Raw genomic sequence first — 113524 nt, 5'->3', positions numbered from 1 at the left:
CTGTTCGCGCGGGCGCTGCACGAGGCGAGCGAGCGTGCGATGGGGCCGTTCGTGGTCGTCGACTGTTCGGGTATCGCCGAGACGCTGTTCGAGAGCGAACTGTTCGGCTACGAGAAGGGGGCGTTTACCGGCGCCAACCAGCGCAAGCCGGGCCTCGTCGAGACCGCGCAGGGCGGCACGCTGTTTCTCGACGAGATCGGCGACGTGCCGCTGCCGATGCAGGTGAAGCTGCTGCGGCTGATCGAGTCGGGGACGTTCCGGCGCGTCGGCGGTGTCGAGGCGCTGCGCGCGGATTTCCGGCTCGTCGCGGCGACGCACAAGCCGCTGCGCGAGATGATCGACGATGGCCGGTTCCGGCAAGATCTCTACTACCGGATCAACGCGTTTCCGATTCCGCTGCCGCCGCTGCGCGAGCGGCGCGGCGACGTCGCGCTGCTGGCCGAATCGATCCTGCGGCGCATCGCGAACGCGCGTGCCGGCGCGGGCGATGCGAGCGCGCGACCGTTCGCGGCCCGGCCGTTCGTGCTGAGCGAGCATGCGCGTGCGTGCCTCGACGCGTATGCATGGCCGGGCAATATCCGCGAGCTGCGCAACGTGCTGGAACGTGCGTGCCTGTTCGCGGACGACGGGACGATCCGCGTCGAACATCTGCCGGCCGAGCTGGTCGCGGCGTCGGCCACACCGCATGCGCATGCGGCGGACACGCGCGGCGTGTCGGACGCGGAACTCGTGCGGATTGCCCGCACGTTCGACGGTACGCGCAAGCAGCTGGCCGAGCACGTCGGGATGAGCGAGCGCACGCTGTACCGGCGGATGAAGGCGCTCGGGCTCGGGGTGCGCGACCGGTGAGCGGGAGCCGGACCGCTCGCGCGGGCAGCGCATGAAACCGACATGCACCGCCCGCGCGGGCTACGCCATCAACGCGCCGGCACCAACTGGGCCATCGCCTCGCGGATGAAAGCGAGCAGCGTTTCGTCGACCCACGAATCCTTCGTCAGCGCCGGCTCGGTCATCATCGCATTGCGGAATTTCGCGTGCGTGGCCGGGTCGTTGCCCGCATAGCTGCGGAACAGGTCGAGCCAGCGTTGCGCGAGCGTGCGGCCTTCCGGCGAATCGGGCCTTGCGCCCGCATCGATCGCGTCGCGCACGTCGCCCATCAGTTGCGGCCATTCCATCGCGCGTGTGCCGTAGTGCGCCCGCATGAAGCGGATCTCGTCCGGCGCGAGATACTTCTCGAAGATCCGCATCTTCGTTTCGGCGGTCGCGCGCAGCACATAGTCGCGCAGCGCGGTCGAAATGCCGATCTTCGACTGCATCGCCGGTTCGCGCTCGTGCATCAGGTTCAGCTTCGCGAGCAGCCGCGGATCGTTGTTCGTGTCGCGCACGAGCAGCGTCATCCAGCGGCCGGCGAGTGCACGGACGCGCTCGTCCTCGGGCGGCACGCCCGCGTCGTGCAGCGCGCGCACGTCGGCGACGAGCGCGATCCATTCGGCGTCGCCCGCCTGGCTCTTGCGGTACATCGGCAGGCGCGCGAGTTCTTCCTCGGAAAAGTATTTGTCGTACACGGTCATCAACTCCAGTGTGGTGAGCCAATCGGCCAGTTCCGGCTCGGTGCCCGCGGCGAGTTGCGCGTGCAGCTGCACGAGCCGCTCGCGCAGCTGCGCGGCCTGCGCGAGCTGGTGGTCGAGCGACGCGATCTGCTTCGCGACGATCTCGACGAGCGGGGTGCCGGGCTGGTTCAGGTAGTCGCCGATTTCGGCGAGCGACAGTCCGAAGCGACGCAGGGCCTGGATCTGGTGGAGCCGGGCGATGTCGTCGCGGTCGTACAGCCGGTAGCCGTTGTCGGCACGCGCCGAAGGCATCAGGAGGCCGATCGCGTGATAGTGATGAAGCGTGCGGACGGTCAGGCCGCTGCGTTTCGCCAGTTCTCCCACTTTCAGCCGCATGGTGTCCTCCGTTCGGTGCGCACGCTGGAGTCTCGAACGTTACGCTACGTGAGGGTCAAGCGGAAGATCGCGGATCGGCGCGCGGGGTGGTCCCGCGCGCCGTGCGTCCCGGGCAAGGGGCGCGTTATTGTGGCGACGGCGGTGACGGCGGCGCGTCGGGCGTGGCCGCGCGTGCCTGGGCGGCGAGGGCGCCTTGGCCCTTGTTGCCGGCGCGGCCTGCCGTGTCGACGTTTCCGGCCGTCGCTGCCTTGCCGGTCGGTTCGACCGGCGGCGTACCCATTGCCTGATAGAGCCGCGCGGTATCCGCGAGGCGTGCGCCGGTCGCGCGAATTTCGTCGAGCCGCGCGTTGCGGTACTGCAGCTCGCTCGCGCGCGCGGCCGATGGCGGCAACGCGCCGAGCCGCACGCGGGCGGCCGCGTCGTCGTACGCGCCGCGCGCGGACAGCGCGGCCCGCGACGACGCATCAAGCGCCTCCGCATCGTGCTCGAGCGCGGCGAGCGAATCGGCGACGTTCTGGAACGCGCTCAGCACGGTCTGCCTGTACTGGTCGACCGCGGCCTCGTAGGTCGCCTTCGCCGCACGCCGCTGCGCGAGCAGCGCGCCACCGTGGAACAGCGGCTGGCTCAGCGACGCGCCGACGTTCCAGATCGCGCCGGCACCCGACAGCATCGTCGGCCAGCTGAAGCCGCCTTTGCCCATGGCCGCCGACAGCGACAGCTGCGGGAACAGCTGCGCGGTCGCGACGCCGACTTCGGCGGCGGCCGCCTTCAGCCCCGCGTCGGCGGCCTGGATGTCGGGGCGACTTTGCAGCAGGTCCGACGGCACGACCACGGGCACCTGCGCGGGCAGGTTCAGGTCGGCGAGCGTGAGGTCGGCGGGCGGCCGGTCGGGCGTGCGGCCGACCAGCACCGCCAGCGCATGGCGCGCCGAATCGCGCTGCTGGCGCAGCGCGGGCAGGCTCGCGGCGAAGGTGTCCGCGCTTTGCTGCGCGCTCAGCGCGTCGCTGTGCGACGCCGAGCCGAGCGCGTAGCGGCGTTGCGCGTCGTGGGCCTGGTCGTTCGCGAGCGCGACGAGCCGTTCGGTCGTCGCGATCTGCGCATTGAGCACCGACACCGTGATCGACGCCGTGACGATGTTCGCGGCGAGTGCCCGGCGCGCCGATTCGAGCTGGAACGCGCTGACGTCGACGCGTTTCGCGAGCGCGCGGTTCGCGAAGCGCGCCGCGCCGAACAGGTCGATCGTGTAGCTCGCCTGCAGTTGCCCGACGAACGTGTCGTACAGCAGCGTCGGCGCGCCGAGCGCGGGGATCGGCACGCCGAGCGCGCGCTGGCGCGTGGCCTGGCCGCCCGCGTCGATCGACGGCAGCATCGAGCTGCCGATCTGTCCGCGCAGCTGCTCGCGCGCGGCATCCAGCGAATGCGACGCCGCGCTGAGCGTCGGGCTGTTGCGCAGGCCTTCGTCGACGAGCGCGTTCAGCGCCTCGGAGCGGTACTGCTTCCACCAGTCGGGCACGGGCTGCGCGCCGACTTCGAACTGTTGCGCGACGCCTTGCGCGGACACGGTCTGCTGCACTTGCGGCACGGTGCCGTAGTGCGCGGGCGACGGCATCGCGGGCGGCTCGCCGCTCGGCGCGAACCACGCGCAGCCCGCGAGCGGGCCGGCGAGGCTCGCCACGGCAAACGCCCGCACGGCTTTCGTTTTCAGGTTCATCGATCCATCCATGGTCAGGCTCCCGACGGCGCGGCCGGTGCGCTGCCGCCTGGCGGCGGGCCGTCGCGCGGGTCGCGTTCGTCGCGCTTCACCCGGAACCACGCGGCGTACAGCGCGGGCAGGTAGAACAGGGTCAGCACGGTCGCGCTCGTGATCCCGCCCATCAGCGCGGTCGCCATCGGCCCGAAGAAGTTCGAGCGCAACAGCGGAATGAGTGCGAGCACGGCGGCCGCGGCCGTGAGCGTGATCGGGCGGAAGCGCCGCACGGTCGCACCGACGATCGCGTCGAAGCGTCCGTGGCCGGCCGCGATGTCCTGCTCGATCTGATCGACGAGAATCACCGAGTTGCGCATGATGATCCCGAACATCGCGATCACGCCCAGCATCGCGACGAAGCCGAACGGCTGGCCGAACAGCAGCAGCGTGCCGACCACGCCGATCAGCCCGAGCGGTGCGGTCAGCACGACCATCAGCACGCGCGAGAAGCTCTGCAGCTGGATCATCAGCAACGTGAACACGGCGATCGCCATCAGCGGCATCTGCGCGTTGATCGACGCCTGCGCCTTCGCGCTTTCCTCGACCGATCCGCCGATGTTGATCTGGTAGCCGACCGGCAGTTCCGCGCGCAACGCATTCAGCTTGCCGTCGATCGCATGCGTGACGTCGATGCCTTGCGCGCCGGCGCGTACGTCGGACTGCACGGTAATGGTCGGCTGGCGATCGCGTTCCCATACCACGCCGTATTCGAGCGTGGGCGTGAAGCGGCCGAGTGAGCCGAGCGGCACGGGGCCGTTCGGCGTCGGCATCGCCAGGCCCGCGAGCTTCGCGGGGGCGACGCGATCGGGGCGCGGCGCACGCAGGTCGACCGCGATCAGCTTGTCGCGTTCGCGATACTGCGTGACGGTCGTGCCGGACAGCGTCATCGCGAGGAAGCTCGACACGTCCTGCGACGTGACGTTCAGCTCGCGCGCCTTCTTCTGGTCGAGCTCGAAGCGCACCGAGCGCTCGGCCGGCTCATCCCAGTCGAACTGCACGTTCACCGTGCGTGCGTCGCCGCGCATCGTCGCCGCGACCTTCTCGGCGATCGAGCGTACCGTCGCGATGTCGTCGCCGCTCACGCGGAACTGCACGGGGTAGCCGACGGGCGGGCCGTTCTCGAGCCGCGACAGGCGCCAGCGCACGGCCGGGAACTGGTCGCGCAGCGTGGTTTCGAGCCAGGTGGCGAGCTTCTCGCGATCCTTGACCGATTTCGCGGTGACGACGAACTGCGCGAAGTTCGGCAACTGCAGCTGCTGGTCGAGCGGCAGGTAGAAGCGCGGCGCGCCGCTGCCGACGAAATTCACCGAATGGTCGATCTCGGGCCGCTTGTCGAGCACCTTTTCGAGGCGTTCGGTCTCGCGCAGCGTCGCCGCGAACGACGCACCCTCGGGCAGCCGCAGGTCGACCAGCAGCTCGGGTCGATCGGAGCTCGGGAAGAACTGCTGCGGCACGAGCGAGAAACCCATCAGCGCGACGACGAAGAGCGCGCCGGTGATCAGCAGCACGACGAAGCGGCGCTCGATGCACCAGTCGATCCAGCCGCGCAAGCGCGTGTAGAAGCGCGTGTCGTAGATGTCGTGCTCGTGATCGTCCGGCAGGTGAGCTTCGTGCGCGTGCTTCTTGCGTTCGGGCAGCAGGTGATAGCCGAGCAGCGGAATCAGCACGACGGCCGCGAACCACGACGCGATCAGCGCGATCGCCGACACCTCGAAGATCGAGCGCGTGTACTCCCCGGTGCTCGATTTCGCGAGCGCGATCGGCAGGAAGCCCGACACCGTGACGAGCGTGCCGGTCAGCATCGGGAACGCGGTGCTCGTGTACGCGAACGCGGCGGCGCGCGCACGGCTGTAGCCCTGCTCGAGCTTCACGGCCATCATCTCGACGGCGATGATCGCGTCGTCGACGAGCAGCCCGAGCGCGAGCACGAGCGTGCCGAGCGACACCTTGTGCAGCCCGATGTCGAACAGGTACATGAAGAGTGCGGTCACCGCGAGCACGACCGGAATCGAGATCACGACGACCATCCCGGTGCGCAGGCCGAGCGACACGAGGCTCACGACCAGCACGATCGCAACGGCTTCTGCAACCGCTTCGAGGAAGTCGTCGACCGAATGCGCTACCGCATGCGGCATGCTCGACACCAGCGTCAGCTTGAGGCCGGCCGGCAGTTGCGCCTGCAGGTCCTTTGATTGGGCGTCGAGCGCCTTGCCGAGCCGGATCACGTCGCCGCCCGGCTGCATCGTCACGCCGATGCCGAGCACGGCATGGCCTTTCGTGCGCATCTGCGTGACGGGCGGATCGTCGTAGCCGCGCTTCACGGTGGCGAGATCGCCGAGCCGGAACGTGCGGCCGTTGATGCGGATCAGCGTGTCGGCGATCGCGGCGACGTTGTCGAACTGGCCGCTCGGCCGCACGAACACGCGATCGTCGGCGGTCGTGAGCACGCCGGCCGACGAGATGTCGTTCTGTGCGTTGATCGCCTGCCCGAGCTGCTGCGGCGAGATGCCGAGACGCGTGAGCTGCGTGTTGTCGGCCTCGATGAAGATCCGCTGGTCGGGGTCGCCGAAGTAGTCGACCTTGCCGACGCCCGGCACGCGCAGCAGCACCGTGCGCAGTTGGTCCGCATAGTCGTGGAGTTGCGCGGGCGTGAAGCCGTCGCCTTCGAGCGTCCAGATGTTGGTGTAGACGTCGCCGAACTCGTCGTTGAAGAACGGGCCCTGAACGCCTGGCGGCAGCGTATAGCCGATGTCGCCGACCTTCTTGCGGATCTGGTACCAGGTCTCGGGCACGTCCTTCACGGGCGCCGAGTCCTTCATCGTGAAGAAAATCAGCGATTCGCCGGGCCGCGAATAGCTGCGCAGGAAGTCGATGGCCGGCGTTTCCTGCAGCTTGCGGCCGATCCGGTCGGTCACCTGTTCCTGCACCTGCCGCGCGCTCGCGCCGGGCCAGAACGTGCGGATCACCATCACGCGGAACGTGAACGGCGGGTCTTCGGATTGCGCGAGCCGCGTGTACGCGAGGATGCCCGCGAGCGTCGCGAGCGCGATCAGGTAGACGACCAGCGCCTGGTGGCGCAGCGCCCATGCCGACAGGTTGAACCGACCTTCTTCGCGGGGGCCGCTCATGACGCGAAGTCCTCCGGATGCAGCGGTGCGATCGGCCGCACCTTCTCGCCCGCGCTGACCGTATGCACGCCTTGCAGCACGACGCGCTCGCCAGGCTGCAGCCCGCTCGACACGGTGACGGTGCGTTCGTTGAAGCGCGCGACGTCGATGCGGCGCAGTTCGAGCGTGTCGTCCTTCGTGCGCACGACCCATACGGCCGGATGCGGGCCGTCGTGGAACAGCGCGCTCGCGGGCAGCGTGATGCTCGGCGCGTTGCCGGCAGCCGGCGCGCCGTCGAACGCGACGTTTGCGGTCATTCCGAGGCGCACGGCCGGATCGGGGGCGGCGAGCGTGAGCTTCACGCGGTAAGTGCGGCTTTGCGGATCGGCGGCCGGCGCGATTTCGCGTACTTTCGCGGCGAACTGGCGGCCCGGCAGCGACGGCAGCGTGACGCTCGCCGCGTGGCCGGGCGTGAGCGATGCGAGCGCGGCTTCGGGCACGTCGCTGACGACATCGACGTCGCCCGACCACGCGAGCTGGTAGACGGCCTGGCCGGCGGAAACGTTCTGGCCGGTGTCGGCCTGTTCGGCGGTGATGGTGCCCGCGTGATCGGCGACGAGCGTCGCATAGCGGAGCTGGTTCTTCGCGAGCGCGAGTTGCTGCTGCGCCTGGTCGCGCTGCGCGAGCGCCGACGTGTAGCTGTTCTGGGTCTGTTCGAGCTGCGCGGTTGCGATCAGGTTCTCGCGCGCCTGCGCGCGATCGCGGTCGAGCTGCTGCTTCGCGAACGCGAGGCTGTGCGATGCGGCTTCGAGCTGCGCCTGCGCGCTCGCGGCGTTCTTCTCGACGTCGGACGGATCGAGCAGCGCGACGACCTGGCCGGCCTTGACCGTATCGCCGAGCCGCACCTTGCGTTCGACGATCTTGCCCGCGATGCGGAACGACAGCGGCGTCGCGTAACGCGGCTGGATCTCGCCGGGCAGCGTGGCGGCAGCCGCGGCGCCGTCGGCGTGCGCGGGCAGCGCGACGACCGGGCGCGGCGCAGGCGGCGCGGCTTCCTTCGGGTGGCAGGCGGCGAGGACGAGCGCGGTGCCGATCAGCAGCACGGCGCGGGAACCGGAGCGATTCACGAAACCCCCAGATGAGGTGAGAGCGGAACGAAGCCGGCAAGCGCGGCGGGCGCTTGCCCCGAGTGGCGCCGGGCCGGCGCCCACGAACACAGCCGAACAACGTCGTTCGGAAACTGTGGCGGATTCTAATACACACCTGTATCTGAATGCAAAGATGAATCTGAAAGGGAGTTGGTGCTAGACTGCGCGCCATGAAACCACAGCGCTTAACTCGCGAGCAGAGCAGGGACCAGACGCGCGAACGTCTGCTGAATGCCGCGCATCGGATTTTTCTGAAGAAAGGCTATGTTGCCGCGAGCGTCGAGGACATCGCGGCGGCGGCCGGCTATACGCGCGGCGCGTTTTATTCGAATTTCCGCAGCAAGTCGGAACTGCTGCTCGAACTGCTCGAGCGCGACCATGATTCGGTGCGGGCCGATTTCGAGGCGATCTTCGAGGTAGGCGGCCCGCGCGAGCAGATGGAGTCGATGGCGCTCGCGTACTACCGCACGCTGTTTCGCGACGACGAATATTCGCTGCTGTGGGGCGAGGCGAAGCTGCAGGCGGCGCGCGACGCGAAGTTTCGCGTGCGCTTCAACCAGTTCCTGCATGGCAAGCGGCTGCAGATGGCCGAATTCATCCAGCGCTTCGCCGAGCGCGCGGGTACGCCGCTGCTGCTGCCGGCCGAGACGCTCGCGTTCGGGCTGATGTGCCTGTGCGACGGCGTGCAGTCGTACTATACGGCCGATCCGCAGCACGTGTCGGGCGACGTGGCCGAATCGGTGCTCGCGGGGTTTTTCGCACGGGTCGTGCTGGGGCGCGCGCCGGACTGAACGATCCGGCAGTCGGTCGGCGCCGACGGCGCCGCGAGCGAGGACGCGGCGCGCCGTATCGCGCGCCGCACCCCGTGTCTGTCAGCGCTCGCCGGTCATTCGCCGATACGCGTCGAGCAGCGATGTCTTGTAGACGACACCGGCGAGCGTCGGCTCGGCCTCGCTTTCGATCACCGGCAGCCGTTCGCCCTGGAACGCCATGAAGCGTTCGAGCGCGGTCGCGAGCGGCATGTCGGGCGTGAGCAGCGGAAACGGCGTATGCGCGTAGTGCGCGGCCGTCTTGTCGGTCGTGTCGCGCTTGTCGAGCAGGTCGGACGTGATGTCCTTCAATGCGACCGCGCCGCGGAAGCGCCCGGCGTCGTCGGTCACGTACAGGTACTTCACCGGATACTCGAGAAACACGCGCGTCATGTCGGCAACGCTCGCGGTGAGCGGCACGACCGTCTGCGCGGGCTGGATCAGCTCGCGCATCTGGGTGGTGCGCAGCCGCAGCCGTTCCTGCGCGTCCTGGTGGTGGCGCAGCGTGATCTCGTACATCGACGTCGTGCCGGTCGCACGCGCGACGAAATACGCGAACACGCATGACACCAGCAGCGGCAGCACGACCTGGTAACTCAGCGTCATCTCGAAGATCATCAGGATCGCCATCAGCGGCGCCTGCGTGGCGCCGGCCATGAACGCCCCCATTCCGACCATCGCATACGCGAAATACGCGGACGTGTGGCCGGGCCACAGCGCGTTCATCGCGAGCCCGAACAGCGAGCCGAACACGGCCCCGACGAACAGCGTCGGCGTGAACACGCCGCCGACCGCGCCCGAGCCGGCCGTCGCGGCGGTCGCGATCACCTTGAACACCAGCACCGCGACGAGCGCCTGCCAGGTCCACGGCGAATGCAGGATCTGGTTCACGACGCTATAGCCGTTACCCCACACGTCCGGAATCCACACCGAGATCACGCCGACCACGAGGCCGCCGAGCGCGAGCCGCACCGGCAGCGGCACGGGCAGCCGCTTGAACTGGTTCTTCGATGCATCGAGCAGGTGCAGGAACTGCGGCGCGAGCACGCCGCACAGCGCGCCGAGCACGACGAACAGCAGCACCTCGGGGCCCGTCACGGCCGGAAACACCGGCATCTCGTATGGCGGCCGGTAGCCGGCGAATTCCCGCATCACGATGTTCGCGACGACGGATGCGACGACCATCGGCCCGAAGCTCTCCATCGCGATCGTGCCCAGCACGATTTCGGACACGAAGAACGCGCCGGCGATCGGCGCGTTGTACGCGGACGTGATGCCGGCTGCCGCGCCGCACGCGACGAGCAGCCGCAGGCGCGGCGGGTCGAAGTGCACGAAGCGGCCGACCAGCGACGCGGTGAGCGCCGCGAGCTGCACCATCGGGCCTTCGCGGCCGATCGAGCCGCCGCTGCCGATCGTCAGCAGCGACGACACGCTGCGCCACAGGCTCTGTCGCACCGGCACGACGCCGTCGCCGAGCGCGACGGCTTCCATGTAGTCGGTGTTGCCGGATTTCCGGACGCCGCGCGTCGCGAGCAGCAGCACGCAGCCGGCCAGGAAGCCGCCCGCGGCCGGCATCCAGAACCGCACGTACCACGGCAGGCTTCTCGCCATCTGCACGAAGCTGCCGCTGTGTCCGGAGATCAGGCGCTGCATCAGGTCGATGCCTTCGCGAAACGCGATGGTGGCGAAGGCGCCGCCGACGCCGACGATGGCCGACCAGATCAGCATCGTATGGGCGTCCGACAGGCGGAACAGCGTCTGGGCGCGAGTGCGCAGCTTCAGCAGGAACGAGAGCACGGCTGAAAGAGGGTGATGAAGAGGACGAAGGAAAACGACGCGAAGCATAGCACTGCGCCGCGCCCGCGGGACCTTCCCGTCGGGCGCGGCGCGTGTCGCGGCACGGATGCGCGGCTCAGCCAAGCCAGTGCTGCACGGCTCAGCCAAGCCAGTGCTGCACGGCCCAGGTGATCCCGTAGCCGCCGGCGATCAGCCAGACGTACAGGATCAGGCCGGTGGTCAGGGCCCGCGGGCCGGCCTCGCGGATCTGCGACACGCGGGTCTCGATGCCGAGCGCGGTCATCGCCATCGTCAGCGCGAAGGTGTCGAGCACGTTCAGCGTGTGCGTGACGTCGGCGGGCAGTACGTTCAGCGAATTGACGATCACGAAGCCGAGGAAACCGAGCGCGAACCACGGCACCGCCACCTTGCGCTTGCCTTGCGCGCCGTCGGCGCGCGCACCGGCCGAGCGTGCGGAGCGGGCGAGCCACCAGCCGAGCGTGAGCAGCACCGGCACCAGCAGCATCACGCGGGTCATCTTCACGATCGTCGCGACGTGCGCGACCTGCGGGTTGATGTCGCTCGCCGCGCCGACCACCTGCGCGACCTCGTGGATCGTGCCGCCGAAGAACAGGCCGAGGCCGGTCGGGTCGAGATTGAGCAGGCCGGCGTGATATGCGAGCGGGTAGAGGAACATCGACAGCGTGCCGAACAGCACCACGCTGCCCACGGCCATCGCGCTCTGATGCGGCTTCGACTGCAGCGTCGACTCGAACGCGAGCACGGCGGCCGCGCCGCAGATCGCGCTGCCGGCGGCGGTCAGGAGCGCCGCGTCGCGATCGAGCTTCATCACCTTCATGCCGACCCAGGTGCCGATCGCGAGCGTGCTCACGACGACCAGTACCGACACCGTCAGGCCCGGCAGGCCGACCTGCGCGATCTCCTGCAGGCTCACGCGCAGGCCGAAGAACGCGACCGCGATGCGCAGCAGCTTGCGCGCGGAAAAGTTGACGCCGGCCGCCCAGCTCGCGGGCATGCCGTCACGCAGGGCGTTGCCGTACAGCGCGCCTGCGACGATGCCGACGATCAGCGGTGACAGGCCGAGCCCGGCGATCGCCGGAAGTTGCGACAGGCTGGTGACGGCGGCGGCGAACAGCGCGACGAACAGCACGCCGTTCAACTGGCCGCGCGTCGACGGAGCGGCGTGGTTGAGATGGGGAGTCGGAGCAGTGGACATGGGGCACCGTGATGAAACAGGTTGCGATGGCCTAATCCTAAATTGGTTATATCGATATGAGAAATTGTGATTTGTGACGTAAACTATCCGGAAAGCCGATAATTAATTCCCATGACCCCGGATCAACTGATAACGTTCGCGGCCGTCGCCGAACACCTGAACATCAGCCGCGCTGCGCTGGCGCTGCATCTGTCGCAGCCGGCCGTGTCGGGCCAGCTGCGCCTGCTGCAGGACGAGTTCGGCGAGCCGCTGTACCAGCGCGAGGGCCGCGGCATCCGCCTGACGCCGGTCGGCGAGCAGCTCGCGCAGTATGCCAAGGCGCAGCGCGACACATTCGCGCAGGCGCGCGCGTTTCGCGACGCCGTGCGCGGGCTCGAGGCCGGCACGCTGCGGATCGGCGCGAGCACGACGCCCGCCAGCTACCTGCTGCCGTACCTGATCGCGGCGTTCCAGCCGCGCGTGCCGCGGGTGGCGATTCACACGATGAGCGGCAATACGGCCGACGTGGTTGCGGCGCTGGCGTCGCTCGACGTCGCGATGATCGAAGGGCCGCCCGGCGAGGCGCTGCCGCCCGGCACCGCCGTGCATGCGTGGCACGAGGACGAGATCGTCGCGGTCGTGCCGGCCGGACATCCGCTCGCCGCGCCGGAGTACGAAGCCGGCGTCACGCTCGACGCACTCGCCGCGCATCCGCTCGTGTTGCGCGAGGAGGGTTCCGGCGTGCGCCAGCTCGTCGAACGCGCGTTCGCGCATGGCGGCGCGCCGATGCGCGTCGCGTTCGAGATTGCGGGCGTCGAGGCCGTGAAGGAGGCCGTGCGCGCGGGGATGGGCGTCGGATTCGTCTCCGCGATGTCGCTGCGCCACGAGGACGCGGCGCTCGTGCCGCGCTCGCTGGCCCCCGCGCCGCTCACGCGCCATTTCTCGATCCTCGTGCCGCACGGCGCCGCGCCGTCGCGCGTGGCTGCCCGGTTCCTCGACATGTGCATCACGCACGACGAAAAATAGGCGCCGACGCGGGTCCCGGAACGCCGGATGCACATGCCCAGGCGGGCGGCGGCGTGCCCTAGGGATTTCCTCTATGGCGTGCACCGGACGCGAAGCGCACCATCCGTCTCAAGCAAATGGAACCGGTTCCATTCAGGTGAAAAAAGGGCAGAAATGGCAGACATCGTGATCGTGGCGAGCGCATTCGGGATGGACCGCGTGCGTCAGGAGGGCCACCGTGCATTCATCGCGACCGCGGCCGCATCCGGGGCGACCGGCTTCGAGGTACGGCGCGAGCTGTTCGCATCGGACGACGATGCGACGCCCGGCGCGCTGGCCGCGCTCGGCACGGCACTCGCCGCGCACGGGCTCTGGTCGGTCTATTCGACGCCGGCCACGTTGTACACGGAAACCGGCGCGCTCGATGCCGACGCGTTGCGCGACACGCTCACGGAAGCCGACGCGCTCGGCGCGCGCTTCGTCAAGTTCCAGCTCGGCGGTTTCGCCGGCGACGCGCATGCGTCCGAGATCGTCGCGCTGTCGCGCGGCGCGCGTGCCCGCGTGGTGGTCGAGAACGGCCAGCTGCCGGTGGGGGGCGCGCTCGCTCAATTCAGCGGGCTGTTCGCCGCGTTGACCGAAGCGGGCATGCCGGATGCGCTCGGCATGACGTTCGACATCGGCAACTGGCAGTGGCCGGGCGAAGCGCCGCTCGCGTGCGCGCACGCGCTCGCGCCGCATGTGGAATACATTCATTGCAAGGCAGTCGTTGGCGAGGGCGCACGCCGTTTCGCTGTGGCGCCGGCGCCGGGCGACACGCTCGTCTCGGGCGTGCTCGCGGCCCTGCCGCAAGCGGCGCCGCGCGGCATCGAATTCCCGTTCGATGCCAACGACCTGGCGGGCGATGCCGGCCGGCGCGTGGCGTGGCTCGCCGCCGCGTGACGCAGGAAGGATACGGAGGAATTCATTCATGAAGGCAGCACTCGATGTCGTGACCTACGGTGAAGCGATGGCGATGTTCGTCGCCGCCGAACCCGGCCACCTCGCGCACGCGGCGCAATTCACGAAGCGGATCGCGGGCGCGGACCTGAACGTCGCGATCGGCCTGTCGCGGCTCGGCTTCCGGGTCGGCTGGATGAGCCGGGTGGGCCGTGATTCGTTCGGCGGTTATGTGCTCGACACGCTTGCGCGCGAAGGCATCGACGCATCGTGCGTGACCGTCGATCCGCGCTATCCGACCGGTTTTCAGCTGAAGTCGCGCAACGACGACGGCAGCGACCCGACCGTCGAATATTTCCGCAAGGGCTCGGCCGCGAGCCACCTGTCGTGCGACGACTACGTGGCCGACTACGTCCTCGGCGCGCGTCACCTGCACTTGACGGGCGTCGCGCCGGCGATCTCCGCGACGTCGTGCGAACTCGCTTTCCAGCTGGCGCGCGAGATGCGCGCGGCCGGCAAGACGATCTCGTTCGATCCGAACCTGCGCCCGACGCTGTGGCCGTCCGCCGACGTGATGGCGAAGACGCTGAACGCGCTCGCGACGCTCGCCGACTGGGTGCTGCCAGGGCTCGCCGAAGGGCAGCAGCTCACCGGGCACGACACGCCGGCCGATATCGCGGGCTTCTACCTGGCACAGGGTGCGCGCGGCGTAGTGATCAAGCTGGGCGCCGAGGGTGCGTACTTCCGCACGGCCGACGGCCGCGAGGGCGTGGTCGCGGGCGAGCGCGTCGCGAACGTGGTCGACACGGTCGGCGCCGGCGACGGCTTCGCGGTCGGCGTGGTCAGCGCGCTGCTGGAAGGCCGGTCCGTCGAGCACGCGGTCGCGCGCGGCAACCGCATCGGGGCGCTCGCGATCCAGGTGATCGGCGATTCGGAAGGCTTGCCGACCCGCGAGGCACTCGATCGGCTCGAAAACGTCAGCAATCGCGCCGATCGCTTAGAGGAAAGCGTCACCGCGCAATGAGAGGCCGGACACGGCACAATCCGCGGACCCATTTCGTGCTTCGTGCACGGTTTTGCATGAGGCCGGAGCAGGCGCCGATGCGCCGACGCCGGTCGATTCCCGAAAGGACGGGGCGGGAGGAGGCGCTGAAGCGCCAGCGCCCGTCGACCGCCGCAGGGCAGGAGTAAGCGCTGAAGCGCTAACTCCTGCCAACAGCGGCATGGGACGGGAGTAGGCGCTAAAGCGCCAACTTCCGTCGACCGCCGCAGGGCAAGAGTAAGCGCTGAAGCGCTAACGCTTGCCAACAGCGGCATGGGACGGGAGTAGGCGCTGAAGCGCCAACTCCCGTCGACACAGGAGACACACTGATGGCAGCCAATCTCGCAGCACGACGCTGGTGGACGATCATGCCGATCGTCTTCATCACCTACAGCCTCGCTTATCTCGACCGCGCAAACTACGGGTTCGCGGCAGCGGCCGGCATCAACCAGGACCTCGGGATCAGCAAGGGCCTGTCGTCGCTGATCGGCGCGCTGTTCTTCCTCGGCTACTTCTTCTTCCAGATTCCGGGCGCAATCTATGCGGAGCGCCGCAGCGTCAAGAAGCTCGTGTTCGCCAGCCTCGTCCTGTGGGGCGCGTGCGCCGCGCTCACGGGCGTCGTCACCAACATCCCGTCGCTGATGGCAATCCGCTTCATGCTCGGCGTGGTCGAAGCGGCCGTGATGCCGGCGATGCTCATCTATATCAGCAACTGGTTCACGAAGAACGAACGCTCGCGCGCGAACACGTTCCTGATCCTCGGCAACCCGGTCACCGTGCTGTGGATGTCGATCGTGTCAGGCTATCTCGTGCACGAATTCGGCTGGCGCCACATGTTCATCGCCGAAGGCGTGCCGGCCATCATCTGGGCCGTGTGCTGGTGGTTCCTCGTGCAGGACAAGCCAGCCGATTCGCCGTGGCTCAACGCGCAGGAAAAGAGCGACCTCGATGCCGCGCTCGCGGCCGAACAGGCAGCGATCAAGCCCGTGCGCAACTACGGCGAGGCATTCCGTTCGCCGGCCGTGATCAAGCTGTGCGCGCAATACTTCTGCTGGAGCATCGGCGTGTACGGCTTCGTGCTGTGGCTGCCGTCGATCGTCAAGAACGGCTCCGAGCTCGGCATGGTCGCGACCGGATGGCTGTCGGCGCTGCCGTACCTCGCGGCGACGATCGCGATGCTGGTCGCGTCGTGGGCGTCCGACAAGGTCGGTTCGCGCCGCGGCTTCGTGTGGCCGTTCCTGCTGGTCGGCGCGGCCGCGTTCGCCGCGTCGTATGCGCTCGGCTCGTCGCATTTCTGGATCTCGTATGCGCTGCTGGTCGTCGCGGGCGCCGCGATGTACGCGCCGTACGGCCCGTTTTTCGCGATCGTCCCGGAACTGCTGCCGAAGAACGTCGCCGGCGGCGCAATGGCGCTGATCAACAGCATGGGCGCGCTCGGCTCGTTCGTCGGCTCGTATTTCGTCGGCTACCTGAACGGGGCGACCGGGTCGCCCGTCGCATCGTATGCGTTCATGAGCGCCGCGCTCGTGGCCGCGGTGATCCTCACGCTGTCCGTCAAACCCCAGGCGCGCGATGCGCACCCGCTCGCGACGCCGCTGCAAGGAAAATGAAAACGATGAAGCCTCGTATCGTCGCGTACAAGCCGCTACCCGATGACGTGCTCGCGTATCTGCGCGAGCATGCGGAAGTCGTGCAGGCCGACGGCGCCGACGCGCTCGCCGATGCCCTCGGCGACGCGGACGGCGCGATCGGCGCGAGCCTGAAGGTGACGCCGCAGATGCTCGATCGCGCACCGCGGCTGAAGGCCTGGTCGACGATCTCGGTCGGCTACGACAACTTCGACGTCGCGGATCTCACGCGGCGCGGCATCGTGCTCGCGCATACGCCCGACGTGCTGACGGAATCGACCGCCGATACCGTGTTCTCGCTGATCCTCGCGTCCGCGCGGCGCGTGGTCGAACTGGCGGAATGGGTGAAGGCCGGCCACTGGCATCGCAGCATCGGCCCCGATCTGTACGGCACCGACGTGCAGGGCAAGACGCTCGGCATCGTCGGGCTCGGGCGGATCGGCGGCGCAGTCGCGCGCCGCGCGGCGCTCGGCTTCCGGATGCAGGTGCTGTACACGAACCGTTCCGCGCACGCCGAAGCCGAGACGCAGTACGGCGCCCGCCGCGTGACGCTCGACGAACTGCTCGCGCAGTCGGATTTCGTGTGCCTGCAAGTGCCGTTGTCGCCGGAAACGCGTCACCTGATCGGCGCGGCCGAATTCGCGAAGATGAAGCGCGGCGCGATCCTGATCAACGCATCGCGCGGGCAGGTGGTCGACGAGGCCGCACTGGTCGACGCGCTGCGCGCGGGCACGATCCGCGGCGCGGGGCTCGACGTGTTCGAGAAGGAGCCGTTGCCGGCGGATTCGCCGCTGCTGCGGATGAACAATGTCGTCGCGCTGCCGCATATCGGCTCGGCGACGCACGAGACGCGCCATGCGATGGCGCGCTGCGCCGCGGAAAACCTGGTCGGCGCGCTGGCCGGGACGCTGCGCACGAACCTCGTCAATCCCGACGCGCTCGCGCGCACCTGAGCGGGGCCGGTCAGCCGGCGGGGCCGCCGGCTGGGTTAGAGGCGATGGTCTTGGTACCGGAGGGCAGGCTGCGTTATGATCGCCCGCTCGTCGCCTCGACGACCCGGCCACGCGGCCGGTGGCGTTCGGCGGCGGGCATCCGTGCCAGGTCCGGTGCGGCCGATCGCCATGCGTGTCAGGCGACCGGAGCAGGCGCGAACGTGCCGGCTTCGATCGACCGCGAAGCAGGGGAGCGGCAGCGTCCGCCGGGTGGCTTTCGTATCCAACAACAAAGGTCCGTCCGCACACGAAGCGGCGCGGATCGTACGTCGCGAGGCACGACTTGAGCGATTCGCAACCTTCCACGCAGCGTCCGGCGACGATCAGCGACGTCGCACGCGAAGCCGGCACGGGCAAGACCAGCGTTTCGCGCTATCTGAACGGCGAGACGCACGTGCTGTCCGCCGATCTGCGCCAGCGGATCGAGACGGCGATCGCGCGCCTCAACTACCGGCCGAACCAGATGGCGCGCGGGCTGAAGCGCGGCCGCAACCGGCTGCTCGGCATGCTCGCGGCCGACCTGACCAATCCGTATACCGTCGAAGTGCTGCAGGGCGTCGAGGCCGCGTGCCACGCGCTCGGCTACATGCCGCTCATCTGTCACGCGGCCAACGAGGTCGAGATGGAGCGGCGCTTCCTGCAGCTGCTCACGACCTACCGGGTCGAAGGGCTGATCGTCAACGCGCTCGGCGCGGAGGAAGACGTGCTGCGCCCGCTGCGCGGCGCCGGCATTCCGGCCGTGCTCGTCGACCGGACGGTCGAGGGCTTCGAGGCCGACCTGATCGGGCTCGACAATACCGATGCGATCGAGATGGCGATCGCGCACCTGGTCGCGCGCGGCTTCGATGCGATCCATTTCGTCGTGCAGCCGTTCGAGCGTGTCAGCTCGCGGCGCCTGCGCGAGGCCGCGTTTCGCGCGGCGCTCGACGCGCGCGGGCTGCCGGTGCCGCCGACGGTCGTGCTCGACCTGAACGAGCCCGCCGCGGCTGCGGCGGCGCTTGCCGACCTCGACGCGCGCATCGACGACGCGGTGCGGCGCGGCGTGCGTGCGGCGCTGTTCGCCGCCAACGCGCCGGTCGCGCTCGCGATCGCGCGCCATCTGCGCGCGCGTTTCGGCGCGGCGTGGCAGGAAAAGGCCGCGCTGCTGTCGATCGACGATCCGGAATGGGCCGAACTGATCGGCATCACGACGATTCGCCAGCCGACCTACGAGATCGGCTACAAGGCGGTCGAATTCGTGCACGAGCGCATCGACGGCGCGGCCGGCGACGTGCGCGTCGCGTTGCTGCCGGGCGAGCTGATTGCGCGCGCGTCGACCGCAAGCTGAGTATCATTCGGGGCACGGCGCGCGTCAGGTGCGCTGCCCCGAACAAGGAAATTCATGACTGTCGCTCCCGTCACGCTGGCGGTGCTGATCGCCGCCACGCTGATCATCGCGCTACTGCCGTTCGTTCTCTTCCGTATTCTGCGCAAGCCACTTTCGCTCGACCGCCGCGACACGATCGTCGGTGTCGCCGTCTTCACGCTGTTCGCGATGATCGTCGAACGCGCATTCCATGGCCTCGTGCTGAGCCAGACGCCTGCCGGCGGCTGGCTCACGCAGCCGCTCGCGTTCGTCGCGTACAGCGCGCTCGCGACCGCCGTGTTTGAGGAAGTCGGCCGCTATCTCGGGATCCGGTTCCTGAACCGCCGCTACGGCGCGTCGGCCGGCGACGGGCGCGGCATCGGCTACGGGATCGGCCATGCCGGTGCCGAAGCCTGGTTCGTCGGCGTGCTCATATGGGGCCAGTGGTCGTATCTTGCGTGGCTCGCGAGCCGCGGCCAGCTCGAGACGCAGCTCGCGGACCTGCCGGGCGATACCGTCGTGCGGCTGCACGTGATGCTGGCGACGCTGTCGGCACAGTCGATCCTGCTGTTGCTGCTCGAGCGTTGCTCGGCGTTCGTGGTGCAACTCGCGCTGTCGGTGCTGGTCTGGCGCGGCGTGCGCGCCGGCCGCGCGGGCGTGCTGCCGCTCGCGATCGTGCTGCATGCGCTGGCGGTCGCGCCGGCGCTGCTGTATCAGGTGCGCGTGCTGCCGGCCGGATCGCTCGAGGCCGCGTATTTCGTGCTGGCCGCGATCCTGGTCGCCGTGCTGGCGAAGACGTGCCGGTCGCCGCGTGCGGCGGCCTGACGGGAGAGGCGGAATGGACGACTATCTGATCGAATGCCGGAGCGCCGAATTCGACGCGCTCGCGCGCGTGATCTGCGATCTCTTTCCGGAGCAGACGCGCTTTGTCGAAAGCACCGACGAACGCGGACGCTTCCTGTCAGTGCAGTGGCTGGCGATGCGTTTCGGTTCGACGCCGAAACGGATGACGCTCGACATCCGCATCGTGCCGGCCGCGCTGGCGCGCTATCTGGCGCTCAGGCCGATGCAGCGCGCCCGCAGCCATGCGGTGCTGCATGCGTACACGGAAGCGATGCTGGGCTCGCTCGAGGAGCGGCACGCGGCCGGCGAGGCCGTCGAGCGCGACGCGGAACTCGAACTCGACGAAGACTTTGCCTGACCCTTGACGTGAGCGAGCGCGCCGGCGCGATGCCGGCGTCGCGCATTACGCGTTATGCGTTACGCGTCGCGGTAGACCTGCGCGAAACGCTGCGCCTGGACGACGCCGTAGTCGCCGGGCGCATACTGCATCACCCAGTCGCCGGCGATGCCGCGCAGCGTGTCGCCGTTTTCCGAGCGGGCGATCGTGAACGGTTCGTCCATCCGGCGGGCGAGCACGACGGCCGGACGGTTCCGGTAGGCGCCCGGCGCACCGTGCGCGAGCGCCGGATCGGCGGGCAGGTACTTCGCGTCGAAGCGTGCGCGCGACACGACCCAGCGGTCGCCGGTCGAGCCGGTGATCAGCGCGTCGCCCGCGATATAGCGGTTCGGGCCTTCGAGGCTCATCAGTTCGCCGTCGGCCTCCGCGAATGCGACCGTGACGGTTTCGTCCTTTACGACGCGACGGGCCTGCGGGTCGGTACGCAGATCGATGTGCTTGAGTTCGAGCATGGCGGGGGGAAGTGCGGGAAAAGCCGGGAGCTTATCCCGAATCCGGCGCGCCGTGTGACACACCGGATTTCTGCGGGATGCGCGACGCCGTTCGCCCCGGACGGGCACCGTGGCGCCGGCAGGCGGACGTCAGGGCTGAGCGGGCGCGCTGGCGGCCGGCGCGGCGGCTGCCTTGCCTTCCTTGCTCCGGGCCTTGCCCTTGCCGCGGTGCTCGCCGCCGTGATGCAGCCAGCTGCGGAACGTCGTGTCGGCGAGTGCCTTCTGGTCGGCCGGGAAGCTCTGGTAGAGCGGCGCGAATGCGTCGGCGAGCTTCTTCGCGCCGTCCGCGTTCGCCTGCGCGAGTTCCGCGTACTGCTTCATGTCGTCGACCGCGGACACGTTCTGGCTTTCCATCCGCATGCGATAGAGGCGGCCCATCGTGTCGCCATTTTCACGCATCGTGTCGGCGAACGTCTTCCATTGCGGCTCCTGCGCCGACGTGATTTTCAGTTGATCGTGCAGGTACTTGATGCGCTGCTCGATGCGCGCTTCGTGGCGCGCCGCGCGCTGTTCGGCGCTCGGGGCCGACGCCGCAGCCGTCATTGACGGAGCGGGCGCTTGCGGCTGCGCCGGCGTTTGCGCGAACGCGCTGGCTGCAACGGCGAGCGTAGCGAGGGTGAGCGAGATTTTCTTCATGATTGGCTCTCCGGGTGGTGTCGTGCGAACGGGCGCGGCGGCAACCGCCGCAAGCGCGCCTCTCGCGTCGCACATTATTAGTAGCACGTTGCGTGCGGCGCGGCAGTGAATGCGACACTTGCTTACATCCGAAACGAATCGAAATTGAAAGGGACATAGTGGGCGGACGGCGTTCGATCGACGTCGGACGCCGCACGCGAACGAGGCAGGCGAGACGAACGCGTAAGCCCGTGACCGCATGCGATGCCGTTTGGGCGCACCGGCGTTCGGCGCTATCATCGCGTCACGTTCCATTTCGCCGGCGCGTTGCACGCCGGCCCAGCCTCATGCGTCCACCTCGTCTCGACCAACTCGACGACCTCGACCGGCAACTCGTCGCGCTGCTGCAAGCCGATGCGCGCGCAAGCGTCGCCGATCTCGCGCGACAGCTCGACGTCGCACGCACGACGGTCGTCGCGCGCATTGCGCGGCTCGAGCGCACCAACGTGATCGCCGGCTACAGCGTGCGGCTCGGACAGGACGTGCTCGATGCAAGCATTTATGCGTACGTCGGCATCATCCTCACGCCGAAGTTCGGCAAGGACGTGCTGCGCAAGCTCGACCGGATGCCTGAGGTGCAGCTGCTGTGCGCGGTGAGCGGCGAGTACGATTACGTCGCGTGGCTGCGCGCCGATTCGCCCGAACGGCTCAACGACCTGCTCGACCAGATCGGTACGCTCGAAGGCGTCGAACGCACGACCACGTCGATCATCCTGTCGCGCAAGATCGATCGCGGCACGATCGGCGGATGACGCATCGCATGCGGTGTCGCGTGTGACACCGCGGCGCGATTCGAATCGTCGCGCCGGTTTTTCCTCCTTTCCCTTCCCTTGATACCCGCCGCCGGCACTTGCCGCCGGGCGGGGCGTTGCGTCGCGCATCTGGACGCGAGCACGCATCGTTGCGTCGAATGCCGGCTTGCGCGCGGGCAACGATTCATTCGCGTACGCATCTTCCGCCTTGCATGATCCTTCGTGCCCGTCCAAACGCGTCCATCGCGGTCCGTTTGCAGCGCGTCATATATGTGATTTTTAGACGATTTGGTCGTTGTGACGAAATGCGTCGTCATATCGTCGAATTAAACGGTCGTTTCGCATCATTCTTCGTCTTGGAACTGATTTTGCGCGTCCCTAAACTGTGTTCATGGCTCGACGCCGTACACCAACACCAAACTCATCATCAGGAGATAAGCGCATGAAAATCGCCATCGTCGGCGCAGGTCTGATCGGTCACACCATTGCTCACATGCTGCGTGAAACGGGCGACTACGAAGTGGTCGCGTTCGATCGCGACGCGGATGCGCTCGCCAAGCTGTCGCGTGAAGGCATCGCGACGCAGCGTGTCGATTCGGCCGACGCCAATGCGATCCGTGAAGCCGTGAAGGGCTTCGATGCGCTCGTCAACGCGCTGCCGTACTACCTTGCGGTCAACGTCGCCGCGGCGGCCAAGGCTGCCGGCGTCCATTACTTCGACCTGACCGAAGACGTGCGCGCGACCCACGCGATCCGCGAACTGGCGGATGGTTCGGACCGCGCGTTCATGCCGCAGTGCGGCCTCGCGCCGGGCTTCATCGGCATCGCCGCACACGAGCTCGTGAACGGCTTCAGCGAAGTGCGCGACGTGAAGATGCGCGTCGGCGCGCTGCCCGAGTATCCGACCAACGCGCTCAAGTACAACCTGACGTGGAGCGTCGACGGCCTGATCAACGAATACTGCCAGCCGTGCGAAGCGATCCGTGACGGCCGCAAGCAGTGGGTGCAGCCGCTCGAAGGCCTCGAGCATTTCTCGCTCGACGGTACCGAATACGAAGCGTTCAACACGTCGGGCGGTCTGGGCACGCTGTGCGAGACGCTGTCGGGCAAGGTCGAGACGCTCGACTACAAGTCGGTGCGCTATCCGGGTCACCGCGAACTCGTGCAGTTCCTGCTCGAGGACCTGCGCCTGTCGAGCGACCGCGACACGCTGAAGTCGATCATGCGCCGCGCAGTGCCGTCGACGAAGCAGGACGTCGTGCTCGTGTTCGTCACGGTGACGGGCGTGAAGGACGGTCAGCTCGTGCAGGACGTGTTCACGCGCAAGATTTTCGCGAAGGACGTGTGCGGGATGCACATGAGCGCGATCCAGATCACGACGGCCGGCGCGATGTGCGCGGTGCTGGATCTGTTCCGCGAGAAGAAGCTGCCGCAGAGCGGTTTCATCCCGCAAGAAAAGGTGTCGCTGAAGGCGTTCCTCGCGAACCGCTTCGGCAAGCTGTACGAAGGCGGCACGATGGAGCGCGTGCACGAAGTCGCCTGACGACGGGTCTCCGGCACGAGGGCCGTGCGACGCCGGGAGCGCAACAGCGCTTCCGGCGTTGTTTTTTTGAGCGTGTCGAAGTGTGTCGAAGCGGGGAAGAGCAGGGCGATGCCTGCCGCTCAGGCGGGCAGCGGCGGGAGGATCGATGCCTGCGGCGCCGGCGGTGCGATGCGGTACAGCAGAGCATCGATGTCCGCGTCGGACGGCGCGGTGTTGTCGAACATCACGATGCCGTCGCATTCGTGGCCGGTCGGCACGAAGCGGCGTTGCCGGTATTCGTCCCAGTGCGCGAGCTTGTACGCGTCGTTCGGATTGCCGCGCGCGACGATTCGCTGGTGCGCGACGTCTTCCGCGGTATGGACCCACACGACCGTCAGCACGACGTCCGGCCCGATGCCGAGCCACGTGCGGTCGAGGATGCGCCGATCACGCACTTCGCGCGACAGCGGGCCGACCACCAGCACGCCGATGCCGAGCGCGAGGTTCTCGCGGGCTGTGTCGAGCAGGCCCTGGTATTCGGGATCGCGCAGGTGCTTCAGGTAGAGCGGGCTGTCACGATCGTTCGGATCGGAGGTGAGGGCACCCATCGCGGCCGAACTGTAGCGGCCGTAGAGCGTGTCCTTGTCGAGCAGGCAGAAGGCTTCGCCGGTCGCACGCATCAGCGGCCCGATCAGCCGCTTCGCGAGCGTGGTCTTGCCGGTGCCGGCATGACCGCAGAAGAACACCAGGTGCGTCACGAATACCGGCTCCCCGGATCCGCGCGCGATGCGTCGGTGCGCTTGTCGCCGCGCGAGAAGACTTCCGCCTCCAGCCACATCGCATTGATGATGCCGAAGCCGAGCGCCACGCCGATGCCGAGTATCCACGAGAAATACCACATGGGTCTGTCTCCTTGACGGTTGGGCCGCACGGCCATGCCGTGCGTCTGTCGAAGCGATGCCGTGCGCATGCCGCGTCGCACGTAGTCCGATCATGACCAATATCGGCGTGTCGCGCAAGCCGGGCCGCCCGCGCGTCAAACCGGTAAACTGATGCGAAAACTGCAACAAGACGGACAACATGCTGATCAATTGTGCTGCATACCAGGACGGCCGCAAGCTGGCCGAAATCGATATCGACGCCATCAGCGACTACGTGTCCAAGCCCGAGTGTTTCGTGTGGGTCGCGCTGAAGGATCCGACGCCGGACGAGATCGACCTGATGGGCGAGGAATTCGGGTTGCACGAGCTCGCGCTCGAGGATGCCCGCAAGGGGCATCAGCGGCCGAAGATCGAGGAGTACGGCGACTCGCTGTTCGCGGTGCTGCATATGGTCGAGCTCGACGACGACGGCGAATTCAAGGTCGGCGAGCTGAACGTGTTCGTCGGCCCGAACTATGTGCTGTCGATCCGCAACCATACCGAGCAGGACTTCCGCGACGTGCGCAAGCGCTGCGAGCGCGAGCCGCATCTGCTGCAGGAGGGGTCGGCGTTCGTGTTCTATGCGCTGATGGACCAGGTCGTCGACCGTTATTTCCCGATCCTCGAGACGCTCGGCCTCGAGCTCGAGGAACTCGAGGACCGCATCTTCACGAAGGCCTCGCCCGCGTCGTCGCGCGTCATCATCGAGGATCTCTATTCGCTGAAACGCCGGCTCGTAACGCTGCACCAGCACACGGCGCCGCTGATCGAGCCGCTCGCGAAGCTCACCGGAGGACGCATTCCGCAGGTCTGTAGCGGGATGGAGCATTACTTCCGCGACGTGTACGACCACCTGCAGCGGATCGTGAAGACGATCGAAGGGCGGCGCGAGATGGTCGTGACCGCGATCCAGGTCAACCTCGGGATGATTTCGCTCGCGGAGAACGAAGTGACCAAGCGGCTCGGTTCGTTCGCCGCGCTGTTCGCGATACCGACGATGATTGCCGGCATCTACGGGATGAACTTCGCGAACATGCCCGAGTTGCACCTCAAGTACGGCTTCTACGGCTGCATCGGGGTGATGGTCGCCGCCGATCTCGCGTTGTGGTGGCGCTTCAAGCGGGCGGGGTGGCTGTAGCCGCGGGCGCTGCTAGCGCGGGGCGTGCTTGCCGACCACGACGCGCCACGGACGCACGTACCAGGATTTGACGAGGCCGTGCTGCACGTACGGATCGGCGCGGGCGAACGATTCGGCGGCTTCCGGCGAGTCGCCTTCGAAGACGAGCACGGCCCGGTCGGCTGGATCCTGCAATGCGCCGGCGAGCATGAGTTCGCCGCGCTCGGTTGCCGCCTGCGCGAGTGCGAGGTGCTCGGCGCGGTACTGCTCGCGCCGGGACAGGTAATCGTCGACGAGTTCGTAGATCAACTGGTAATGCATGGTCGCTCCCGGAATCGGTTGCCGCTGGATGGCGGGCGGTTGGCTCAGTATAGAGCGCGGTTCGGTCTTTGTCGGCGCATGGCCGGCCGATTTCGGGCGACCACGAAGATGATTTTCAGGTCTCGATGCCCTTCCCTAAAATGATGCAACTAACGGTCTAGTTTGAATCCGCCGTCGCATGGATTCGCGTTATCGCATTTGACCGGTTATCGCCGGTTTTGTCTTCAGGAAAGGCGGGTCCGGACGGCATGTTCCATGCGTATTCCGGGCCCGGATTTCGCATACCGGCAAGGGCGGCTAGGGCGGCCGCGCCGACCGGAAAAGGGGCCGAAGCCAGGTGTCGTGGCCGTCCGTCCGGGTGTCGTGCGAGGGCGTTTCCATTGGCCGCAATGCGACCTATGCTGAACGAATCCGGAGCGAACTTCGTTCGCCCGATTCGTCGAGACGAGGTGTGCCATGCCTGTATCAGCCACCCTGCAGGATTGCCTGCGCCAGAAGTCATCGCGGTACGAAGTCGTGTACCACCCGTATAGCCATACCAGCATGGAGACGGCCGCCGCGGCGCATATTCCCGGCGATCGCCTCGCGAAAACCGTGCTGCTCGAGGACGACGAAGGCTACGTCGCCGCCGTGCTGCCGACGTCGCATGCAGTGCGGCTGTCGGATCTCTGGGTCAAGACCGGTCGTCATCTCGTGCTTGCCAGGGAAATCGAACTGCGCGAACTGTTCAAGGATTGCGACCTCGGCGCGTTGCCGCCGGTGTGCATGGCGTACGGGATGAAGACGTTCCTCGAGGAACATCTCGCGCAGCAGCCGGAAGTGTATTTCGAGGCCGGCGACCACGAAGCGCTGATCCACATGATGCAGGACGAATTCCTGTCGCTGATGGAGACGGCCGAGCGCGCGCATTTCTCGCACAAGATGCAGGGGATGTGGTTGTCCTGATCGTCCTGTTGCGGGCGGTTTGCGGTGGTTGGAGACGGCGTCTGGCGGACGGCCGTCAGGGACGTTGCGTTTCGCCGGTTTTGCCGCAGCTGCGTTTACGCCGGAAATCGGTGCCGCGAGCGACCGGTGAGGCGGGATTCTGGTGGCGTCCCATCGGGATCTCAGTGCTGTCGACTGGCGAATTTAGTATTTGACATAATCATAGTTATCAACAAAAAATCCGCGGCGTCTTTTTAGACGCGTCGTGTTCCAGCCATTTAGAAATGTCGCTTCTGCGGCCGGTCTGCCGACCAACCACCGGATTCCCGGGTTCCAGCCACAGGCTGCGCACGATGCGGCGGCGTTCAACCCGTAATCATGACGTCTCGCGCGTTCCGGACGACGTATTCGCGACCGTCTTCCTCGGCCAGCTTCACGTATTGCGCCAGCTTGCCGGATTTGACGTCCTTGAGCACCCACAACGCGGCGATCCGCTGATATTCATGTCCGGTGTGCCATGCGCGTTCCGCGAGCGTTTCGGCATAAGCGGACTTCAGCGCGCCCAACGCAAGCAAGGCACGCCGGCGCACGTATTCGTCCTCGTCGTTCACCAGGCGCAACAGCAGTGCTTCGGCCTCTGCGGCATGCGAACTCTGCCCGCCGAGTCGCGCGGCCAACTGCCATTTGGCGTTCGGCTCCGACGCGTCGATCGAGGCGCGCGCAAGTGCCAGCAACGCGTCGGGTTGCGTCCAGAGCATGCTCGAAATGTGTTCCAGCGCGTGGTCGCGGGCAATCGCGTAAAGCAGATCGGCGCACGCGGTTACGGTCCAGGCGTCCGGCGCAAGCGAGTCGACGACGGCAAGCGACGCGTCCCACAGGGCTTCCCAATGGCCGTACTCGCATTCCCAGTCGGTACTTCGCTGGTGGACCGGGTATAGCGCCGCCCATTCCCTGAATTTTTCGACCTGTTCGTGCAGTGTGTTCAACGCGTGCATGGAAATTGTATTGATTGCGGCTTGCTTCACCGTGCGATTCACGCGGCGTGAAGCTGCGCCATCAGGCGCGGAGCGTCGCCCTGGCAGCCCGAAACCGGATGCTTCGAGCCGCCCGCTCGCCATGTTCGCCGCGCCGGCTGTTGGGCGGCGCTCGCGCGATCCTGCGGTTGGTGCAGGTGCTGCGCCGGCCGAAGCAAGTGTCCGGGACAAGCGGATCGGCGGCGTTCGCTGTCGGGCAATCGTCTGGCGATATCGGGCCGCATCTACGGCTGTGGGCACGATTGTGCCAGTTTTGGTCGTGTTCGGAGTGCCGGTTAGCGCACCGAGCATCCACGTGCGACGGCATGCCCTGCCCTGATTCGCTTGGGGAGCCGTTCGACGAAGCGTGTGACGGTCAGATCAGGCGCGTTTTCGCATCCGGGAGTTTCGGTGAAAAATATAGCTATTGTGATAAGAAAAGTTATCCGGATAGTTTTGATAAAAATCAGAAGTGCCCGACGCGTGACGAACGATCCGGGATACGGCATTCACATCATTTCGCCGCGCAAACCTTCGAATTTGCAACGATCGACGCGTGTCGCCCCTGTGTGAATGACGGCGCACTGGGGGCGCGTCGACTCATCTCCGCCGGCATCCTCGCCGCTGCGTCCGTCCCCGCTCTTCCCCGCATTTGTTCCCGCGACGCAAGACTGTTGGTCCATGGTGGGTATTCGAACTCCGGCCCGGCGCGCCTAGAGTTGCGTCCATCGGATTCATCAATCCGGTCGGCGCTGAAGCCGAAAACCAGTCACCTGTCGAGGCATATCATGAGCACTTCCAAAGTCATCATCGTCACCGGCGCATCGCAAGGCATCGGTGCCGAAACGGTCAACGCATTCCGCGCCCAGGGCCATCGCGTGGTCGCGACGTCCCGTTCGATCGGGCCGTCGGACGATCCGGATCTCGTCACCGTCGCGGGCGACATCGGCGACCCGGCTGTCGCGCGGCGCGTGGTCGACGCCGCCATCGAGCGCTTCGGCCGGGTCGACACGCTCGTCAACAACGCGGGCATCTTCATCGCGAAGCCGTTCACGCAATACACGGCGGACGACTACGCAGCTGTCACACGCGTGAACCTGGACGGCTTCTTCCATGTCACGCAGCGCGCGATTGCGGCGATGCAGCGAAACGGAAACGGCGGCGGTCATGTGGTCAGCATCACGACGAGCCTCGTCGACCACGCGAACAGCAACGTACCGTCAGTGCTCGCATCGCTGACGAAAGGCGGGCTCAATGCGGCGACGAAGTCGCTCGCGATCGAATATGCGAAGGCCGGCATCCGCGTGAACGCCGTGTCGCCGGGCATCATCAAGTCGCCGATGCACGCGCCCGACACGCACGCGACGCTCGCATCGCTGCATCCGGTCGGCCGGATGGGCGAGATGAGCGACATCGTCGGCGCGATCCTGTATCTCGATTCCGCGCCATTCGTCACCGGCGAGATCCTGCACGTGGACGGCGGCCAGAGCGCCGGGCACTGAGCGGCAACGTCGTGAACATGCGCCGGCGCGCAAGGTGCGCGGCACCCCGATGCCGGCGCAGGCGAGGCTTGCGCGCCCCGCTCTGCCCGGTTGCCGGCATGGCTGGCCGCGGCTAGCGAGTCCGCCTGCCGGGTGCCTGTTCGAGATGTTCGACGAGAAAGTCGACGAAGACGCGCACGCGCGACGACAGATAACGTGCATGCGGATACAGCAGCATGAACGGCCTCGATCGTCCGCCCTGGGCGGACAGCACCTCGGTGAGCGTGCCTTCCCGCAGATCCCGTTCGACGATGAAGCGATAGGTCTGGAACAGGCCCGCACCGCTGCGCGCGAGGCTGACGCCGGCGAGGACGTCGCCCGACGTGCCATAGCCACCCGTCGTCGCGACGTCGATTTCCGCTGCTCCGTCGTTGAACAGCCATGGAATCGGCCTCCCGCTGCTCGGGAGCTCGAACTGGATGCATTCGTGCGCGTGCAGATCGTCGGCCGTGCGCGGTACGCCGGCGCGCTTCAGGTAGCCGGGCGTCGCGACGACGACGAGTTCGGCGTCCTCGAGCTTGCGTGCGACCAGGCTCGAATCCGCTGGCGCGCGGCCGCGGATCGCAAGGTCGAAACCCTCCTCGGCGAAGTCGATGTTGCGGTTGCTGAGATGCGTTTCGACGCGTACGTCCGGGTATCGCTCGCGAAACGCGGGCAGCAGCGGCAGCACGCGATAGTGTCCGTATGGCGTCGGCATGCTGATGCGCAGCACGCCGGCCGGCGTTGTCTGCTGCCCCGTCGCTTCGCGCTCCGCGTCGACGAGCTGCGACAGCGCATCACGACATTGCTCGAAATAGCGCCGCCCGGAATCGGTGAGGCGGATCTGGCGCGTTGTCCGTATGAACAGGCGTACACCGAGTCGCTCCTCGAGCCGCGCGACCGACCGGCTCACCGCAGCCGGCGTGACGCTCGCGGCCGTTGCGGCGAGCGTGAAGCTGCCGAGTTCGGCTGCCAGGCAGAACAGCTCGATGCTGCCGAGCAGGAGGTCATCGAATTTTCTCTGCATGGGGCGGCTCCTGCTTCCTCGTGCTGCCTTGAGCGGTTGCAAAACGGCGAATTCGGCTTGCGCCTGCAACGAGGCATCACGCTTCCGGCCCGCCAGCGCTGGTTGTTCCGTGGCGGGACGCCGAAGCACCGAGTGTGCATGAATCCCCGCTGGGAAACCAGCGGATCGGCGATACCGGAGTTACGCGTTCGCGCCGCGTTGCACCGCGGGCGATTCGTTACACCGTGTGTCGAGTCAATTGCGCGAACGATATTTACCGGCCCCTACCGCGTCACTAGAGTGATCGACAGAGGCCGTGGCGAGTTGCGCTCCACACCGCGGCCAACTCATCAACGATCCCCGAAGGAGAATGCCATGATGATCGAACAGAAGCTGGCCGAACTGGGCTTCACGCTACCCGAACCGCCGCAACCGCTCGGCAGCTACACGGCCGTCAGTGAGGCCGGCAACCTGTTGTTCATTTCCGGGCAATTGCCGCTCGTCGACGGCAAGGTGGCTTATACGGGCCGCGTCGGCGAACAACGGGATGTCGATGACGGTCGGCACGCGGCGCAGCTCGCGGCATTGAACGTGCTCGCGCAGATCAGAAAGCACCTCGGCGGGTTCGACCGCCTGCATCACATCGTGCGTGTCGAGGGGCACGTCGCGTCGGCCGACGGCTTCCACGGTCAGCCGGCCGTGATCGACGGCGCCTCCGACCTGTTCGCCAAGGTGCTGGGCAACAAGGCCGGACACGCGCGCTCGGCCTTTTCCCACCGTCAGTTGCCGGCCGACGCGACGGTGGTCCTGGTCGTGATCGCTGAAATCCGCTCGGCATGACCGGGTTGCCGCAACCCCGGGCGGCCGCGAATCCGGCGGCCATCTGCCCTGCCACCGCTGAAAGTTTCGATCCGAGTCGTCTTTTCAATATAAGGGATCCATCATCGAATGGCCTTGTCCGGCAAGGCTCGACACGATCCCGATACATTGCAATACAAAATATCGCATGCGAGTTAATCGAATGCGCTTGACGTGACCGGTCGCCTCGATCAAACTGCATCGCATGCGATTTAATCGCATCAGACAACAACCTTCCTACCTGACGGAGTGAACGATGAGCAAGATCGAAAAAGTGCTGTACACGGGCAAGACGCATACGACTTCCGGCGGCCGCGACGGCGCGGCTCGCAGTTCCGACGGCCGCCTCGACATCCAGCTGTCGTCGCCGGGCAGTGCCGGTACCGGCACGAATCCGGAACAACTGTTCGCGGCCGGCTGGTCGGCCTGCTTCATCGGCGCGATGCAGCTCGCGGCGCGCGCGGCGAAGGTCACGCTGCCTGCCGATCTCGCGGTCGATGCCGAAGTGGACCTGGGCACGGGTGGCAACGCGTACTTCCTGCAGGCTCGCCTGAACGTGAGCGTGCCGGGGCTCGATCGTGACGTCGTGCAGCACATTGTCGACACCGCACACCAGACCTGCCCGTACTCGAAGGCGACGCGCGGCAACATCGACGTCGAGATCCGCATCGTCTGAGCAATGCCCCGGGCGGCCACGTGCTGCCTTCCCGAATGCCCTGCCATTTTCTTGTCGAGGTGAATGATGAAAACCCAACTGATCGCTGCCCTTCTCGTTGCCGTGTCCGCTGCTGCTGCCGTGCCGGCTTTTGCCCGTGATGCCGTTGTGACGCGTGCACAAGTGCGTGCCGAACTCGTCCAGCTGCAGCAGGCCGGCTATGTGCCGGGGCGCACGAACGATCCGCACTACCCGGACGACCTGCAGGCGGCGCTGACGCGTATCCACGCGAACGACACAGTCGCAGCCGATACGGCGACGTCCGGTTATGGCGCCGACGCCGCAGCCGTCACGCAATCGGGCAGCAGTCCTGTCACGCGCATCGCCGAGCGCTCGATCTACTTCGGCCATTGAACGAAGTCGCGATCGACGCCGATTGCCGGCGCGCCGCGTTCACATTCCGATTACTCTTTTCTGTCGAGATAAATGATGAAGACCCAACTGATTGCAGCCCTGCTCGTCGCCGTGTCGGCTTCCGTTGCCGCTCCGGCCTTCGCAACCGAAAGCACCGTGACGCGTGCGCAAGTGCGGGCGGAACTGGCCGCGCTCCAGCAGGCCGGTTATCTGCCGAATCGCCCGAACGATCCCAACTATCCGGACAACCTGCGGGCAGCGCTGAAGCGGGTGCGCGACAACGATGCAACGGCGGCCGACACCCAGGCGGCCGGTTACGGCAACAACGCCGACGGTGCGACGCAATCCGGCAGTCGCATGGCGATTCGCACGGCCGCGCGCTCGATCTATTTCGGTCGTTGAGCGTCGCGACGAAATCGACGACACCGTCCGCCAAATAAAGCGCATGCGATTGAATCGCATGCGCTTTTGCTTGTCCGTTTGTCCGCAACCTGCCCCGGGCGATCGCGTCTATGCTGTGCGACGAACGGCCTTCGATCAAGGAGCAGGCGATGCGGGAAGGAACGACGGAGCAGGAAGGAAGCGGATCGCATCCGCTCGACAATGCCGTATGGCATGCGCTTACCGGGGAGCAGCATCGTTTCGCCCTCGGCGACATGCTTGCGCGTCGATTTCCTCCTGCGCTCGCACCGTTTGCGGGCATGGCCGACCGCAGCCCGACCGCGTTCGACGCGCTGCGTGGACTGATCGACGCCCATGGACCTGCGGCACTCGTCACGCCGGACGAGATCCCGACGCCGCCCGGCTTTTCCGTGGTCTGGCGGGCGATGCTGCATCAGATGATCTGGCAGGGAACGCTCGACGGCGCGCCTGCTCTGGAGCATGTCCGGCTCACCGAAGCCGACGTGCCGGAGATGCTCGAATTGATCGCGGCGACGGAACCAGGCCCGTTCGGCACGCGCACGGTCGAATTCGGCGGCTACATCGGTGTCCGCCGGCAAGGCCGGCTCGTGGCGATGGCCGGTCAGCGGCTGAGGGCCGGCGGTCACGCGGAGATCAGCGCCGTGTGCGTGGATGCGGCTTTCCGGGGCCAAGGCCTCGCGGCCGGACTGATCCGGTCGCTGGTCGCGACCATCCGCGCGCGGGCGGAAACGCCTTTCCTGCACGTGCTCACGTCGAATCACGGTGCGATCGAGCGCTATCGCGCACTCGGCTTCGCGACGCGTCGCGACATGCATTTGCTGGTGCTGGGGCGCGAGGAGACCGGGACGGGCCAGCCGGCGCGCCGGCCATAAGGACCGGTCGCGGCGGTGCCTCGGGCCCGACTGCGGAAAATGTACTGAAATGGCGGAGGGAGCCGGCGGCAATCGCATCGCAGGCTCGACATCGAGCCTGCGTTCGATCGTCTATTCGTTGATCGAATGGATCAGGTTGCCGCGCAGCGTGACGATGGCCTTCTGCATCTTCGCGAATTCGTCGGGTTTCAGGCCGGTGGCTTCGACCAGGTTCATGTCGAGCCCCTTCTCGCGCACGCGGCGGCCGCTTTTCGTCAGGCTCACGAGTACCTGGCGCTCGTCCGACGGATCGCGGTGCCGCTCCAGATAGCCCATCGCCTCGAGCTTCTTCAGGATCGGCGTCAGCGTGTTCGATTCGAGGAACAGCTTTTCGCCGAGCTGTCCGACCGTCTGGTTGCCCTCCTCCCACAGCGCGATGATCGTGATGTATTGCGTGTACGTGAGGCCGAGCTCTTCGAGGATCGGTTTGTATGCCTTGCCGAACGCGAGATTCGTCGAGTAGATCGCAAAACACAGGAACTCGGACAGCTTCGGCGTGGCGGGCGATTGTGCTTCGGTCGGTTTCATGAGCGTTCTCCAGCGACAGCGGTTTGTGTCGCAGACGAACGCATTATATATCGCGTGCGATCTTATCGGAGGCATGATTATCGCTTCCGATCAACACGATGCGACACCCGCGGCGCCTGCTCAATCTCGTCCGCTGTCGTTCCGACCCCGTCGGTCGCCGGTCCGCTGGCGGCTGATCGACAGAAGCGAACACTGCACCGGGTGCGCGATCTCGGTCGCGAGGCCGCCCGTGGCGAACAGCAGGATCATCAGCCAGCGCTTCATGCGTCCTCCACGACGGAAAGGCTTGCGCCGTCGGCGACGGTCGCATCGAGCGCATACGGATCGACGCCGTCGAGGCAGCCGAGATTGACGCGCCAGCACGCGGGATCCTTGCGCGTCTGATGGAACGGATAGACGCCGCAGCGGCTGCAGAAATAGTGACGGGCCGTGTGCGTATTGAAGCGGTAGAGCGTCAGCGCGCCCTCGCCTTCGACGATCTTCAGGTCGGCCGCGGCGAACATCGGGCTCATCAGCGCGCCGCGACGGCGGCAGAGGCTGCAGTTGCAGCGAGCCGCCGGCGCAAGCGCGGTCCGGACTTGGAATTTCACGGCGCCGCAGTGGCAGGATCCGTTGAACCATGTAGCAGACATGTCGTGCTCCTCAAGAAGTCATGTCCGCTTTATAACGGGCCTTCGCCGACGCCGTGTATCACGCTGTATCCACGCCGCGGGCGGATACAGAACGTTGCAATTCTGTACCCGGCCATTCGCATTGCGGCGCATTCGCCGAACGCCGGCGCACCGCGTGCGGCCGCGAAATCAGTCCAGCGCGTGCTGTAGCCGTGCGATGGCCGCCCGTGTCTCGCGCTCGAGCGTCGCGAACAGTTCGGTCGCCGGCAGCGACCGGACGAGCGGCGCCGCCTGCCCGGCCCATTGCGCGCCGTAGCCGAACTCGCCGTTCGCCTTCGCAGCCGCATGCAGTGCCTTGCCCGCGTCGTATGCGATCGGATAGGCGGGCGTGGCCGGTGCGTGCGGATCGTCGCCGAGCGCGGTCAGCCGGTTCGCGATGCCGCGCGCGATCCGTCCGGAGATCGCGGTCGTCAATGTCGTGCGGCGCGCTGCGTCGCCGAGGATCGCTCGGCGATAACCGTCGTCGATCGACGTCTCCGGGCACGCGACGAAGGCGGTGCCGAGCTGCGCGGCCTGCGCACCGAGCGCGAGCGCCGCGGCGATGCCGTCGCCGTCCATGATGCCGCCGGCGGCGATCACCGGCAACGCACATTCGCGCACCAGCAGTCGCGTCAGGGCGAATGTGCCGAGCCGGTCGTCGTGCGGCGTCGAGTCGAATATGCCACGGTGCCCGCCGGCCTCGATACCCTGCGCAACGATCGCGTCGATACCGGCCGCGGCGATCTGCCGGGCTTCGTCGGGATTCGTCGCGGACGCGAACAGCGTGATGCCCGCGCGCTTCAGCACGGCGATGGCCTCATCGGACGGCAACCCGAAATGAAAGCTGACGACCGCCGGTTTTTCTTCGACCAGCATCGCGAGCATCGCATCGTCCGCGACGAAGCTCGTGTAGATCTCCGACAACGACGCCGGCGTCGTCGCGCCCTGTTCGCGGAACGCGGGTGCGAGCCAGTCGAGCCACGCGCGTTCGACGGCTGCGTCGGCGCGGGCCGGCCGGTGGCAGAACAGATTGATGTTGAACGGCCGGTCGGTGAGCGCGCGCGTGTCGCGGATCATCGTGCGCGCGCCGTCGGCGTTCGTCGCGCCGACGCCCAGCGAGCCGAGCCCGCCCGCATTCGACACGGCGGCCGCCAGCGCGGGCGTGCTGACGCCGGCCATCGGCGCCTGGATGATCGGGGTGCGGATGCCGAGCGTGCGCAACAGCGTCCGGTTTTCGGTCGGTCGATTCATGTCGTTGCCTCCTGCAACGTCCGGGATCGGAATGCTGCGGCCAGATGCGGGCCGAAGCTGCTGGGTCGGGTCCGGTATACGGCATGTTCACGGCGCGTCGCGCGGAGCCGGTCACGGGAAAGCGGTGTCGAGCTCGGCGGCCGATCGGGCAATGACGCGGCCGTCGCGCGGCGCGATGCGCATCCGAACGGTGCGCGAAACAGCCCCCGGCAACCGCGCCCATGCTACGCCGGCCTGCCGCCCGCGCGCCAGCCCAACTTGCTTCTATCGCCTGCGTACCCGATAGGCGAGCCCCGCGCATGCCGTCAGTAGCGCGGCTGTCACGAAGAACACCGCATGCAGGCCGAGCGCGACGCCGATCTGTCCGCCGATCACGGGGCCGATCACCTGCCCGCCGAACTGCGCGGATTGCAGGTAGCCGAGCATCTGGCCCGTCGCGCGCTCGTCGACGGACTGCCGGACCAGCTTGCCGATCGACGGGAGCAGCCCGGCGAGCGTCATCCCCATCAGCACGCGCAGTGCCGCGAGTTGCCACCAGTGCGAGACGAAGGCCTGCGGCACCATTGCGAGCGCGGTCAGCAGCAGGCAGCCGACGATGACATTCCAGCTGCCGATTCGGTCGGCGAGCGCGCCGAGCCGCGCGGCGGTCAGCATGCTGCCCAGTGCGGAACAGGCCATCACGACGCCGGCGACGCGCGCGAGGTGGCTGCCATCCACGCCGAGCCCGCCGATATATACCGTGATGATCGGCTCGATCGACATGTTCGCGAGCAGGACCATCATTGCCGTCACCAGGAGCGCGGCGACCGCCGCAAGATCGGTGCGCCGTGCCGTGTCCGCGGTCGTTGCGCGGGCGTGTCGCGTCAGTGCGTCGGTGTCCGCGTGAAAGTCCTCCTTCACGAGCAGGATCGTCAGCAGCGCGGCGACGGCGATCATCGCCCCACCCGCGAAAAATGTCCCGCGGATGCCGAGCCAGCCCGGCAGCAAGCCGCCGACGAGCGGCCCGACGAGGTTGCCCGCGAGTGCACCGGTCGACAGGATGCCGAGTGCCCAGCCCGCGCGTTCGCGCGGTGCCTGCGTGCCCACCATCACGGTCGACGCCGACGCATAGCCGCCGACGAGCCCGGCGACGAGCCTCAGTGCGACGAGTTCCTGAACGTTGTGCGCAACGCCGATCAGCGACATCACGACGGCCATTCCGAGTGCAGCGCGCACGAGCATTGGTTTGCGGCCAAAGCGATCCGCGAGGCGGCCCCACAGCGGTGCGGTGACTGCGGTGCCGAGAAACGTCGCGCCGAAGGCGACGCCGGACCACTCGATCACGGCCGATTGCGCATCGACGCCGAGCTGCCGCACGTACAGCGGCAGGAACGGCAGCAGCATGCTCAGGCTGACGAGCGTCGTGAACGAGCCGAACACGCACACGGCGAGATTGCGCTGCCAGTAGCGCGCGTTCCGTTCGGCATAGCTGGCGGCGGACCGGCCGGCGCGCGCCGTGTCAGGCGTCTGGATGGTCGTGCTCATCGCGCCCTCGCCGATGCGACGACGTCGACCACGAGCGCCAGCAGCAGCGCGGCGGCTCCGACGGCGAACAGCGTTTCGTATCGACCGCCGCTCGAGGCGAACAGGTACGACAGGCCGTAGGCAGCCATCGCCTGCATGATCGCGAAGCTGGTCGTCGCACTGCGCCATGCGCGTTTCGCAACCGACGGATGATGTGCGAGCAGTTCATTCACGCGGCCAAGTACGAGCGGTACGATGCCGGGCGTGAACGCGCCGACCAGCACGCTCGATACGATCAGCGCGGCGGGCCCCATCCCGAGCAGCGGCAGCACGACGGCGACGGCCTCGATCGCGAATGCAATACGCAGTGCGCGACCGAATCCCGCTCGATCGGCGAGATGCCCGCACGCGAGCGGCCCGACGATCGCACCGAGACCGTACAGCACCCAGTACTGCGCGCCCGCGTCCACGCCCTTGTCGAGTCCGCGCGCTACGTAGTCGACGAGGAAGATCATGTGCGGGACCAGCCCGACCGCGTTGAGCCCGTATTCGACGTACAGCGCGCGCAGGCTGCCGGTCGGGAGGTTGCGTGCGTGCGTGGCCGGCGACGCGACGGCCGCAGGCGGCGCATCGTCAGCCGGCCAGCCGCGCCACGCGACGGCGGTCAACAGCAGCGACACGATCGCGAGCCCCAGCCACGTCGCGGTGAGACTCTGCCGCAGCAGGATCGGCACGATCGTGCCCGACGCCGCGATGCCGAGACCGATTCCCGTGAAGATGCCGCCGCTCGCGAAACCGCGGCGCGCCGGCGGCACATGCGTGAGGATCGCCGGCGCGGCGAGCACCATCAGGGCGCCGCCGGACAGGCCGGACGCAAAGCGCCAGACGAAGAACCACAGGAACGACACGGGCACCGCGCACGCGACGAACGCAAGCGTCGCGAGCAGCATCATCGCGCGCAGCACGGCGGTCGAGCCGGCGCGGCGCGCGAGCGCGCCGGCGACCAGCGCACCGGCCAGATAGCCGCCGAGGTTGGCCGCACCCAGATAGGCGGCCGTCGACGCGGGAAACCAGTGCGCGCCGATGATCGCGGGCAGCAGCGGCGTATACGAAAATCGTGCCAGACCGATGCCGATCAGGCTCGCACTGGCACCGGACACCGTGCCGCGCCACACGTTGAACGCGGGGGCGTTCTGCCGGTCGAGAAGCGCTTGTTGCATTGAAGGACCTCCATTCGCTGGGCGGACGCATACGCGCCCGTCGGTTGAAGGAAGTCTAGATTGAACCGAGTTTCGGGAGAATCCACGCGTTGCGGAAGCCATTCTTCCGCAGGCCGGTTCAATCTTCGTCGGTGATGGTGGCCAGCCGTGCGAAGTGCTCGCGCAATCGTGGCGCGGCGAAATCGACGAACGTCCGCACTTTCGGCACCGACAGCCGTCCGTAAGGCGTGACGACGTGAATCGGCAGCGGCGCATGTTCGCTGTCGCGCAGCACGATTCGCAGCGCGCCGTCCCGAACCTGCTCGGCGACGTGATACGAGAAGAGGCGCGTGACGCCGTGGCCGGCGAGCGCCGATGCAAGCGCGCCGCGGATCGTGTTGACGATGAAGCGCGGCGCGAACTGGACCACCTGCGGCAGCGCCGACTGGCCCGACGGCGGGAAGCTCCATGAATCGAGCCCGAAGTGCGTCATCGAGATGATCCGGTGCCGTGCGAGATCGGCCGGCGCGGTGATCGGCGGATGCTTCGCCAGATAGTCGGGTGACGCGACGACGACACGCCGCACCGCGCCCACCGGGATCGCGACGAGCGTCGAATCCGCCAGATGTGCGATGCGCAGCGCGACGTCGATTCCTTCGTCGATCAGGCTGACGGGACGGTCGAGCAGTTGCAGGCGAATCGACACGGCCGGATGGCGGTCGATGAATTCGTCGATGAGCGCGCGCAGCACGTCCTCGCCGGCGGCGACCGGAGCCGTGATCGTCAGCAGTCCGCGCGGCGCCGAGCGTTCGTCGGCGATCAGCATGTCCGCTTCCTCGAGATCCGCGAGGATGCGGCGGCACGCTGCGGCGTAGCGTTCACCGGCTTCGCTGAGGCGAATCGTCCGGGTGGTCCGGTACAGCAGCGCGGTGCCCGTGTGCTCCTCGAGAAACGCGATCGCGCGGCTGACTGCCGCCGGCGAGCGGCCGAGACGGCGGCTCGCGCCAGCGAGACTGCCCTCGTCCAGCGTGGCGACGAACACCTTCATCGCATCGATTCGGTCCATGGCGTGTGAGCGTGCGAGAGTGGTCGTGTCATTGGCGGCGGGAAAAAGCCAGCGAGCAGTCTACCGTACGCGTCCCGCGATGCGTGGTCGGCCTCGCTGTGCCGCTTCGTGAAATACTGCGGCCACGCGTCCTCCGAAACCCCGCGATGACTGAAATGCCCGCCATGCCCTCGTTCTGTTGCCCGATCTTGCGTTCCGCACTGACGTGCGTCGTGGCGTTGCTGGTCGTCGGGCCGGCGACGGCCACCTCGGCCACGGAAGCCACGCACTTGCCGGGCGGGTCGCCCGTACCGGCAATGCGCACGCCGCAACGCATCCTGTTCGTCGGCGACAGCCTCACGCACGGCCGTTACACGCCCGTGCGTTCGTACGGCGCGATGCGGCCCGGCAGCAAGGAGGTTGGCGGCACCGCGCGGGTCGTCGACGAAAACTTCGGGCAGACCGGGGCCCGCGCCGAACGCGAGCCGGGCCCGTGGGGCGGGATTCCGGGGATTTTCGCGCGCTTCGCCGCCGAAGCCGGACTCGACTTCGAGGTTCATCTGGAAGCGATGTCGGCGACGAGTCTCGCGAAACATGACCGCGTCGCATCGGACGTGATCGACCGGCCCACGTGGGATGTGGTGGTCCTGCAGGAACTGAGCGCGAAGCCTCTGCCGTTCGCGCTCACGCACAGCCGCGCCTGCGATCCGGCCGGTTTCCGTGCGAGCGTCGCGAAGCTCGCACGCGGCATTCGCGCGGCGGCGCCGCAAGCGCGTGTTTATCTATATGAAACCTGGCCACGTGCCGATCTCGCGAAAGCGCTGGCGGGCGAGCCGGATAGCATCGGTTTTCACGCGCGCTACGTCGATCGCCTCACCGCCCTCGTTGCCGCATATCGCGATGCGTTCGATGGCGCGCGCCGGGGCGATCCGTCCATCGCCGCCGTCGTGCCGGTCGGCCGCGCGTGGCAGCGCGCGTGGACGACCGGCGTCGCCGATCCCGACCCGTATGCGCCGTCCGGCGCACCGCTGCTGTGGTACGGCATGCGCGCGCAGAACGACCCGCCGATCTCGCGGCCAGACTATCTGCATCCGGGCGTGCTGGGCGCTTACCTGAGCGCGCTCGTGCTGTTTCAGCAGATCGCCGGTGTCGACGTCCGTACGTTTGGCCCGCGGGAGCAAGCGGCCGCGCAGCTCGGCATCGCGCCGGACATGGCAGCAAGGTTGCAGGCAGTGGCGTCGGATACGGTCCGCCAGCAAGGCGCCGACGCCGCCCCTGCCCCCGATGTCGATGCCGGTCTGACGGCGACGGCCGGATGCCCTAATCCGTGCGCGTCGCAATGAGCGGCAATGCGGCGGCCCTACCCGGCCGCACGCGGCGCGAAATCACGCGACGCGACGCAATACGGCGCGGTCAATGCGGCGCGACCGCCTGCAACGCGGCGAGCATCGCGCTCCCCGGTTTCGCGAGATCGTCGAGCACCGTGAAGTGCTGCATGCCGGGTAGCCATGCGCGTGCGATCCGTTCGCCGGCCGCTTCGCATGCGTCCGCGTATTCGTGCGAGTGGCGCACGAGCTCCGGCAGTTCGGCCGCGCCGACCGCGACGACGGTCGGTGCGCCGGGCCCGATGTGAAGCAGTGGACTGTATGCGGTGATCTCTTGCGCGGCGAGCTTCAGCTTGTCGTCGAGCACGCACAGCGAGATCGGTTCGAGATCGACGAGCGGGCTGATCGCGAGCGCAGACACGACGGCCGGATGCGCGCGATGCACGGCCGTCAGGTGGCCGCCGGCCGAGTGACCGCTCAGGTGGATCGGTCGTCCTGCGGTGCCGATGCCGTCGGGGTCGGCCGCGAGATGGTCGAGCAACGCGCCGATCTCGCCGACGATGTCGGTCATCGATGCGGTCGGTGCGAGCGTGTATTCGGCGAGCACGACGTCGAAGCCGCGTGCGAGCGGCCCGGCGGCCGCGTACGCGAAATCCTCTTTCGCACAGTGCTGCCAGTAGCCGCCGTGAATGAACACGAACAGCGGCGCGTCGGGCCGGCCGCACCGCAGCCAGTCGAAGCGCTGCGCCGGACGCGCACCGTAACGCAGGTCGCGCTGCCCGGGCGTCGCATCGTAAAGCGCTGCGCTGCGTGCCTGGCAGGACGCGAGCACCGCGGGGAAATCGGGAATGGCCTTCGTGTTCAGGTAGGCGGCGTCGAGCGCCGCGCGGTCCATGCCGCGATAGAGGATCGTCATTCGGGAAGCGCCGGGTCGGATTGCGGATGCGCGGGACAGTCGCGGTGCCACGCTACGAAGGCGCCAGGCGGGCCGACGCCGTTGCACCATTATGCGCAGCGCAACAGGCGCCGGCTATCCGGAATCGGCGGGGGCGGCGTGCGCCTGTCCGCTTTCGGCGAAGGACTGTCGAGCAGCACGCACATCGTGCCGGCGCATGCGCGAACGAGCGCACCGGCGTGATGAAGCGGCATGACGCTCGCCGCAGCGGAATCCGGGAATCGGGGAAGCGGGGTTCAGTTCAGGCGATGCGCGACCGGAACCGGTGCGCGCGGGTGCGCGATGCGCGCCGCCGGCGCGTGTCGGCGGGAATCAGCGCGGTGCGTCAGCGGGAGACGAGGCTCAGTAAGCGGACATCTCGACGCAAGGATCGACCTTGGACGGCGAGCAGATCACCGAATACTTGGCGCTTTCGCGCATCAGCGCTTCGCCTTCGTGCAGCGCGATCTTGATCTCGGGGTGACGCTCGTACGCGAGGAATGCGGAGCAGAAGACCGCGGACATCACGACCAGGGAGAACAGAAATTTTTCGAGAGATTGGAAACGTTCGGGCATGGTTCGACCTTTCTTCTAGCCCGCGATTATATCTCGAATTAAGGGTTTTCCCTATATTCCAGTCCGCATACCGAGGATGGCTTCGACCGATGGCAGGCCGTGTTTGCGCCCTTTTTCGCCGTTACGCAGGGTTCATGCATCGGACAAGACGGGATAACGGTTGCCTTCAAAGGAAGGCAGGCGACGGTGCCACACGCATCGTCCGCACGGCATTTCGGCAGGAGCGGCGACGAAGCCCGTCGCCGGCGCGTCACTGCGGTGCCGACGCGCCGCTGGCCGCATTGCCAGGCCATGCCTTGCCGATCTTGTCGATCAGCGACTTGGCGGCGCTGGTCGCGATGGCGGCGTCGACGCCCGAGGTCTGCCACGAACCGTCGGCGGCCTGCACGAAGGTCAGGTTCGCGCGCGACGGCGTGTAATCGCTGTTGCGCCAGGTGATCACGACGTCGCACGCGTAGGTGCGTTCGCCGGCCTTCCTGCAGTCGCCGGCGGGCTTCGCCGAGATCACGTCGGCCGACACGGGCAGCGGCTGGCCGAACAGCGCGTTCAGGCCGCCGTGGTTTTCCGCTTCGAGCGCGCGGCGCACCGCGGCATCGACGTCGCTCGATCCGGGGCCGTCGTGGAGCAGGTGGCAGGCGGCGAGCAGCGTGGCGGCACAGCCGAGCGTCAGCAGCGTGGGAAACTTCATGGAACTCCGCGAATCGGGTGAACGTCGGGCGGCACGCAGCGATGCCAGTGAGCGCATCGCCGAGCCGGTATGCCGCGTAGTCTGCAACGTCCGCGCGTCGTTCGCGGTATCCATTTGTAACCAATTGCACGGACGGCGTGAACGGCGTGATCGGTGCGAACGCCCCGCTGTCCCGCCGCTTTCGTGCGCGCCTACTGCCGCTCCTGCTTCACGCGACTCACGAGCTGCGTCGGGCTCACGAACTGCAGCGCGATCACGACCCACACGAGCGTGATGGCCATGTAGATCATCGCCATCGCGTCGATCGACTGCGGCGCGCGCACGCCCGTCGAGAACACCGCGTAATACAGCGCGACGACGAGCGTCTGCGTGCTGGGGCCCGCGGTGAAGAAGGTCAGCTCGAACATCCCGATCGTGCGCACCAGCACGAGCAGCCCCGCCGCGAGCATGCCGGGCACCAGCAGCGGCAGCAGAACGTAGCGGAAATAGCGCCACGTGTTCGCGCCGAAGATGCGCGCGGCGGCTTCGAGATTCGGATCGATCTGCTCGATGAACGGCGTCATCACGAGGATCACGAACGGCAGCGCCGGCACGAGGTTCGCGAGGATCACGCCTGGCAGCGTGCCCGCGAGCCCGACCTTGTACATCACGGTCGCCATCGGGATCCCGTACGTGACGGGCGGCACCATCAGCGGCAGCAGGAACACCAGCAGCGCGAAGCGCTTGCCGCGGAACTGCACGCGCGCGAGCGCGTAGGCGGCCGGCACGCCGAGCGCGACCGACAGCAGCACGACCGCGCCGACGACTTCGACGGTCACCCACAGCACGCTGGCGAGCTGGAAGTCTTCCCACGCCTTCGCATACCAGTGCAGCGTGAAGCCCTGCGGCAGCGGCGTGCCGAACCAGCGTGTCGCGACCGAGTTCACCGCGACGGTCGCGATCAGCAGCATCACGTTCAGCAGGAAGAACGCCATCAGCCCCCATACGAGCGCCTTCCACGCGCGGCCGGCGAGGCTGTCGCGTAGTTTCCGCGGCTTCATCGCGTTGACGGGCTGCGCGCCGGGCGGGCTATGTTTCGGCGGCCACGCCGGCGCCGCATGATTGTTGGTCGCCATCAGCCCTTGCCCCCCGTGACCGGACCGGTATAGAAGAAGCGGCGCGCGCCGAGCATCGACGCGACCACCAGCAACTGCACGAAGCCCATCACGATCGCGATCGCCGATGCGAGCGAATAGTCGTAGCTCTCGAACGCGGCTTCGGCGGCCGCGATCGAGATCACGCGCGTCGGCCCGGCCGGCGCGCCGAGGAGCACGGCCGACGGGAATACCGAGAACGCCTGCACGAACGACAGGCATGCGGCCATCGTCAGCCCCGGCACGAGCAGCGGCAGGTAGATCCGCCGGAACTGCTGCCACGGGTTCGCGCCGAGCGTGGCCGCGGCGCGCGCGAGCGTCGGGTCGATGCCGCTGATGTACGACAGCATCAGCAGGAACGCGAACGGAAAGCCCGACACGATCAGCGACAGCAGGACGCCCCAATAATTGTGCGTGAGGCGCACTTCGTCCGTGTACAGGTGCAGCCCCTGAAGCGCCTGCGGAAACCAGCCGTTCGGTCCGAAATACGTGAGCATCCCGTCGGCGACGAGCACCGTGCCGAGCGTGACCGGAATCACGAGCAGCGTCGTGACGAGCTTCTGGTACGGCGAGTTGCGGCGCAGCGCAAACGCGACGGGCACCGAGATGCCGACGTTGATCAGCGTCGCCGGCACCGCGAGCTTCAGCGTGACGAGCACGGTCGGCCACATCGCGGTGTCGGTGAAGAACTGCACGTAGTTTGCGAGCGCGCCGCCGCCGTTCATCGGCTGGAACGACAACACGAGGCCGTACGCGAACGGATAGATGAACAGCGCGACGATGAACGCGATCGCCGGCGTGACGAGCCACGCCTTCGCGTCACGCGGCGCGCCGCCTGTCGCGAGCGTGCTCATGCGGCCTCCGGGCAGCGCGCTGCCGTGCACGCGGCGCAGCGGCCGTTCATGGCGCGTCGCCCGCATAGACGAGCGTGCGCGCCGGCGCCACGCGCAACCGCAACCGCTCGCCCTCGGCGAATTCGCCGGCGACCCGCGCCCAGATCGGGCCGAACGGCGTGATCACGCGGATGAGTGAGTCGCGGCCGCCGTATTCGACCGTTTCGACGGTCGCGTCGAATGCGTTGTCGGCGCCCTCTTCCGCACGCTCAATGTCGTCGGGGCGCAGCGCGACCACGACGTCCTTGCCGTCGAAACCGGCCATCGGCACGCCCGTGATACGCACGCCAGCCGCGGTGACGTTCACGTAGTCGCCGGCCATCCCTTCGAGCGTGAACGGCAGCACGTTGCGATAGCCCATGAAGCGTGCGACGTGCAGGTTGTGCGGGCGCGTGTACACGTCTTTCGGCGACGCCACCTGCTGCACGACGCCCTCCTTCATCACGACGATCCGGTCGGCCATCGACAGCGCTTCGTCCTGGTCGTGCGTCACGTAGATCGTCGCGCGTTCGAGCTGCGTGTGGATGCGGCGGATCTCGGCACGCATCTCGATGCGCAGCTTCGTGTCGAGGTTCGACAGCGGCTCGTCCATCAGCACGAGCGGCGGCTCGATGACGATCGCGCGCGCGATCGCGACGCGCTGCTGCTGCCCGCCCGACAGCTGCCCGGGCAGCTTGCCCTCGTGGCCGACGAGCTGCACGAGTTCGAGTGCCTGCTGCGCGCGCCGCCGCGCTTCCTGCTTCGGCACGCCGCGCATCTTCAGCCCGAAGCCGACGTTCTCGAGCACCGACATGTGCGGAAACAGCGCGTAGTTCTGGAACACCATGCCGAAGCCGCGGCGCTCGGGCGGCAACACGTCGATGCGCGTGTCGTCGAGCCAGATGCCGCCGCTCGTGAGCGGCTGCAGCCCGGCGATGCAGTTCAGCGCGGTCGACTTGCCGCAGCCCGACGGGCCGAGCAGCGCGATGAACTCGCCGCGCCTGATGTCGAGATCGAGCCCGTTCAGTGCGGCGACCTGCGCGCCCTCCGCATTGGTGAAGCTGCGGCACACGCCGTCGAGCCGCAACCGTTCGAAACTGTGCTTCATTACGCGAGCTCCGTCGGCGCGGGCGCCGCGGCGCCCGCGGGTTCATGCGTCATTTCGACTTCTGCGACCCGATCTCGCGGTCCCACTTCTGGAACGCGGCGACCATTGCCTGCGCGTTGAGCGGCTGCACGTGCGGACGATCCGCGAGCAGCTTCGCGTATTCGGGGCGGCCGAACTTCCTGATCACCTCCTGGCTGTGCGCGGGCGCCATCTCGAGCGTCACGCCCTTCACCGCCGGGCCCGGATAGAAGTAGCCGTCGTCGTAGGTCATCGCCTGCTGCGCCGGTTCGAGCAGGAAGTTCATCAGCTTGAACAGCACGTCGAGCTTGTCCTTCGCCACGCCCTTCGGAATCACCATGAAGTGCGCATCGTTGACCCACGTCATGTTGTCGAATGCCTGGATCCTGAACTCGGCCGGCACGATGCCGAGCGCGCGCGGGTTGAGGTCCCAGCCGGTGACGGTCACCGTCATGTCGCGCGTGCCTTCGCCGAGCTCCTTCATCACGGCCGACGTGCCGCCCGGGTAGTACGGCACGCAGTCGTTGAGCTGCTTCAGGAACGCCCAAGTTTTGTCCCAGCCGTTGATCGGGTCCTGCGGGTTCTTGTCGCCGAGCACGTACGGCAGCCCCATCAGGAAGGTGCGGCCGGGGCCCGAGTTCGCCGGGCGCGCGTAGATCAGCTTGTTCGGATGCGCCTTGCACCACGCGAGCAGCTGGTCGGGCGTCTTCGGCGGATCGCTGACCTTGGCCGGGTTGTATTCGAGCAGCGGGCCGGCCGGCATGTAGGTCACTTCGAGACCGAAGCCCTGCGCGAGGTCCTGCATCTTGCGCGGGCCGGGCGCGTATCTGTCGAGCACGCCGGGAAACGCGCCCGCGTTGTCGGGCAGCAGCTTCAGCCACAGGTTCTGCTCGATGCCGGCGGCCAGCGCGTCGGTGCCCGTCAGCACGAGGTCGATGTCGGCGCGTCCCGCCGCCTGCATCGCCTTGATCTTGCCCGGCAACTGCGGCGCGGGCGCGTTCGTGAACGTCACGTTCGAGACGAGATTCGGGTTCTTCTCCTTGAACGCCTCGATGGCCTTCTGCGTGAGCTGCAGGTTGCCCGCGACGTCGACGACATTCAGCGATACGGGAGCCGCGACGGCGGCCGCGGCCGACAGCGTCAGGCCCAGCGCCAGGGCGATCCGGCGGACACGGCGCGCGATCGTGGTGGTGTTCATGTCTCCTCGCTTCGGTCGGTGGATGGGACCGTTCTTTCGGGAAATCATGACGGCGTTATACGATGTCGGTCAACAAAAAACCGACCCGCGCGGGGCGGGAATTTCCCTAACAAAAACCTTCCTCTTGTTGAGGATTTGCTTATTGGCCGTTGCGACGGATAGGTAGCATGTTAGGACGTCGTATATCAACGGACGCTGAACTGAAATCGGTTCCGACGGACGCGCCGGCATGAAATCGTGCGCGGCGCGTTGCAGACGGCGCTCAGGCCGCACGGAGCGCGATCACCTCCCCGATCAGCCGCTCCGCATCCCGCCACTCGCCGTACCCGGACGCCGGGTTCAGGTGTCCGACTTCGCCGAGATCGACGAGCCGGCTGCCCCATCCCGCCGCCAGCGCCTGCGTTCGTTCGAATCGCGCGAGCGGATCGTTGCGGCTCGCGGCCACGATGCTCGGAAACGGCAGCGGCCGGGTCGGCACCGGCGTCCAGCCGTGCGCGTCGAGCGCATCCGGTGTCGGATAGCCTGCGGGCATCGGCGTATCGAGATCGGCCGGCGCGGCGAGCAGTGCGCCATCGATGGCACGCGTGGCCTGCAATGCCCAATGCACGGCGATCATGACACCCGCGCTGTGCGCGACGAGGATCACGGGGCCGTCGATCGCGGCCAAAGCCGCATCGAGCGCCGCGACGCGCGCGGCGCGGCTCAGCTTGTCGGCTTCGAGCGGCGCGACGGCGCGAGCGTTCGGCAGGCGCCGTTGCAGATGCGTCTGCCAATGATCTTCGACGTGATCGCGCAAGCCGGGCACGATCAGGATGGTGGGCGCGGTCGCCAGGGTCATGCTGCCTCCGGGAGGGTTCGGTTCAGGAAAGGTGTGACGCGCGCCGTTCGCGTTCGACGCGCGCGATATCGGCCGCGTAGCTCGCGCGTCCGATCGCGAACAGCACGGCGGCCGCGAGCGGCACGGCAGGAATCCATTGCAATGCGCCGACGAGGCCGGTGCGATCGGCGACCCACCCCGTCAGCAGCGGGCCCGGCGCCATGCCGAGCAGGTTGTTGGCGAGCGTGAGCGTCGCGAAAGCCGATGCGTGGATCGCGGCCGGCGTGAGGTTCGCGACCATCGCGCCCGATGCGCCCGACGCACCCGCGCCGACCAGCATGCCCGCGCAGATCAGTGCGAGTTGCAGTGGCCCGGGCGGCAGCCGGAACGCGACCGCGAGGCACACTCCCGTCAGCCCGCAATACGCGATCGCGGTCAGCCACTTGCGCTTGCCGTCGGTCTTGCCGACGCGGTCGGTGACGATCCCGCAGCCGACCATCCCGACGCCCGACAGCAGCACGAAGCCGGCCGCAAGCACGGCGGCGCGGTCCGGCGCCATCGCGTAATAGCGGTTCAGGTAGCTCGGCAACCAGGCGAACAGCGCGCCGGGCACGAACAGGTGCAGTCCGCTGCCGACATACGCGCAGATCACCGAACGGGATGCGAACAACCCCGACATCAGCGCGCGCACGCTGCCGCGCAGGTCGCGCGGCGCGCTGGCGTCGCGCCGGCACGGTTCGATGCGATAAGCGGCGAGCCGCCGTTCGGTCACGACGCATCGATACGCGACGAGCAGCACGATGCCGAGCGCGGCCATCACGCCGAACGACCAGCGCCAGCCGAGATGCGCGCCGACGAGGCCGCCGAGCGCCATCCCGAACACGGAGCCGAACGCGCCGCCGGCCATGAACGCGCCGGTCAGCGTCGCGCGCAGGCGCGCCGGAAAGATGCTGAGGATCAGCGCGACGCCGACGCTGCCGTACGCGGCTTCGCCGAGGCCGACGAGCCCGCGCGCCACGAGCATTTCGGCGTAGTTGGTCGACAGCGCGCATCCGAGCGTCGCGACGCTCCACAGCGCGGCCATCAGCACGATGCTGCGTACGCGGCCGAAGCGGTCGGCGAGCACCGACAGCGGAAACGTCAACAGCCCGACGAGCAGCGCGACGACGCCGGACAGCGAACCGAGCTGCGTGTCCGACAGTCCCCACGCGTGCTTCAGCAGCGGAAACACGGCATTGAGCACCTGCCGCGACATGTAGTCCGACAGCAGCAGACCGACGGTCAGCCCGAACACGAGCCAGGCATAGGCCGGCGCGCGCCGCCCGGTGGCCGCCACGTCCTGCAGCGACGGCTCGACGTGATGAATCAGCATGCGTGTCTCCTCCGGCACCGGTGCGGCAATGCGCCGGCGCGGCTTGCGCGGCCCCGCTCCGTTCGTCGGAGCTTGCCTCGCGCACCGCGCGAGGGTGGGTGCCGCGCCACATCGATCGGCGGGCGGCGCTGGCGCGCCACCCGGATGCGCGGTGCGTCAGGCCGCGCGCAGCGGCACGTTCACCTGGCCCGGCCGGCGGTTCGGCGCCATCCCGAGCTGCGCGAGCGTCTCGTCGACGCCGTCGTACTGCACGCCGATCCGGTAGATCGCCTTCGCCTCCTTGCCGGTCGCGATGTCGCGGCCGAGTTCGCGCGCGATCCGCACGCACTGCTCGACCTGCTGCACCGACGTCATCCGGTTGCCCTTCTGGTCGATGATCGTGTCCTCGATCCCGCAGCGCGGATGCAGCCCCAGCGCCATCGCGACCGTGTTGATCGGCAGCACGTTCTTCATCAGCGATTCGAGCGTGATGCACGCGCCGTCCGGGCAGCGCCGCACGAATTCCATGAAGTTGTACGGGTTCGGGCCGTCGAAACCGCCACCGATGCCGACCCACGTGACGTTCAGCGGGCCGCGATAGACGCCGCGGCGGATGATCCGTTCGAGCGTTTCCAGCGCGTGCATGCCGGTGAGCTGGAAATGCGGCTGGATGCCGGCCGCCTGCAGCCGGCGCAGGTGCTCGTCGACCCAGCCGGGGCCGGCCGGCACGGTCATCTCGCGGTATGCGTCCCACAACGCGGCTTCGTTCAGCGACGTGCCGGCGATGTCCTTGCGGTTCATCAGCTCGGTGATGTTCATCTGCACGGTGTTGATCGCGACCGTCACCTGGTCGGGCTTCGGCGTCAGCTCGGCGAGCATGTGGCGCGTGTCGTCGGACAGCCATTTCGCTTCCGCGCCGTCGCCTTCCGGCGCGAACGAGATCGAGCCGCCGACCTGCAGGATCATGTCGGGCACCGCCTCGCGCAGCCGGCCGAGCAGCTCGTTGAATTTCGACAACCGCTTGCTGCCCTTGCCGTCGAGCTCGCGCACATGCAGGTGCAGCACCGTCGCGCCCGCGTTGTAGCAGTCGACGGCCTTCTGCACGTGCTCGTCCATCGTCACCGGAATGTCTTCCGGAAAGTCCGCGGGCATCCATTCGGGGCCGTACGGCGCGACCGTGATGACTACCTTGTCCTGGTTTTCCGGGTGCAGCGAATCGTCGAGAAATTGCATGTCGTCCTCCAGATGGAATCGTTGTGTTCGGGGTGTACGGGCGTGCGTATCCCGTCGCGCCGGGCGGGCGGCCCGGCGCGTTGTTGCGTCGTTGCGGATCGGTTACGGTGCGGGCGCGCTCAGAACGGCACGTCGCCGACGATGCCCGCGCGCTCCATCCTGCGCACGCACGGCGGGTAGTCCATCACCGCGTAATGCTGCGTGCTGCGGTTGTCCCAGATCGCGACGCTGTTCTTCTTCCAGCGCCAGCGCACCTGGTATTCGGGGATATAGGCCTGGCTGATCAGGTACTGCAGCAGCTGGCCAGCGCCGGGATTCGCGTCCTGCCCGACACGCACGCGAGCGGGTGTGTGGAAGTTCGTGAAGTGCGTCGTGAACGCATTCACGTACAGCACCTTCTCGCCGGTTTCGGGATGCGTGCGCACGACCGGATGCTCGGCGTCCGGGTACTGCGCCTTCAGCGCGAGGCGCTTGTCGATCGGCATCGCCGCGCCGAAGCTCGCCTCGATGCTGTGGCGCGCGCGCAGGTCGTCGATCTGCTGCTTCACGTACTCCGGCAGGCGTTCGTACGCGAGCACCATGTTCGCCCACATCGTGTCGCCGCCAACCGGCGGACCCTCGACGCAACGCAGCACGCAGCCGAGCGGCGGCGCCACGCGCCAGCTCGCATCGCTGTGCCACGCATTCTCGTAGCGGTCGTTCGGCTGGTCGGGCGACTTGTAGATCCGCACGAGCCCCGGGTGCTCGGGATCGCTGCCGGCGACCGGATGATCCTCGAGCTCGCCGAAACGCCGCGCGAACGCGACGTGCTCGGCGCGCGTGATGTCCTGGTCGCGCAGGAACAGCACGCGATGACGCAGCAGCTGCGCGCGGATCTCGGCGAACAGGCCGTCGTCGTGCACGGCGTCGGCGAGGCTCACGTCCAGCAGTTCCGCGCCGATCGCGCAGGTCAGGGGTTCGACTCGCATGCGCGTCTCCTCAGACGATGAACACCGACGAACCGGTCGTCTTGCGTGATTCGAGATCGCGGTGCGCCTGCGCGGCGTCCTGCAGCGCATAGCGCTGGTTGATCTCGATCTTGATGCGGCCGGCCGCGACGTGCGCGAACAGTTCGCCGGCCAGGTCGTTCTTCTCGGCCGGATCGGCAATGTAGTCGGCCAGCGCCGGACGCGTCAGGTACAGCGAGCCCTTCATCGCGAGGCGCTGCGGGTCGAACGGCGGGATCGGGCCCGACGCGGTGCCGACGCAGACCATCAGCCCGCGCCGCTTCAGCGAATCGAGCGAGCCTTCGAAGGTGTCGCGGCCGACGCTGTCGAACACGACGTCGACGCCGACACCGTCCGTCAGTTCGCGCACGCGTTTCGCGACGTCCTCGCGGCTGTAGTCGATCGTGTGGTCGCAGCCGTGTGCGCGGGCGACCGCGGCCTTGTGTTCGCTCGACACGGTGCCGATCACCGTGAGCCCGAGCAGCTTCGCCCATTGCGACACGATCAGCCCGACGCCGCCCGCGGCCGCATGCAGCAGGATCGTGTCGCCCGGCGCGAACGCGTGGATGCGGCGCAGCAGGTAGGCCGACGTCAGCCCGCGCATCGTCATCGCGGCGGCCGTTTCGCATGCGATGCCGGCGGGCAGCTTCACTAGGGGCGCGGCCGGAATCAGCCGTTCGGTGCTGTACGCGCCGAGCGTGTTGAGGAAGCCCGTGTAGGTCACGCGATCGCCGACGGCGACGTTCGTCACGCCGGGGCCGACGGCCTCGACAACACCGGCCGCCTCGACGCCGATGCCCGCCGGCAGCGGAACCGGGTACAGGCCGCTGCGGAAATACGTGTCGGCGAAATTCAGGCCGACGGCCTCGTGCCGCAGGCGAACCTGCCCAGCGCCCGGCTCGCCGACTTCGACCGCTTCCCAGCGCAGCACGTCGGGGCCGCCGGTTTCGTGGAATCGCACTGCATGTGCCATCTTGTTCTCCGTAAGTATTCAGTCGGATGCGTGTCACGCATCGTCGGGTTCGTCCGCGCCCGGCGTCGTTGCGGCTGCGCCGCTCGCCGGGGGCGTGTCCAGTTCGTTCCAGTCGGCGTCGCCCAGGTAGCGCCGCGCGGCCGGGAAAATCACGCCTTCCATGCGGCCCATCTGCTCGAACGCGCCGCGCGCGTAGTCGGCGAGCGCGGCATCGAACGCGGCCGACGGCAACCCGTCGGCGGTGAGCCGCGCCAGCGCGTCGAGTGCGTGCGCATCGCGGCGCCGCTGGCGGTCGAGCTCGTCGAGTTCGGCCGCGGTGCTCTCCGCCCGCATGCGCAATGCCGCGAACAGTCGTGCTTCGGCGGACGCGCCGAAGCGCGCGTTCTGCAGCGCCGCGAGGGATGCCAGCGCCGCCAGCGGGCCGTGCGCGTCGGCGGTCGGCTGCCTGGCCACGTCCGGGTCCTCGCTCGCCATCGTCAGTGCCTGCAGCCGCTCGCCGAGCGCGCGATGCGCCGCGAGACAGCGAGCCATCACGCGTGCCTCGGCCGGCGCACGCCGCGCCGGGCACACGAGCACCGGTACGCCGCTCGTCGCCAGCAGCACCCGCCGTTGCGCGGCTGCGGCGGCGTCACAATCATGCGGCAGCGCCGCGACGCCGATCAGGTCGCAGCCGAGCTCGCCGGCGAGCGTGGCGGGTGAGGTGTTGCCGGCCGCCGCGATCGCATGGGACAGGCCCTGCGCCCGTGCGGCGGCTTCCACTTTCGCACCGTGTTCCGGCATCCGCGCTCCGGATAAACGCGAGTCCGGCGCGGCGGCGGACAGCACGAACGTGACTCGCGCACCGACCGCACGCGCCAGTTCGAGCGCATGGCCGATCGCATCGATGCCGCCGGGCACGCCGTCGACCGTCACGAGCAGATGGCGATACATCGTGCCGCTCCGCTTATCCGGCGCTCGGGGCGCTGCGTCGCGCGCCGGTCGATACGATGTTCATGGTCCCTCCTCGTTGCATTCGTCGGTTGCGTTCCTCACGCATCGGAACCCATGCTATCGACCGGACGGCGGTGCGGCCCCACTCGTCGCGGGGGGGGATTGACGCGCGAACGCGGTTCGGTCGATCCTTCCCCCACGCCCACCCCGGACGCTGGCCCGCACGGCATCGCCGGATTCCCACTCCTGCCCCGATGGCCCACCCACCCGATCGCGCCGACGCGCCCCCCACCGAACTCGTGCTGAAGACGACCGCGCCGCGCGTGCCGGCGCAGTTGCTCGCGCGTGCGCGGCTGAGCCTTGCCGCGCCGGCGTTCGACGCGCGGCCCGTCACGCTCGTGCAGGCGCCGGCCGGCTACGGCAAGACCTCGCTGCTCGCGCAATGGCGCCGCGAATCCCTTGCACTGGGCCGTGCCGTCGTGTGGCTGTCCGCCGACGAGCGCGACGACGCACCGCGCCTGTTGCAGGGGCTCGTGCAGGCGGTGCGCACCGGTTGCGCGCGGCCCGGCTTCGGGCGCCTGATTCCGGACGGTGCCGCCCGCGCGCTGGAGGGGCTGACCGCGTGGCTGGCCGAAGTCGCGCAACTGTCGATCGACGCACTGCTGATCGTCGACGACGCGGAGCGGCTGCCGCCCGCCGGCCTCGACGCGCTGACCTACGTGCTGCACAACGCGCCGCAGAACCTGCGGGTGGTCGTCGCGGCCCGGCGCGGGCTCGATCACGCGGCCGGCGACCTGCTCGCCGGCGGGCAATGCACGCTCGCGGGCCCCGACTGGCTGCGCTTCACGCTCGACGAGACGATCGCGCTGGTCGGTGCGCGCTTTGCGCAGCGGGTCGACGCCGACGCGTGCGCGCGCCTGTTCGAACGCGTCGACGGCTGGCCGCTCGGGCTGCAGCTCGCGATGGCCGCGATGGCACGCTCGGCCGATCCGCGACAGGCCGTCGACGCGCTTGCCGCGCGGATGGACGGCACCCGCGACCGGCTCGTCGAGCTGCTGCTCGCGAATTTGTCGGCCGACGACACCGCGTTCCTCACGCGCACGAGCGTCGCCGACCGCCTGCATCCGTCGCTGTGCGCCGCGCTGCTCGACGACGCAAACGCCCCCGACCGACTCGCGCGGCTCGCGCGCGACACGCCGCTGTTCATCGCGTCGGACGATTCCGACTGGTGCCGGCTGCATCCGCTCGTGCGCGATACGTTGCGCGACCGCCTCGCGGCGAGCCCGGACGCCGAGCGCAGCGCGCTGCACGCACGCGCGGCCGCGTGGCTCGACGCGCACGGGATGACGGAGGAAGCCGCGCGCCACGCGTATGCGGCCGGCCAGTTCGACACGGCATACGCGCTTGCGCAGCGCTGCCTCGAGGACGCGATCAAGCAGGGCCGCATCAACGACGTGCTCGACTGGCTCGCGCTGCTGCCCGACGCGGAACTCGACAAGCGTCCGACGCTGCGGATCGCGGTCGCCTGGGCGCTGGCGCTCGGCGAGCGCCATGTCGAGGCGCAGCGCCAGATCGCGGGCATCCTGGCCGACCCCGGCACGCCGGCCGCGATGCGCTACGAATGCGCGCTGATCCTCAGCGCGGCCGCGTATTACGCCGATGAAATCGATCGCTTCGTCGAACTGTTCGAACCGTGGGCCGACTTCACGCCGCCGGCGGCGACGTGGCTCGCGCAGATGCACGCGAACCGGCTGTCGGCGCGCGCGATCATCGTCGGCGAACCGGCGCAGGCGCGCCGTTTCCAGCAGGCCGCGCCGCGCGGCGAGACGGCGGCCGGGTTCGGCTATGTCGCGCGCTGGGGCGAGCTGATCACGGGCCTGAGCTACCTGCGCGAAGGCCAGATCCGGCTCGCGGACGATGCACTGTCGCCGGCGCTGGCGCGCGCGGAAGCCGATCTCGGGCGCCGCCATCCGCTGACCTGCATGCTCGCGGCGATGTGCGCGGCGATCGCGTACGAGGCCGACCGCGTCGACCAGGCCGCCGCGCTGCTCGCGAATCGGCTCGATGTGCTCGAACACACGGGCACGCCCGATACCGTGCTGCTCGGCTATCGCACCGCCGCGCGCATCGCGCTGCTGCGCGGCGTCGAGCATCGCGCGATCGACCTGCTCGAGGCGCTCGATGCGATGGGTGTCGCGCGCCGGCTGCCGCGCCTGTCGGTCGCGAGTCTCGCCGAGCAGGTGCGGATTCACGCGGCGCGCTATCGCGAGGCGACCTGCCACGCGCTCGTTGAGCGGATCGACGCGATCGCCGCGGCCGAGTTTCCGTCGCACGGGCCGCTGTGGCGGCGCCCCGTCGTGCTGCTGCAGGCGACGGCGCACGCGGGCGCCGCGCTGGCCGCGCGCCGCTGGGACGATGCGTGCGCGGCGCTCGACGAAGCCGCCGTGCTGGCGCGCGAGATGAGCATGGGACGCGAGCGCATCGAGATCATGGCGCTCAGCGCGTTCGCGCTCGACCAGTCCGGGCACGGCGGCCGGGCGCTGCTCGACGAGGCGATGAACCTCGCGGACATGTTCGGCCTCACGCGCACGCTCGCCGACTTGCATCCGGCCGTCGCCGACTGGGCGCGCCGCATCGGCGACGAGGCGCCCGCCGGCAACGGGCCCGTGCGGCCCGCGCAGCCGCAGCCGCGCATCGTGCCGCCCGCGCCGCGCAGCCCGGCAAGCCCGCGCGCGGTGCCGAGCGTCGTGCTGACGCCCAAGGAGCGCGCGATTCTCGAACTGCTCGCGCGCAACCTCTCGAACAAGGAGATCGCGGTGGCGCTCGCCGTCGGCGAGGAAACCGTGAAGTGGCACCTGAAGAACCTGTTCGGCAAGCTCGACGCCAGTTCGCGCAAGCACGCGGTGCGCCGCGCGCTGGTGCTCGGATTGCTCGAAAGCGCGCCTTGAACTCCGCCTGACCACCTCTGTAGCGGCCTGGCCCTGCCGTTGACAGCAGCCTCGCTGCCGGCCGCCCTTCGATTCTCCGCAACCCTGCCCCCCGCGCATGGGGGGGAGCGGCCGCGCGCCGTTGCGTAACCTTTCCGCACGGCTCGCACCGGCGTCGCATCACGCGCCTTCCCGCCTGCCTCGATGCTTCCCCCGCTTCACCCGCCCGGGCTCGATCCCGTGCGGTCCATTACGATCCTGGAGACTTCGATGAAGACGAAACTGGCCGCGCTCGCGGCGCTTGCCGGCTGTTCGGCGCTCGCGCATGCGCAATCCTCCGTCACGCTGTACGGCGTGGTCGACACGGGCCTGCTGTACCAGAGCACGTCGGCCGCGTCGTTCAGCCCGAATGCGCCGAACACCGGCAAGGTGTTCCGCATGAAGGACGGCGGCATCTATTCGAGCTTCTGGGGCATCAAGGGCAGCGAGGACCTGGGCGGCGGCTACAAGGTCAACTTCAAGCTGCAGGGTTCGTTCGACAGCGGCACCGGCAGGATGCAGCTGAGCGACACGCCGGGCGCCACCGCGATCTTCAACCAGGTTGCGTCGCTCGGCGTGTCGGGGCCGTTCGGCACATTCACGGCCGGCCGCCAGATCGTGCCGATGATCTACGCGATGGCCGACACCGACGTGCGCAACGCGCAGTTCTTCGGCAGCGTGCTGACCGCGTGGCTCGGCCTGAACACCGCGGCCGGCTGGCCCGGGACGAGCACCAACGGCGCGATCGGCGCACTGTACGACAGCAACGCGCTCGTCTATCAGTCGCCGACGTTCGCGGGCGCGTCGATCGCGCTCGAATACGCGCCCGGCGGCGTCGCCGGGCAGTTCCAGGGCGGCACGCGCGAGTCGGTCGTGCTGCGGTATTCGAACGACGGGCTCAATGCGTCGGCCGTGTACTACAACGGCCACGACACGAATCCGGCGCCGGGTGTCGCGCCGACCGGCGTCGACAACAACCGCTTCGTCTACGTCGGCGCGAGATACACGATCCGCGATTTCTCGGTGTCGGCGTCGTACGGCAACGGCCGGAATCCGTCGCATGCGGACAAGGTGAACCTCGACATGCTGTCGGCCGGCGTCGGCTATCGCTTCACGCCCGCGCTGCAGGTCGCCTCGGCCGTGTACTACCTGAAGGACCGCAACCGCGCCGAGAACCGGTCGACGGCCGTCGTGCTCACGGCCGACTACAGCCTGTCGAAGCGGACGATGGTGTATGCGCAGGTCGGCCACGTGAACAACCGCGGCACGATGGACCAGATGCTCGTGTACGGGCAGCCGGTCGCTCCTGGGGTCGGCACGACGGCCGCGATGCTCGGGCTGCGGCACAACTTCTGACGACGCAGCGACGCGATGCGCGTGCGGCGGCGCCCGGGCACGGCTCGCGGCCGCCGTCTGCAGCGATCGCGGGGATCGGCTACAGTGGGCATTTTCGGCGCGCCCCGCCCGCCTGTCGAAGTGCTCGTCCCGTTGCTGCCGCGGTGGCACGGGCGGTAAGCGATGCGCGGCAGGACGGCGGAGCGCGGATCCTCCACATTGACGAGCGAATCTCCATGCCCGATCTGTCCGCCTTCCCGATCACGAAGAAATGGCCTGCCCAGCATCCCGACCGTCTGCAGCTGTATTCGCTGCCGACGCCGAACGGCGTCAAGGTGTCGATCATGCTCGAGGAAACCGGCCTGCCGTACGAGCCGCACCTCGTGCGCTTCGACACCGACGACCAGCTGTCGCCCGAATTCCTGTCGCTGAACCCGAACAACAAGATCCCCGCGATCATCGATCCGAACGGCCCCGACGGCCGGCCGCTGCCGCTGTTCGAATCCGGCGCGATCCTGATCTATCTCGCGGACAAGACGGGCCAGTTGATCCCGAAGGATCCCGCGGGCCGGTACGAGACGATCCAGTGGGTGATGTTCCAGATGGGCGGCATCGGCCCGATGTTCGGGCAGGTGGGCTTCTTCCACAAGTTCGCGGGCCGCGATTACGAAGACAAGCGTCCGCGCGACCGCTACGTCGCCGAATCGAAGCGTCTGCTCGCCGTGCTCGACGCGCATCTCGCGAACCGCAAGTGGATGATGGGCGACACGTACACGATCGCCGACATCGCGATCTTCCCGTGGGTGCGTAACCTCGTCGGCTTCTACGAAGCGGGCGACCTGGTCGGCTTCGCCGAATTCAAGCATGTCGCGCGAGCGCTCGACGCGTTCATCGCGCGTCCGGCCGTCGCGCGCGGGCTCAACATCCCGGCACGCGGCTGAGCCGCGCAGCGGGCGCACCCTGCGGCCGCGCTCTGCGTGGCCCGCCGCATCGCGCGGCGGGCAATTCTTCCGCTTTCTTTCGGTGTTTTCGTTTTCCGCCCGCTGCGTTCATTCGACGTGACGATTCGGCGGCGCTATTTTTTGGCCGACGCCGACGCCCCTTCCCCCAATCCCGCCAGCAGCTTTTCCAGCAACGCCGAAAGTTGTGCCTGCTCGGCCTCCGACAGCGCGGCCAGCATCGCACGCTGATTGTCGACGTGCGCGGCCACCGCATCGTCGATCAGCGCGCGGCCGGCGTCGGTCAGCGCGACGAGCGTGCCGCGACCGTCGGCCGGGTTCGGCCGGCGCTCGACCCAACCGGCCTTCTGCAGCCGGTCGATGCGCGCGGTCATCCCGCCCGACGACATCATCAGCGCGTCGTACAGCGCGGTCGGCGTCAGCGCGAACGGCGCGCCGCTGCGCCGCAGCGTCGCCAGCACGTCGAATTCGCCCGGCTGCATCCCGTAGCGCGCGAACAACGGATTGAGGCCGTCGCGTGCGACCACCAGCGCGGCCTCCTGCAGCCGTCCCATCACGAGCATCGACGACGCATCCAGATCCGGACGCTCGATGCGCCATTGCGCGAGCGCATGCGCGGCTCGATCCATTAACCCTCCTCGGCTCACCAGTTATCTTGACGTCGAGATAAATCCGCATTTATCTTGATATCGAGATACTTTACATGAAAACGCGCGGCCCTCTGACGGAGGTGTCGTGCACCGATAATGAGGGCCACTCCATGAATCGCTTCACTTCCCCCGGATGGCGGCTTGCCGCGATCGTGCTGGTCGGACTGAACCTGCGGCCGGCGCTGGCCGCGATCGGTCCGCTGCTCGACATGATCCAGCGCGCGACCGGCATCGGCGACGGCGCGGCGAGCCTGCTGACCACGATCCCGATCCTGCTGATGGGGCTGGGCGCGCTGAGCGCGCGCCGGCTGCAGCGCGTGACGGGGATCACGGGCGGCGTCTGGCTGGGCGTCGCGCTGATCGGCTTCGCGTGCGCGTCGCGAATCGGCGCGCAGCACGCGTGGCTGCTGCTCGCGAGTGCATGCTGCGCGGGCCTCGGGATCGCGATGGTGCAGGCGTTGCTGCCGGGATTCGTGAAGGCGCATTTCGCGACGCGGATCGGCGGCGCGATGGGCGTCTATTCGACGTCGATCATGGGCGGTGCGGTGCTCGCGAGCGTCGTCGCGCCGTTGGCCGCGGCCCGCTGGGGCTGGCTGGTCGCGCTCGCGGGCTGGGCGCTGCCGGCCGCGGTCGCAGCGCTCGCGTGGCCGCTGGCCAGCCGTGGCGGCGACGCGTTGGTGTCCGGGCCGACGTCGGGGTCGATGGTGCAGGCGCGGCCGTCGCGCTCGCCGCGCGCGTGGCGGCTCGCGATGTTCTTCGGGATCGCGACGGGCGCCTATACGCTCGTGCTGGCATGGCTGCCGCCATACTACATGCGGCTCGGCTGGTCGCCGACCGCGGCCGGCAGCCTGCTCGGCGGCGTGACGCTCGCCGAAGTCGTCGCGGGGCTGGCGATCTCGGCGACGATCGACCGCCTGCCCGATCGCCGGCCCGCGCTGCACGCGGCGATCGCGTCGCTGCTCTCGGGGCTTCTGGTGATGCTGGCCGCGCCGGAGGCACTTGCGTTGCCGGCTGCGCTGCTGATGGGGGCCGGTATCGGCGCGCTGTTTCCGTTGTCGCTGATCGTCACGGTCGATCATGCGGCGACACCGGCCGATGCGGCGTCGTTGACGGGGTTCGTGCAGGGTGTCGGCTATCTGATCGCTGGGCTGTTTCCGTTCGCGGCGGGCATCGTGCGCCAGCATCTCGCGGATCTGTCGCCCGCGTGGCTCGCGATGGCTTGCCTGTGCGTCGTGCTGTTCGCGCTGGCGGCGGGGTTCGCGCCGCAGTTTGCGCGGCGTGTTGCGCGGGCTTAGCGCAGACTTGGCGCGGGTCGGACGCTGCGCGTGAAGGCGTTGACCCGGATCGTGGCCTCCGCGCGGTTGCCCGTTGTTGCTCAGTCACGCCGGATTGCATGGTTGACGCCGTTCGACCGAGGGCGTTGATCAGCGGGCCGGCTCGCGAGAAAAGCCGTCGTCGCGATGCCGCGAAATGCGAAGTGCCTTGCGTTCCGTGCGCGCGCAATCAACTGCCGCTCGCATACAGCGTCGAATCCGCAAACCCTTCCGCATCGAGCACGCGCCCGATCAGGATCAGCGCGGTGCGCTCGATCGGCGTGCCCTGCACCTTGCCGACGATGTCGGCCAGCGTGCCGGTCACGCGTTCCTCGTCGGGCCAGCTCGCACGGTAGATCACCGCGACCGGGCACGCGGGCCCGTAATGCGGCAGCACTTCGTCGACGATCCGCGCGAGATGCCGCACGCCGAGATGGATCGCGAGCGTCGCGCGATGCGCGGCGAGCGCGCCGAGCGCTTCGCCTTCCGGCATCGTCGTCTTGCCCGCGAAGCGCGTGAGGATCACCGTCTGCGCGACACCGGGCAGCGTCAGCTCGACGCCGAGCGTCGCCGCGCACGCGGCCGTGGCCGTCACGCCGGGCACGATTTCATACGGAATCCCGAGCGCTTTCAACCGGCGGATCTGTTCCCCGATCGCGCCGTACAGCGACGGATCGCCCGAATGCACGCGCGCGACGTCCAGGCCTTTCGCGTGCGCATCGGCGAGCAGCGCGACGATCGCATCGAGGTCGAGCTCGGCCGTATTGACGACCTGCTCCGCGCGATGGCCGTCGAGCACGGCCGGCGGCACGAGCGAGCCTGCGTAGAGAATCACCGGGCACGTGCGCACGAGACGCTGGCCCTTCACCGTGATCAGCTCCGGGTCGCCGGGGCCCGCGCCGATGAAATACACCGTCATCGAAAAATCTCCGTCAATTCATGGGGCAGCCGGTCGCGCGGCATCACGCGCGCGCGGCCGGGTCGAGCGCATCGAGCAGCGCGGCGGCCGAGTCGAACACGCGATCGGCGTCGGGCAGCGTCGGCCGGCGCAGCATCACGACCGGAAGCCTGCGTTCACGCGCGACGTCGAGCTTGGCCTCGGTCGCGGCGCCGCCGCTGTTCTTGCTGACGACGACGTCGATGCCCGCGAGCGCGAACAGCGCGCGCTCGCCGTCGAGCGTGAACGGCCCGCGCGCGGCGAGGACCTGCGCGCGCGCGTTGCCGGGATGCGCATCGAGGCAGCGCACCAGCCAGAACTGGTGCGGCGGAATCTCGTCGAGATGCGCGAGCGGTTCGCGGCCGAGCGTGAACAGCGGCCGCCGGAACGGCGCGAGCGCGGCCTCGATGCCGGCCCAGTCGTCGACCATCCTCCAGTCGTCGCCGGGTTGCGGCGCCCACGGCGCGCGTCGCAGCGCCCACAGCGGCACGCCCGCGTCGCGCGCAGCGGCCGCCGCATTCGCGCTGATTCGCGCGGCATACGGATGCGTCGCGTCGATCACGAGGCCGATGCCGGCGCCATGCAGGTACGCGGCGAGCCCAGCCGCTCCGCCGAAGCCGCCGACGCGCACTTCGCAGCGCAAGTCGTCGGGCACCTTGCCGAGGCCCGCGAGGCTGTAGACGTGCCGCGGACCGAGCGCGCGTGCGATCTTCAGCGCGTCGCCCGTGCCGCCGAGCAGCAGGATGCGCGCGCTCATCGTGCGGTCCCGACGAAGCGGCCCTGCCGGTCGATCGCGAACATCTCGACCGAGACCGACGGCGGCACGATGTCGCGCGCGACCCGCAGCGCATGCGCGCAGACGATGTCGCCGAGCGGCACGCCGTCGGCCTGCGCGAGCTTCAGCGCTTCCTGGCTGGTGTTCGCCGCGCGCATCGCGGCCTGCAGCGCTGCGTTCGCGCCCGCCTCGGCCGCCCACTGCGCAAGCAGTGGCAGGTCGATGCTCGAATGGCGGCTGTGCAGGTCGAGATGGCCTGCCGCAAGCTTGCTGAGCTTGCCGAACCCGCCGCACATCGACAGGCGGGCGACCGGCGCGCGGCGCAGGTGCTTGAGCACCGCGCCGGCGAAATCGCCCATTTCGATCAGCGCCATGTCGGGCAGGCCGTAGTGCGCGCGCATCGCATCCTCGCTCGCGTTGCCGGTGCACGCGGCGATGTGCGCGATCCCGTTCGCGCGCGCGACGTCGATGCCCTGGTGGATCGACGCGATGTACGCCGAGCACGAGAACGGCCGCACGATGCCGGTCGTGCCGAGGATCGACAATCCGCCGACGATGCCCAGACGCGGGTTCATCGTCTTCAGCGCGAGCGCCTCGCCGCCCTCGACGCCGATCGTCACGTCGAAGCCGCCTGCGTAGGCGAATTCGGCCGCGAGCGCGTCGAGGTGCGTGGTCATCATCTGGCGCGGCACGGGATTGATCGCCGGTTCGCCGACCGGCAGCGTGAGTCCGGCGCGCGTGACGGTGCCGACACCCGGCCCCGCGTGAAAGCGCACGCCGGGCACCGCCGCGAGCGCGACGCGCGCGAAGACCAGCGCACCGTGCGTGACGTCCGGATCGTCGCCGGCATCCTTGATCGTGCCGGCTTCCGCGCCGTCGGCAGTCGTCCTGCAGAACGCAAGCCGCATCATCACGTGCTGCCCCTTCGGCAGCACGATCTCGACGGCGTCGATCGCGCCCCCCGCGAGCAGCAGGCGCGCGGCCGCGAGCGACGTCGCGGTCGCGCAACTGCCGGTCGTATAGCCGAAGCGCAGCGGCGCCGGTTGTTCGGGGGTTTCGTCGCGCATCACGTGGGGTCCGCGAGGTCCGTTGCCGTGGAATCGGGTTTGCGCACGTCGTACAGCGTGACGGGCAACGGCTGCCGCCACGTGTCGAAGCGGCCGAGTGGTTCGGCGTGCGCGAGCGACACGCGCGTGAGCGTGCCGCCGTGAATATCGCGCCACGCGGCGAGCGCCAGTTCGCCCTGCAGCGTGACTGCGTTCGCGACGAGCCGGCCACCGGGCTTCAGCGCCGACCAGCACGCGGCGAGCACGCCGGGCGCGGTCGCGCCACCGCCGATGAAGATCGCGTCGGGCGTCGCAAGCCCGGCAAGCGCTGCGGGCGCGCGCCCCGCGACGAGTTGCAGGCCCGGCACGCCGAGCGCGTCGCGATTGTGTTCGATGAAGCGCTGCCGCTCCGCATGCGACTCGATCGCGATCGACTGGCACGACGGATGCGCGCGCATCCACTCGATGCCGATCGAGCCGCTACCCGCGCCGACGTCCCACAGCAGTTCGCCGGGTGCGGGCGCGAGGCGTCCGAGCGTCAGCGCGCGCATGTCGCGCTTGGTGAGCTGGCCGTCGTGGCGGTACGCGTCGTCGGGCAGGCCTGGCGTGAGTGCTCGGCGCGGCGCATCGGGGCCGGCCTGGCAGTCGAGCGCGACGAGATTGAGCGCGGCGGTTTCGTCGATGTTCCAGTCTTGCGCGAGACCGTCGATGCGCCGTTCGAGCGGCCCGCCGAGGTGTTCGAACACGCTGATGCGCGTCGGACCGAAGCCGCGCGCGGCGAGTTCGGCCGCGACCGTGGCCGGCGTGCGGCCGTCGGCGCTCAGCACGAACAGGCGCCGGCCCGGCAGCAGATGGCGCGCGAGCGTCGCGAGCGGCCGGCCGACGAGCGACACCGCGCCGACGTCCTGCAACGCCCAGCCGAGCCGCGCGGCCGCCAGCGACAGCGATGACGGTGCGGGCAGCACGCGCCATTCGTCGGGAGATAGTTTGCGCGCGAGTGTCGCGCCGACGCCGAACAGCATCGGGTCGCCGCTCGCCAGCACGCAGACGGGCGAACCGCGCCGCGCGAGCAGGCCCGACAGGTCGAACGGCGACGGCCACGCGACGCGGTCGGCCCGCAGCCGCGCGGGCAGCATGTCGAGGTGCCGCTTCGCGCCGACGACCTGCGTCGCTTCGAGCAGCGCGCGCCGCGCGCTACGCCCGAGCCCCGCGTAGCCGTCGTCGCCGATGCCCACTACCGTCAGCCACGCCGTCATGCACCCTTCCCCATCGTCCGGTTCCATCGAGTCGCCGCACGGCGGCCGTGATGGCGCCGGTGCAGCTGTCCGCATTGCGAAAGTCGGCATGGTACCGTGTTCCACCGCGCGTTTCATCTGCGGGGCCGCCGACGCCGGGCCGCATTTCGCTTCGGCCACGAAGCCCGCTCGGCGGTCACGAAGCGCCGGTGAAATCGGGTATCCTACGGCCGTTCGTTCGCCGGTGCCCTTCGGGGCCGAAGAGGGAACACAGGGCGCGCACCGCGCCGCTGTGGCTGCCCCCGCAACTGTAGACAGCGAGCCGATCTCCCCCCTCATGCCACTGGTTTCACCGGGAAGGCCGGGAGCCGGCGCCGACCTGTCAGCCAGGAGACCTGCCGGCATGAAAGTGCGTGCGTGCCAGTCGGCGTCGGGCGGGGTGTACCGATACGTTGGCCGCGGCCCGACACTACCCCGGTATCCCGTTGAGTTCCGCCCCCGATTCCATTTCTGCGTCGCCCGTCGTGCGCCCGTCGGCCTGCCCGGGGCTCGTGCGCGTCGTCGCGGCCGCCGACGGCGGGCTGTGCCGGATCAAGCTGCCGGGCGGCCGGCTCGACGCGCGGCAGGCGCGTGCGATCGCCGCCGCCGCGCGCGCCTGCGGCTCCGGCGCGATCGACGCGACCAATCGCGCGAATCTCCAGTTGCGCGGCATCCGCGATGGGGCGGCCGATACGCTGGCCGACGCATTGCTCGACGCGGGCCTGGGCCCGCGCGCGAGCGCCGCCGATGCCGCCGACGACCGGGCCGCGCTCGCCGCGCGCGACGACGTCCGCAACCTGATGCTCAGCCCGCTCGCGGGGCGCGATCCCGACGCACTGCTCGACAGCCGCGCGCTCGCGCTGCCGTTGCTCGACATGCTGACGCACGAGCCGCGCCGCGGCGAGGTGTCGCCGAAATTCTCGATCCAGCTCGATGGCGGCGAATCGGTCGCGGCGCTCGATCATCCGCACGACATCTGGCTCGCCGCGTGGCGTCGAGGCGACGGTGCGGTCCGCATCGCCGCGGGCCTGGCAGGCTGCCCGCCGGTCGCGCCCGGTGATCCGTCCGCTTCGTTCGACGTCGCGCCGGACCAGACCGTCGCGCTCGTTCGCGCACTGCTGCTCGCGTTCCTCGATCTCGCACCGGCCGACGTCACGCGGATGCGCGCTTTGCTCGCGACCGGCGGCGCATGCGCATTGCGCGCGCGCGCGCAGTCTTACGCGCCCTTCCCGCTCGAAGCCGATCCGGCACTGGCCGGCTGGCGGCGCAAGCAGGCGGACGCCGCGCTGCGTTTCGGTGCAAGGCCGTCGCGCGATGCGGATCGCTGCAGCGTCGGCGCGCAGTTCGTGCTCGGCCGGTTCGACGCAACACAACTGGACCAGCTTGCGGCACTCGCCGACGCGGAAGGCGACGGCACGCTGTCGATGACCCCGTGGCAGGGCGTGTTCGTGCACGGCGTGCCGCACGAACGCACGCCAGCCGTGCTCGACGCGCTCGCGTCGATCGGCCTCGTGTGCACGACGTCCGACCCGCTGGCGGCGCTGGTCGCCTGCACCGGCAGCGCGGGCTGCGCGAAGTCGCGCGCCGATACGAAACACGATGCGCTCGCGCTGGCCGCGCGCGTCGGCCATCCGGTCGACGTGCACCTGACCGGCTGCGAGCGCCACTGCGCGCTGCCGCATCCCGCGATGCATACCCTCGTCGCGGTCGCGCCCGGACGCTACGACCTTTACCGGCGCGACGCCGCCGCGGGCCTCGGCGCCCCGCTCGCGCGCCATCTGACGATTGACCAGGCCGCGGACCGACTGACGGGCGCGCGGCACAGCCAGGACACCACCGATGCTTGACTATATTCGCGACGGGCAGGAAATCTACCGCCAGTCGTTCGCGACGATCCGCGCCGAGGCCGACCTGTCGCAGATTCCGCCCGATCTCGAGAAGCTCGCAGTGCGCGTGATCCACGCGTGCGGGATGGTCGACGTGGCCTACGACCTGCGCTTCTCGGCCGGCGCCGGCACGGCGGGCCGCGCGGCGCTCACGGCCGGCGCGCCGATCCTGTGCGACGCGCGCATGGTCGCCGAAGGCATCACGCGCGCGCGGCTGCCGGCCGGCAATCGCGTGATCTGCACGCTCGGCGAATCGGAAGTCCCCGACCTTGCACGGCATCTCGGCAACACGCGCTCGGCCGCGGCGCTTGAACTGTGGCGCCCGCATCTGGCCGGCAGCGTCGTCGTGATCGGCAATGCGCCGACCGCGCTGTTCCACCTGCTCGACATGATCGACGCCGGTGCGCCGCGCCCCGCGTTGATCCTCGGCTTTCCGGTCGGCTTCATCGGCGCCGCCGAATCCAAGGCGGCACTCGACGCCGACAGTCGCGGCGTGCCGTACGTCGCGCTGCTCGGCCGCCGCGGCGGCAGCGCGATGGCCGCAGCCGCCGTCAACGCACTCGCGACGGAGGCAGAATGACGGCCCCGCGCGGACGCCTGTTCGGGGTCGGCGTCGGCCCCGGCGACCCCGAACTGATGACGATCAAGGCGCTGCGCGTGCTGCAGGCCGCGCCGGTGGTCGCGTATTTCGTCGCGAAGGGCAAGAAAGGCAATGCCTACGGGATCGTCGAGGCTCACCTGCTCGAAGCGCAGACGCAACTGCCGCTCGTCTATCCGGTGACGACCGAGGCGCTGCCGCCGCCGCTCTGCTACGAGGCCGTGATCGCCGATTTCTATGACACCGCCGCCGAGATCGTCGCGTCGCATCTCGACGCCGGGCGCGACGTCGCGGTGATCTGCGAAGGCGATCCGTTCTTCTACGGGTCGTACATGTACCTGCACGATCGCCTCGCGCCGCGCTACGACACCGAAGTGATCCCCGGCGTGTGCGCGATGCTCGGCGGCACGGCCGTGCTCGGCCAGCCGCTCGTCTATCGCAACCAGAGCCTGTCGGTGCTGTCAGGCGTGCTGCCGGCGGACGAATTGCGCGCGCGGCTCGCGCAGGCCGACGCAGCCGTCGTGATGAAGCTCGGCCGCAACTTCGACAAGGTGCGGCGCGTGCTCGACGAACTGGGGCTCGCGAAGCGCGCGCTGTACGTCGAGCGCGCGACGATGGCGGCGCAGCGCATCGTGCCGCTCGACGAAGTCGATCCGATGGCGTCACCGTACTTCTCGCTGCTCGTCGTGCCGGGGGAAAAATGGCAAGGATGACGACTCCGCCCGCAATCGTGATTCTCGGCGCGGGCGCACTCGATACCGCGCGGCGCATCCAGGCGCGTTATCCGGGCGCAGTCGTGCACGGGCTCGCGTCGCGCGTCGAGGCCGACGTGCCGTTCGACGAACTCGGCGCGCACCTGCGCGAGCTTTACGCGCGCGGCCTGCCGATCGTCGCGCTGTGCGCGGCCGGCATCGTGATCCGTTGCGTAGCGCCGGCGCTGGCCGACAAGGGCGTCGAGCCGCCGGTGCTCGCGGTCGCGGAAGACGGTTCGGCCGTCGTGCCGCTGCTCGGCGGGCTGACGGGCGTCAACGTGATCGCGCGAGAAATCGCCGAATGCCTCGGCGTCGCGCCCGCGATCACGACGAGCGGCGAGCTGCGCTTCGGCGCGTGCGTGCTCAACCCGCCCGACGGCTATGCGCTCGCCGATCTCCAGCAAGGCAAGCGTTTCGTGTCCGATTTGCTCGCGGGTGCGGCGACGCGCATCGACGGCGCGGCGCCCTGGCTCGACGACGTCGCGCTGCCGCGTGACGACGCGGCCGCGCATGCGATCCGCCTGACGCCCGATGCGTGGCGCGGCGCGCGCGACGAACTCGTGATCCATCCGCGCAGCGTGGTGGTCGGCATCGCGGCACGCGGCGTGCAGGCCGATGCGTCGCCATCGCTTGCCGGGCGCATCGACGCGCTGCTCGATACGCACGGACTCGCGCGGCTGGCGCTCGCCGCATTGGTCGCCCCGGCCTCGTTGCTCGGCGATGCGCGCGTCGAAGCGGCAGCACGTACGCTGGGCGTGCCGTTGCGCTTCGCCGATGTCGACGGCGACGAAGGCGCCGATGCTGCTGCCCTGCTGGGTTCGACGTTGCGCGTGGCGCACACGCTGCGCGCAACGTCCGACGGCCTCGCGTGCGCGGTCGCGACGCAACCCGTCGATCCCGCGACGCTCGGCCGTGCACGCGGCCGCCTGACGGTGCTCGGCCTCGGCCCGGGCGATGCGGCGTGGCTCACGCCCGCCGCGCGCACCGCGCTCGCGCAAGCCACCGACATCCTCGGCTATACGACCTACGTGACGATGGCCGGCCCGTTCCGCGCGGACCAGCGCGTCCACGGCACGGACAATCGCGAGGAAATGCAGCGCGCGCGCCATGCGTTCGAACTGGCGGCCGAAGGCCGGCGCGTCGCGGTCGTCTCGTCGGGTGACCCGGGTGTCTTCGCGATGGCCGCGGCCGTACTCGAAGCGCTCGACGAAGCACGCGACCCGCGATGGGCTGCGGTCGAACTGCGCGTCGAACCCGGCGTATCGGCATCCCTCGCGACCGCCGCGCAGGCTGGCGCGCCGCTCGGCCACGATTTCTGCGCGATCTCGCTGTCGGACAACCTGAAGCCGTGGGACGTGATCGAGACGCGCCTGCGGCACGCGGCGCAAGCAGATCTCGTGATGGCGTTCTACAACCCGATCTCGCGTGCACGGCCGTGGCAACTCGACCGTGCGCTCGATGCGGTGCGCGCGCATCGTGCGGCCGACACGGTCGTCGTGCTCGGCCGCGATATCGGCCGGCCCGGCGCGACGCTCACGACGACGACGCTCGGCGCGCTGCGCAGCGATCAGGTGGACATGCGCACGATGGTGATCGTCGGCTCGTCGACGACGCGGCGTTTCGCCATCGGCGACGGGCGTGAGTGGGTCTACACGCCGCGCTGGTATCGCTGAGCGTCGCTGCGAAACGCGCGGCCGACCATCCGGCCGGAACCAGGCGGAAAAATCGCCCGCTTCGCGTTTCGATATGCGATCGAATCGGCAAGATCGTTACGTATCGGGAATCGAATAACGAAAAGAACACCTAAGTATTCACGATTCGGCACGAATCCTCCAAGATGAGCACGCCACCGGCCGGGCATACCCGATCGCCCGCCCGGCGGCGATACGCGGGCCAGCGTATCCCTCTTCCACTTGGAGAACACAATGAACAACAACGTGTTGCCGCGATTCAACCCGCGCGCGCTCGCCGCGGGCTGCCTGCTCGCCATGGCGAGCGTGTCCCACGGCGCCGGCGTCTATGCGCCCTTCGTCGACGTGACGCTCTACCCGACGCCGCTCGTCGACCGGATCGGCGTCCAGCAAGGCATCCAGCAGTTCACGCTCGCGTTCGTGGTCGCGGGCAGCGGCTGCGCGCCATCCTGGGGCGGCGTGCAGCCGATCGGCAACGGCGCGAGCGGCGACCTGCTCGCGTCGCTGTCGGCGTCGATCGCGAGCTATCGCGCGAAAGGCGGCGAGATTGCCGTCTCGTTCGGCGGTGCAAACGGCACACCGCTGATGCAGGCATGCTCGAGCGTCCCCGCGCTGAAGACGGCCTATCAGACCGTGATCGACACCTACGGCCTCACGCATGTCGATTTCGACATCGAGGGCGCATCGCAGCAGGACAGCGCTGCCGTTGCCCGCAACTTCCAGGCCGTCGCGCAACTGCAGTCCGACTACGCGGCGAAAGGCAAGCCGCTGCACGTCACGCTGACGCTGCCGACGATGCCGACCGGGCTCACGCAGGATGGCGTGAAAGTGGTCGCCGCGGCAATCGCGAACAAGGTTGCGTTCGACGCGGTGAACCTGATGACGATGGACTACGGCCCCGCGAACATCGACATGGGCGCGGCCGCGATCAGCGCCGCGCAAGCGCTCTATACGCAGCTCGATACCGCGTTCAAGTCGGCGGGCCAGCCGAAAACGGGCGCGCAACTGTGGCAGATGGTGGGCGTCACGCCGATGATCGGGATGAACGACGTGCAGGGCGAAACCTTCACGCTCGCGAATGCGCAGAGCGTGTTGAATGCAGCGATCGGCAACGGCTACGGTTTCTTCGGCAACTGGTCGGTCGGCCGCGACCAGCCTTGCCCGAACGACGGCGCATATGTGGCGCCGACCTGCTCGGGTATCGCGCAGCAGCCGTACGCGTTCGCATCGATCTTCCGGAAACTCGACGGCAAGTGGGGCACGGGCGTCACGCAGGATCCGAACTACGGCGGCGGCTCGAATGGCGGAACGCCGCAACCCGGCGCGCCTTGGTCGGCCGGCCAGGTCTATACGGCAGGCGCGACGGTGACCTACCAGGGAACGACGTACCAGGCGCAATGGTGGACGCAGGGCGACGTGCCCGGCCAGGCAGCGGTATGGAAGCCGGTCGGCGGCGGCACGCCCGTTTGGTCGGCTACGACCGCGTACCAGGGCGGCACGTGCGTCACGTACCAGGGCGCGAAATACTGCGCGAAATGGTGGACGCAGGGCGACAACCCGAGCGCGGGCGGCGTGTGGGTGAAGTCATGACGCCGCGGCGCACCGCCGGCGCGTGACGCGCCACGGCCGTTCCCGGATGCCGCCCGGCATCGCGGCGAACGGCCGCCGAAACCGCCTCCGCCCTGCTTCGCGTTTTTTGCTAGCCCCGCCCCTGCTCCGCCAGCAGCCGCGCCTTTGCGTCGACCAGCAGCGCCGCATGCATGTCGCGATGCTGGCGGATCCGCTCGGTCGGCCCGACGACCGACAGCCCGTACCAGTCGCCGTCGAGCGTCAGCGCGACCGCGATCGCCGACAGCTCGGGCGCGCTCTCGCCGAGGTTCTCGGCCCAGCCGAGTTCGCGAAACCGTGCCGTCTGCGCGACGAGCGCCGGCAGGTCGGCCACCGTCGCATCGGTGAAGCGTTCGAACGACAGCTGCGCGCCGAGCGCCTGCTGCGCGTCGCTCGCGAGCTCCGCGAAGATCGCCTTGCCGATCGAGTTCGCATGCAGCGGACGCAGCTCGCCCGGCTGGCGCGTGTAGCGGATCGCCTGCTCGGACTCGACGACGTCGAGATACGTGACCGACGCGCCCTGGATCTTGCCGAGCACGGCCGTCTCGCGGCTCGCGTCGCGCAGCGCGACGAGATGCGGATGCACGATGTCGACGACGGGATCGGGCGCATCGATCGCGGCGGCGATCGTCTGCAGGCGCCGCGTCGGATAGTAGCCGCCGCGCTTGCGCACCTCGTACAGATAGCCGCGGCTCACGAGCGTGCGCGCCATCGCCAGGCAGCTCGACGCCGGCACGTTGAGCAGGCGCGCGAGTTCGGTGAGCGGCAGCGGCCGCCGTTCGGCGGCGAACAGCTCGAACAGGTCGAGCGTGCGGGCAACGAGTTTGACGTCCATGACGAGCGCTTGATTCGGAACGGGAAATCGCGCGCCGGGCGGGCCGCCGCGCGTCAGTACGACTTCGGCAGCCCGAGCACCTTCTCCGCGATGTAGCACAGGATCAGTTGCGGACTCACGGGCGCGAGCCTCGGAATCATACACTCGCGCAGGTAGCGCTCGACGTGGTATTCCTTCGCATAGCCCATCCCGCCGTGCGTCGCGATCGCCGTCTGGCACGCCTGGAACGCGGCTTCCGCGCCGAGGTACTTCGCGGCGTTCGCCTCCGCGCCGCACGACTGCCCCGCGTCGTAGCGCGTCGCGGCTTTCATCACCATCAGCCACGCGGCCTCGAGCTGCATCCATGCCTGCGCGAGCGGATGCTGGATCGACTGGTTCTGCCCGATCGGCCGGCCGAATACGACGCGTTCGCACGCATACTGCGTTGCGCGCCGCAGCGCGGCCTGACCAAGGCCGATCGCCTCGGCGGCGATCAGGATCCGCTCGGGGTTCAGCCCGTGCAGCAGGTAGCGGAAACCGTCGCCCTCATTGCCGATCAGGTCGTCGCGCGGCACGCGCAGGTTGTCGATGAACAGCATGTTCGAATCGACGGCCTTGCGGCCCATTTTCTCGATCTCGCGCACCTCGACGCACGAACGGTCGAGGTCAGTGTAGAAGAGGCTCAAGCCGTCGGTTGGCTTCGCGACCTGGTCGAGCGGCGTCGTGCGCGCGATGATCAGCATCTTGTTCGCGACCTGCGCGGTCGAGATCCAGATCTTGCGGCCGCTCAGCACGTAGTGGTCGCCGTCGCGACGCGCCTGCGTGGCCAGATGCGTCGTGTCGAGTCCGGCGTCGGGCTCGGTCACCGCGAAGCAGGCCTTGTCGCGTCCGGCGATCAGCGGCGGCAGGAAGCGTGCCTTCTGCGCGTCGTTGCCGAACACCTGCACCGGGTTCAGCCCGAAGATGTTCATGTGGACAGCCGATGCGCCCGACAGGCCGGCACCCGACGCGCTGATCGTGCGCATCATGAGCGCAGCCTCGGTCATCCCGAGCCCGGCACCGCCGTGGGCCGGGTCCATCGCGATGCCGAGCCAGCCGGCCTCGGCGAGCGCCGCGTGAAAGTCGGACGGAAACCCGCCCGCGCGATCGCGTTCGAGCCAGTAGTCGTCGCCGAAGCGCTCGCAGATTTTCTCGATCGCGCTTTCGATCGCGCGCTGGTCGTCGGTCAGGTCGAACTGCATGGATTGCCCTCCAGGAAAACGTGAGCGGCGCGCCGCGCGCGAGACAACGCCGGGTTTCGGAGCGGTCTTCTTGGTGGAGGCCGGCGCGACGGATACGCGTACGCTCACAACGGAAACACGCCCGTCGCGACCGCGGCGAAGACCATCAGCACGGTGGCGGCGAACAGGAACGGAATCGTGAATTTCTGGTGCTCGGCCAGCTCGACGCCGGTCAGGCCGACGATCAGGAACGTCGCTGGCGTGAGCGGACTGACCGGAAAACCGGTCGTCATCTGGCCGAGCAGCGCGGCCTGCGCCATCTGGATCGGCGGCACGCCGAGCAGCTTCGCGCTTTCCGCGAGCACCGGCAGCACGCCGAAGTAGAACGAGTCGGGATCGAACAGCAGGCTGAGCGGCATCGACAGCAGGCCGAGCACGAACGGCATGTGGCGCGCATGCTCGACCGGAACGTGCGCGACGACGACCTCGGCCATTGCCTTGAGCATCCCGGTGCCGGACATGATCCCGGTGAACGCGCCGGCCGCCAGCAGCACGCTCGCCATCATCAGCGCGGCCTTCGCATGCGCGTCGATCCGCTCGCGCTGCGCCTGCACGTCCGGATAGTTGATGACGAGCGCGGCCACCGTGCCGAGCATGAACATCACCATCGGGTCGACGATGCCCGACACCAGCGTGCCGAGCACGACGAGCGTCAGCGCCAGATTGATCCGCAAACGGCCGGGCCGGCGCAGCGCGCGTTCGGCGTCGGTCAGCTCGCGCGGCGCGATCGCGAGCGATGCCGCGCCGGCGCGATCGAGCCCGAGCCGCTTCGTCTCGCGCACGCCGAGGACGTAGGCGGTGCCGAACACGAACGCGAGCCCGACGATCTGCACCGGGATCATCGGCATGAAGATCGCCGAACCGGGAATGTGCAAGGCCGCCGACGCGCGCAGCATCGGCCCGACCCACGGCAGGAAGTTGACACCGGCCGCCATCGACGCGACGCACGCGAGGATCCGCCGGTCCATGCCGAGCCGTGTGTAGAGCGGCATCATCGCGGGTAGCGTGACGAGAAACGTGACGGCGCCCGAGCCGTCCAGATGGATCAGCAGCGCGAGCAGCGCCGAGCCCGTCACGATGCGCGGCGGATGGCAGCCGATCACGCGCAGTATGCCCGCGATGATCGGGTCGAGCATCCCCGCGTCGGTGAGGATACCGAAAAAAAGAATCGCAAAAACGAACATCCCGGCGATGGGGCCGATATTCTGCACGCCGTGCACGATGAACTTGCCGGTCGAGAGTCCGAAGCCGGCCGCGAGCGACGCGGCCACCGGCACGACGATCAGCGCGACGAGCGGCGACAGCCTCTTCGTGATGATCAGGCCGAACAGCGCGACGATCGCGGTCGCGCCGATCCATGCGAGCATGATGTGTCTCCTCTTGCAGCGGCGCGTGTCCGGTGCGACGCGGTGTGATGTGCGAAGGGGGCGCGGGCGTGCGGTGCCGCACGCCGCCGGCCGCGATGCGGGTCAGTTGCGACGCGGGCCGTTGTCGTCGCGTGCGTCGTCGGCAAACACCTGCGCCGCGTGTTCGTTCAGCGCGGGCGGCGGCCGCCGGTACGTGGCCGGCGTGCGGCCGAGCTTGATCGGCGACGCGATGCCGCGATGCCGACCCAGTTCGACCTTCATCTGGCGATGCGCGACGTGCGGATGGTCGAGCGCCGCGTCGAGCCCGAGCACGGGCGCGCACGGCACGCCGCGGCGCATCAGCTGCTCGGCCAGTGCCGCGCCGTCGTGTTCGGCCAGTGCCGTTTCGAGCAGCGCGCGCAATGCGGCGCGGTTCGCGCTGCGCGCGCGGTTGTCGACGAAGCGCGGATCGTCGGGCCACTCGCGCGTGCCGAGGACGTCGCACAGCGCGGCGAACTGCCCGTTGTTGCCGACCGCGAGAAAGATGTCGACGCTCGCGGTCGGCAAGCTGTCGTAAGGCGTGATGTTCGGATGCGCGTTACCGGTGCGCACCGGGGCCCGCCCCGAATGGAAGAAGTTCGGCGTATGCGGATGCAGGATCGACAGCGCGCAGTCGAACAGCGTCGATTCGACGAATTGGCCGCGCCCGCTCGCATCGCGTTCGCGCAGCGCCATCAGCACGCCGAGCGCCGCGTTCAGCCCGGTGACGAGATCGACGATCGGCACGCCGACGCGCAGCGGCGCCCCGCCCGCCTCGCCGTTCACGCTCATCAGCCCGGCCAGTGCCTGCACGGCCGCGTCGTAGCCGGGCAGCCCGCCGAGCGGGCCGTCCGCACCGAAGCCCGACACGCGGCAATGGACGAGACGCGGAAAGCGTGCGTGCAGCGTATCGAAGCCGAGGCCCCAGCGCTCCATCGTGCCGATCTTGAAGTTTTCGACCAGCGCGTCGGCGTGCTCGAGCAGGCCGAGCAGCCGCTCGCGATCCTCCGGCTTCGTCAGGTCGAGCGCGATGCCGAGCTTGTTGCGGTTCACGCCGAGGAAATACGACGCGGTGTCGCCGTCGAACGGCGGCCCCCAGGTGCGCGTCTCGTCGCCCGACGGCGGTTCGACCTTGATCACCTCCGCGCCGTGGTCGGCGAGAATCTGCGTCGCGTACGGGCCGCCCAGCACCCGCGACAGATCGATGATGCGCAACCCCGCCAACGCGCCCTGCTGCTCCAGCTCCGCCATGCGTCTCGCTCCTGCTCCCGGTTGATCGGACCGTCTGTTCCGCCGTGCCGACAGCGGCGGCACGGGTTCCCGGACTCGAACGATAATTCCTGTGTGTGAATTTATATTCACACTCGGGAATTTTATTGTCAAGCCGGATATGCCTGGCAGCCGTGTGAAGAACGCGGCCGCCCGCAAGTGCGGACGACACCGAACGCAGGCCGGTTGCGGCGCCGGGCCGCGGTTCGTTAAGCTGGCGCAAGGTGCTCACTGAATAAAGGCGGACCTTTCATGAAACACATGCTGCTCGCGGCCATCATGCTGGCGTCGACGCTGGGCGTCGCCCGCGCGCAAACCCAGACCTTCCATTTTGGCGAGGGACAATCACAGCCGCGAGCCGCCGCGCCGACGGCACGGCCCGCGCCCACGCGCCCGCACGTGACGCCGCCACCGCATCAGCACCGGCGTGCGATCCACAAGCGGCGTCGTGGGCGGTCCGGGAAACCGGCACGCACGGGGCTCTACACGCACGCGTGATGCGATGCGCGTTGCGCGCGACAACGCACGGAACTGTCACGAACGCCCGGTATGATCGGCGCGGCGGCTTGCATGCCGTCGTGCCCGACGATCGGGCGACAGGCCGGCAACGCCGGTCGACCTACATTTCCTCCACGATTCAGCACCTGTTTTGCCGAACATGAATATCGGGCCGGATACCGTCGCCAGCATCAAGGAACGCGCCACGATCGTGTGCCGCCAGCGCAGCAGCGTGCTGCTGGTCGCCCGCACCGCGGCGCGCTGGTCGCTGCCGGGCGGCACGATCCGGCGCGGCGAGACGCCGCTGGAGGCCGCGCATCGGGAACTGGCGGAGGAAACGCGGCTGGAGGGGCTCGCGCTCGACTATGCGGTGCAGTTCGGCGGCCTCACGAAGCTCCATCATGTGTTCGTGGCCGACGTGCCGAAACACCTGACGCCGCGCGCGAGCAACGAGATCGCGCGCTGCAAGTGGTTCGACGTCGAACAGCTCGAGACGCTGCGCGCCAGCGTGCCGACCCGCAAGATCATCGAACTGCTGCACCTCGACCGCTTTCCCGCGCTTGCGGACGGGCGGCTCCGCGAGCGCTGAATCGGCCCGCGCGGCTCAGGTGCGCAGCAACGGACCGGCCTTGCGCTCGAGCAGCGCGACCAGTTCGGGCTGCATGTACGCGTAGCGGTCGGGAATGTCGAGGCAGACGATCTTCTTGTGCTTCAGCCGGATGCCGAATCGCGCGGACAGCTTCGCCTTGTGTGCACGCTCCATCACGAACACGATCTCGGCCCATTCGAGTTGCTCGGCGGACAAGCGCGTCTGCGCGTCGGGCGCGAGGCCCGCGGAGTCGGTTTCGACGCCCGGCCACGCGGCGAACACCGCCTCGGCCGTGGGGCTGCGCAGCCGGTTGCGGCTACAGATGAACAGGGCCCGTGTCATGCCGGTGCACGGCGGCCGGATCGTCCGCTCGACCGTTCAACCCTGCGGAATCGTGCCGGGCCGCACGTAGGCCAGCATGTGCGGCACGTAGTCGGCCTTGCCGAGCTCGACGCCGTGATGGCGCAGGATCGCGTACGCGGCGATCGCGTGAAAGTAGAACTGCGGCAGCGCCCAGTCGCGCGCGTACTGTTCGCCCGTCATGTCGAACGCGATGCCGTTCGGCAGTTCGAGCGCGATCGGCCGCGCGGCTCCGCCATCGAGTGCGTCGGGCGCGAGTTCGCCGAGGAATGCGATCGTGCCGGCGACGATCCCTTGCGCGTCGCCCAGCGTGCCGGGCTGCGCGTCGGCATGCCAGCCGGCTTCCCGCAACGCCAGCAGCGCGTCCGGCAGCGGTTCGCCGCGCAGACGATAGACCGGTTCCATTGCCTGGAAGCACGAAAACCTCACCTGGGCGGCGAGCGGATACATGTCGGGCGCGAGCTTGAGCGTCAGCAATGCATCGGGCGCGCTGCCCTCGGCCTGCCGGTGCGCGGCGGCCTTGTCGAGCCACGCGGATTGCGCGCGCAGCATCTGGGTGAAGGTCGGAACGAGAAGTTGGGTCGGTGACATCCATGCTCTCCGATGAGGCGTTCGCGCCACGACATCAATGTCGGGGCAAATCCGTATTCTGCCGTAGCCGACGTTTCGACGCGAAACCGGTGACGTATCGCACGATCGACACCCGGTATGTCACGGCTTGCCGTGGCGTGCCAGGAACCGATCGAATTGCGACGCGAACGTCTTGCCGTCGCGTACGCTGAACGGGGCCGGGCCGCCTGTATCGATGCCTGCACTGCGCAGCTGTTCCATCATCGCGCGAGTCGACAGCCGTTCCTCGATGTTCTCGCGGCTGAACCAGTTGCCGCGCGGGTCGAGCGCATGCGCGCCCTTGTCGAGAACGGCCGCTGCCAGCGGGATGTCGGCGGTGATGACGAGATCGCCGGCTTGCGCGAGTTCGACGATCCGCGCATCGGCCACGTCGAAGCCGGCTGGCACCTGCACCGCCTTGATGAACGGAGACGGCGGCGTGCGCAGGAACTGGTTCGCGACCAGCGTCACGCAGATCTCGGCACGACGCGCGGCGCGAAACAGCATGTCCTTGATGACGGCGGGACACGCGTCGGCATCGACGAGTACTTGCATGGCAGGCATTCCGGTGGGGAGAAAAGGCGATCATAGCGCAGCGCCGGCGATCGCCACGCACGGCTGACCACGCGATCAGCCGGCCGGCCCGGGGCACAGTGATGCGGCCGTCATCCATTGCGCGTCCCATGCATCGGCGAGCCGCCTGCCCTGCCCGATTCGCACGGCCGCGTCGTCGAAGTCGACGAACACGACGTGATCGGCGGCCGCCGGTCTCGACGGCGTTTCGCGCGTGCGGCCGTCGGACAGTACCCATAGCCAGCGCTGCCGGTCCGGCGTACGCCGTGCGACGCCCGCGAGCAATTGCGCGGCGGCCGCGATACCGTCGGCAAGCGGCGTGCCGCCGCCGCCGTCCACCGGTTCGAGCCAGCGCGCATTCCACCAGCGCGGCACGGCCGGGCCGAAGCGCTTCGCGGCGCCGTTGCCGCCGAAGCAGATCAGCGCGGTTTCCACGCGGTCGCGCGCGGCCTGATCGAAGTACGCGACGATCAGGCCTTTCGCGAGCGCGAGCCGATCGTGCGACAGCATCGACGCAGAACAGTCGAGCACGAAACAATGGAGTGCGCGCGGTGTGCCGGCCCGCTTGCGGAAACGCAAATGGTCGGCGTGCAGCGGGTCACCGCGCTTCGCGGCGAGCGTCGCCGGCCATGCAACGGCCGTGCCGGCACGCACCGTGCCCGGCACGCGCGCGGCAGCGCCTGGTTGCCATCGAGGACCGCGAACGGCGTTCGCGGCGGCGTCGGCTCGATGGCTCAGCGTTTTTTTAACGGCAGCGGCACCACGCTCTTCACGTCACGCAGTCCGACCGGCTCGGGCGGCAGGTAGCCCCAGTCGCCTTGCGCCGCAGTCGCGTCGTTTCGGGCCGCGCCCGGTGGAGGGTCGGGCTGCCGGCGCATATCCGGCGGCATATCGTCGTCGCGGTTGCCGCCGGCCTCTGCATTCGACTGCGTCGCGCCCGACGACGGTGGCGTACCCGCATGACGCCGATGCCGCAGCACCGCGTCGGCCACACGTTCGACGTGCGACACCGTCACCGCGTCGGCCTGCTCCAGCGCCGCGAGCGCGCGCGCGGCGCGCAGCATCACGAGGTCGGCGCGCAGGCCGTCGACGGCCGCGTCGATGCACAGCGCGCTGACGCGCGCATGAACCGCATCGTCGAAATCCAGCGCCGACAACCGTGCCCGCGCCGCGTGGATCCGGTCGCCGAGTGCGCGCTGCGCGGCCGCGTGACGTGCACGAAACGCGTCCGGGTCGAGATCGAACGCGAGGCGCGCCTTCACGATCCGCTCGCGCTGCGCGGCATCGAAGCAGTTCTCGAGCTCAACCATCAGCCCGAAGCGGTCGAGCAGTTGCGGGCGCAGTTCGCCTTCTTCGGGATTCATCGTGCCGACCAGCACGAAGCGCGCGTCGTGCGCATGCGACACGCCATCGCGCTCGACCACGTTCACGCCGCTCGCGGCGACGTCGAGCAGCGTATCGACGAGCCCGTCGGCGAGCAGGTTCACCTCGTCGACGTACAGCACGCCACGATGCGCGCGCGCGAGCAGGCCCGGCCGGAAGCGCACGCCGTTTTCAGCGAGCGCATGTGCGAGATCGAGCGTGCCCGTGACCTGTTCGTCGCTCGCCGACAGCGGCAGCGTGACGAATGCCCCTTCAGGCAGCAGTTCGGCGAGCGCGCGTGCGGCGGTCGATTTCGCGGTGCCGCGCGGCCCGCTGACGAGCACGCCGCCGAGCGACGGGTCGATCGCCGCCAGCAGCAGCGCCTGCTGCAGCGGTTGCTGCGCGACCAGCGCCGCGAACGGGAATACCGCGCGGGCGCGATGCGTCGTCGGATCGGTCATCGCCGTCCTCCTTCCTGAAATTGTTCGCTGTCGAGCCAGACCGCTTCGATCCGCTCGCGATAGTCGCCCGGCTGCTGCCACAGCCCCCGCTGCATCGCTTCGACGAAGCGTTCGCAGATGCCGTGCAGCGCCTTCGGGTTGTGTCGTTCGAGGAACGCGCGCGTGTCGCCGTCGAACAGGTACGCGTCGGCGACGAGCGCGTACTGGTGGTCCGACAGCACGCGCGCGGTCGCGTCATAGCCGTACAGGTAGTCGACGGTCGCGGCCATTTCGGCCGCGCCCTTGTAGCCATGGCGTTTCACGCCGTCGAGCCATTTCGGATTGACGACGCGCGAACGGATCACGCGCGCGATTTCCTCGCGCAACGTGCGCATCTTCGGCGCGACCGGGTTCGCATGGTCGCCGTGGTAGATGCTCGGCTGCTGCCCCGACAGGTGCCGCACGGCTGCCGTCATCCCGCCCTGGAACTGGTAGTAGTCGTTCGAATCGAGGATGTCGTGTTCGCGGCTGTCCTGGTTCTGCACGACGACGTCGATCGTCGCGAGCCGTTCGCCGAACACGTCGGGCGCGGCGTCGCCGGCGCTGTTCTGCGCGTATGCATGGCAGCCCCACTGGCGGTACGCATCGGCGAGATCGGCGTCGGTCTGCCAGCGGCGCTGGTCGATCAGGTCCTGGAGGCCCGCGCCGTAGCTGCCCGGCCGCGCGCCGAACACGCGCCAGCCGGCACGACGCCGCGCTTCGTCCGGCGCCACGCCCTGCTCGATCCATTTCGCGCGTTCGCGTTCGACGCGCGCGCGGATCGGGTTCAGTGCCTCGGGCTCGTCGAGCGCGGCAACGGCCTGCACGGCCGCGTCGAACAGGTGCATCAGGTTCGGGAAGGCGTCGCGGAAGAAGCCCGACACGCGCAGCGTCACGTCGATGCGCGGCCGGTCGAAGATCTCGATCGGCAGGATCTCGAAGTCGGTCACGCGATGGCTGCCGTGCGCCCATTTCGGCCGCACGCCGAGGAGCGCGAACGCCTGCGCGATGTCGTCGCCGCCGGTGCGCATCGTGGCCGTCCCCCAGACCGACAGCCCGATCGCGCGCGGATAGTCGCCGTGATCCTGCAGATGGCGTTCGATCAGCTGCTGCGCGGATTTCAGTCCGAGCGACCAGGCGGCCTGCGTCGGCACCGCGCGCGTATCGACCGAATAGAAGTTGCGGCCCGTCGGCAGCACGTCGGGCCGGCCGCGCGACGGCGAGCCGCTCGGCCCCGGCGGCACGAAGCAGCCGTCGAGCCCGCGCAGCAGCTGGCGCAGTTCCTCGCCGCCGCATGCGTCGAGTGCGGGCAGCAGCGTCGAGCGCACGCGTTCGAGCACGGCGCGCGTGTGCGGCCAGTCGCCGGGCGGCGCTGGGTCGGTATCGGCGCCGGTCGCGCCGGAAACAGTCGCGCACAGCCCGTCGAGCCAATGCTGCGCGAGCCGTTCGAGCCGCTCGCGCGTGTCGCCGGCATGGCGCCACGGCGACGCGTCGAGCGCTTGCAGAACGGCCGGCCGCGGGCTCGTCCACGGTGCGGCCCAGTCGGCCGCGAGCGGATCGAAATCGTCGCCGAGCGCGAGATCGCGCGCGAGCGCGCCGATCAGCCCCGCGCGTTCGCCCTTGCCGTCGCCGACCGGAAAACGCGCGAGCGCGAGCAGTGTGTCCCGTCGCTGACGGTCGGTGGGCGACACCCCGAACACGTGCAGCCCGTCGCGAATCTGTGCTTCCTTCAATTCGCACAGCCACGCGTCGACGCGCGTCAGCAGCGCATCCTCGTCGCCCGCATCGCGCGGCGGCGACACGCTCAGTTCGTCGTGCAGCCGGTGTTCGGCGATCGTCGCGAGGATCGTCTTGCGCAGCAGCTTCGCGCGGCGCGCGTCGACCATCAGCGCTTCGTAGTATTCGTCGACCTGCCGTTCGAGATCCTGCAGCGGGCCGTAGTTTTCCGCGCGCGTGAGCGGCGGCATCAGGTGATCGATGATCACGGCCTGCGCGCGGCGCTTCGCCTGGCTGCCCTCGCCCGGATCGTTGACGATGAACGGATACAGATGCGGCAGCGGCCCGAGCGTCAGGTCGGGCCAGCACGCGTCGGACAGCGCGACGCTCTTGCCCGGCAGCCATTCGAGGTTGCCGTGCTTGCCGAGGTGGATGACCGCGTCGATGCCGAACGCATCGCGCAGCCAGAAGTAGAACGCGAGATACGCGTGCGGCGGCACCAGGTCCGCATCGTGGTACCTCGCATAGTCGTTCTCGCCGCGCGAGCGCGACGGCTGGATGCCGACGAACACGTTGCCCGCGCGCCAGCCGGCAATCGTGAAGCGCCCCTGCCGCAGCGTCGGGTCCGCTTCGGGCGGGCCCCAGCGTGCGTTCAGCGCGTCGCGCACGGCGGCCGGCAGACGCGAGAAACGCGCGACGTAATCGGCCAGCGCGAAGCTCTGGAATGCGGGGCGCAACGCATGCACGGCCGGGTCGTTGGTGACGCCTTCGGTGAGTCGCGCGATCAGCGCGTCGCCATCGGCCGGCAGGTCGGCCACGGCATAGCCCGCATCGCGCAGCGCCGCCAGCACATGCAGTGCGGACGCCGGCGTGTCGAGCCCGACGCCGTTGCCGATCCGCCCTTCGCTTTGCGGATAGTTCGCGAGGATCAGCGCGATGCGCTTGTCGGCATTGTCGAGCGTGCGCAGCCGGCACCAGCCGCGCGCGAGCGCCGCGACGAACGCGATGCGTTCGGCGTCCGGCTGGTAGCGCACGACGTCGACTTCGGTGTGCGGACAACGATATGCCAGCCCCTTGAAGCTCACCGCGCGCGTGACGATGCGCCCGTCGACCTCGGGCAACGCGATGTGCATCGCGATGTCGCGCGCATGCAGCCCCTGGTTGTCGGCCACCCACGCGTCGCGGTTGCCGCCGGACAGGATCACCTGCAGCACCGGTGCATCGCCGGCGAGCACGTCGGGCTCGGGGCTGTCGATCGCGCCGGCCGCGAAAGCGGTGGTGTTCAGCACGAGCGCGACATCGTGCGTGTCGCACAACTGCGTGATGACCTCGCGACTCACCGCATCCTTCAATGACGTGACCGCGATCGGCAACGGATTGAGCCCCTCACGCACGAGCGCGTCGGCCAGCGCGTCGAACACCGCGGTGTTCGCGGCCTGCCAGTGCGCGCGATAGAACAGGATCGCGACGACGGGTGCGCCGGGCGTCCAGTGCGCCCGCCAGTCGTCGACGCTCGCCGGGTCGCGCGCCGGGTGGTACAGCGCGGCGGCCGGCAGCGGGCGCGGCAGCTCGGGCTCGTCGCCGAATCCGAGCGTATGGAACGCGATGCTGCGCAGCAAGGCCTCGGCGTTGTGCCTTCCGCCTTCGCGCAGATAGCGCCACCACCGCCGGCACAGGTCGGGGGCGACCGTGCTCTTCGCGACGAGGTTCGGGTCTTCCTGCAGGTCGCCCGAGAACATCGCCAGCTGCTGCTTCCGTTTCGACGCGAGCGACACGGCCTGCTCGATCCCGTACGGCCAGTATGCTTCGCCGCCCAGATGATCGATCACGACCGTCTTCGCGTGACGCAGCACGTCGTCGACATAGAAATCGATCGACGCCGGCTGCCGCAGGAACGTGACGTTCGCAAGCCGCACGCTCGGAAAGCCGGCAGGCAGTTTCGGCACGACGCTGGCCAGCAGCGACAGCGTCGTGTCGGCCGAGCTCAGGATCACGATGTCGGCCGGCTGCTGGTCGATCCGGACGACGCCCTGCGTATCGTCGACGAAGCCGCCCGGCGTGGTGCGCAGCAGATGCATCGCGCGTTACGCCTGTTGCAGGTCGGCCGCGCACGCGGCGTCGAACGCGCGCTGCAGCGCGGCCGCGTCGAGATCCTCGCCGATCAGCACGAAGCGGCTCGCACGCGTTTCGCCGTCCTGCCAGCGACGGTCGAAGTAGCTGTCGAAGCGCCGGCCGACACCCTGGATCACGAGCCGCATCGGCGCATCGGGCAGCGCGGCGAACCCTTTCGCGCGGTAGATCGTGTGCGTCTCGACGACACGCTGCAGCGCGGCGATCGTCGCTTCGCGCGTGCCCGCATCGCCCGACACCACCACCGAATCGAAATCGTCGTGATGGTGGTCGTGATCGCCGTCGTCGGCCGAGCCGTGATGGTCGTGCCGCAGGTGAATCGTTTCCTCCGACGCCGATTCGAGCCCGAGCAGCATCGCGACGTCCAGTTCGCCACGCGTTGCGCGCACGATCTTCACCTGCGGCGGAATTTCCTCGCGGATCGCGGCTTCGACCTCGGCAAACTGCGCGTCGGCGACGAGGTCGGCCTTGTTCACGATCACGAGATCGGCGGACGACAGCTGGTCGGCGAACAGTTCGTGCAGCGGCGATTCGTGGTCGAGGTTCGGATCGGCGCGGCGCTGCGCGTCGACGGCCTGCGGGTTCTCGGCGAACTGGCCGCTCGCGGCGGCCGGACCGTCGACGACGGTCACGACCGCGTCGACCGTGAAGCTGTTGCGGATCGTCGGCCAGTTGAAGGCCTGCACGAGCGGCTTCGGCAGCGCGAGGCCCGACGTCTCGATCAACACGTGATCGATGTCGGCACGACGCTCGACGAGCGCTTCCATCACCGGATAGAACTCCTCCTGCACGGTACAGCACAGGCAGCCGTTCGCGAGTTCGTACAGCTGGCCCGACGCTTCGCCCTGCACGCCGTCTGCGTCCTCGCAGCCGATGCCGCAGCCCTTGAGGATTTCGCCGTCGATGCCGAGCTCGCCGAATTCGTTGACGATCACCGCGATGCGGCGGCCTTGGGCGTGCTGCAGGATATGGCGCATCAGCGTGGTCTTGCCGCTGCCGAGAAAGCCCGTGACGATCGTGACGGGAAGCTTGCGTAAGGTCATGGTGGGTCCTGTGTCGAAAAGGGTGTCAGGCCGAGAGCGTCACGTCGATCTCGTCGTAGCGTTTGAGGCGATAGATCGCGGCCGACACGATCCAGCACGCGAGGAACAGGCCGATCACGACGTAGCCGAGCATCCCGAAATGCGATGCGACCATCGTGGAGAAACCCCACACGGGTCCTTGCAGCGACAGTTTATCCGCGAGCAGCGCGAGCACCTCGATGCCGCCGATCAGCGCGGCGACCAGCACCGACACGAACGTGATCGTCATGTTGTAGTAAATCTTGCGGATCGGCCGCACGTACGCCCAGCGGTATGCGCCCATCATCAGGATGCCGTCCGTCGTGTCGACGAGCGTCATGCCCGCGGTGAACAGCACCGGCAGCACCATCACCGACCAGAACGACAGACCGCCCTGCACCTGCGTGGCCGAAATGCCGAACAGCGCGATTTCGGTCGCGGTATCGAAGCCGAAGCCGAACAGGAAGCCGACCGGATACAGGTGCCAGCTGCGCGACACGAGGCGGAACAACGGCCGGAACAGACGGGCCAGCACGCCGCGCTGGTTCATCAGCATGTCGAGGTCGGCGTCGACGATCGTCTCGCCGCGGCGGGCCGCGCGAAACGTCCGGTAGACGGAGATCAGGATCAGCAGGTTGGCGGCCGCGAGCACCAGCAGGAAGAACGCCGACACGCTCGTGCTGATCACGCCGCCCCAGGTCTTCATGCTCTCGAAGCGCGCGAGCGACGCCGCGGTCAGCGCGACCACAACCGACATCACGATCACCACCGTCGAATGGCCGAGCGAGAAGAACAGGCCCGCGCCGAGCGGGCTGCGGCCCTCCTGCATCAGCTTGCGCGTGACGTTGTCGATCGCGGCGATGTGGTCGGCGTCGACCGCGTGGCGCAGGCCGAACACGTAGGCGAGCAGCGCGGTACCCAGCAGCACGGGCTGGTCGCGAAACGCGACGAAGGCCCAGATCCACGCGCCGACGTTGAATGCGACGAGCAATGAATAGATCGCGACGATTTTGCCGCGCAGCCCGGATGGACTGTCGTTGAACAGGCGGAAGAACGAGTCGAGCATGATGCTCCTTTGAGAACGGTCGACATGGTGAATGCCAACACGGCCGTCGTCGGCCCCGCCTGCGCCGCTGGCCGTTCCTCGCCCCGGCCCGCGCGCATGCTGCGGCTGACGGTTCGGTGGAGGAAGCGGGCAACGTTCGGGCGTCGGGCGTGCTGCGGCCGTGGACGATGCGCCGCCTCCCCGCGGCGCTGAACCCCACGTTCTGGCCGGTATCCGGGCTGACGAACACGCCGCTTCGCCTTCCCGGATGCGCGGCATCCAGTGGCTGTCGTCCGCATGCGGCAGGCATGCGGCGAAGCGGCGCTGCATCGCGCTGGGCGCGATGCGTTCGCTTACCGTTGCGGGGGCAGCACAGGTTGGCTCGACTGCGGTGCAGGCAGGCTCCCTGTTTCCCGTTTAACTGCGCGCGCCGGAGGAGCGCGCGCGAGCACCAAAACGCGTGCGAGTGTAGGCGGCGGTGCGGGGAGCGTCAAGGCGGAACGGGCCGCCGCGGCGCGTTCGGCACGGCCGCGGCATCGTGCCGGGGCGCTCGCGGCGCCCGCGGGGCGGGTTCGCGCGGGCCGACCGCTGTGCTATCGTATGCGCCGCGTTCGGTGCTCGCATGCGCATTTCCGCGCACGCAGTTAAACGGGAAACAGGAGGCGGAAGCCCGCCCGGCCTGTGCTGTCCCCGCAACGGTACGCCGCCCGCGCGCCGCGGTTCCCCCCGCACGCGCCCAGGCCGCCCGCGATGCCACTGCCCTTCAACGGGCGGGAAGGCTGCGGTCTGGCAAGCGGCCAGCCCGGATACCGGCCGACGCAAGGGGCGAGCCCGCTGCTCGCCGAACGCCCGATCCGCGGGGGACGGATGGGGTGCGCTTCCCGCCCGCGTTCGCGTGGGCTTCGCCCGATCCATCATGCCTTGCCTGTCCGCCGGCCGCCGATGCGCCGCTCGCCGTCCCCTTTCCACTGCCACGACACGGTGTGCGCCGTGCCGCGTCCGATGAGCCGCGCCTGGCTCGTCGGCGCCGGCCCCGGCGACGCCGATCTGCTGACGCTGAAGGCCGTGCGAGCGATCGCCGCGGCCGATGTGCTGCTCGTCGACGACCTCGTGAACCCCGACGTATTGCGCCATGCGCGCGCGGACGCACGCATCGAGCACGTCGGCAAGCGCGGCGGCCATGCGTCGACACCGCAGGAAGCGATCGTCGCCGCGATGCTCGCGCATCTGCGCGCAGGCCGCAGCGTCGCGCGGCTCAAGGGCGGCGATCCGTTCGTGTTCGGCCGCGGCGGCGAGGAGCTGCTCGCGCTCGGCGCGGCGGGTTTCCCGGTCGAGGTCGTACACGGCATCACGGCCGGTATCGCGGCCCCGGCCGCGCTCGGCATTCCGGTCACGCATCGCGGCGATGCACAGGGCGTGATCTTCGTCACGGGCCACGGCGCGGGTGCCGACGAGCCCGACTGGCGCGCGCTGGCCGCGACGCGGATGACGATCGTGATCTACATGGGCATACGCCGGCTCGACGCGATCGTGGCCGCGCTGCGCGACGGCGGCATGCCCGACGACATGCCGTGCGCGGCGATCGAGAACGCGACGCGTGACGGGCAGCGGCACGTGCTCGCGACGCTCGACACCGTCGTCGAACGCGTGGACGCGACCGGTATCGGTTCGCCCGCGATCGTCGTGATCGGCCGCGTCGCGGCGCTCGCCGACGATCCGGCAGTGCGCGCGGCGCTCGGCGGCCGTGCATGATGCGCGTCGCGCTCGGCGTCGGTTTTCGCGCGGACGTGACGGCCGCGCAACTCGATGCCGCGATCCGCGCGGCGCTGGCGCACTACCCGGATGCCGAGCCGGCCATCGTCGCGACGCTTGCCGACAAGGCGCGGGCCCGGCCGCTGCGCACGCTGTGCGCCCGCCGCGGCTGGCCGCTCGTCGCGTTCGACGCGGCGCAGCTCGCGCAGTGCCCCGAGCCGGCATTGAGCGGTCCGTCGGCTGCCGCGCTCGCGCGTTTCGGCGTCGCGGGCGTGGCCGAGCCGTGCGCTCGGCTCGCGGCGCCGCGGGGCCGGCTGCTCGGCCCCAAATCCATCCTGGGCGGCGTGACGGTCGCGCTCGCCGGCCCGCTCTGAACACTTTGTTTCGCTTTCGACAGGACGATTCCCGATGAAGACCGATGCCGAATCCCATCAGCGGATGACCGAACGCCGCCGCGCCGGCCATGAAAAAAAGCAGGCCGCCGCCACCCAGGAAAAGGGCCTGCTGATCGTCAACACCGGTAACGGCAAGGGCAAGAGCACGGCCGCGTTCGGCATGGCCGTGCGCGTGCTCGGCCACGGCATGCGGCTCGGCGTCGTGCAGTTCATCAAGGGCGCGCTGCACACGTCCGAGCGCGACTTCCTCGGCGCGGTCGCGCAATGCGACTTCGTGACGATGGGCGACGGCTACACGTGGAACACGCAGAACCGCGACGCCGACATCGCGACCGCGCGCAAAGGCTGGGACGAGGCACGCCGGATGATCGAAAGCGGTGAGTACCGGATGGTGATCCTCGACGAGCTGAACACCGTGCTGAAGTACGAATATCTGCCGCTCGACGAAGTGCTCGCGACGCTCGTCGGGCGGCCGGATTCGGTGCACGTCGTCGTCACCGGCCGGCATGCGCCGGATGCACTGATCGATGCGGCCGACCTCGTCACCGAAATGCGGCTCGTCAAGCATCCGTACAAGGAGCAAGGCGTGAAGGCGCAGCCCGGCGTGGAGTTCTGAGCGATGCCGGCCTGCCCCGCGCTGTTCGTCAGCGCGCCCGCGTCCGGCCAGGGCAAGACGTCGGTGACGGCCGGCCTCGCGCGGCTGCACCGGCAGCTCGGCCGGCGCGTGCGCGTGTTCAAGACCGGGCCTGATTTTCTCGATCCGATGTTGCTCGAACGCGCGAGCGGCGCCCCCGTGCATGCGCTCGACCTCGGCATGGTCGGGGAAGCCGGCTGCCGTGCGCTGCTCGCGGATGCCGCACGCGACGCGGACCTGATCCTGATCGAAGGCGTGATGGGGTTGTTCGACGGCACGCCGAGCAGCGCCGATCTCGCGGTCGCGTTCGGCGTGCCGGTCGTCGCGGTGATTGCCGCGAAGTCGATGGCGCAGACGTTCGCGGCGATCGCGTTCGGGCTCGCGCGGTTCCGCCCCGAGGTGCCGTTTCACGGCGTGCTGGCAAACCGCGTCGGGTCGCCGCGGCATGCGGAACTGCTGCGGCAGGCGTTGCCCGACGACTTGCGCTGGCTCGGGCACGTGCCGGCCGATGCGGGCATCGCGCTGCCGGAGCGCCATCTCGGCCTGCACCAGCCGGCCGACATCGACGACCTCGATGCGCGGCTCGAGCGCGTGGCCGACGTGCTCGCGCAGACGGCGCTCGCCGAATTGCCGCCCGCGGTTTCGTTCGCGGCACCGGACGTCCGCGCTCCGCTGCCGCGTGCACTCGCCGGCAAGCGGATCGCGATCGCGCGCGATGCGGCGTTCTCGTTCATCTACCCGGCGAATCTGGCGCTGCTCGATGCGCTCGGTGCGCAGCTTCGGTTCTTTTCGCCGCTCGCCGACGAACCCGTGCCCGCCGATTGCGATGCGCTGTTCCTGCCGGGCGGCTATCCGGAACTGCATGCGGCGACGCTCGCGGCGAATGCCGTGACCGCGCGGACGATTCGCGCGCACGCGGCGGCCAGCCGGCCGATCGTCGCGGAATGCGGCGGGATGGTGTATCTGTGCGAATCGCTGACCGATGCGGACGGCTCGACGACGCCGATGCTCGGCCTGCTGTCGGGCCATGCGACGATGCAGCGCCGGTTCGCGGCGCTCGGGATGCAGCAGCTGGACACGCGCACCGGGCCGATGCACGGTCATACGTTTCATTATTCGCGGCTCGATACGCCGCTGGCACCGGTGGCGACCGCTGCGCGGCCCGACGGCGCGCCCGGCAGCGGCGAAGCCGTTTATCGCGCGGGCCCGATCGTCGCGACGTACATGCACATGTACTGGCCGTCGAATCCCGAAATGGCGGCCGCGCTGTTCGGCGGCACGGCATTCTGACGAAAAACCGTCCGATGCCGCGCAGCCGCGATGTCAGTGCGTTTCGCGGCCCGGCGCTTCCGAGCGCGAAGTCCGGATCACGGTGCCGTCGGGCGAGAAATGCGCATTGAACATCGCGTCGCCCGATACGCCGCCCTCGGCCCAGTGCCAGCTCCACACTTCTTCATGACTCAACGCGTATTGCGCGACCTCGGTCGGCTTGCCGAGCAGTTGCCGCACGTCGTCCTTCGACATCCCCGGCACGACCTTCGCGATGTTCGCCGCCGTCAGTGCCTGAGTGATCGACACGAGCCGGCCGTCCGGCCCGAAATCGAGCATGTACGTGCTCGTGCCGTACGGGCCGCGCGGATACTCGAACCGCTGCGAGCCGTCCTCGCCCTGCCTGACCATCTCGGGCTTGCCAGCCTGACGCAGCACGTCCTCGGTCGTCGAGACGCCCGGCTGCAGATTGCCGAACGCCATCGGATCGGGCTTGATCGCATTCACCGCGTCAGCCACCTTCTGGTCGTCGCACCCGGCCGCCAGAACGCCGACCGCGCAAGCCGTCAGCACGGTCAGAAACTGTTTTCGCATGTCGTCCACACCTGTATTCATCGAGCCGATCCGGCGTCGCGCGCAGCGTAGCACGCGCACCGTGTCGTCGATGTCAAGGAGCGTCAAATTGGCGCGCATCCCGCGCGCCCGGTTTCACGGCCGCGCGGGTATGCAACGGGCGGCGGCGCCCGCATCGATGCGCCGCGGCGTCACACCAGGAACGTCTCGGCCAGCTTGACCCAGTAAGATGCGCCGGTCGGCAATGCCGCGTCGTTGAAGTCGTAACCGGGGTTGTGCACCATGCAGCCGCCCTCCCCGTCGCCATTGCCGATGATCAGGTAGCAGCCCGGCCGCTTCTCGAGCAGGAACGCGAAATCCTCGCTGCCGGTGAGCGGCGCCATCCCGTCGATGAGGTTCGCCTCGCCGACCCACTCGCGCGCGACGCCGCGTGCGAACGCGGTCATCTCCGCGTCGTTGACGAGCACCGGGTAGCGGCGCTGGTAGTCGATCGTCGCGGTCGCGCCGAATACGGCCGCCTGCGCATGAACGACTTCCTTGATGCGCGTCTCGAGCAGGTCGCGCACCTCCGGCTTCAGCGCGCGCACGGACAGGCGCATCTGCGCGCGGTCGGGAATCACGTTCGGCGCCTCGCCCGCGTGGATCGCGCCCACCGTGACGATCGCCATGTCGAGCGGCGACACGTTGCGCGACACGATCGTCTGCAGCGCGACGACGATCTGCGCGCACACGACGACCGGGTCGATCGCCCGGTGCGGCACCGCGCCGTGGCCGCCGCGCCCCTGCACGTCGACGATCACGGTATCCGACGACGCCATGAACGGCCCCGGCAGGAAGCCGAACTTGCCCGTCGGGAAACCCGGCATGTTGTGCATCGCGAAGATCGCGTCGCACGGGAACTGCTCGAACAGCCCGTCGTCGAGCATTTTCTTCGCGCCGCCGAGCCCTTCCTCGGCCGGCTGGAAAATCAGGTTCAGCGTGCCGGAAAAGCGGCGCTCGCGCGCCATGTGCTTCGCGGCCGCGAGCAGCATCGCCGTGTGGCCGTCGTGGCCGCACGCGTGCATCTTGCCGGGGATCGTGCTCTGGTACGGCAGGCCGGTCGATTCGTGGATCGGCAGCGCGTCCATGTCGGCGCGCAGGCCGAGGCGCTGCGTACCGTTGCCGACCTTCAGCTGCGCGACGACACCCGTGCCGCCGAGCCCGCGATGCACCGTATAGCCCCACGCCTGCAACTGCCCGGCGACGAGGTCGCTCGTCGCGAATTCCTCGAAACCCAGCTCGGGGTGGGCATGAATGCGGTGCCGGATCTCGATCATTTCGTCGGCGAGGCCTGCGGGGATCACGCTGTGCGTCACGGTGTCGTCTCCTGGGTTCCGTGGGGAATGTGCAGGCAAGGATAGTCGGTTGAACGGCAACCGAAAAGACAGAAAGTCGTCACGGCGACAACCTGAGGTTGCCTGTCAATCGTCGGGGCGCACGACGAATCGCACGGCGGAAGAAAACGGTCATGCGGGCGACTGTCGCCCGCGAGCGGGATTAGCGAGACTGCGTGTTCCGTCTCGATTTTTCATGTTGGAGTGCGCGTTGATCGCCGTTCGTCATTCCGGAATAATTCCGTCATATCAACTGGTTGAGCGTCTTTGTTCATTTTTTGACGGATGTACATTTTTTGCATACACTCGTGAAAAAGTGAACAAGCGATCCGCCCGATGCCCCAGCACGCCACCCTGCCGATAACGGAACAGCATGTGCTCGACGAAGCCTGTGCCGCGTTCGAACGCGCGACCCGGCGCTTCAACGCACGGCCCGTGCGCGTGCCGGCCGCATACCACGCGCATGCCGACGCGATGATCCGCTTCGGCATTGCCGGGCAAACATTCGAGATGCCGGTGGTTGTGAGCGTCGGCGTCGAATCGCTGCACGGCGCGCTCGCCGCGTTACGCCGCCGCGCTCCTCCAGCGTCCGCCGAGCGGCCGCTGATGCTGGTCGCGCCGTATTTATCGGCCGAACTGGCCGCCCGCCTGATCGAGCACGACATCCCGTTTATCGATACCGCCGGCAACGCGTGCCTGATCCAGCCGGAGGCGACGGTGATGATCTCCGGCCGGCCGAAACCTGCACGCACGCCACGCCGGCAGGCATCGCGCGCGACGACACCCAAGGGGCTCGCAGTGATGTTCGCGCTCGCGACGCAGCCGAGCCTCGTCACGCAACCGCTGCGGGCGATCGCCGCCGCGTCGGGCGTCGCGCTCGGCACGGTCAATCTCGCAATGGACGATCTGATCACACGCGGCCTCATCGCGCAGCGGCGCAACGGCGAACGCGCGTTTACCGACTGGCCGCGCTTCGTGCAGGAATGGGTCGCGCTGTACCCGAGCCGCCTGCGCGCGAAATTGCCGAGCCGGCGGTTTGCCGCGCTCGCGCCCGACTGGTGGCGCGGTTTCGATTTCGCGGCATTCGACGCGCGGCTCGGCGGCGAACCTGCGGCCGACCTGCTGACGCACGACCTGAAGCCGGCCGCGGTCACCGTCTATACGCACGGCGCCGTGTCGAACCGCCTGCTGCTCCAGGCGCGCCTGCGCCCGGACGAGCGCGGCGACGTCGAGCTGCTCGAAGCATTCTGGCCGCCGTCGCCGGCGCTCGACTGGCGCGAGCAGGACGTGCCGCTCGTGCCGCCGCTTCTGATCTACGCGGATCTCGTCTCGTCCGGAGACAGCCGCAATCTTGCCGCCGCCGAACACATCCATGACCGATACCTCGCCCACCCGCCCGCTTGACGTCGACGCGCGCCGGCCGCTCGAGCCGGCGGCGGTCGCGTTGCTGCAGGCGGTCCGTGCGGCTTGCGCGCAGCTCGACGCGGCATTCGTCGTCGCCGGCGCGACCGCGCGCGACATCCTGATGTGGCATGTCCACGGCATCCGGCCGGTGCGTGCGACGCGGGACGTCGACGTCGCGGTGTGCGCGGTGAGCTGGCCGTTTCACGAACGGCTCGTCGATGCGCTCGTCGCGACGGAGCAATTCGCACGCGCGCCGAAGCATCAACAGAAACTGCTGTTCGACAGCGGGACGCAAGGCTTTCGCACGGAGCTCGATCTCGTGCCGTTCGGGCCGCTCGAGGCGCCACCCGGCGAAATCGCGTGGCCACCGGGCGGCGATTTCGTGCTGAACGTGCTGGGCTTTCAGGAGGCGGTCGATACGGCGCTGGTCGTGTCGATCGCGGCCGGCATCGAGGTGCCGGTGGCGAGCCTGCCGGCCCTCGCGCTGTTGAAGTTGCTCGCGTGGAAGGATCGGCGCGCACGCCAGAACAGCGACGCGTACGACCTGCTGTTCCTGCTCACGCATTTTCACGACGCGGGTAATCGCGAGCGGATCTGGGACGTCGCGCCCGACCTGCTCGAGCGGCACGGTTTCCAGCCTGAACTGGCGGCGGCCGCGCTGCTGGCGCGCGATGCAAGGCGGATTGCTTCGCGGCAAACGCACGATGCGATCCGCGCGCTGTTATCCGACGCAGCGATCTACGCGACGCTCGGACAGGATCTGCAGGCACGCGCGTTCGCGCTGCTGCCGGGCGAATTCAGCGATGACGCCGACCGGTATCTCGACGCATTCCGCGATGCCTTTCTCACCGATTCGCCCGTTCCCCGGACGTGACGTGCGGCCGCGCGACCGCAACGCCATCGCACATTCACGGCCCTAGGCCGAGGCCGCCCAGTCTTCGAGCGACAACCCCGCGACGCGGCTGAATTCGCGACAATTGTTCGTGACGAGCACGGCACCGGCCGCGATCGCATGACCGGCGATCGATGCATCGTTCGTGCCGATCGGTGTCCCGCGTGTGGCAAGGTCGGCACGAATCGCAGCCGTTGCATCGACCGCCGCGGTATCCCACGACAGCACACCGTCCAGCCGCGCGACAAACGCCGTCACGAGTTCCGCATGCTTCGGCGATGCCTTTCTGCCGACCGCGCCGAATCGCATTTCGGCATAGGTAATCGCCGACACGACGATCCGGTGCTGCGCGTTGACGCACGACTGCAGCCGGGACAGCACCGCGGGCGGCCGCTCGCGCATGATGAACGAACAGATGTTCGTATCGAGCATGTAGAGCGTTGTCACCGGCCCGACTCCGTTTGTGCGTCGCCATCCGTGCCGGACAGGTCGAAACGACCGGATTCGATGACAGCCGGGCGCTCGACGAGGAAGTCGGCATCGGCCAGCGGTTCACTCGCCAACGACAGCCACGTCGGCCGCACCGGACGCAGCAGCAGCGTGTCGCCCTCGCGACGGATCTCGAGTTCCGTCACACCCTCGAATTCCATGTCCTTCGGGATGCGGATTGCCTGGTTCCTGGCGTTCTTGAAAATGGATACGGTGCGCATGAGCCACTCCATGGGAGTACGATGCGCCCATTCTAGACATATGCCAGCATATGTCAACGTCGAGGCATGCGAGCCCGGGATTGCGCTTGATGTTGCTGCGGATGTGCTTGCCATGTCGTCACGACTTGTCTGCATTGAGGGAGCGATCCATTCTTCCTCATGCCGCCCGCCCGATCCATATCCCGAACGGCCGATGTGTGCCCCCTTTCAAGTCGCGCGAAACGTCGACATGTGCGAATCGCCGCATCGACACTTCGCGCGCCCATCCCGTCACGGCAACCGGAAAGTGTCGAAGAATGTTTCGCGCTCCATCACGGTGAGCGCCGCGCGTTTGTGCGGGAAGTCGAACTCCTTCAGCGTGTAGAACCCGAGCCGGTGCATGTACGCGATATGCCGAACGTGATCGACGCGCGGCTCGCCCACGAGCCGCTGCGTGCGCGGTTCGTCGACGAACATGTAGTGCAGCACCCCGCTCCACCACGCATGCAGCTTGCCCGCGCTCTGGAAGCGTGAATCGCCGATCAGCAAGTGCAGCCCGCGATCGTAGTCGTGCGCGTCGTAGAACGGCGCGAGCCGGTCCTCCTTCGCCCAGTAGAACTCGAAATAGCCGAACGGCGTATCGTCGAAATAGCCGATCATCGGATGCATGTGCGGGTCAGCGAGCCGCTCCGCGAGATAGGCGGCGTGTTCGTCGAGCGTGCCGCGCTGGTCCCAGAAATGCGCGACGCGATCGAGGTTCATCCAGTCGCTGAACAACTGCGCATGCGTAGCGATGTCGACGGTGCGCAGGCTGAACGTCATCCCGACCTGCGGCATGTAGCGTGAATAGATCTCGCCGGCCGGCGACGGCGGCCGCACCGGATGCCGGTGGCCGTTCGTGATCGTGTAGCGCAGCGGCATCCCGCCCGATGCGGGCGCCTTCAGCCACGGCCGCGGATTCTGCCAGAACGTCGCACGCGATGCGGCGAGGCGCAGCCGGTCGCCCGCGATCCGTGCGTCATCGATCACGCCGTCGCGCACCGCGCGCGCGACGTACGACGCGATAGCCGCCGGATCGGCGCCGCCAAGCGGCACCGACACCGTCGCCGCATCGTGCCGCGTTTCCGTATTGAACAGCGCGACGAACTCCGCGAGCAGCGCGGCCGGCGGATCGTCGGGCCGCCACGTCTCGAGCGTGCGCTCGGCGGCGGGCGGCTCCTGCCCGTGCGCGGCGCTGTCCAGTGCCGCGGCGACCTCGCCGTCGACGGCGTCCGCTTCCTTGTCGGCCGGTTTCGCCAGCGTGTCTTCCATCACAATGCTCCCGCGTCGTGGCGATCGGCGAGGATGTGCAGCCCCCGCTCGAGCGCCGGAAACAGGCTGCGCTGGAAGCTGTTCCAGCGCAGTTCGAGAATCGTGTCGTCCGGCGCGATCGGCGTGTCGAGCACGTCGCAGATCACCTCGCCGGAATCGATGCCGTTGTCGACGTAGTGGAACGAAGCGCCCGTCATCGTCACGGGTTCGACGCGCGAGGTCGCGCCGGTCGCCCAGTCGACCCGTTCGCCGCGCGCGCCGTGCAGCGCGTCGAGCGTCGCCCACGCACCGCGCCTCTGGTACGGCGAATCGTCGGCCGTGATGCCGGGGTGGATGTTCGCGATGCGACGATGAAAGCGCGCGCCGGGACGCACGAGCTCGTCGAGGATCACGAGCAGCCCGTCGAGCACGACCACGTCGGCGTCGAGTTCGAGCAGGCGTTCGAGCAGGCGGCGCTCGAACGCCTGCTTGCCCGTCACGCGCTCACGCGCGTCGCGCGGCAACCGGCGGTACGTCGATGCAATCGTGCAGAACAGTTCGTCGACCGGCCGGCCCTGCACGGTCAGCCCATCGGGCAGGATCCACGGGCGGCCGGGCGTGCGCGCGAAGCCGTAGTCGGCAACCTTCGCGCGATCGGACGGCGAGCCTTCGTCGTCGTCGACGATCACACCCTGGAGCGCATAGCGTTCGCCGAGCGACGAGTCATTCAGGCGCTCGACGAGGAATTCGAGCGGCGCCTTCATGTAGCGCGTGCCGCCCTGGTAAGCGACCGGCTGGCCGGCGCGATCGGCCGCGCCGTTGCGCAGCGACTGGATGTAGACGAGATTTTTCTTCGGCATGGAGGCGTCATGGAAAAGCGGACGACGGCGCCGCGGCCCGCCCGCGCCGGCCCGAGGGCCGACCGGCGTGCCGCGGCGCGCGGCGTCACCAGTTGTATTTCGCGGTGGCGATCACCGTGCGGTCGGTACCGAAAATGCAGACGCTCGTCGACTGGCAACCGCTGATGTAGTGGCGGTTGAACAGGTTCGTCCCGTTCACGGCAAAGCGCCAGTTGCGTGTGTCGTAATGCACGCCCGCGTCGAACAGCGTGTAGCTCGCGACCGTGAGCGAGTTGTCCGCCGCACCGGCCGACGCACTTTGGTAGCGCACGCCGCCGCCCAGGCCGAAGCCCGTGAGCGGCCCCGTGTGCCACGTCCAGTCCGCCCACAGCGACGCCATCTGACGCGGCCGCGGAATGTCGACCGGCCAGTTGTTCAGCGATGCGTCGTTGGCCTTCACGTTCTTCACGTCCTGGTAGACGTAGGACGCGATCAGCGACAGGTTCCGCGTGAGCTTGCCGGTCGCGTTCAGCTCGATCCCGCGCGAACGCACTTCGCCGGTCTGGACCGACGTCGTGCCGGACGAATCGAGATTGAGCGGCGTCGACGTGAGCACGTTGGTCTGGTTGATCTGGTAGATCGCCGCGCTCAGCATCAGGTTCTTGCCGGGCGGCTGCCAGCGCAAGCCGGCCTCGATCTGCTTGCCGCGCGTCGGCTGCGGCAGTCCGCCGCCATACAGGTTCACGCCGATCAGCGGGTTGAACGAGCTCGCGTAGCTGATGTACGGCGACAGCCCGTAGTCGCCCTGGTACGTGAGGCCCACACGGCCGGTGAACGCCGTGATGTCGGCCTTCGACTGCGTGCCGCCCTCGCGGTCGTCCATCCGCTGGTTCACCCAGTCCTCGCGGCCGCCGAGCGTCAGCGTCCAGCGGTTCCACTTGACCTGGTCCTGCACGTACAGCCCGAACGTGTTCATCGTCGTGTACGTGTTGGTGCGGTACGTGGTGTTCGGCGGCGAGAACACGGACAGCGTGACCGGCGTATAGACCGGGTTGTAGATGTTCAGCGTCGGTGCGGCGGCCAGCCATTCGCTGTCGGTAGCGGTCTGACGGTTGTACTGGAAGCCGAGCAGCAGCGTGTGCTCGAGCGGCCCCGTGCCGAAGCGGCCCTGGAGGTTGTTGTCGATGTCGAAGCGGCTGTAGTTCGTCTGGAACACGCCGGCCCAGCGGTTGATGTCGGTCAGGCTGCCGTCGGCGAAGCCCGCGCCGAACACGGAGCCGTTGTCGAGCGACAGGTGCATCCAGCGCACGTTCTGCCGGAACGTCCACATCGCGTTCAGGTTCCGCTCGAACTGGTAGCCGAGCGACCACTGCTTCTTGCGGTAGTAGTTGAAATCGGGGTCGCCGCCATAGACGTCCTTGTCGAGCTGCCCGTTCGGGTTCGGCAGCACCGTGCCCTGCGCCGGCAGGAAGTTCGACGAGATGTCGCCCCAGTCCTGCAGATACGTGGCGGACAGCGTCAGCGACGTATCCGCGTCCGGGCGCCAGCGGAACGACGGCGCGAGCGCGACGCGCTGGTCGTTGTTCGGGCCCGTCAGCGCGTTGCCGTCGCGGGCGACGCCGACGAACCGGTACGCGTACTTGCCATCCGCGTCGAGCTTGTCGCCGACATCGATCATGAACTGCTTGCGCGCGTAGTTGCCGAACTGCACGCCGGCTTCGCGCACGCGCTCGCCGTCGGCCGTCTTGGTCTGCACGTCGATGATCGCGCCCGGGTCGCCGGCACCGTACAGCACCGACGTAGGCCCGCGCAGCACGGTGATGCTGTCGATCATGTACGGATCGACGCGCCAACTCGACAGGTTCAGCGTGTTCGGCACCTGCAGGCCGTTCACGTACGCGGTCGGCGTGAAGCCGCGCAGTGCCGCGTACCAGTCGGAGCGGTTGTCCGAGCCGTACGACGAGAAGCCCGGCACGTAGCGCAGCGCCGCGTTCACGTCGGTCGCGCCGGTCATCTCGATCTGCTGCGCGGTGACGACGTTGATCGTCTGCGGGATTTCGTTGATCGACGTATCGGTCTTGGTGCCGGTCCTGCTGCGCTTCGCGACGAGCCCGACCGTGCCGTCGCCCTCCGAGCCCGCGTTGACGTTGATCGCCGGCAGCGTGCCGGACGTCGCGCCGTTCTGCACATTGCCGGCCGACGCGGCGGCGCCTGCGTTCGCGGCCGGCGCCGTCTGCGCGTATGCGTGCCCTGCCGCCATCCCGAACGCCACGCTCGCCGCGGCTGCGATCGCACGCACACGCGTGCCTGTTGCCCACTCCATCTTTCTCTGCTCCACTTTTCCGATGCGGTCTCCGACCGCGCCTTTGTCAAAGAGCGAAAGCCATGCGGCCCGCGCTCGCCCCGTCTTGATGTCGTTGTTCATGCAGTGCCCGGGCCGCGCCATCGTCATCGGCGGGCGCGGCCCCTTCCTCGAGCGACGCGCAGATCTCGTCCGCGCGGCGCGCCAGGACCGACAGCAGCGTGTCGGACAGGCCGTGGCTGTCTTCGCAGCAGCCTTGCAGGTAGATGCGCGGCGCGAAGTGCCCGGGCGTGGCGAGCAGGTAGTCGCGCGTGACGTCGCCGCGCGTGAGCGCATCGCCCAGATGCGGCGCGAGCCCTTCGAGCAGCGTCGAATGCGTGTCGCGCCGGTAGCCGGTCGCGAGCACGAGCGCGTCGAAGCGTTCGACGCGCGTCGCGCCGTTCATCCGGTCGCGCAGCGTCAGCTCGATGCGGCCGTCGGCGGTGCGCACCGCGGCCTCGATCGCGCTGTTCGCGAGCAGCGCATGGCGCGGCGTGCCGTCGATGCGCTGCAGGTACAGCATTTCGTAGATCTGCTCGATCAGCGGCCGATCGACCACCGCGTAGTTGGTGTCGCGATAGCGCTCGAGCAGCGCGCGGCGCGCGTCGTGCGGCTGCGCGTAGACGACGTCGGTGAACTCGGGGCTGAAGATCTCGTTGACGAACGGGCTGTCGTCGGCCGGTTTCAATGCACCTGCCCGCATCACGAGGCTCGCGTCGACGTGCGGGAAACGGCGCGCGAGGTCGATGAACACCTCGGCCGCGCTCTGCCCCGCGCCGATCACCGCGACGCGGCGGCGCTCGCCGTCCGGCGCTGCGACCAGCCGGTCGATGTCGGTCAGGTAGGACGACGAATGGATCACGCGATCGCGGCCGAGCGCGGCGAACGCGTCCGGCACCGCCGGCGTGCCGCCGACGCCGACCGACAGCGCGCGCGTCACGCGCTGGCGCTCGCGGCCGGCCGCATCGCGCGACAGCACGCGCAGCGCGTCGATCCGCGCGCCGTCGCCGCGCACGGGCTCGATCGCGGTGACGGTTTCGCTGTAATGGACGTGCTCGTCGAACGCGTCGGCGACCCAGCTCAGATAGTCGTGGAATTCGATGCGGGTCGGATAGAAGTTCTTCAGGTTGACGAATTCGTTCAGTCGGCCGCGTTCGAACAGATAGTTGATGAACGTGTAGCGGCTCTTCGGATCGCGCATCGTGACGAGATCCTTCAGAAACGAGATCTGCATCCGGCAGTCGTCAAGCAGCATGCCGCGGTGCCAGCCGAATTCCGGCTGGCGTTCGACGAAGCAATGCGCGAACGGGCGCGTGCCGTTGCGTTCCGCGAGGCGCACGGCCAGCGCCAGGTTCGACGGCCCGAAGCCGACGCCGATCAGGTCGAATACGGTTTCTCTCTGCATGTCTCTCAGCTCCCTTGTCGGTGAATCCGGCCCGTCAGACGTGACGGCCGGAGAAGAAGGTCTCGCGCAGCGTGCGCATCCACAGCGGCTGCCCGTCGGCAAGCGCCAGGCGGCGCTGCCGCGCGAAGCCGTGCCGCGCGAGGGTGTCGACGACCCGCGCGCGGCCGGCCGGGACCGCGCAGCCGACCGCTTCGGTGCGCGGATCGTCGAGAAACAGGTAATGCACGACCGACGGCAGCCAGCCCGCCACGCAATGCGGGCCGCGCCAGCGCGATTCCCCGACCAGCATCCGCAGTCCGCGGTCGTAATCGCGCGCACCCACGTGCGGCGCGAGCGGGTCTTCCTTCAGCCAGAACGCCTCGACGTACGCGAAGGGTTCGCCGTCGAAGCAGCCGACGAGCGGGCTCACGTGCGGATCGGCATCGGGCGCCGTGCCGTGTGCGCCGGGCTGCGTGCCCGGCCAGCCGTCGCGCACGCGCGGCGCGTCGAACCAGTTCGCCAGGCGCGTGGCGTCCTCGCCCGGCTGCCAGCCGCGCAGCGTGAAACGCACGCCGAGTGCCGGCAGGTCGCGCGCATACACGTCACCGCGCGGAGCGGGCGGCCGGCGCGGATGCCGCCGGCCGTCGGTCAGCATCGGCAGCGTCGCGCATGGCAGCGGCGTGCCGACGCGCCACAGATCGGCTTGCTGGGCCCAGCCTTCACGCATGCACAGGCCGCCGTCGCCGAGCACGCCGCTCGCGCGCAGCGCATCGAGCGCGACCGCCGGCCACGCGGCCGGGTCGAGCCGGATCGCCGCGCGGCGCGCGTCGTCGGAAAACGCGGCGGCGAGCGCGGCCAGCAGCGCACGGCGCTGGTCGCCCGGTGCCGCGCGATGGTTGCACGCGACGAGGCGCAGCGTGCCGTCGGCCGCGAGCTGCGCGCGCAGCAACTGTGCGCCGATGCCGTCGCCCTGCGCGACGCGGATCTCCGCGTCGTCGCGTACGGCGAACAGGCCGTCCGCGAACGCGAGTCGGCACGTATCCGGCATCGTGAATCCGTCCGGACGCACTTCAGCCAGCATCGCGCACCTCCTGCTCCGTTTCGGCCGACGCATCGATACGCGCGCCGAGCGCCGCGAGCGTCGGCGACGCGAATACGTCGGCCACCGTCAGCGCGAGCCCGGCGCGGCCGGCCGCATCGACGAAGCGCACCACGTCGAATGAAGTCGCGCCCGCTTCGAACAGATCGGCACAGGGTGCGGGCGCGGCCGTCGCGAACGTGTCCGACCACAGCGCGGCGAGCGCGGCTGCCGCGTCCGGCGCGCACGATGTCGTCATGACCTGCATCGCCGCGCCTCCGGCCGGTGCGGCTGCGACCGCCGCCGGCGCGGTGAACAGCGCGTCGGGCGCGCCGAGCGCCGCTTCCGGCGCGCCGGCGAAACGCGCGACCTCGTCGTGATAGAGGTCGACGAGCGCGTCGACGAAATCGCCGTCGAGCAGTTCGTCCGCATACGAGAACGCAGCGCTCACGCGGCCGTCCGGATGCTCGACGACGTCCAGCTCGAGCGTGAACACGACGCGATGACGCACGTCATCGAACTCGGCAAGCGACAAGCCGGCCCAGTCGCGTGCGGCGGCACCGGTCGGGCGCAGGTAGTTGAACATCACCTGGAACAGCGGATTGGCCTGCGCGGCACGCGGCGCGCGCAGCGCGGCGACGACGTCGGCGAACGGCACGTCGGCGTGCGCATACGCGGCGAGCGCCGTATCGCGCACCTGCGCGAGCACGTCCGAGCGGCGGGCCGACGTGTCGAGCCGTGTGCGCACGACCACCGAATTGATGAAGAGACCGAGCGCATCGCGCGCGGCATCACCCGTCAGCTCGCGCGTCGATGCCAGGACGCCGACCGGCTGATCGGCCGCACCGGTCACGCGGAACAGCGCGGTGTTGAGCGCCGCGTGCAGCAGCATCGGCAGTGTCGCGTGCGCGGCCGACGCGACGTCGCGCGCGGCACGGATCAACGATGCGTCGAATTCGAACGCGATGCGCGCCGCACGCCATTGCGGGACGGCCGGCGCGTTGGCGCGCCGTGGCAGCACGGGCGGCGGCAGGTCGGCCAGCGCGTCGCGCCAGTACGCGACGCGGGCCGGGTGGCACGGCACGGGCAGCACGAGCGACGTGTTTCGAGGCGGCGTCGATACCGATTCCGCTCCGCCACGTACCAGATCGACATAGCCTGCGCGCACCGCGTCGAGCCACAGCTCGATCGATTCGCCATCCGACACGATGTGATGGATCGTCACCGACAACACGTGATCGTCCGCGCCGAGCCGCAGCACGCGTGCGCGCCACAGCGGCGCATCGGCGGCGAGATCGAACGGCGCGAGTGCGTCGGCATCGGTCAGCGCCGCCGCGCGGGCGAGCGCATCGGGCAGCGCGGACAAGTCGACGAGCGGCAGCGCGACGGGCGGCGCGGTGTCGATCCGCTGGCCCGGCAGCATGCCGTCGCGCGCGACGAGCCGCGTGCGCAGCGCCGGGTGCGCGGCCGCCGCAGCCGAGAACGCGGCGCGCAGTGCATCGACGTCCAGCGGACCGCGCACGCGCAGCGCGACCGGAATGTTGTACGCGGCGCTGTCCGGCTGCGCGCGCCACAGGAACCACAGGCCGAGCTGCGCGGGCGACAGCGGCCATACGCCGAACGCATCGGGTTTGACCACCGCGATGCCCGGTACGGTGGCACCGCCGTGCGCGGCGCGCGGCGCATCGGCCACGTGGCGTGCGTATTGCGCGAGCACCGGCGCTTCGAACAAGGCGCGCACCGGCACGTCGCGGCCGAGCCGCTCGGCGACGCGCGTCGCGACGCGCACCGCCGCCAGCGAATGGCCGCCGAGTTCGAAGAAGTGATCGCGGCGACCGACGCGGTCGACGTTCAACACGTCGCGCCAGATCGCCGCGAGTGCGGTTTCGTCGCCGTCGTGCGGCGCTTCGTATGCGCGTTCGACGCGCACGGGCGCCGGCAGCCGCGCACGGTCGACCTTGCTGTTCGCGTTGCGCGGCAGCGCGTCGAGCACGATCAGTTTCGCGGGCACCATGTAGTCAGGCAGCGTGCGGCGCAGATGCGCGTCGAGCGTCGCGGCTTCGACCGGTTGCGCGGCCGCTTGCGCGTCGGCGGTCAGTTCGACGTAGGCGACGAGCTGCGCCTGCGCGCCCTGCCCGTGCACGACCGCGCACGCTTCGCGCACCGCGTCGTGCGCGGCCAGCTGCGCCTCGATCTCGCCGAGCTCGATGCGCAGCCCGCGCAGTTTCACTTGATGATCGACGCGGCCGATGAAGTCGAACACGCCATCCGCGCGACGCCGCACCAGGTCGCCCGTGCGATACAGGCGCGCGCCCGGCGCGCCGTACGGATCGGGCACGAAGCGCTCGGCCGTCAGCGCGGGACGATCGAGGTAGCCGCGCGCGACGCCGATCCCCTCGCCGCCCAGGTACAGTTCGCCGATCACGCCGACCGGCAGCGGATGCAGCCGCGCGTCGAGCACGTGCGCGGTGCGCGCGCCGACCAGCGTGCCGATCGGCAGATACGCGGCGTCACCCAGCTTCGCGAGATCGTCGCCGGGGCGGAACATCCACAGCGTCGGCGTGATCACGGTTTCGGTCGGGCCGTAGCCGTTGACCACGCGCACGTTCGGCATCGCGCGGCGCAGCATCGCGAACGCTTCGCGCGAGGTGGCTTCGCCGCCGACGGTCAGCGAGCGCAACGTCGGCGGCGCGCCGTGCACGAGCGCCCATTCGGCGAGCTGCGCGGCGCAGCCGGGCGGCACGTAGGTCATCGTCACGCCGTCGCGAATCATCATCGCGCAGGTCTGCGCGGGCGGCCACAGCACGTCGGCCGTCACCGACACCGCGGCACCTGACAGGTATTGCGAAAACCAGCCTTCGTGCGCGCCGTCGAAGTTGACCGACTGGAACAGCAGGAACACGTCGTTCTCGCCCGCGCCATAGCGCTCGGCGATCGCCACGCAATGCCGCGCGAACGCCGCGTGATCGACGATCACGCCCTTCGGCTTTCCGGTCGAACCCGACGTGTAGATCGCGTATGCCGCATGACCGGGCAGCACATCCGGCAGTGCGACGTCCGCGGCTTCGTCGAGTGCGTCGACTTCGTCCGCGCGCCAGACGCGCAGTGCCGGCAGCTCGGGCAGCGATGCGGCGCTCGCGCCGTCGGTCAGCACGTGCGCGATGCCCGCATCGCCGACGATCTGCGCGAGGCGTTCGCGCGGATGGGCCGGATCGAGCGGCACGAACGCGGCGCCCGACTTCAGCACCGCGATCAGCGCGACCAGCAGGTCGACCGAACGCTGCAGCGCGACGCCGACGCGCATTTCGGGCCGCACGCCGGCCGCGACGAGGTTGCGCGCGATGCGTGCCGCGCGCGCGTCGACCTCACCGCGCGTCAGCGCGCGATCGATGTCGGCGACACCGCGCGCGTCCGGCCGCGCGTGCGCATGCGCGGCGATGCGCGCGTGGACCGGGACGAACGGCTCGGCTTCGGCCGCGCCCGCCGGCGCGTTCCACGCGAACAGTTGCGCACGTTCGTCGGCCCGCAGCCAGTCGAGATCGCCGATCGGCACGTCGGGGCGCGCGAGCGCATCGGCGAGCAGCGTGACGAAGCGCGCGGCCAGCCGCGCGATCGCGTCGCCGTCGAACAGGTCGAGCGCATGGATGAACGCGGCATCGAACGCGCCGTCGGGCGTCGCCTCGACGGAAAGCGTCAGGTCGAATTTCGCGGACGGCGTGCCGGACGGCAGCAAGGTTGCCGATGCCGCGCCCAGCGCCGGCAGCGCGCGGCGCTCGCCGTACGCGGCCATCACCTGGAACAGCGGATGGTGGCTCGCGCTGCGCGGCACGCCGAGCGCGTCGACGATCTGCTCGAACGGCACGTCCTGGTGCATCTGCGCATCGACGAGCGCGCGCTGCGTACGCGCGACCAGCGACGAGAAATCGCCGTGCGCGGGCACGTCGACGTCGATCGCGAGCGTGTTGACGAAGAAGCCGATCAGGCCGGCCGTTTCCGCGCGTTCGCGGTTCGCGGCCGGCACGCCGACGCAGATCCGCGCGTCGCCGGTCGCACGCGCGAGCAGCGCGTCGAGCGCCGCGAGCAACACCGCGAACGGCGTCGCGCCCGACGCGGCTGCGAACGCGCGCAGCCGCGCACCGATGCGCGCGTCGAGCGAAAACACGTGACGTGCACCGCGCGCGCTGCGGCGAACGGGCCGCGCGGCCGCGCCGGGCAGCGTCAGCACGCCGCGCTGCGGGTCGAGCCGCTCGCGCCAGAACGCCAGTTGCCGGTCGCGCTCGCCGGCATCGAGCCAGCGGCGCTGCCACAGCGCGTAGTCCGCGTACTGGATCGGCAGCGGCGCGAGCGGTACGGGTTCCCCCGACGCATACGCGCGATAGAACGCCGCGAGTTCAAACAGCATCACGTCCGACGACCAGCCGTCCGACACGATGTGATGAACGGTCAGCGCGAGCCAGTGTTGCGTCGCGTCGAAGCGGATCAGGTGTGCGCGCACGAGCGGTGCCGCGCCGAGATCGAACGGCTCGGCTTCATCGGCCATTGCGACGCTTTCGGCGCGCGCGACGCGCTGCGCGTCGGGCAACGCTTCGAGATCGGTCTCGCGCCACGGGCAGCGCAGCGGCGGATGGATCGTCTGTGCGACGCCGCCCTCCGCTTCGTCGAAGGTCGTGCGCAGCGCTTCATGGCGCGCGATCAGCGCATCGCACGCGAGCCGCAGCGCATGCGCGTCGAGCGGGCCCGTCAGCGCGAGCCGCTCGGTGATGTGATACGCGTGAGGCGCGTCGATCAACCGCGCGTGCAACCACAGCCGCGTCTGCGCGAACGATGCCGGCACGCGGTCGGCGCGCGGCGTGCGTGGCGGGATCGGCAGCATGCGGAAGTCGATGCCGGCCGCGCCGAGCTTGTCGATGAACACCGCGCGCTGCGCGTCCGGCAGTTGCGTGAAGCGCGTCGCAAGCGCGAGCCAGTCGGGTTGAGCCTTCGTCATTCGTTATCCTTATTGGGCTTCCAGTTCGCCGAGCAGCGCATCGATCGCGCTCGCCGCGTCGGTCTCGCCGCGTGCCGCGCAGGCCGCGTCGATCGCGTCCGCGCAGCGTGCAAGCGTGCGGGTGTCGAACAGCGTGCGCAGCGGCAGCGCGAGGCCCCAGTGCAGGTTCGCCTGCGCATGGGCCTGCGTCGCGAGCAGCGAGTGGCCGCCGAGCAGGAAGAAATCGTCGTCGCGGCCGATCGCGTCCACGTGCAGCACGCGCTGCCAGATCGCTGCGAGCGCGCGCTGCGTGTCGGTTGCGAGCTCGACGGCCGCGATCGCCTCGCGCACCGGCGCGGGCAACGCATGGCGGTCGCACTTGCCGTTCGGCGTGACCGGCAGCGCGTCGAGTTCGATCAGCTGCGACGGCACCATGTAAGCCGGCAACTGCGCGCGCAGTGAATCCAGTAACGCGGCGCGGTCGAGCGGCCCCGAGTCGCCACATGAGACATAGCCGATCAGCTGCTCGTCGCGCACGATCACGACCGCGTCGCGCACGCCGGGCGCGGCGCGCAGCAGCGCCTCGATCTCGCCCGGCTCGATCCGCTGGCCGCGCAGCTTCACCTGCATGTCGACGCGGCCGAGGTAGTCGAGCGCGCCGTCGGCGCGACGCCGCGCGAGGTCGCCGGTGCGATACATGCGGGCGCCGGGCACGAACGGATCGGGCACGAAACGCTCGGCGGTCAGCCCCGGGCGGCCGAGATAGCCACGCGCGAGGCCCGCGCCCGCCAGATACAGTTCGCCGGTCGCGCCGGCCGGCACGCTCTGCCAGGCCGCGTCGAGCACGTGCAGTTGCAGGTTCGCGATCGGATGGCCGATCGGCACCGCGACGGCGCTGGCGTCGTCGGGGCCGCAGGTCCAGTGCGACACGTCGATCGCGGCTTCCGTGGGCCCGTACAGGTTCACGAGCGTCGCGTTCGGCACGAGGCGCGCGACCTTCGCGACGAGTTCGGGCGCGAGCGCCTCACCGCTCGCGACGATCAGGCGCACGCTGTCGCATTGCGCGGCGGCCGAAAAATCGTCGAGATATGCGGCGAACGCGGCCAGCATCGACGGCACGAAGTGCAGCACCGTCACGCCGTGCGCATGGATCGCGGCCGCGAGGCGGGCCGGATCGCGGTGGTCGCCGGGCGCGGCGATCGCGAGCTTCGCGCCGGTCGCGAGCGGCCACACGAATTCCCACACCGACACGTCGAAGCCGAACGGCGTCTTGTGCAGCACGACGTCGTCGGGCGTCAGCCGGTACGCGTGCTGCATCCACGCGATGCGGTTCGCGAGCGCGCCGTGCGTGTTGCCGGCGCCCTTCGGCTTGCCGGTCGAGCCGGACGTATAGATCAGGTACGCGAGCCGTGCGTCGTCGATGTCGGTTGCGACGTCGGCGGCGGCGTCGTCCACCTCGCACGCCTCGTCCGCGAGCAGATCGGCCACCGTCAGCAGTTGCGTCGGCGCTTCGTCGCCGAGCGCGGCCTCGACCTGCTCGCGCAGATGCGCCTGCGTGATCGCGACCGCGGGCTGCGCGTCGCGCAGCAGGTACGCGATGCGCTCGGCCGGATAGTCGGGATCGACCGGCAAGTACGCGGCGCCGGCCTTCAGCACGCCGACGAGCGCCGTCACCATGTCGAACGAACGCTCGACGCACAGCGCAACCGGCGTGTCGGGCCGCACGCCGCGCCTGCGCAATGCGGCGGCGACGCGTGTCGTCTTCAGGTCGAGCTCGCGATAGGTCGCGCGCTGCACGCCACCGTGGACATCCGCGTATTCGAGCGCGATCGCGTCGGGCGTTGCCCGTGCGGCGGCCGCGAATTGCAGATGCAGCGGCTGCCGTTGCGCATCCGGCCACGTCCGCGCGGTGTCCTGCGCGCGCGCGAGTGCGTCGCGCGTCGCGTCGTCGGCGATCGACAGCGTGCCGAGCAGCGCGTCCGGCGTGCGGGCCAGCGCATCGAGCGCACAAGCGAACGCGCGGTGCCAGCGCTCGACCTGATGCGCGTCGACGCGTGCGGTGTCGTAGCCGTAGTCGATCGTCAGTTCGGCGCCGCTCTCGATCACGAGCGTCAGCGCGAAATCGGTCGACTCGATGCTGCGCACGCCGCTCAGTGTGAGTGCGCGCGAATCGGCGTCGCGCACCGCCTCGTCGACGGGATAGTTCTCGAACACGACCAGCGTGTCGAACAGTGCGCCGCCGGCGCCGCGTGCCCAGCGCTGGATGTCGGCGAGCGGCGTATGCGCATGCTCGGCGGCAGCCGCGTTTTCGCGTTGCAGCGCTTGCAGCCAGTCGGCTGCGCGTTGTTGCGGCGCGGGTGCCGTGATGACGGGCAGCGTGTTGATGAAGAGGCCGAGCACCGTGTCGACGTCCGCGAGCGCATCGGGACGGCCCGCGACGGTCGCGCCGAACGCGACGGCGGGCTGGTGCGTCATGCGCTGCAGCGCGAGCGCCCAGGCGCCCTGCACCAGCGTGTTGACGGTCAGCTTCAGCGCGCGCGCCGTTTGCGCGACACGCGTCGTCGCCGCCGCGTCGATCGTCGCGCGCCACGTGACCATGTCGGCATCCGCGCGGTCGGCCACGCGCTCGGCAATCAGCGTCGGTGCGTCGAGACGCGCGAGCCGCCCGGTCCAGAACCGCTCGTCGGCTTCGCGGTCGCGCGTGCCGAGCCACGCGATGAAGTCGCGAAAGCGCAGCGCCGGGCGGCGCTCGAACGGCGACATCGCGTCGGGGTCACGATAGTCTCGCAGCACGTCGCCGAGCAGGCGCGCCGTGCTCCACCCGTCGAGCAGCACGTGGTGGCGCGTCCACACGACGCGCCACGCGTCGTCCGTCACGCGGATCAGCGTGAGCCGCATCAGCGGCGGCTCGCGCCAGTCGAAGCCGCGTTCGCGGTCGGCCGCGAGCCACGCGTCGAAATCGGTGTCCAGCGCGTCGCCGCGCGTGCGCCAGTCGAGCTCTTCGACCGGCATCCGCGCGTGGCGATGCACGCATTGCAGCGGTGCGGCCTCGTCGGGCATCACGCTGGTGCGCAGGATATCGTGGCGTGCGATGGATGCGGCGAATGCGGCCACGAGCCGGTCGGCATCGAGCGCCGTCGCGGTCGCGACGAGCTGGTTCACGTAGCTTGCATGACCCGGCGCGAACAGCGCATGGAACAGGATCCCCTGCTGCATCGGCGACAGCGGATACACGTCGTCGATCGTGCGCCAGTCGAGCGGCGCGCGCTCGATCGCGGCCTGCGTGAGGCCGGCGGCCCGCGCGAGCGGGAAATCGCCCGGCGTCGCACCGCCGCCGCGATGCGCGACACGCGATGCGCATGCGTCGGCGAGTTCGCGCAGCGCGGCGGCAAAGCGATCCGCGAATGCATCGATCGTCGCGCGCTCGAACTGCGGCGTGCCGTATACCCAGTGAACCTTCAGCGTGCGTGTGCCGTCGCGGTCGGTATCGAGGTATGCGTGAATCGCGAGCGTGTTGCCGAGCGGCCCTTGCGGGTCACGCTCGATGCCGGTGCCGCCGAAGCGCGGCACGAGCGTCGCGTCGCGCGGCGCGTCGAACTGGCCGAGATAGTTGAACGTGACGCGCGGACGCGGCACGGCGGCCAGCGCCGCACGCGTCGCCGCGTCGCCGTAGTGCGCGAGCACGCCGAAGCCGAGCCCCTTGTGCGGCACCGCGCGCAGCGTGTCCTTGACCGCGCACAGCGTGTCGCGCGCGGTGGCTTCGACCGGCAGCGTGACCGGATAGTGGCTCGTCAGCCAGCCGATCGTGCGACTCGCGTCCGCATCATCGAACAACGCCTCGCGGCCGTGCCCCTCGAATTCGACGCGGCACGACGCGGCGCCGTCGGCACCGGCCAGCGCCAGTGCGAGCGCCGCGCCCAGCAGTTCGATCGTCTGCGTGCGATACGCCGCGTGCGCGTCGGTCAGCGCGGCGCGGGTCAGCGCCGCGTCGATCGTCTGCACGACGACGGCCGCGTCGGCGTTCGTCGCCGGTGCGTCGGGATGATCGGGCACGAGGTCGTCGCCCTGCGCCATGCCGGCCCAGTAAGCCGTTTCCGCGGCGAACGGCGATGCCGGTTCCGTCGCGGCCCGCGCGAGGCGTGCGGCCCAGGCATCCGCACGCAAGCCCGGCGGCGACAGGCGAACCGGCGTGCGTTCGCGTGCGGCGCGATACGCGGCGTCCAGATCGTCGAGCAGGATGCGCCACGACACGCCGTCGACGATCGCGTGATGAATCGCCAGATACAGCTGTGTCGCACCGTCCGGCAACCGCGCCGCACATGCGCACGCGAGCGGCCCGCGGCCGAGATCGAGGCGGCACTGTAAGGCGTCGAAGCGCGCCAGCGCGTCGGCTTCGCCTTGCGCGACGACCTCGACGAACGGGAGTGCGTCGTACGGTTTCGCTGCATCGCGCGCGTGCCAGTGGCCATCCGCCCCGTGTGCAAAGCGCTGGCGGAAGGCGTCGTGATGCGTGAGCAGCGCGTCGAACGCGCGCGCGAATGCATCAGCGTCGAACGGATCGCGCACGTCGAACGCGACCGACTGGTTCCAGTGGCCCGGATGCGGCACGTCGAGCGCGAAGAAGCGCTGCTGCGCGGGCGTCAGGATCGTCGCCGCGGTAGCCGTTGCGGCCTGAGCCGGCGCGGACGATATCGTTGCCGGCGCTGCAGCGGCGACGTCCTCGGTTTTCGCGATGCGCGCGAGTTCCGCGACCGTCGGGCCGTCGAACAGCTGCTTCGGCGTGAAGCGCACGCCGCGCTTGCGGGCGCGTGCGATCACCTGCAGCACCAGAATCGAATCGCCGCCGAGCTCGAAGAAGTTGTCGTCGCGGCCGACGTGCGGCACCTTCAGCACCGCCTGCCAGACTTCGGCGAGCGCTGTTTCGACCGGGCCCTGCGGCGCGGCGCCGGCGGCAACCGCCACCGGCGCCGCGGCCAGTTCGCGCAGCGCCGCACGATCGATCTTGCCGTTCGCGGTCACCGGCAGGCGCGCGAGCGCGACGAACTGCGCGGGCACCATGTAGTCGGGCAGCGTCGCGCCGAGTGCCGCGCGCATGGCGTCCTCGTCGAATGCCGCGCCGTCGCGCATCACGACGAACGTCGCGAGCCGCAGGCGGCCGTCGTGCTCGATCGCGAGCGTCTCGGCTTGCGCGACCGGGCCGGCCGCGCGCACGGCCGCACTCACTTCGCCCGGTTCGACGCGATAGCCGCGAAGCTTCACCTGGTCGTCGATGCGGCCGAGGAATGCGAGACGGCCGTCCGCGCGCAGGCGCACGCGGTCGCCGGTGCGATACAGGCGCGCACCGGGCGTGAACGGATCGGGCACGAAGCGCTCGGCGGTCTGCGCCGGCCGGTTCAGGTAGCCGCGCGCCACGCCCGGCCCGCCCAGATACAGCTCGCCCGTTGCACCGGCCGGCACGCACGCGCCGAACGCGTCAAGCACCAGCGCGCGCGCATTCGGCAGCGGCCGGCCGAGCGGCACGGCGCTCGCGGGGTCGCGCGCATCGGCGCCGATCGACGCGGTGTCGCACGCGATCGCGCCGACGGTCGCTTCGGTCGGCCCGTAATGGTTGATCACGCGGCAGGCCGGTGCGAGCGCGGCCAGGCGCGCGACGAGTGCCCACGTCAGCGTTTCGCCGCCGGTCACGAGTGCGTGGCGCGGCAGCACGTCGGCCGGCACGCGCGCATCGAGCAGCGCCTGCAGATGGCTCGGCACGATCTTCAGCACGCCGACGTCGCGGCGGCGCATCTCGTCCGCGAACAGGTCCGGATCGAACGCGCACGCGGCCGGCAGCAGGTGCAGCGTGCGGCCTGCGCACAGCGCGCCGAACAGCGTCGTGTGGCCGAGGTCGGCGGCGACGGTCGACACC

At 69.0% G+C, this 113524-nt stretch carries 99 protein-coding genes and 3 riboswitches (2 of these 102 cut by a window edge); of the genes, 38 read left to right on the top strand and 61 right to left on the bottom strand.

Annotated features, from left to right (window positions below; all coding sequences use genetic code 11):
* Window positions 1-849, top strand: partial view of a sigma-54 interaction domain-containing protein gene (locus LGM71_RS05755; protein ID WP_226114214.1) — the 3' portion only. The gene continues 549 nt to the left of window position 1, outside the view; 849 of the gene's 1398 nt are visible here — the last part of the coding sequence; the start codon falls outside the window, past its left edge; its stop codon occupies window positions 847-849.
* Window positions 850-917: 68 nt separating this feature from the next.
* On the opposite strand, the gene LGM71_RS05750 is transcribed toward LGM71_RS05755, so the two are convergent.
* The 4 genes from LGM71_RS05750 to LGM71_RS05735 all read right to left on the bottom strand — a co-directional run bounded on the left by LGM71_RS05750 (window position 918) and on the right by LGM71_RS05735 (window position 7927).
* A complete protein-coding gene (locus LGM71_RS05750; protein ID WP_226114213.1) occupies window positions 918-1946 on the bottom strand; it encodes a MerR family transcriptional regulator in 1029 nt (342 codons plus the stop codon).
* A gap of 124 nt (window positions 1947-2070) precedes the next feature.
* Window positions 2071-3669 carry an efflux transporter outer membrane subunit gene (locus LGM71_RS05745; protein ID WP_226114212.1) on the bottom strand — a complete coding sequence of 533 codons (1599 nt, stop codon included), beginning with the start codon at window positions 3667-3669 and terminating at the stop codon, window positions 2071-2073.
* A gap of 2 nt (window positions 3670-3671) precedes the next feature.
* The gene (locus LGM71_RS05740; RefSeq protein ID WP_226114211.1) at window positions 3672-6821 is read right to left on the bottom strand and encodes an efflux RND transporter permease subunit; all 3150 of its coding nucleotides are present in this window, start codon (window positions 6819-6821) and stop codon (window positions 3672-3674) included.
* Window positions 6818-7927: an efflux RND transporter periplasmic adaptor subunit gene (locus LGM71_RS05735; RefSeq protein ID WP_226114210.1), complete on the bottom strand. Its 1110-nt coding sequence runs from the start codon at window positions 7925-7927 to the stop codon at window positions 6818-6820. The genes LGM71_RS05740 and LGM71_RS05735 overlap by 4 nt, the downstream gene beginning before the upstream one ends.
* 191 nt (window positions 7928-8118) lie before the next feature.
* Here LGM71_RS05735 and LGM71_RS05730 point away from each other — a divergent pair, with 191 nt between their 5' ends.
* Window positions 8119-8739: a TetR/AcrR family transcriptional regulator gene (locus LGM71_RS05730; RefSeq protein WP_059606875.1), complete on the top strand. Its 621-nt coding sequence runs from the start codon at window positions 8119-8121 to the stop codon at window positions 8737-8739.
* A gap of 81 nt (window positions 8740-8820) precedes the next feature.
* Here the strand turns inward: LGM71_RS05730 and LGM71_RS05725 are convergent, their stop codons facing one another.
* Both LGM71_RS05725 and LGM71_RS05720 read right to left on the bottom strand, forming a co-directional pair.
* Complete coding sequence (locus LGM71_RS05725) at window positions 8821-10554, bottom strand: ClcB-like voltage-gated chloride channel protein (protein ID WP_208450412.1); 1734 nt, start codon at window positions 10552-10554, stop codon at window positions 8821-8823.
* 139 nt (window positions 10555-10693) lie between these two features.
* Entirely contained in the window at window positions 10694-11770 is a 1077-nt protein-coding gene (locus LGM71_RS05720) for a YeiH family protein (RefSeq protein WP_226114209.1), read from the bottom strand.
* A 111-nt stretch (window positions 11771-11881) separates the two neighbouring features.
* Between LGM71_RS05720 and LGM71_RS05715 the strand changes: the two genes are divergently transcribed.
* The 8 genes from LGM71_RS05715 to LGM71_RS05680 all read left to right on the top strand — a co-directional run bounded on the left by LGM71_RS05715 (window position 11882) and on the right by LGM71_RS05680 (window position 19898).
* On the top strand, window positions 11882-12775 hold the full coding sequence (locus tag LGM71_RS05715; RefSeq protein WP_226114208.1) for a LysR family transcriptional regulator: 894 nt from the start codon (window positions 11882-11884) through the stop codon (window positions 12773-12775).
* Between the two features lie 153 nt (window positions 12776-12928).
* Window positions 12929-13693, top strand: coding sequence for a sugar phosphate isomerase/epimerase (locus LGM71_RS05710; RefSeq protein WP_226114207.1), 765 nt, complete (start codon window positions 12929-12931; stop codon window positions 13691-13693).
* 28 nt (window positions 13694-13721) lie between these two features.
* Entirely contained in the window at window positions 13722-14714 is a 993-nt protein-coding gene (locus tag LGM71_RS05705; protein WP_226114206.1) for a sugar kinase, read from the top strand.
* 347 nt (window positions 14715-15061) lie between these two features.
* The gene (locus LGM71_RS05700) at window positions 15062-16342 is read left to right on the top strand and encodes an MFS transporter (RefSeq protein ID WP_059606864.1); all 1281 of its coding nucleotides are present in this window, start codon (window positions 15062-15064) and stop codon (window positions 16340-16342) included.
* A 5-nt stretch (window positions 16343-16347) separates the two neighbouring features.
* Window positions 16348-17313, top strand: a complete 966-nt coding sequence (locus LGM71_RS05695; protein ID WP_124902406.1) for a 2-hydroxyacid dehydrogenase — start codon at window positions 16348-16350, stop codon at window positions 17311-17313.
* Between the two features lie 322 nt (window positions 17314-17635).
* Complete coding sequence (locus LGM71_RS05690) at window positions 17636-18679, top strand: LacI family DNA-binding transcriptional regulator (RefSeq protein ID WP_059606862.1); 1044 nt, start codon at window positions 17636-17638, stop codon at window positions 18677-18679.
* 54 nt (window positions 18680-18733) lie between these two features.
* On the top strand, window positions 18734-19522 hold the full coding sequence (locus LGM71_RS05685; RefSeq protein WP_151048875.1) for a YhfC family intramembrane metalloprotease: 789 nt from the start codon (window positions 18734-18736) through the stop codon (window positions 19520-19522).
* Window positions 19523-19535: 13 nt separating this feature from the next.
* On the top strand, window positions 19536-19898 hold the full coding sequence (locus LGM71_RS05680; RefSeq protein WP_124629429.1) for a DUF3022 domain-containing protein: 363 nt from the start codon (window positions 19536-19538) through the stop codon (window positions 19896-19898).
* 59 nt (window positions 19899-19957) lie between these two features.
* On the opposite strand, the gene LGM71_RS05675 is transcribed toward LGM71_RS05680, so the two are convergent.
* Together LGM71_RS05675 and LGM71_RS05670 are read right to left on the bottom strand one after the other, a co-directional pair.
* Window positions 19958-20389, bottom strand: a complete 432-nt coding sequence (locus tag LGM71_RS05675) for a PGDYG domain-containing protein (RefSeq protein ID WP_124629430.1) — start codon at window positions 20387-20389, stop codon at window positions 19958-19960.
* Window positions 20390-20518: 129 nt separating this feature from the next.
* Window positions 20519-21064 carry a Spy/CpxP family protein refolding chaperone gene (locus LGM71_RS05670; protein WP_124902410.1) on the bottom strand — a complete coding sequence of 182 codons (546 nt, stop codon included), beginning with the start codon at window positions 21062-21064 and terminating at the stop codon, window positions 20519-20521.
* A gap of 326 nt (window positions 21065-21390) precedes the next feature.
* Here LGM71_RS05670 and LGM71_RS05665 point away from each other — a divergent pair, with 326 nt between their 5' ends.
* Entirely contained in the window at window positions 21391-21855 is a 465-nt protein-coding gene (locus LGM71_RS05665) for an Lrp/AsnC family transcriptional regulator (RefSeq protein ID WP_006481526.1), read from the top strand.
* Window positions 21856-22297: 442 nt separating this feature from the next.
* Window positions 22298-23398: a saccharopine dehydrogenase family protein gene (locus LGM71_RS05660; protein WP_040144221.1), complete on the top strand. Its 1101-nt coding sequence runs from the start codon at window positions 22298-22300 to the stop codon at window positions 23396-23398.
* 119 nt (window positions 23399-23517) lie between these two features.
* Here LGM71_RS05660 and LGM71_RS05655 read toward each other — a convergent pair whose 3' ends face one another.
* Window positions 23518-24135, bottom strand: coding sequence for an AAA family ATPase (locus LGM71_RS05655; RefSeq protein WP_124902411.1), 618 nt, complete (start codon window positions 24133-24135; stop codon window positions 23518-23520).
* Window positions 24132-24278 (bottom strand): cytochrome bd-I oxidase subunit CydX, encoded by a 147-nt coding sequence (cydX, locus tag LGM71_RS05650; protein ID WP_082729050.1) that lies wholly within the window; start codon window positions 24276-24278, stop codon window positions 24132-24134. The genes LGM71_RS05655 and cydX overlap by 4 nt, the downstream gene beginning before the upstream one ends.
* A 179-nt stretch (window positions 24279-24457) precedes the next feature.
* On the opposite strand from cydX, the gene corA reads away from it, so the two are divergent.
* A complete protein-coding gene (corA, locus tag LGM71_RS05645; RefSeq protein WP_124629433.1) occupies window positions 24458-25435 on the top strand; it encodes a magnesium/cobalt transporter CorA in 978 nt (325 codons plus the stop codon).
* Window positions 25436-25447: 12 nt separating this feature from the next.
* Here corA and LGM71_RS05640 read toward each other — a convergent pair whose 3' ends face one another.
* Complete coding sequence (locus LGM71_RS05640) at window positions 25448-25735, bottom strand: YciI-like protein (protein ID WP_059606847.1); 288 nt, start codon at window positions 25733-25735, stop codon at window positions 25448-25450.
* Between the two features lie 456 nt (window positions 25736-26191).
* Here LGM71_RS05640 and LGM71_RS05635 point away from each other — a divergent pair, with 456 nt between their 5' ends.
* Window positions 26192-26680: an aminoacyl-tRNA deacylase gene (locus tag LGM71_RS05635; RefSeq protein ID WP_044848239.1), complete on the top strand. Its 489-nt coding sequence runs from the start codon at window positions 26192-26194 to the stop codon at window positions 26678-26680.
* A 344-nt stretch (window positions 26681-27024) separates the two neighbouring features.
* Here the strand turns inward: LGM71_RS05635 and LGM71_RS33260 are convergent, their stop codons facing one another.
* The gene (locus tag LGM71_RS33260; RefSeq protein WP_226114205.1) at window positions 27025-27684 is read right to left on the bottom strand and encodes a HEAT repeat domain-containing protein; all 660 of its coding nucleotides are present in this window, start codon (window positions 27682-27684) and stop codon (window positions 27025-27027) included.
* Between the two features lie 776 nt (window positions 27685-28460).
* Here LGM71_RS33260 and LGM71_RS05625 point away from each other — a divergent pair.
* Window positions 28461-29174 (top strand): SDR family NAD(P)-dependent oxidoreductase, encoded by a 714-nt coding sequence (locus tag LGM71_RS05625; RefSeq protein ID WP_124626264.1) that lies wholly within the window; start codon window positions 28461-28463, stop codon window positions 29172-29174.
* Window positions 29175-29286: 112 nt separating this feature from the next.
* On the opposite strand, the gene LGM71_RS05620 is transcribed toward LGM71_RS05625, so the two are convergent.
* Window positions 29287-30219 (bottom strand): LysR family transcriptional regulator, encoded by a 933-nt coding sequence (locus LGM71_RS05620; protein WP_124626262.1) that lies wholly within the window; start codon window positions 30217-30219, stop codon window positions 29287-29289.
* A 354-nt stretch (window positions 30220-30573) separates the two neighbouring features.
* Between LGM71_RS05620 and LGM71_RS05615 the strand changes: the two genes are divergently transcribed.
* The 5 genes from LGM71_RS05615 (at window position 30574) to LGM71_RS05595 (ending at window position 33420) form a co-directional block, all read left to right on the top strand.
* On the top strand, window positions 30574-31038 hold the full coding sequence (locus LGM71_RS05615) for a RidA family protein (RefSeq protein WP_124902414.1): 465 nt from the start codon (window positions 30574-30576) through the stop codon (window positions 31036-31038).
* Window positions 31039-31312: 274 nt separating this feature from the next.
* A complete protein-coding gene (locus LGM71_RS05610; RefSeq protein ID WP_124626258.1) occupies window positions 31313-31732 on the top strand; it encodes an organic hydroperoxide resistance protein in 420 nt (139 codons plus the stop codon).
* Between the two features lie 66 nt (window positions 31733-31798).
* Window positions 31799-32125 carry a DUF4148 domain-containing protein gene (locus LGM71_RS05605; RefSeq protein WP_226114254.1) on the top strand — a complete coding sequence of 109 codons (327 nt, stop codon included), beginning with the start codon at window positions 31799-31801 and terminating at the stop codon, window positions 32123-32125.
* A gap of 72 nt (window positions 32126-32197) precedes the next feature.
* Window positions 32198-32527 carry a DUF4148 domain-containing protein gene (locus LGM71_RS05600; RefSeq protein WP_226114204.1) on the top strand — a complete coding sequence of 110 codons (330 nt, stop codon included), beginning with the start codon at window positions 32198-32200 and terminating at the stop codon, window positions 32525-32527.
* A 149-nt stretch (window positions 32528-32676) separates the two neighbouring features.
* Window positions 32677-33420 (top strand): GNAT family N-acetyltransferase, encoded by a 744-nt coding sequence (locus LGM71_RS05595; RefSeq protein WP_226114203.1) that lies wholly within the window; start codon window positions 32677-32679, stop codon window positions 33418-33420.
* A 111-nt stretch (window positions 33421-33531) separates the two neighbouring features.
* Here LGM71_RS05595 and LGM71_RS05590 read toward each other — a convergent pair whose 3' ends face one another.
* The 7 genes from LGM71_RS05590 to LGM71_RS05560 all read right to left on the bottom strand — a co-directional run bounded on the left by LGM71_RS05590 (window position 33532) and on the right by LGM71_RS05560 (window position 39656).
* Window positions 33532-33987 carry a MarR family winged helix-turn-helix transcriptional regulator gene (locus tag LGM71_RS05590; protein WP_226114202.1) on the bottom strand — a complete coding sequence of 152 codons (456 nt, stop codon included), beginning with the start codon at window positions 33985-33987 and terminating at the stop codon, window positions 33532-33534.
* A 120-nt stretch (window positions 33988-34107) separates the two neighbouring features.
* Window positions 34108-34251, bottom strand: a complete 144-nt coding sequence (locus LGM71_RS05585) for a hypothetical protein (protein ID WP_170296424.1) — start codon at window positions 34249-34251, stop codon at window positions 34108-34110.
* Window positions 34248-34619 (bottom strand): GFA family protein, encoded by a 372-nt coding sequence (locus tag LGM71_RS05580; protein ID WP_059606833.1) that lies wholly within the window; start codon window positions 34617-34619, stop codon window positions 34248-34250. The genes LGM71_RS05585 and LGM71_RS05580 overlap by 4 nt, the downstream gene beginning before the upstream one ends.
* Window positions 34620-34787: 168 nt before the next feature.
* Window positions 34788-35888: an NAD(P)H-dependent flavin oxidoreductase gene (locus LGM71_RS05575; protein ID WP_226114201.1), complete on the bottom strand. Its 1101-nt coding sequence runs from the start codon at window positions 35886-35888 to the stop codon at window positions 34788-34790.
* Between the two features lie 264 nt (window positions 35889-36152).
* Window positions 36153-37412, bottom strand: coding sequence for an MFS transporter (locus tag LGM71_RS05570; RefSeq protein WP_108064709.1), 1260 nt, complete (start codon window positions 37410-37412; stop codon window positions 36153-36155).
* Window positions 37409-38611, bottom strand: coding sequence for a YbfB/YjiJ family MFS transporter (locus tag LGM71_RS05565; protein WP_226114200.1), 1203 nt, complete (start codon window positions 38609-38611; stop codon window positions 37409-37411). The genes LGM71_RS05570 and LGM71_RS05565 overlap by 4 nt, the downstream gene beginning before the upstream one ends.
* A 118-nt stretch (window positions 38612-38729) precedes the next feature.
* Window positions 38730-39656, bottom strand: coding sequence for a LysR family transcriptional regulator (locus tag LGM71_RS05560; protein WP_124626242.1), 927 nt, complete (start codon window positions 39654-39656; stop codon window positions 38730-38732).
* A gap of 146 nt (window positions 39657-39802) precedes the next feature.
* Between LGM71_RS05560 and LGM71_RS05555 the strand changes: the two genes are divergently transcribed.
* On the top strand, window positions 39803-40978 hold the full coding sequence (locus LGM71_RS05555) for a hypothetical protein (RefSeq protein ID WP_226114199.1): 1176 nt from the start codon (window positions 39803-39805) through the stop codon (window positions 40976-40978).
* A 70-nt stretch (window positions 40979-41048) separates the two neighbouring features.
* Here the strand turns inward: LGM71_RS05555 and LGM71_RS05550 are convergent, their stop codons facing one another.
* The 13 genes from LGM71_RS05550 to LGM71_RS05490 all read right to left on the bottom strand — a co-directional run bounded on the left by LGM71_RS05550 (window position 41049) and on the right by LGM71_RS05490 (window position 53777).
* Entirely contained in the window at window positions 41049-41876 is an 828-nt protein-coding gene (locus LGM71_RS05550; RefSeq protein ID WP_226114198.1) for an alpha/beta hydrolase, read from the bottom strand.
* Between the two features lie 381 nt (window positions 41877-42257).
* Complete coding sequence (locus tag LGM71_RS05545) at window positions 42258-42470, bottom strand: hypothetical protein (protein ID WP_059606822.1); 213 nt, start codon at window positions 42468-42470, stop codon at window positions 42258-42260.
* A gap of 250 nt (window positions 42471-42720) precedes the next feature.
* A complete protein-coding gene (locus LGM71_RS05540) occupies window positions 42721-43158 on the bottom strand; it encodes a hypothetical protein (RefSeq protein ID WP_226114197.1) in 438 nt (145 codons plus the stop codon).
* Window positions 43159-43349: 191 nt separating this feature from the next.
* Window positions 43350-44273, bottom strand: coding sequence for an ABC transporter permease (locus LGM71_RS05535; protein ID WP_226114196.1), 924 nt, complete (start codon window positions 44271-44273; stop codon window positions 43350-43352).
* Window positions 44273-45145, bottom strand: a complete 873-nt coding sequence (locus LGM71_RS05530) for an ABC transporter permease (protein WP_059606956.1) — start codon at window positions 45143-45145, stop codon at window positions 44273-44275. Before LGM71_RS05530 ends, LGM71_RS05535 begins: the two co-directional genes overlap by 1 nt.
* Window positions 45146-45191: 46 nt before the next feature.
* Window positions 45192-46271, bottom strand: a complete 1080-nt coding sequence (locus LGM71_RS05525) for an ABC transporter ATP-binding protein (protein ID WP_124902424.1) — start codon at window positions 46269-46271, stop codon at window positions 45192-45194.
* Between the two features lie 49 nt (window positions 46272-46320).
* Window positions 46321-47487, bottom strand: a complete 1167-nt coding sequence (locus tag LGM71_RS05520) for an ABC transporter substrate-binding protein (RefSeq protein WP_059606816.1) — start codon at window positions 47485-47487, stop codon at window positions 46321-46323.
* A gap of 262 nt (window positions 47488-47749) precedes the next feature.
* Window positions 47750-48325 (bottom strand): RBBP9/YdeN family alpha/beta hydrolase, encoded by a 576-nt coding sequence (locus tag LGM71_RS05515; protein ID WP_124626230.1) that lies wholly within the window; start codon window positions 48323-48325, stop codon window positions 47750-47752.
* Window positions 48326-48347: 22 nt separating this feature from the next.
* Window positions 48348-49676: an MFS transporter gene (locus tag LGM71_RS05510; protein WP_226114195.1), complete on the bottom strand. Its 1329-nt coding sequence runs from the start codon at window positions 49674-49676 to the stop codon at window positions 48348-48350.
* Between the two features lie 156 nt (window positions 49677-49832).
* Complete coding sequence (locus LGM71_RS05505) at window positions 49833-50888, bottom strand: 3-keto-5-aminohexanoate cleavage protein (RefSeq protein WP_059606809.1); 1056 nt, start codon at window positions 50886-50888, stop codon at window positions 49833-49835.
* A 119-nt stretch (window positions 50889-51007) separates the two neighbouring features.
* Window positions 51008-51856, bottom strand: coding sequence for a TauD/TfdA dioxygenase family protein (locus LGM71_RS05500; protein ID WP_124902426.1), 849 nt, complete (start codon window positions 51854-51856; stop codon window positions 51008-51010).
* 10 nt (window positions 51857-51866) lie between these two features.
* Window positions 51867-52847, bottom strand: a complete 981-nt coding sequence (locus tag LGM71_RS05495) for a quinone oxidoreductase family protein (RefSeq protein WP_059606806.1) — start codon at window positions 52845-52847, stop codon at window positions 51867-51869.
* 33 nt (window positions 52848-52880) lie between these two features.
* On the bottom strand, window positions 52881-53777 hold the full coding sequence (locus tag LGM71_RS05490; protein ID WP_226114194.1) for a universal stress protein: 897 nt from the start codon (window positions 53775-53777) through the stop codon (window positions 52881-52883).
* A gap of 254 nt (window positions 53778-54031) precedes the next feature.
* On the opposite strand from LGM71_RS05490, the gene LGM71_RS05485 reads away from it, so the two are divergent.
* The 3 genes from LGM71_RS05485 to LGM71_RS05475 all read left to right on the top strand — a co-directional run bounded on the left by LGM71_RS05485 (window position 54032) and on the right by LGM71_RS05475 (window position 59019).
* Window positions 54032-56725 (top strand): LuxR C-terminal-related transcriptional regulator, encoded by a 2694-nt coding sequence (locus LGM71_RS05485; protein ID WP_175816643.1) that lies wholly within the window; start codon window positions 54032-54034, stop codon window positions 56723-56725.
* Window positions 56726-56974: 249 nt separating this feature from the next.
* Window positions 56975-58099 (top strand): porin, encoded by a 1125-nt coding sequence (locus tag LGM71_RS05480; protein ID WP_059606799.1) that lies wholly within the window; start codon window positions 56975-56977, stop codon window positions 58097-58099.
* Between the two features lie 215 nt (window positions 58100-58314).
* A complete protein-coding gene (locus tag LGM71_RS05475) occupies window positions 58315-59019 on the top strand; it encodes a glutathione S-transferase N-terminal domain-containing protein (protein ID WP_226114193.1) in 705 nt (234 codons plus the stop codon).
* Between the two features lie 134 nt (window positions 59020-59153).
* Here LGM71_RS05475 and LGM71_RS05470 read toward each other — a convergent pair whose 3' ends face one another.
* The gene (locus LGM71_RS05470) at window positions 59154-59666 is read right to left on the bottom strand and encodes a MarR family winged helix-turn-helix transcriptional regulator (RefSeq protein WP_175816644.1); all 513 of its coding nucleotides are present in this window, start codon (window positions 59664-59666) and stop codon (window positions 59154-59156) included.
* Window positions 59667-59797: 131 nt separating this feature from the next.
* On the opposite strand from LGM71_RS05470, the gene LGM71_RS05465 reads away from it, so the two are divergent.
* Window positions 59798-60982 carry an MFS transporter gene (locus LGM71_RS05465; protein ID WP_226114192.1) on the top strand — a complete coding sequence of 395 codons (1185 nt, stop codon included), beginning with the start codon at window positions 59798-59800 and terminating at the stop codon, window positions 60980-60982.
* A gap of 208 nt (window positions 60983-61190) precedes the next feature.
* On the opposite strand, the gene cobM is transcribed toward LGM71_RS05465, so the two are convergent.
* The 4 genes from cobM to cbiE are packed head-to-tail and all read right to left on the bottom strand — an operon-like array spanning window position 61191 to window position 65014.
* Window positions 61191-61919, bottom strand: coding sequence for a precorrin-4 C(11)-methyltransferase (gene cobM / locus LGM71_RS05460; RefSeq protein ID WP_226114191.1), 729 nt, complete (start codon window positions 61917-61919; stop codon window positions 61191-61193).
* Between the two features lie 43 nt (window positions 61920-61962).
* The gene (locus LGM71_RS05455) at window positions 61963-62694 is read right to left on the bottom strand and encodes a cobalt-precorrin-6A reductase (RefSeq protein WP_124902435.1); all 732 of its coding nucleotides are present in this window, start codon (window positions 62692-62694) and stop codon (window positions 61963-61965) included.
* Window positions 62691-63779 (bottom strand): cobalt-precorrin-5B (C(1))-methyltransferase, encoded by a 1089-nt coding sequence (locus tag LGM71_RS05450; RefSeq protein ID WP_059606787.1) that lies wholly within the window; start codon window positions 63777-63779, stop codon window positions 62691-62693. Before LGM71_RS05450 ends, LGM71_RS05455 begins: the two co-directional genes overlap by 4 nt.
* Window positions 63779-65014: a precorrin-6y C5,15-methyltransferase (decarboxylating) subunit CbiE gene (gene cbiE / locus LGM71_RS05445; protein WP_226114253.1), complete on the bottom strand. Its 1236-nt coding sequence runs from the start codon at window positions 65012-65014 to the stop codon at window positions 63779-63781. The genes LGM71_RS05450 and cbiE overlap by 1 nt, the downstream gene beginning before the upstream one ends.
* Before the next feature lie 204 nt (window positions 65015-65218).
* A riboswitch (cobalamin riboswitch) is annotated at window positions 65219-65411 on the top strand.
* Window positions 65412-65478: 67 nt separating this feature from the next.
* Between cbiE and cobG the strand changes: the two genes are divergently transcribed.
* From cobG to LGM71_RS05420, 5 genes are all read left to right on the top strand, one after another.
* Window positions 65479-66879 carry a precorrin-3B synthase gene (gene cobG, locus LGM71_RS05440; RefSeq protein ID WP_226114190.1) on the top strand — a complete coding sequence of 467 codons (1401 nt, stop codon included), beginning with the start codon at window positions 65479-65481 and terminating at the stop codon, window positions 66877-66879.
* The gene (locus LGM71_RS05435) at window positions 66872-67498 is read left to right on the top strand and encodes a precorrin-8X methylmutase (RefSeq protein WP_226114189.1); all 627 of its coding nucleotides are present in this window, start codon (window positions 66872-66874) and stop codon (window positions 67496-67498) included. The genes cobG and LGM71_RS05435 overlap by 8 nt, the downstream gene beginning before the upstream one ends.
* Window positions 67495-68229, top strand: a complete 735-nt coding sequence (locus LGM71_RS05430) for a precorrin-2 C(20)-methyltransferase (RefSeq protein ID WP_226114188.1) — start codon at window positions 67495-67497, stop codon at window positions 68227-68229. Before LGM71_RS05435 ends, LGM71_RS05430 begins: the two co-directional genes overlap by 4 nt.
* Window positions 68226-69941: a precorrin-3B C(17)-methyltransferase gene (cobJ, locus tag LGM71_RS05425; protein ID WP_226114187.1), complete on the top strand. Its 1716-nt coding sequence runs from the start codon at window positions 68226-68228 to the stop codon at window positions 69939-69941. The genes LGM71_RS05430 and cobJ overlap by 4 nt, the downstream gene beginning before the upstream one ends.
* Before the next feature lie 252 nt (window positions 69942-70193).
* Window positions 70194-71549 carry a chitinase gene (locus LGM71_RS05420; RefSeq protein ID WP_226114186.1) on the top strand — a complete coding sequence of 452 codons (1356 nt, stop codon included), beginning with the start codon at window positions 70194-70196 and terminating at the stop codon, window positions 71547-71549.
* A gap of 109 nt (window positions 71550-71658) precedes the next feature.
* Here the strand turns inward: LGM71_RS05420 and LGM71_RS05415 are convergent, their stop codons facing one another.
* The 4 genes from LGM71_RS05415 to LGM71_RS05400 form a co-directional block, all read right to left on the bottom strand.
* Window positions 71659-72402 (bottom strand): IclR family transcriptional regulator, encoded by a 744-nt coding sequence (locus LGM71_RS05415; RefSeq protein WP_124626201.1) that lies wholly within the window; start codon window positions 72400-72402, stop codon window positions 71659-71661.
* 53 nt (window positions 72403-72455) lie between these two features.
* Entirely contained in the window at window positions 72456-73622 is a 1167-nt protein-coding gene (locus LGM71_RS05410) for an acyl-CoA dehydrogenase family protein (RefSeq protein WP_124626199.1), read from the bottom strand.
* 104 nt (window positions 73623-73726) lie between these two features.
* Window positions 73727-75028 carry a CitMHS family transporter gene (locus LGM71_RS05405; protein WP_226114185.1) on the bottom strand — a complete coding sequence of 434 codons (1302 nt, stop codon included), beginning with the start codon at window positions 75026-75028 and terminating at the stop codon, window positions 73727-73729.
* Between the two features lie 102 nt (window positions 75029-75130).
* A complete protein-coding gene (locus LGM71_RS05400; RefSeq protein WP_226114184.1) occupies window positions 75131-76297 on the bottom strand; it encodes a CaiB/BaiF CoA transferase family protein in 1167 nt (388 codons plus the stop codon).
* A 270-nt stretch (window positions 76298-76567) separates the two neighbouring features.
* On the opposite strand from LGM71_RS05400, the gene LGM71_RS05395 reads away from it, so the two are divergent.
* Window positions 76568-76813: a hypothetical protein gene (locus tag LGM71_RS05395; protein WP_059606767.1), complete on the top strand. Its 246-nt coding sequence runs from the start codon at window positions 76568-76570 to the stop codon at window positions 76811-76813.
* A gap of 160 nt (window positions 76814-76973) precedes the next feature.
* On the top strand, window positions 76974-77402 hold the full coding sequence (locus LGM71_RS05390; RefSeq protein ID WP_124626193.1) for an NUDIX hydrolase: 429 nt from the start codon (window positions 76974-76976) through the stop codon (window positions 77400-77402).
* A gap of 15 nt (window positions 77403-77417) precedes the next feature.
* Here the strand turns inward: LGM71_RS05390 and LGM71_RS05385 are convergent, their stop codons facing one another.
* From LGM71_RS05385 to LGM71_RS05350, 8 genes are all read right to left on the bottom strand, one after another.
* Window positions 77418-77744: a low molecular weight protein tyrosine phosphatase family protein gene (locus LGM71_RS05385; RefSeq protein ID WP_059683377.1), complete on the bottom strand. Its 327-nt coding sequence runs from the start codon at window positions 77742-77744 to the stop codon at window positions 77418-77420.
* A gap of 36 nt (window positions 77745-77780) precedes the next feature.
* On the bottom strand, window positions 77781-78353 hold the full coding sequence (locus tag LGM71_RS05380) for a DUF1993 family protein (RefSeq protein ID WP_226114183.1): 573 nt from the start codon (window positions 78351-78353) through the stop codon (window positions 77781-77783).
* Between the two features lie 120 nt (window positions 78354-78473).
* Entirely contained in the window at window positions 78474-78926 is a 453-nt protein-coding gene (locus LGM71_RS05375; protein WP_226114182.1) for a YaiI/YqxD family protein, read from the bottom strand.
* Between the two features lie 75 nt (window positions 78927-79001).
* On the bottom strand, window positions 79002-79610 hold the full coding sequence (locus LGM71_RS05370; RefSeq protein WP_226114181.1) for a vWA domain-containing protein: 609 nt from the start codon (window positions 79608-79610) through the stop codon (window positions 79002-79004).
* Window positions 79611-79678: 68 nt separating this feature from the next.
* Window positions 79679-80767 (bottom strand): ATP-binding protein, encoded by a 1089-nt coding sequence (locus LGM71_RS05365; protein ID WP_226114180.1) that lies wholly within the window; start codon window positions 80765-80767, stop codon window positions 79679-79681.
* Entirely contained in the window at window positions 80764-84579 is a 3816-nt protein-coding gene (gene cobN, locus LGM71_RS05360; protein ID WP_226114179.1) for a cobaltochelatase subunit CobN, read from the bottom strand. Before cobN ends, LGM71_RS05365 begins: the two co-directional genes overlap by 4 nt.
* A 6-nt stretch (window positions 84580-84585) precedes the next feature.
* Window positions 84586-85674 (bottom strand): cobalamin biosynthesis protein CobW, encoded by a 1089-nt coding sequence (gene cobW / locus LGM71_RS05355; protein ID WP_059606750.1) that lies wholly within the window; start codon window positions 85672-85674, stop codon window positions 84586-84588.
* A gap of 25 nt (window positions 85675-85699) precedes the next feature.
* The gene (locus LGM71_RS05350; RefSeq protein WP_226114178.1) at window positions 85700-86758 is read right to left on the bottom strand and encodes a HoxN/HupN/NixA family nickel/cobalt transporter; all 1059 of its coding nucleotides are present in this window, start codon (window positions 86756-86758) and stop codon (window positions 85700-85702) included.
* A 186-nt stretch (window positions 86759-86944) separates the two neighbouring features.
* Window positions 86945-87208, bottom strand: a riboswitch (cobalamin riboswitch).
* Window positions 87209-87332: 124 nt separating this feature from the next.
* Window positions 87333-87570: riboswitch (cobalamin riboswitch) on the top strand.
* Window positions 87571-87679: 109 nt separating this feature from the next.
* On the opposite strand from LGM71_RS05350, the gene cobA reads away from it, so the two are divergent.
* The 4 genes from cobA to LGM71_RS05330 are packed head-to-tail and all read left to right on the top strand — an operon-like array spanning window position 87680 to window position 90808.
* Window positions 87680-88489 (top strand): uroporphyrinogen-III C-methyltransferase, encoded by an 810-nt coding sequence (cobA, locus tag LGM71_RS05345; RefSeq protein WP_185715868.1) that lies wholly within the window; start codon window positions 87680-87682, stop codon window positions 88487-88489.
* A complete protein-coding gene (locus tag LGM71_RS05340; protein WP_059606744.1) occupies window positions 88486-88863 on the top strand; it encodes a cobalamin biosynthesis protein in 378 nt (125 codons plus the stop codon). The genes cobA and LGM71_RS05340 overlap by 4 nt, the downstream gene beginning before the upstream one ends.
* Window positions 88864-88897: 34 nt before the next feature.
* Window positions 88898-89500, top strand: coding sequence for a cob(I)yrinic acid a,c-diamide adenosyltransferase (gene cobO, locus LGM71_RS05335; protein WP_059524395.1), 603 nt, complete (start codon window positions 88898-88900; stop codon window positions 89498-89500).
* Between the two features lie 3 nt (window positions 89501-89503).
* Window positions 89504-90808 carry a cobyrinate a,c-diamide synthase gene (locus LGM71_RS05330; RefSeq protein WP_226114177.1) on the top strand — a complete coding sequence of 435 codons (1305 nt, stop codon included), beginning with the start codon at window positions 89504-89506 and terminating at the stop codon, window positions 90806-90808.
* Window positions 90809-90841: 33 nt separating this feature from the next.
* On the opposite strand, the gene bamE is transcribed toward LGM71_RS05330, so the two are convergent.
* Together bamE and LGM71_RS05320 are read right to left on the bottom strand one after the other, a co-directional pair.
* Window positions 90842-91381: an outer membrane protein assembly factor BamE gene (gene bamE / locus LGM71_RS05325; protein ID WP_124626175.1), complete on the bottom strand. Its 540-nt coding sequence runs from the start codon at window positions 91379-91381 to the stop codon at window positions 90842-90844.
* 170 nt (window positions 91382-91551) lie between these two features.
* Window positions 91552-92715 (bottom strand): M20 aminoacylase family protein, encoded by a 1164-nt coding sequence (locus LGM71_RS05320; protein ID WP_226114176.1) that lies wholly within the window; start codon window positions 92713-92715, stop codon window positions 91552-91554.
* Between the two features lie 354 nt (window positions 92716-93069).
* Here LGM71_RS05320 and LGM71_RS05315 point away from each other — a divergent pair, with 354 nt between their 5' ends.
* Entirely contained in the window at window positions 93070-94137 is a 1068-nt protein-coding gene (locus LGM71_RS05315) for a type IV toxin-antitoxin system AbiEi family antitoxin (RefSeq protein WP_226114175.1), read from the top strand.
* Window positions 94106-95011, top strand: a complete 906-nt coding sequence (locus tag LGM71_RS05310) for a nucleotidyl transferase AbiEii/AbiGii toxin family protein (protein WP_226114174.1) — start codon at window positions 94106-94108, stop codon at window positions 95009-95011. Before LGM71_RS05315 ends, LGM71_RS05310 begins: the two co-directional genes overlap by 32 nt.
* A gap of 42 nt (window positions 95012-95053) precedes the next feature.
* On the opposite strand, the gene LGM71_RS05305 is transcribed toward LGM71_RS05310, so the two are convergent.
* The 9 genes from LGM71_RS05305 to LGM71_RS05265 form a co-directional block, all read right to left on the bottom strand.
* Window positions 95054-95476, bottom strand: coding sequence for a PIN domain-containing protein (locus tag LGM71_RS05305; RefSeq protein WP_226114173.1), 423 nt, complete (start codon window positions 95474-95476; stop codon window positions 95054-95056).
* On the bottom strand, window positions 95473-95739 hold the full coding sequence (vapB, locus tag LGM71_RS05300) for a type II toxin-antitoxin system VapB family antitoxin (RefSeq protein WP_226114172.1): 267 nt from the start codon (window positions 95737-95739) through the stop codon (window positions 95473-95475). The genes LGM71_RS05305 and vapB overlap by 4 nt, the downstream gene beginning before the upstream one ends.
* A 270-nt stretch (window positions 95740-96009) precedes the next feature.
* Window positions 96010-97029, bottom strand: a complete 1020-nt coding sequence (locus LGM71_RS05295) for a GNAT family N-acetyltransferase (protein WP_226114171.1) — start codon at window positions 97027-97029, stop codon at window positions 96010-96012.
* Window positions 97029-97868, bottom strand: coding sequence for a formyltransferase family protein (locus tag LGM71_RS05290; RefSeq protein WP_226114170.1), 840 nt, complete (start codon window positions 97866-97868; stop codon window positions 97029-97031). The genes LGM71_RS05295 and LGM71_RS05290 overlap by 1 nt, the downstream gene beginning before the upstream one ends.
* A gap of 85 nt (window positions 97869-97953) precedes the next feature.
* Window positions 97954-100170, bottom strand: a complete 2217-nt coding sequence (locus LGM71_RS05285) for a TonB-dependent siderophore receptor (protein WP_226114169.1) — start codon at window positions 100168-100170, stop codon at window positions 97954-97956.
* A gap of 46 nt (window positions 100171-100216) precedes the next feature.
* On the bottom strand, window positions 100217-101593 hold the full coding sequence (locus LGM71_RS05280; protein WP_226114168.1) for a lysine N(6)-hydroxylase/L-ornithine N(5)-oxygenase family protein: 1377 nt from the start codon (window positions 101591-101593) through the stop codon (window positions 100217-100219).
* Between the two features lie 34 nt (window positions 101594-101627).
* The gene (locus tag LGM71_RS05275) at window positions 101628-102653 is read right to left on the bottom strand and encodes a GNAT family N-acetyltransferase (RefSeq protein WP_226114167.1); all 1026 of its coding nucleotides are present in this window, start codon (window positions 102651-102653) and stop codon (window positions 101628-101630) included.
* Window positions 102643-107637 carry a non-ribosomal peptide synthetase gene (locus tag LGM71_RS05270; protein ID WP_226114166.1) on the bottom strand — a complete coding sequence of 1665 codons (4995 nt, stop codon included), beginning with the start codon at window positions 107635-107637 and terminating at the stop codon, window positions 102643-102645. The genes LGM71_RS05275 and LGM71_RS05270 overlap by 11 nt, the downstream gene beginning before the upstream one ends.
* A 9-nt stretch (window positions 107638-107646) precedes the next feature.
* Window positions 107647-113524: the 3' portion of a non-ribosomal peptide synthetase gene (locus tag LGM71_RS05265; RefSeq protein WP_226114252.1), read on the bottom strand. The gene runs 3797 nt beyond the window's last position; the window shows 5878 of its 9675 coding nt (coding positions 3798-9675); its start codon lies beyond the right edge, outside the window — the gene reads right to left on this strand; its stop codon occupies window positions 107647-107649.

This window comes from Burkholderia sp. AU33545 (genome assembly GCF_020419685.1).
Classification (GTDB): Bacteria; Pseudomonadota; Gammaproteobacteria; order Burkholderiales; family Burkholderiaceae; genus Burkholderia; species Burkholderia diffusa.
The sequence above is the reverse complement of the archived record's forward strand: the minus strand, read 5'-3'. Positions and strand labels throughout refer to the sequence as shown.

What these genes read in the sequence shown, in the direction of transcription:
- cobJ (WP_226114187.1), top strand. Translation starts at nt 68,226, where the DNA reads ATGACGACTCCGCCCGCAATCGTGATTCTCGGCGCGGGCGCACTCGAT.
- LGM71_RS05330 (WP_226114177.1), top strand. Translation starts at nt 89,504, where the DNA reads ATGCCGGCCTGCCCCGCGCTGTTCGTCAGCGCGCCCGCGTCCGGCCAG.
- LGM71_RS05580 (WP_059606833.1), bottom strand. Translation starts at nt 34,619, where the DNA reads ATGTCTGCTACATGGTTCAACGGATCCTGCCACTGCGGCGCCGTGAAA.
- LGM71_RS05745 (WP_226114212.1), bottom strand. Translation starts at nt 3,669, where the DNA reads ATGGATGGATCGATGAACCTGAAAACGAAAGCCGTGCGGGCGTTTGCC.
- LGM71_RS05270 (WP_226114166.1), bottom strand. Translation starts at nt 107,637, where the DNA reads ATGACGAAGGCTCAACCCGACTGGCTCGCGCTTGCGACGCGCTTCACG.
- LGM71_RS05610 (WP_124626258.1), top strand. Translation starts at nt 31,313, where the DNA reads ATGAGCAAGATCGAAAAAGTGCTGTACACGGGCAAGACGCATACGACT.
- LGM71_RS05450 (WP_059606787.1), bottom strand. Translation starts at nt 63,779, where the DNA reads ATGCGCGACGAAACCCCCGAACAACCGGCGCCGCTGCGCTTCGGCTAT.
- LGM71_RS05400 (WP_226114184.1), bottom strand. Translation starts at nt 76,297, where the DNA reads ATGGCGGAGCTGGAGCAGCAGGGCGCGTTGGCGGGGTTGCGCATCATC.
- LGM71_RS05280 (WP_226114168.1), bottom strand. Translation starts at nt 101,593, where the DNA reads ATGCAGAGAGAAACCGTATTCGACCTGATCGGCGTCGGCTTCGGGCCG.
- LGM71_RS05710 (WP_226114207.1), top strand. Translation starts at nt 12,929, where the DNA reads ATGGCAGACATCGTGATCGTGGCGAGCGCATTCGGGATGGACCGCGTG.
- LGM71_RS05520 (WP_059606816.1), bottom strand. Translation starts at nt 47,487, where the DNA reads ATGAACACCACCACGATCGCGCGCCGTGTCCGCCGGATCGCCCTGGCG.
- LGM71_RS05575 (WP_226114201.1), bottom strand. Translation starts at nt 35,888, where the DNA reads ATGAATCGACCGACCGAAAACCGGACGCTGTTGCGCACGCTCGGCATC.
- LGM71_RS05340 (WP_059606744.1), top strand. Translation starts at nt 88,486, where the DNA reads ATGATGCGCGTCGCGCTCGGCGTCGGTTTTCGCGCGGACGTGACGGCC.
- cobA (WP_185715868.1), top strand. Translation starts at nt 87,680, where the DNA reads ATGCGCCGCTCGCCGTCCCCTTTCCACTGCCACGACACGGTGTGCGCC.
- LGM71_RS05620 (WP_124626262.1), bottom strand. Translation starts at nt 30,219, where the DNA reads ATGCAGAGAAAATTCGATGACCTCCTGCTCGGCAGCATCGAGCTGTTC.
- LGM71_RS05605 (WP_226114254.1), top strand. Translation starts at nt 31,799, where the DNA reads ATGAAAACCCAACTGATCGCTGCCCTTCTCGTTGCCGTGTCCGCTGCT.
- LGM71_RS05570 (WP_108064709.1), bottom strand. Translation starts at nt 37,412, where the DNA reads ATGAGCACGACCATCCAGACGCCTGACACGGCGCGCGCCGGCCGGTCC.
- LGM71_RS05485 (WP_175816643.1), top strand. Translation starts at nt 54,032, where the DNA reads ATGGCCCACCCACCCGATCGCGCCGACGCGCCCCCCACCGAACTCGTG.
- LGM71_RS05615 (WP_124902414.1), top strand. Translation starts at nt 30,574, where the DNA reads ATGATGATCGAACAGAAGCTGGCCGAACTGGGCTTCACGCTACCCGAA.
- LGM71_RS05670 (WP_124902410.1), bottom strand. Translation starts at nt 21,064, where the DNA reads ATGAAGAAAATCTCGCTCACCCTCGCTACGCTCGCCGTTGCAGCCAGC.
- LGM71_RS05555 (WP_226114199.1), top strand. Translation starts at nt 39,803, where the DNA reads ATGACTGAAATGCCCGCCATGCCCTCGTTCTGTTGCCCGATCTTGCGT.
- cobN (WP_226114179.1), bottom strand. Translation starts at nt 84,579, where the DNA reads ATGCATCTGCTGCGCACCACGCCGGGCGGCTTCGTCGACGATACGCAG.
- LGM71_RS05410 (WP_124626199.1), bottom strand. Translation starts at nt 73,622, where the DNA reads ATGCAGTTCGACCTGACCGACGACCAGCGCGCGATCGAAAGCGCGATC.
- LGM71_RS05625 (WP_124626264.1), top strand. Translation starts at nt 28,461, where the DNA reads ATGAGCACTTCCAAAGTCATCATCGTCACCGGCGCATCGCAAGGCATC.
- LGM71_RS05380 (WP_226114183.1), bottom strand. Translation starts at nt 78,353, where the DNA reads ATGTCACCGACCCAACTTCTCGTTCCGACCTTCACCCAGATGCTGCGC.
- LGM71_RS05700 (WP_059606864.1), top strand. Translation starts at nt 15,062, where the DNA reads ATGGCAGCCAATCTCGCAGCACGACGCTGGTGGACGATCATGCCGATC.
- LGM71_RS05705 (WP_226114206.1), top strand. Translation starts at nt 13,722, where the DNA reads ATGAAGGCAGCACTCGATGTCGTGACCTACGGTGAAGCGATGGCGATG.
- LGM71_RS05470 (WP_175816644.1), bottom strand. Translation starts at nt 59,666, where the DNA reads ATGGATCGAGCCGCGCATGCGCTCGCGCAATGGCGCATCGAGCGTCCG.
- vapB (WP_226114172.1), bottom strand. Translation starts at nt 95,739, where the DNA reads ATGCGCACCGTATCCATTTTCAAGAACGCCAGGAACCAGGCAATCCGC.
- LGM71_RS05295 (WP_226114171.1), bottom strand. Translation starts at nt 97,029, where the DNA reads ATGGAAGACACGCTGGCGAAACCGGCCGACAAGGAAGCGGACGCCGTC.
- LGM71_RS05525 (WP_124902424.1), bottom strand. Translation starts at nt 46,271, where the DNA reads ATGAAGCACAGTTTCGAACGGTTGCGGCTCGACGGCGTGTGCCGCAGC.
- LGM71_RS05310 (WP_226114174.1), top strand. Translation starts at nt 94,106, where the DNA reads ATGACCGATACCTCGCCCACCCGCCCGCTTGACGTCGACGCGCGCCGG.
- LGM71_RS05740 (WP_226114211.1), bottom strand. Translation starts at nt 6,821, where the DNA reads ATGAGCGGCCCCCGCGAAGAAGGTCGGTTCAACCTGTCGGCATGGGCG.
- LGM71_RS05600 (WP_226114204.1), top strand. Translation starts at nt 32,198, where the DNA reads ATGATGAAGACCCAACTGATTGCAGCCCTGCTCGTCGCCGTGTCGGCT.
- LGM71_RS05500 (WP_124902426.1), bottom strand. Translation starts at nt 51,856, where the DNA reads ATGCGAGTCGAACCCCTGACCTGCGCGATCGGCGCGGAACTGCTGGAC.
- bamE (WP_124626175.1), bottom strand. Translation starts at nt 91,381, where the DNA reads ATGCGAAAACAGTTTCTGACCGTGCTGACGGCTTGCGCGGTCGGCGTT.
- LGM71_RS05465 (WP_226114192.1), top strand. Translation starts at nt 59,798, where the DNA reads ATGAATCGCTTCACTTCCCCCGGATGGCGGCTTGCCGCGATCGTGCTG.
- LGM71_RS05660 (WP_040144221.1), top strand. Translation starts at nt 22,298, where the DNA reads ATGAAAATCGCCATCGTCGGCGCAGGTCTGATCGGTCACACCATTGCT.
- LGM71_RS05430 (WP_226114188.1), top strand. Translation starts at nt 67,495, where the DNA reads ATGACGGCCCCGCGCGGACGCCTGTTCGGGGTCGGCGTCGGCCCCGGC.
- LGM71_RS05565 (WP_226114200.1), bottom strand. Translation starts at nt 38,611, where the DNA reads ATGCAACAAGCGCTTCTCGACCGGCAGAACGCCCCCGCGTTCAACGTG.
- cbiE (WP_226114253.1), bottom strand. Translation starts at nt 65,014, where the DNA reads ATGACGGCGTGGCTGACGGTAGTGGGCATCGGCGACGACGGCTACGCG.
- LGM71_RS05405 (WP_226114185.1), bottom strand. Translation starts at nt 75,028, where the DNA reads ATGCTCGCATGGATCGGCGCGACCGCGATCGTCGCGCTGTTCGGCCTG.
- LGM71_RS05505 (WP_059606809.1), bottom strand. Translation starts at nt 50,888, where the DNA reads ATGCAATTTCTCGACGATTCGCTGCACCCGGAAAACCAGGACAAGGTA.
- corA (WP_124629433.1), top strand. Translation starts at nt 24,458, where the DNA reads ATGCTGATCAATTGTGCTGCATACCAGGACGGCCGCAAGCTGGCCGAA.
- cydX (WP_082729050.1), bottom strand. Translation starts at nt 24,278, where the DNA reads ATGTGGTATTTCTCGTGGATACTCGGCATCGGCGTGGCGCTCGGCTTC.
- LGM71_RS05590 (WP_226114202.1), bottom strand. Translation starts at nt 33,987, where the DNA reads ATGAAACCGACCGAAGCACAATCGCCCGCCACGCCGAAGCTGTCCGAG.
- LGM71_RS05510 (WP_226114195.1), bottom strand. Translation starts at nt 49,676, where the DNA reads ATGCTGATTCATCACGTCGAGCCGTCGCTGCAGGACGTGGCGGCCACC.
- LGM71_RS05315 (WP_226114175.1), top strand. Translation starts at nt 93,070, where the DNA reads ATGCCCCAGCACGCCACCCTGCCGATAACGGAACAGCATGTGCTCGAC.
- LGM71_RS05385 (WP_059683377.1), bottom strand. Translation starts at nt 77,744, where the DNA reads ATGACACGGGCCCTGTTCATCTGTAGCCGCAACCGGCTGCGCAGCCCC.
- LGM71_RS05350 (WP_226114178.1), bottom strand. Translation starts at nt 86,758, where the DNA reads ATGCTCGACTCGTTCTTCCGCCTGTTCAACGACAGTCCATCCGGGCTG.
- LGM71_RS05535 (WP_226114196.1), bottom strand. Translation starts at nt 44,273, where the DNA reads ATGGCGACCAACAATCATGCGGCGCCGGCGTGGCCGCCGAAACATAGC.
- LGM71_RS05585 (WP_170296424.1), bottom strand. Translation starts at nt 34,251, where the DNA reads ATGAAGCGCTGGCTGATGATCCTGCTGTTCGCCACGGGCGGCCTCGCG.
- LGM71_RS05560 (WP_124626242.1), bottom strand. Translation starts at nt 39,656, where the DNA reads ATGGACCGAATCGATGCGATGAAGGTGTTCGTCGCCACGCTGGACGAG.
- LGM71_RS05550 (WP_226114198.1), bottom strand. Translation starts at nt 41,876, where the DNA reads ATGACGATCCTCTATCGCGGCATGGACCGCGCGGCGCTCGACGCCGCC.
- LGM71_RS05435 (WP_226114189.1), top strand. Translation starts at nt 66,872, where the DNA reads ATGCTTGACTATATTCGCGACGGGCAGGAAATCTACCGCCAGTCGTTC.
- LGM71_RS05685 (WP_151048875.1), top strand. Translation starts at nt 18,734, where the DNA reads ATGACTGTCGCTCCCGTCACGCTGGCGGTGCTGATCGCCGCCACGCTG.
- LGM71_RS05390 (WP_124626193.1), top strand. Translation starts at nt 76,974, where the DNA reads ATGAATATCGGGCCGGATACCGTCGCCAGCATCAAGGAACGCGCCACG.
- cobO (WP_059524395.1), top strand. Translation starts at nt 88,898, where the DNA reads ATGAAGACCGATGCCGAATCCCATCAGCGGATGACCGAACGCCGCCGC.
- LGM71_RS05540 (WP_226114197.1), bottom strand. Translation starts at nt 43,158, where the DNA reads ATGAAGTTTCCCACGCTGCTGACGCTCGGCTGTGCCGCCACGCTGCTC.
- LGM71_RS05695 (WP_124902406.1), top strand. Translation starts at nt 16,348, where the DNA reads ATGAAGCCTCGTATCGTCGCGTACAAGCCGCTACCCGATGACGTGCTC.
- LGM71_RS05495 (WP_059606806.1), bottom strand. Translation starts at nt 52,847, where the DNA reads ATGGCACATGCAGTGCGATTCCACGAAACCGGCGGCCCCGACGTGCTG.
- LGM71_RS05275 (WP_226114167.1), bottom strand. Translation starts at nt 102,653, where the DNA reads ATGCTGGCTGAAGTGCGTCCGGACGGATTCACGATGCCGGATACGTGC.
- LGM71_RS05530 (WP_059606956.1), bottom strand. Translation starts at nt 45,145, where the DNA reads ATGAGCACGCTCGCGACAGGCGGCGCGCCGCGTGACGCGAAGGCGTGG.
- LGM71_RS05720 (WP_226114209.1), bottom strand. Translation starts at nt 11,770, where the DNA reads ATGTCCACTGCTCCGACTCCCCATCTCAACCACGCCGCTCCGTCGACG.
- LGM71_RS05545 (WP_059606822.1), bottom strand. Translation starts at nt 42,470, where the DNA reads ATGCCCGAACGTTTCCAATCTCTCGAAAAATTTCTGTTCTCCCTGGTC.
- LGM71_RS05395 (WP_059606767.1), top strand. Translation starts at nt 76,568, where the DNA reads ATGAAACACATGCTGCTCGCGGCCATCATGCTGGCGTCGACGCTGGGC.
- LGM71_RS05680 (WP_124629429.1), top strand. Translation starts at nt 19,536, where the DNA reads ATGGACGACTATCTGATCGAATGCCGGAGCGCCGAATTCGACGCGCTC.
- LGM71_RS05730 (WP_059606875.1), top strand. Translation starts at nt 8,119, where the DNA reads ATGAAACCACAGCGCTTAACTCGCGAGCAGAGCAGGGACCAGACGCGC.
- LGM71_RS05455 (WP_124902435.1), bottom strand. Translation starts at nt 62,694, where the DNA reads ATGAGCGCGCGCATCCTGCTGCTCGGCGGCACGGGCGACGCGCTGAAG.
- LGM71_RS05750 (WP_226114213.1), bottom strand. Translation starts at nt 1,946, where the DNA reads ATGCGGCTGAAAGTGGGAGAACTGGCGAAACGCAGCGGCCTGACCGTC.
- LGM71_RS05420 (WP_226114186.1), top strand. Translation starts at nt 70,194, where the DNA reads ATGAACAACAACGTGTTGCCGCGATTCAACCCGCGCGCGCTCGCCGCG.
- LGM71_RS05595 (WP_226114203.1), top strand. Translation starts at nt 32,677, where the DNA reads ATGCGGGAAGGAACGACGGAGCAGGAAGGAAGCGGATCGCATCCGCTC.
- LGM71_RS05665 (WP_006481526.1), top strand. Translation starts at nt 21,391, where the DNA reads ATGCGTCCACCTCGTCTCGACCAACTCGACGACCTCGACCGGCAACTC.
- LGM71_RS05635 (WP_044848239.1), top strand. Translation starts at nt 26,192, where the DNA reads ATGCCTGTATCAGCCACCCTGCAGGATTGCCTGCGCCAGAAGTCATCG.
- LGM71_RS05640 (WP_059606847.1), bottom strand. Translation starts at nt 25,735, where the DNA reads ATGCATTACCAGTTGATCTACGAACTCGTCGACGATTACCTGTCCCGG.
- LGM71_RS05290 (WP_226114170.1), bottom strand. Translation starts at nt 97,868, where the DNA reads ATGCCGAAGAAAAATCTCGTCTACATCCAGTCGCTGCGCAACGGCGCG.
- cobW (WP_059606750.1), bottom strand. Translation starts at nt 85,674, where the DNA reads ATGACCTTACGCAAGCTTCCCGTCACGATCGTCACGGGCTTTCTCGGC.
- LGM71_RS05480 (WP_059606799.1), top strand. Translation starts at nt 56,975, where the DNA reads ATGAAGACGAAACTGGCCGCGCTCGCGGCGCTTGCCGGCTGTTCGGCG.
- LGM71_RS05285 (WP_226114169.1), bottom strand. Translation starts at nt 100,170, where the DNA reads ATGGAGTGGGCAACAGGCACGCGTGTGCGTGCGATCGCAGCCGCGGCG.
- LGM71_RS05365 (WP_226114180.1), bottom strand. Translation starts at nt 80,767, where the DNA reads ATGACCGATCCGACGACGCATCGCGCCCGCGCGGTATTCCCGTTCGCG.
- LGM71_RS05515 (WP_124626230.1), bottom strand. Translation starts at nt 48,325, where the DNA reads ATGACCCTGGCGACCGCGCCCACCATCCTGATCGTGCCCGGCTTGCGC.
- LGM71_RS05490 (WP_226114194.1), bottom strand. Translation starts at nt 53,777, where the DNA reads ATGTATCGCCATCTGCTCGTGACGGTCGACGGCGTGCCCGGCGGCATC.
- LGM71_RS05675 (WP_124629430.1), bottom strand. Translation starts at nt 20,389, where the DNA reads ATGCTCGAACTCAAGCACATCGATCTGCGTACCGACCCGCAGGCCCGT.
- LGM71_RS05715 (WP_226114208.1), top strand. Translation starts at nt 11,882, where the DNA reads ATGACCCCGGATCAACTGATAACGTTCGCGGCCGTCGCCGAACACCTG.
- LGM71_RS05375 (WP_226114182.1), bottom strand. Translation starts at nt 78,926, where the DNA reads ATGCAAGTACTCGTCGATGCCGACGCGTGTCCCGCCGTCATCAAGGAC.
- cobM (WP_226114191.1), bottom strand. Translation starts at nt 61,919, where the DNA reads ATGACGGTGTATTTCATCGGCGCGGGCCCCGGCGACCCGGAGCTGATC.
- LGM71_RS05475 (WP_226114193.1), top strand. Translation starts at nt 58,315, where the DNA reads ATGCCCGATCTGTCCGCCTTCCCGATCACGAAGAAATGGCCTGCCCAG.
- LGM71_RS05415 (WP_124626201.1), bottom strand. Translation starts at nt 72,402, where the DNA reads ATGGACGTCAAACTCGTTGCCCGCACGCTCGACCTGTTCGAGCTGTTC.